Consider the following 114,238-nt stretch of genomic DNA (forward strand, 5'->3'; position numbering starts at 1 on the left):
TCGAGCACATCGTCAATCAGCTGGAACGCCAGGCCGAGATTCATCCCGTAGGACCTCAGCGCATTGCGCTCTGCCTTGCTGACGCCGGCCACGATCGGACCGACTTCGCAAGCCGCGGAAAACAGTGCCGCTGTCTTGGCCCGGATCACCGAAAGATAGTCGTCTTCCGTGGTCTCCATGTTCTTGGCCACCGACAACTGCAGCACTTCACCTTCCGCGATCACCGAAGCCGCGGTGGACAGCACGTCCAGCGCATCCAGGGACCCAACCTCGACCATCATCTTGAAGGCCTGCCCGAGCAGGAAGTCACCGACCAGGACGCTGGCCTGGTTGCCCCAGATCATCCGTGCGGTGGAGCGCCCGCGTCTAAGATCACTCTCGTCCACCACATCGTCATGCAGCAGTGTCGCCGTGTGCATGAATTCCACCGCTGTGGCCAGCCTGATGTGGGATTCGCCCGCGTAGCCGAACATTGTGGCAGACGCCAGCGTCAGCATCGGCCTGAGCCGTTTGCCGCCCGACGAAATGAGATGGTTCGCCACTTCGGGAATCATCGCCACGTCGGAGCCCGCCTTGGACAGGATCAACTGGTTGACGCGCTCCATGTCTGCCTTGGTGTTTTCCACCAGCGGCTTGACCGACGCGTCTTTGTGTTTTCCATCGTCCAGTGAAATGACTACGCCCACGTGTACGGACTCCTGTTTGATCTTTGCTGGCACATTATTCAGCACGCCCTGCCACGGCAAGCTGCGATTTGACGCGGGTAAGGCTTGATAACTGATACATTCGCATCAAACTAAGGGCTTCAAGGAGAACTCATGCACGATCTTATCCGCACCAATGACCCGGTCCTCATATCCTTCGTGGAAAGCCTCATGCGTGACGCCGGAATCGGCTGCATGGTGGCTGACAGCGGCATGAGCATTCTGGAAGGGTCGGTGGGAGTGATCCCGCGCAGGATCCTTGTCGATCCGGCAATGGCCGCCCAGGCACGCCGTATCCTGATCGATGCCGGACTGGAAGAGGAACTCAGGCCCTGGAATGACCGTGACACGAGCGCCTGAAAACAGCAGACCGGACCCCGGGCGCGGTCGATCTGCGGCTGAACCTCCGGCGGCTTCGCAACCAGGCGCTCCATCGGGATACACTGTTGATGCGTTTCACAATGGCGCCTTCCATCTGGTCCAGCCCGTGGGAACAGGCCACCGGGTCGGCATGGATGCGATGCTGCTGGCTGCCACCGTGCCCGGCAGTGCTTCCGGCGTGCTCGCCGACCTTGGCGCCGGTGCAGGGGGCGCCGGTCTTGCGGCCATCAGCCGGCTGCCGCAGCTCAATGTGGTTCTCATCGAACGCTCGCCCATCATGGCGGATTGCGCCCGCCGCTCGCTGGCGCTTGACGAAAACGCCCGGCTTGCCCCCCGCGTCCGGGTGATCGAGGCGGACGTCACCCTTCAGGGCAGCCAGCGCCGTGCCGCGGGTCTTGCCGACCACGCCTTCGATTACGTCATCCTCAATCCGCCCTTCAATGCCGCGGCCGACCGCCAGGCACCCGACGCACTCAGGGCGCAGGCGCATGCCATGGACAGCGATGATTTGTTCGAGCGCTGGCTGCGTACGGCCGCAGCGATCCTCAAGCCCGGTGGTCAGGTGTCGATCATTGCCCGGCCGCACTCGACCGGCGAAATCCTTGCGGCATTGGGCAAGCGCTTTGGTGGCGCCGAAATCACCCCGGTGATCCCGCGTCCGGGCGATGACGCGATCCGCATTCTTCTCACCGCGATCAAGGGCAGCCGCGCGCGCCTGAGCATGCGCGACCGCATTCTCATTCACCAGGGGGCAGAACGGGCCTTTTCAGAACAGATGGATGATCTGGCAAATGGCCGGGCGGGCTGGCCGAGGCGAACGGCAATACAGCCTGCAAATTAGAGTAACCGGCGGTGCGCGCCATTGTACTGAAACAGAAAAGACATACATGGCTTGGAGCATCAGATGCCTTGGTTTGTCATGCCGCCGCCAGCCCGGCCGGCAACCGGGCCGACAACAGGAATGATCCGCCATGGTTTCTTTGAGCTCTTTCTACCCCGCCCGGTTCCGCAAGGATCTGACAGTCATTCCCGTTGTCAGGCTGCACGGCACGATCCAGGCCGGTGGAAACCAGTTTCGCCAGAACCTCAACATTGCAACCGCAGCACCGCTTCTCGCCAGGGCGTTTGCCGACAAGAAGGCACCGGCGGTGGCGATCATGGTCAATTCGCCGGGGGGCTCTCCGGTGCAGTCTCGGCTGATCTACAAGCGCATCCGTGATCTGGCTGCCGAGAAGAACAAGAAGGTGCTGATCTTCGTCGAGGACGTGGCCGCATCCGGCGGCTACATGATTGCCTGCGCGGGCGACGAGATCATTGCCGATCCTTCGTCGGTCGTTGGCTCTATCGGCGTCATTTCCGCGGGCTTCGGCTTTACCGGCCTGATCGACAAGATGGGCGTCGAACGCCGGGTCTACACCGCCGGTGAAAACAAGTCGGTGCTTGATCCGTTCCAGCCGGAAAACCCGGAAGACATCGCCCGTCTGAAGGACCTGCAGCTCGATATCCACAAGGTCTTCATCGATCTCGTCAAGGACAGCCGCGGCGCGCGGCTGAAAGACGATCCGGACCTGTTTACCGGTCGCTTCTGGACCGGCATTCGCGGCAAGGACCTCGGTCTGGTCGATGAACTTGGCGATCTCCGTTCGGCCTTGCGCGCCCGTTTCGGCGACAAGGTGAAGATGCGCCTGATCACCGCGCAACGCGGTCTGTTTGGACGCCGGGTGCCGGGCGTGAGCACGTCGCTGGCCATGGAGGCGCTTGCCGGAATTGGCGAAGCAGGGTTGAATGCGCTTGATGAACGGGCGCTGTGGGCGCGCTATGGCCTCTGATCCGGCGTGGGAGGATCAACTGGCTTTCGCCGTGACGGCCCGCGCAACAAGCGAGCGCAGGTGAGTGGCGGGAGTGCTCCCGCCTGGAGCATCCTGCGTTCAGGCGGAATCGCCTGACGCAGACAAGATGCTCCAGATTTAGGATGTTAGAGCGTCCTTTGCGCGTCCAAATGGACGCGCGGCGCTCTTGAGATGGGACGCCCGGTTCCGGGCTGAGGAAAGGACCGCTAGAATGCCGCAACTTCTTCTGCTCGTCGCCGTCGGCGCCGTAGCCTGGCTCGGCTACAAGCGCTTTCTGGCCGAGGCCGAACGCGTCAGCGCCAAGGTGAGGGACGCCGAAAAAGAATCGCGCACAGGTGCGCAGGGGACCCTGATCGAGGATCCCGAAACCGGCGAATACCGTCTGCGCAAGCCTGACGAGTAGAAGGGGGTGGCGGGCCGAAGCCCCGCGCGCTGCAGTCCCGCACTTGACCGTAAACATGAGAAGTGGCACCTGTCGCCGCACATTCAGGACCGTTGTGGAAACGGCCCGCGAACCAATGATGCGCCATCCGGATCCCAAGCCATGACCGAAGTTCTTCCCGATCACATGCAGCCCACCCGCTCGTTTCAGGGGCTCATCCTCGCCCTGCATCGCTACTGGGCCGATTACGGCTGCGTCGTGCTGCAGCCCTACGACATGGAAGTCGGCGCCGGCACCTTCCACCCGGCCACCACGCTGCGCGCGCTCGGGCCGAAGCCGTGGAACGCGGCCTATGTACAGCCATCGCGCCGCCCCAAGGATGGCCGCTATGGCGAAAACCCCAACCGGCTGCAGCACTATTACCAGTACCAGGTGATCCTCAAGCCCAACCCGTCCAACCTGCAGGAGCTCTATCTCGGCTCGCTCGCCGCCATCGGCGTCGATCCGCTGCTGCATGACATCCGCTTTGTCGAGGACGACTGGGAAAGCCCGACGCTGGGCGCCTGGGGGCTCGGCTGGGAATGCTGGTGCGACGGTATGGAAGTCAGCCAGTTCACCTATTTCCAGCAGGTCTGCGGCATCGAATGTGCCCCGGTGGCCGGTGAATTGACTTACGGGGTCGAGCGTCTGGCCATGTATGTCCAGGGCGTCGACAGTATCTATGATCTCAACTTCAATGGCCGCGAAGGCGCCGAGAAGGTGACCTATGGCGATGTCTTCCTGCAGTCCGAGCAGGAATACTCCCGTTACAATTTCGAGATCGCCGACACCGCGATGCTGCTCAAGCATTTCGAGGATGCCGAGAAGGAATGCGAAGCCATCCTCAAGGCTGGCGCCCCGCAGGAACCCGGTTCACTGCACAGATGCGTCCTGCCGGCTTATGATCAGTGCATCAAGGCAAGCCACGTCTTCAACCTGCTTGATGCGCGCGGCGTGATCTCGGTCACCGAGCGCCAGGGTTACATCCTCAGGGTGCGCAATCTCTCGCGCCAGTGCGGCGAGGCTTTCCTGCTCACCGATGCGGGCGGCTCGAATTACCGGCCGGCTGCGGAAGCGGCGGAATAAGGGGCACGCCGCTCAGGCAACCTTCAAAAGGGCCAGCGCCATTGCCTCGTCTGACCACGGCGGCTCGGGTGAGCCGTTGTCTGGTTGAATTTCCAGCGTGATGCACGTGCGGAGAGCCCTGCTGTCTGTTATCCTTCCGTGCGGGAGGATCACACAGGAGAAGCGAGATGACCGCATTCAGACTGCCTCTTTCCGGCAATGTATCGCAACTGATCAGCCCCTGGGCCGGATGGTTCGGCAACAGCCAGCTGGGCCTGATCAACATCAATCTCGGCCAGTCGAGCGCTCCCGAGGTGGAGCAGGAAATCCTCGAAGATGTCGGCAGCTACGGCCGGCAGTTGGGTCGCATCGGCGATGCTTTGGCAGTCTTGATCACCCACTTCCATCCTGAACGGCCGCTTGACCCAAAGGAAGAAAAAGCCATCCGCGCGCTGCGCGCGATGCTTGACCAGATCGGTGACATCAAGCAACGGCACGACCGGGTGGCAATTCGTCCCGGCACGGGCCGAGACCATTCCGAATAGGCCGCGCCAAGCCTGGTTCAGCCGGTTGAAGCGACCGTTACCGCAGCGGGTTTTTTGTTGCCGGGAGCGTTGGTGAACGAATGGCCTGAATAATAGGCCCGCTTGTCGTCATACATCGCCCGGTCTGCCCGCTTGACCATGTCTTCCATGGTTTCGCCATCCTGGCTGGAGGCGCAACCGATCGAAACGCTGATCGGCGCATTCGAATAGAACTGGTTGTTGATGTGCAATAGCTCGGTGATCGTCTCGACCATGGCATTGACCGCCTTCCTGTCGGCGCCCGGCATCAGGATGGCGAATTCGTCGCCGCCGATGCGCGCTGCATGGTTCGGGCGCGAGACCACGCTGTTCAGAACCTCGCCGAAACGGCGCAAAAGGGCGTCGCCGGCATCATGCCCAAGCTGGTCATTGGCCTCCTTGAGCCCGTTGAGGTCCATGATGATCGCCGAAACCGGCCTCAGCGGCTTGCGCTCGAGCCGGTTGAGCTCGTCCATGTAGAAGGCGCGGTTGTGCAGCTTGGTCAGCACATCGTGCTTGCCGAGATATTCGAGATAGGCTTCGGCCTTCTTGCGCGCGGTGATGTCGGTCAGCGCCACCTGCACCTGTGACCAGTCCTCTTCGTGGCCCGGCAGCACGGCGAAATGCAGGAGGATGTGCCGGATCGACCCGTCGAGCGCGTAGTTCACCACCTCGCGCTGATGAAACAGCTTGCCTTCCCACAGATCCATCAGCTGTTCCCGGAACGGCTTTTCCATCTCGTCGCGGAAAATCTCGACCTGACGCTGCAGCAATGTCTGCACATCGGACGCGCAGAACAGGTCGAGCGTTGCCTGGTTGACGTCGATGACCCGGATCTCGCTCATGCACTGGCGCACGAATTCGGGATGCACGTCCATGAACACTCGGAAGTCGACAATGCCGCGCTCACGCACGGTTTCGATCAGGTTCCTGATTTCGCTGAAATCCTCGACCCAGAGAGACACCGGCGAATACTCGAACAGCCCCTCGGCATGCCGGCGGCTTTGCGCCTCGTTGCGCCGTGCGTCTTCCCGCTCGGTCACGTCTTCCGTCGTCAGCAGGATCTGTCCGAGCGTTTCCTCGTGGCCTGGCAGCACCGATCCCTTGAGCTGGATGTCCATCCGCCTCCCCGAAAGCGAGTAATTGACCGCATTGCTCGAGAACTCGGTCTTGCCCTCCCACAATTCGGCCAGCTCGTTGACATGGCTTTCGAGCATGTCGTCGCGAAACACGACCGAGAGATTGCTGACCAGATGCTCAAGATCCGTGGCTTCGAACAGTTCGAGCGTCTTGCGGTTGACGTCCAGCACCCGGATCTTGCGCGAGCAGTCTGCGACACGCCTCACATCTTCTCTCAGGAAGGCGCGGATATCCTCCACACCTTCCGCACGCCACTGGTCGAACTGCCGTTTCACCCCGGAAAAATCCTCGATCCACATGGCAACCGGCGCGAGATCGAAAATGGCGGCGTCAAAGGTCTTCATGTCGCAACGGTTCCTGTATCGGCAAAGCCCGCCTGGTACTCAAAACGAAAACATCGGGGGAAGGCGGCTCGGAGAAGTATGGGACGGGAATGGTAAACCATTGCTTGACAACTGCCGGATGAAGCATGATTTCGCGGCTTCGCCGATGCCTCGACGCAACACGCTCTCGTTCAGATGCCACAACGGCCGGCAACGGGCCGGCATGGTCTGCTCCATGGATTTTTGCGGTGAGTATGCGTAAGGTCGCTCAGCCGCCCGGTCGGGCCTGTGCGCGGCAATGGACAACGGTTTTTGGTCGGGAGTGAACCTATGGGGACTTGGATTATTCTGGCGGTGCTGGCTGGCATCGTGATTTACGCGATTTCGCTTTACAACACGCTGGTCAAGAACCGCCAGATGGCCGGAGAGGGCTGGAGCGGAATTGACGTTCAGCTCAAGCGCCGCGCCGACCTGATTCCCAACCTGCTCGAATCGGTCAAGGGTTACATGACCCACGAACGCGAGCTCCTCGAAGAGGTCACCCGTCTGCGCAGCCAGGCCGTGGCCGGCGCGAGCGGTTCGCCCGAGCAGCGGGCCTCGCTCGAAGGTGCGCTCAGCGGCGCGCTCGGACGGCTTATGGCGGTGGCGGAAAACTACCCCGATCTCAAGGCCAACGAGAACTTCAAGGAATTCCAGGACGCGCTGGAGGAAACCGAAAACGAGATCTCGATGTCGCGCCGCTACTACAACGGTGCGGTCCGCAATCTCAACGTCTCGGTTGAGAGCTTCCCCTCGATGCTGGTCGCCAGGCAGTTCGGTTTCGTCAAGGCGGAATACTTCGAGATCGAGGACGAGGCCGACCGCGCCGTTCCGAAAGTCAAATTCTGACCGCCGCAGGGCTGGTCTGTCGAGAATGAAGCATGACACTTGAAAAGCTTACAATCGTGCCTCCGGGGCATGCCCTCTCGGGCGTCGTCGCACCTCCGGGATCCAAGTCGATCACCAACCGGGCGCTTCTGCTTGCTGGCCTCGCAAGGGGCACCAGCCGGCTGACCGGCGCGCTCAAGAGCGATGACACCCGCTACATGGCCGATGCCCTGCGCGCCATGGGCGTGGACATTGAAGAGCCCGATGCCACCAGCTTCGTGGTCACCGGCACCGGCACGCTCGAACCACCCGCCGGGCCGCTGTTTCTGGGCAATGCAGGCACCGCAACGCGGTTTCTGACCGCCGCGGTGGCTCTCGGCAATGGCTGCTTTGTCGTCGACGGCGATGAACACATGCGCAAGCGGCCGATCACACCGCTGGTCGACGCGCTCAGGGCATTGGGTGTCGATGTGTCGGCCCCCACCGGATGTCCCCCGGTCACTGTGAAGGGGACGGGTGGATTTGCCTCCCACCACGTGATCATCGATGCCGGCCTGTCGAGCCAGTATGTCTCCGCGCTGCTGATGGCCGCGCCCTGCTCGGGCAAACAGTTCACTGTCGAGCTCGCCGGCGATGACATCGGCGCGCGCGGCTACATCGACCTGACGCTGGCGGCGATGCGCGCCTTTGGAGCCGAAGTCGAGCAGGTTACGCCATCGGTCTGGCGCGTTGAGCCGACCGGATATCGCGCCGCCGATTTCCACGTCGAGCCCGATGCGTCCGCCGCAACCTATCTCTGGGGCGCACAAGCGCTCACCGGCGGCAGCATCGACATCGGCACGGCCGCGTCCGATTTCACCCAGCCCGACGCCAGGGCCTTCGAGGTGATCTCGGCCTTTCCACACATGCCCGCCGTCATCGACGGCTCGCAGATGCAGGACGCCATACCCACCATCGCCGTGCTGGCCGCCTACAACACCACGCCGGTGCGCTTTACCGGCATTTCAAACCTGCGCGTCAAGGAGTGCGACCGGGTGCGCGCGCTATCGCTCGGCCTCAACGCTATCCGCGAAGGCCTTGCGCGGGAGGAGGGCGATGACCTGATCGTCAACTCCGACCCCATGCTCGCCGGCCAGACCCTGCCGGCTGAGATCGACACTTTCGCCGATCACCGCATCGCCATGAGTTTCGCGCTGGCCGGCCTGAAGACCTCGGGTATCACCATTCTCGATCCCAAATGCGTCGGCAAGACCTATCCCGGCTACTGGGACGCGCTGACGTCGCTGGGTGTGACCTATAAGCAGGAGATCCCAAAATGAAATGGCTCCTTTCCTTCGTCTCCGCGGTGCTGTTCTCGCTGATGCTGACTGGCGGGGTATGGGCGAGGGAAGAGATCCGCAACTACCAGGTCGACATCGATGTGCGCACCGACGCGTCGATCGAGGTCACCGAGACCATCACCGTCAATGCTGAAGGCAACGACATCCGCCGCGGCATCTACCGCGACATCCCGCTGCGCGCGCTCGATGACTGGGGCCTGTGGTCGAGCAATGGCTTCGACCTCGTCGAGGTACTGCACAATGGCCGCCCGTCACCCTACCATACCGAGTGGCAGGGCCGTTTCTTCCGCATCCTGATCGGCGATGCCGATGTGTTCATCCCGCGCGGAGAGCACACTTACACGATCCGCTATGTCACCACCCGGCAGTTGCGCTTCTTCGACGGATATGACGAACTCTACTGGAACGTCACCGGCAATTTCTGGAGCTTCCCGATCCTCAAGGCGGAAGCCCGCGTTTCCCTGCCCGATGGCGCCCGCGCGATCCCGGATCAGGTGACCGCCTACACCGGCCCGTTTGGCGCGACCGCTGGCAACTATACCGGCTCGGTTCTTGGTGACGGCTCCGAAGTCCGCTTCGCCGTGACGCGGCCGCTTGGCCCCGAGGAAGGCATGACCATCGCCGTCGGCTTCACCGAGGGAATTGTCACGCCGGATTCGGGCGGAGGCTTTTCTGGCCTTGCCGACAACGTCGGGATCTTCCTCTTGATCCTCGGCTGGCTCGGTGTCCCCGCCTATTTCCTCTACGCCTGGAACAGGGTCGGCCGCGATCCGCCGTCACCGCCTGTCATTCCGCTGTTCCATCCGCCTGAAAAACTTTCGCCGGCAGCGCTGTCCTATGCCCATTTCAACGGCTTCCGTTCCGGCAAGAAAGGCATCGATCTGCCTTTCATCGCAGCGCTGCTGTCGCTCGGGGTAAAGCGCTTCCTTGAGATCGATGAGGATTCGCGGGGAACAGTGACGCTGCAGCGTGGCGATGCGGCTGGTTCGCCTGGTTCGCCGGTGCTGCCGAGAGGAGAAGAGGCACTCTACTCGACACTGCTCGCCAATCGCGAGGAGATCATCCTCGACAAGCACAACGGTCCGGTCCTGAAGAGTGCCTTAACGAAGCTCCGGATGGCGATTTCCCGCGAATATGCGGGACGCTATTACAACGCCAATATCGGCTGGTTCATCCCCGGCGTCCTTCTTGCCGTTACTTCGTTCATCATTGGCCTGATTCTCCAGGATCCGCCGGAAGAAGGCATTCTCTACCTGATCCCCGTGCTGATGACCTCGCTGTTTGGCGGCGCCCTTTGGATTGCCGGTCGAAGCCTGTTCGCTCAAGGCGGCGCCGGCAACCGGATCTTCGGCGCCACCCTCTTTCTCGTGGGCGCGGCTGTTTTCATGATCGGCGTGCTTGTTGTCCTGGTGCCCGGTGACATGCCCGTCTACCAGCTGGCCGGAGTTCTTCTGATCGTCGGCAGCGTGACGATGATCTTGATGGTCTGGTTGCTTGGAGCACCGACCGCGGTTGGCGCCAAGGTGCTGACCGACATCAAGGGCTTCAAGCTCTATCTCGAGACCGCCGAAACCAACCGGCTCAACATGCGCGACGCGCCGGTCATGTCGGAAGAGCTGTTCGAGCGCTTCCTGCCCTATGCGGCGGGACTTGGTGTGGAAAAGCCCTGGTCGGAAGCCTGGGCCGCGCATCTGGCCCGCATCGCGCCGGAGCGCGAGCGTGAGTACCGGCCGGGCTGGTACCACGGCAGTTCCTGGTCGCCCGGCAACATCGGTGCCGCCGCTGCATCCTCCGTGGCCGCCGTTTCCGCGGCCATGGCCGCCTCCATGCCGCAACCCAAGAGCTCATCGGGGTCCTCCGGCGGCGGCTCGTCGGGCGGCGGCGGCGGTGGTGGCGGCGGCGGCGGCTGGTAAGCCGGCCAGCAGCAGCGTGCCGTACTCAGGCACCGAAGAACTGTTGAGTGAGGGTTGTCTTCCGGTGCAGCCGTTCTCGCTCGTGGCTGCGATCTGCCGCGTGGCTGGCGCGCCATTGGAATTGGATCACTTCCCGGGCCTGACAATTATGTGAAGACATCTCTCCGATCCGTATGGGTGGAGCTGCGTAAACCGTCTTGTCGTCAGATGAGGCGCCACGAACAGAGACCACATCCAAACCCGGAGATCCGTTATGAAGAAGACCATTCTTGCCGCCGCCATGGCGCTTACCCTTTCCGCACCTGCAGCCAACGCCGCCAACATCGTTGAAACCGCACAGGGCGCCGGCGTATTTGGCACGCTTCTGGCCGCCGCACAGGCCGCAGGCCTTGCCGACGCCCTTGCCACCGGTGACAACCTGACCGTCTTCGCCCCCACCGACGAGGCTTTTGCCAAGCTTCCGGCCGGCACGGTCGAAAACCTGCTCAAGCCTGAAAACAAGGATCAGCTCGTCGCCGTGTTGAGCTACCACGTGCTGCCGCGCGAACTTGTTTCCAACCAGCTTCCCGCTGGCCCGATCCACGTCCGCACCATAAAGTCGGGCGGAGATCGCACTCTGGCGGTTGCCAAGTCCGGCGCCACCGTGACCGTGGACAACGCGACCGTCGTTCAGGCCGACATCAAGGCCGACAATGGCGTCATCCACGTCATCGACACGGTGATGCTGCCGTCGAGCTGATCCGCGGCCGCAGGCCACGCAAATAGCAATCGATGGATGACATTTCGGGCGGGGCTTGCTAAGTCCCGCCCGAAATCTGTTTTCAGGACATCCCATGCCCGATCTGCTTATTGAACTCCGCTCCGAGGAAATTCCCGCTCGCATGCAGCGCAAGGCTGCGGGCGATCTGCGCAAATCCGTGACTGACGCGCTGGTCGATGCGGGCCTGACCTATGAGGCGGCGCGCGAATACTGGACGCCACGGCGGCTGACACTCGACATTCGCGGCCTGACGCCACGCTCGAAGGACGTGCACGAGGAGATCAAGGGACCCTCGACCAAGGCGCCGGAGCAGGCACTCGCCGGCTTCATGCGCAAGGCGGGTCTTTCCGACATTTCCGAAGCCCATGTGCACACGGATCCGAAGAAGGGCGATTTCTACGTCGCCCATATTTCAAAGCCGGGACGTGATGCCGAGGAGATCATTGCCGATGTGATGCCCGACATCATCCGCGGTTTCTCCTGGCCGAAATCGATGCGCTGGGGCCCCGCCTCGGCAAAGCCTGGCTCGCTCAGATGGGTGCGACCGCTGCAGTCGATCATCTGCACCTTTGGTCCGGAGACGGAAGAGCCCACCGTCATCGGTTTCAAGATTGATGACCTGGTCGCCGGCAACACCACCTCGGGTCACCGCTTCCATGCGCCCGACAGCTTCACCGTGCGCCGCTTCGATGACTATTCCGAAAAGCTCGAGCGTGCCAGGGTCGTGCTCGATGCCGAGCGCCGCAAGGAGATTATTGCCTCCGACGCCCGCAATCTCGCCTTCGCCTCCGGCCTCGAACTGGTCGAGGACGAGGGGCTGCTCGATGAAGTTTCCGGCCTGGTCGAATGGCCGGTCGTGCTGATGGGCGAGTTCGAGGAGGATTTCCTCCAGATCCCCGACGACATCATCCGGCTGACCATCAAGACCAACCAGAAATGCTTCGTGCTGCGCAAACCCGGCAACGGGCTGTCGAACAGGTTCATTCTGGTCTCCAACATCGAGGCCAGCGACGGCGGCAAGGAAATCGCGCTCGGCAATGCCAAGGTGGTGCGCGCCCGTCTTTCCGACGCGCTCTATTTCTGGACCACCGACCAGGCGGCTCTCCCTGACCGCGACAAGCTTACTGCGTCGGCCGAAAAATTCGGGCTCGATCTCGCCAAGCCCCTCGACCAGCGCATGGCGCGCCTGGACCAGCTCAACGTCACCTTCCACGCCAAGCTCGGCACGCAGGGCGAGCGCGTGGCGCGCATTGCCAAACTGGCCGCCGAACTCGCCCCTGTGGTCGGCGCCGATCCAGCGCTCGCCACCCGCGCGGCGCTGCTCGCCAAGGCTGATCTCACCACCGAAGTCGTCGGCGAATTCCCCGAGTTGCAGGGCGTCATGGGCCGCATCTATGCCGGCCTGCAGGGCGAGGATCCGAGCGTCGCACTGGCCGCCGAAGACCACTACAAGCCGCAAGGCCCGTCCGACCAGGTGCCAACCGACCCGGTCTCGATTGCCGTCGCGCTCGCCGACAAGCTCGACACGCTGGTTGGTTTCTGGGCGATCGACGAGAAGCCGACTGGCTCGAAAGACCCCTATGCGCTGCGTAGGGCTGCGCTGGGTGTGATCCGGATTCTGGTCGAGAATACGGTGCGGGTCGGACTGCTCGATCAGTACACGGCAGGCGTTCAGGCACTGGCTTCACAGAACAAGACAGATCTCTCCGTAAAGGATCTGAATGAAGACCTCCTCTCCTTCTTCCACGACCGCCTCAAGGTCTATCTCCGCGACCAGGGCGCGCGCCACGATCTGATCGACGCGGTGATCACGCCGGCCTCCGACGACCTCTTGGACATCACCCGCCGGGTCGCCGCCCTTGGCGCCTTCCTCGACACCGAGGACGGCAAGAACCTGCTTTCCGGAACCAAGCGCGCCGCCAACATTCTGGCAGCCGAAGAGAAGAAGGGGACCGCAATCTCCGAGAGTGTCGAGCCTTCGCTGTTCGAGCTCGATGAGGAGAAAAACCTCTTCACGGCGGTGACTCAATCTGTCAGTCTGGCGACCCAAGCCATTGGGAATGAAGACTATTCCGCAGCCATGAGCGCACTTGCCACGTTGCGTGAACCTGTTGATTCATTTTTTGAAGCAGTGTTGGTAAACGCGGAAGTTGAAAATGTCCGGGCCAATCGCCTTGCGCTACTCGCCATGATCCGTCACGCCACCGGCGCGGTCGCCGATTTCTCCAAGATCGCTGGCTGATATCTGGTGCCTCGGCGTACAATACCCAAAGCCGGCAACCCCTGGAGGCGGGCGCCGGCTGGGTGCCCGTCGCGAGGGCCTTGGTAAGGCTTGCGGGGCAGGGACGGGGTTTGTGAGCCCGTCCTTTAAGGTCGGTCTCAGTTGAGACGCAGCTCGTATTTCGACGGATCGAAGCTGGCTTGAGCGTTATCTGTCAGAGCCGATGTCATCGTCTCTTCGTCAACGCCGGGAGCTGTGTTGGCAATCACCGGTTCGAACAGCTTCGGCGCGCCTGCGGCATCCGCGGTCAGCGGGGCCTCCCCGGTGTCAGCCGCATCGTCTTCCACAGCAGCCGTCTGGTTGCTTTCGGGCTCGACAACGCCCAGCGCGATCAGGTCGGCCTGGCTCGCCTTGCGCACCATCGTCACCGGCGACCCGCCGAGCAGGTTCTCCGTCCGGTAGATCATCATCTCGCCGTCGACTTCGTGCACTTCGACGATCTGCTCGCCCGGCGCCAGCTTGATCTGGGCCTCCTGTTCGGCTTTCGCGGCCGCTTCACGGGCGCAGGACGGGCATCCGACCTCGACAATGCTGCTCTTGGTGCTGGCGGTCGGGGTGTAGGGCTCGATCGAGGAAGCGTTGGCCGTGCCTGCGCCAATGCACACCGCTGCGGCAATGATAAGTCTCTGCATCGTGTCTACTCCCGTCCTGGAGCGCCGCACATTCATCTTGAATGCGCGAAGGTCGCTCCAACATCTAGAATGCCCGGATCATCCGGTTCTGGTGAGTGCACTCTAGCAAGGGGCCGTTACGATCCGGTTTTTGGAAGCGGTAAACGGAACGTTAATTTTTTGCCTCGCGCTCGACCGCCCGCCAGCCGATATCTCGGCGGCAAAAACCGCCCGGCCAGTCGATCGCGTCTACTGCTTCATAGGCCTTTGCCTGCGCCGCCGTGACATCCGCGCCCTGCGCGGTGACATTGAGCACCCGGCCGCCATTGGCCACCAGCTGCTCGCCCTCAAGCTTCGTGCCGGCATGAAACACTTTCGCGCCATTTGCTTCAGCGGCCGTCAGCCCGGAAATGGCCGTGCCTTTCTTGGGTGTGCCGGGATAGCCTTCAGCCGCCATCACCACCGTCAGCGCCGCATCATCCTTCCAGCGCGCCGAGACATGGGCCAGCTCGCCTTCCGCCGCGGCCTTGAGCAGCACCAGGATATCGTCCTTGAGCCGCATCATCAGCACCTGGCACTCGGGATCGCCGAAGCGCACATTGTACTCGATCAGTTTCGGTCCGCTCTCGTCGATCATCAGCCCGGCGTAGAGCACCCCGGTAAACGGCGCGCCGATCGCCGCCATGCCGCGCATGGTCGGCTCGATGATCTCGCGCATGGTCTGTCCGACCAGCGCGGGCGTCATCACCGGCGCCGGCGAATAGGCGCCCATGCCGCCGGTGTTGGGGCCGGTGTCGCCGTCGCCCACCCGCTTGTGATCCTGCGCCGTGCCGAAGGGCAGGGCGGTCTTGCCGTCGCACAGGCAGAAGAAGCTCGCCTCCTCGCCAAGAAGGAATTCCTCGACCACCACCTCGGCGCCGGCCTCGCCGAAGGCGCCCTCGAAGCAATCGTCGATCGCCGCCAGGGCCTCGTCCAGCGTCATGGCCACGGTCACGCCCTTGCCTGCGGCCAACCCGTCGGCCTTGATGACGATCGGGGCTCCTTTTGCCCGCGCATAGGCCTTGGCCTTGGGCGCGTTGTTGAAGCGCTGGTAGGCTCCGGTCGGGATGTTTTCCCGCGCGCACAGATCCTTGGTAAAGCCTTTCGAGCCTTCCAGCTGTGCGGCCTCCGCCGACGGTCCGAACACCGAGATGTCCGCCGCGTTCAGCGCATCCGCCAGTCCCGCCACCAGCGGCGCCTCCGGGCCGACAACCACCAGGTCGATGGCCTCCTCCCTGCAAAAGCTGACGACGGCGTCGTGATCGGTAACATCGAGATCGCTGAGCGTTGCGTGCTCGGCAATGCCCGGATTGCCGGGCGCTACGTAAAGCGTCGAAAGCATCGGAGACTGGGCGATCTTCCAGGCCAGCGCATGTTCGCGACCACCCGAACCGATCAGCAGCACATTCATCATCTGAAACTCCATCGGCCGGCTCTGTCCAGACCGCCATGTTTGAATTCGCCTTGGGTTAGGAAATCGACGGCATCTGGTCAAGCGAACATGCTCTCTTGGAGCTCTCCCTTGTCATTTGCTGGTATATCTGGGGGTGCCGGATTCAGGTTTCCGCAATGGTTGGCGATCTATGCTGCTTCATGTATCGGGCCCGTTGGCTTTCGTCAGTCGGGATCAAATGACGGAGCGAATTCCATGTTGCAGATGCTGTATGTCAGCGGTGCGTCACGACCATTGTCCACAGACGAGATCGAGAAGATTCTTGCGGTCTCGCGGCGCAACAATTTGCGCGACGGCGTTACGGGAATGCTGCTGTGGGCCGATGGCGTTTTCATCCAGATCCTGGAAGGCGAGGCCAAGACAGTTCGCTCTGTCTTCCAGCGGATTGAGGCGGATGACCGGCATAAGAATGTCATGGTTGTGCTTGAGCAGGCCGCCGGGAAGAGATTGTTCACCCAGTGGAGCATGGGCTTCAAGCGGCTTGATGAAGAGATGGCCGCCGACCGCAAGATCTTCCAGATATCCAGGGCAGCACTCAAGGACCGGATCGGCAACGACGATGGCGGGCTGTTCCTCGAAACCGTACTTGCCTTCAGCCGGGATTTCGTGAGTGAACTCGATCAATCGCTGAAAACCGGACTGAACTGACACCTCCCGACTTTCCGGCCATCGTGTTGTCTTGACCTGCCATCTGAGCGGTGGCAACAGTCGAGGCATGTCCAACCGACCACACACGCCCTCAGACATGAATTCCCGCGTTGCCGACGCGCCGTCGGGCAACTGGGTGTACCGGGTCCTGCCGCGCGCCTTGTGGCCGCATGCCCAGCTTGCCCGCTGGGACAGGCCGATCGGCTGGCAATTGCTGATGTGGCCCTGTTTCTGGTCCGCAGCCCTTGCCGCCAATGTTGCGAGTTCCGCGACCAACATCGATACGGTCTGGTCGCCGCAACTTCTGCTCTGGCACCTTTTCCTGTTCATGGCCGGGGCGATTGCCATGCGCGGCGCCGGCTGCACCTGGAATGATCTCGTCGATTACAAGATCGACGCAAAGGTGGCACGCACCCGGTCGAGGCCGCTTCCGTCGGGCCGGATCACGCGGTTCGCAGCCACGGTGTTTCTCGTCGTCCAGGCGCTTGTCGGGCTTCTGGTGCTGGTCCAGTTCAACGGGTTCTCGATCCTGCTGGGCATTGCCTCGCTTGGCGTGGTCGCCATCTATCCCTTTGCCAAGCGGTTCACCGATTGGCCGCAGTTCTTTCTCGGTCTTGCCTTTTCCTGGGGCGCGCTGATGGGATGGGCCGCGGTGTTTGCCGAACTGGCGCTGCCGCCGCTGCTGCTCTACATCGGAGCGATTGCCTGGACCATCGGCTACGACACCATCTACGCCCACCAGGACAAGGAGGATGACGCCCTTGTCGGCGTGCGCTCCACCGCGCGATTGTTCGCGGAAAACACCAAGATCTGGCTTGTGCTGTTCTACGGCCTGTTTGCCGGCATGGCGCTGGCGGCTTTCTGGCTCACCGGCGTGGCGTGGCCTGCCTATGCCGGGCTCGCCATTGCCGTTGTGCTGCTTGGCTGGCAGATCAGGGTGATCGATATCGACGACGCCGATCAGTGCCTCGCGCTGTTCAAGGCCAACAGCCGTGTCGGCCTGATTGTTTTTGCCGGACTGATCGCAGCCTTGTTCGCATGAGAGAAAGCCCGGCCGCCCGTGTGGGGCAGGCGACCGGGCTGGTATCAGCTCTGTGGGGGGCTGATGGGTAGTGTTAACGGCGCGCGATGATCTCGCGGCCTTCGATCCTCATCCGGATCCCCAGCTTGCCGGTCGACCGGCGGACCAGGAACCGCGGACGGCGCTCGGCAATCTGGCTGTGGCGGCGGCGGCGCGTCGGTGTGCCTGCGGCCGGCTGTGCCGAGCCGTCATCCAGCGCACGGGCGACGCCGTCGGCTTCCACCATCAGCATCGGCAGGCCGTAAAGCTCCGACCAGGCGCGCCAGTCGGCGGCGATGTCATCGAGATTGTGAGCCACCAGCAGCGGCACGCACAGGGCCGTGTCGGTATGGTGCAGCTCCAGCGTAACCGTCACGGTGCCGTCGCCATGGTCGATCGCGCGTGCCGCCACACCCTTGAAGGCGCGCGCCGGCAGGGCGATGGACAAGGGCAGGCCTGATTTCGACAGCCGTTTCCTGACGACAGCGCCACGGCTGTCAAGCGTCACGGTGACTTCGTCCCGCTCGTCGCGTGCGGCATAGGAAACCCGCTGTGGGAAGTCGCCTGGATTGAGCCGCAATTCGAACCCGGCCCATACGGGCTTCAATACGGTATTGGTCATGTCAGTCGCCTCTGTAACTCTTGAGAGCCGGTTATCCGGTCTTCTCATCCGGGGCTTTTCGCCCTCTCACACGAAGCAAAATGACCCACAGGCCGTTCCAGTCGGCTTAAGGTTTTGGGTTAAGAAAACCTATGTTCTGGAAATGGTTAGCGAAAGACCACCGTCCCATTTCCGATTTGGAAAGGTTACCGGGAGGCAAGCACCTTGCCCGGATTCATGATCCCGTTCGGATCGAAAGCGTGCTTGATGCGGTGCATCAGCGCCATTTCCACCGGCGAACGGATCGCCGCCAGTTCATCCCGTTTGAGCTGGCCGATTCCATGTTCGGCGGAGATCGACCCGTTCAATTTTAGAACAATCGCATGAACGATCTCGTTCATTTCTTTCCAGCGGGCAAGAAAGGTGTGGGTATCCGCACCCAGCGGCTGCGATATGTTGTAGTGGATGTTGCCGTCGCCCATATGGCCGAACGCAACGATCCGCGCGTCGGGCATGGCCTTCATCACCGCTGCATCCGCCAGGGCGAGGAACTCCGGCACCTGCGCCACCGGTACCGACACGTCATGCTTGATGGATCCGCCTTCGGGCTTCTGCGCCCAGGACATGGATTCCCTGAGCTTCCAGAAGTCCTTGCGCTGACCTTCGGTCTCCGCCGCCGCGGCATCACGGATGTATCCTTTTTCGTCAGCGGCAATGAACAGCCCCTCGAGCATCTCGCGGGCAGCCTCCTGGGACTGGCCCGAACTGATGTCGATTAGCACGTACCACGGATGCGGCTCGGCCAACGGATCACGCACACCTTCTATATGCCGCGTAGTGAATTCGACGCCGATGCGCGGCATCAATTCGAAGCCGGTCAGCGACGGGCCGCAATAATCCTGTGCCATCCGGAAAAGCTTCAGGGCCGTCTCCGGGCTGTCGACGCCGGCATAGATCGTCTCGTGTCCGGCCGGCGCCGGAAACAGTTTCAGGACAGCTGCGGTAATGATCCCGAGCGTGCCCTCCGCTCCGATGAAGAGATCGCGCAGATCGTAACCGGTGTTGTCCTTCTTGAGTGCGCGCAAGCCATGCCAGATCGCGCCGTCCGGCAGCACGGCTTCGATGCCGAGACAAAGCTGGCGCATGTTGCCATAGGCCAGCACTGCCGTGCCTCCGGCGTTGGAGGAAAGATTGCCGCCGATCTGGCAGGAACCCTCCGATCCAAGCGAGAGCGGAAACAAGAGCCCTGCCTCGCTGGCCGCCTGCTGCGCACGTTCGAGCACCACCCCGGCCTCGGCGATCATGGTTTGGCCGACGGTATCAATTGAACGGATCTTGTTGAGGCGCGTGAGCGACAGGACGATCTCGCCCTTGCCCGGCAATGGCGATTGCCCGCCCACCAGCCCGGTGTTGCCGCCCTGTGGCACCACGGCCGTGTTTGTCTCGTTGGCAAGCCGCAGGATCGCCGCGACTTCTTCGGTGTTCGCCGGGCGCAGCACCAGCGGGCTTTCGCCCTTGTAGAGGCCGCGCTGCTCGATCAGATGCGGAGCAATGTCGGATTGTGCGGTGAGGGCGTTCTGAACGCCGGTAATGGCGGCAAAACGATCAATAAGTGCGGGATCGGTCAAAGGTACAGGCATGACCAAGCATTTATCTTTGCACGTCCGGCAAGTCGAGAGCCGCTGTGTCGTTTTGCCCGGTTTCAGAACCCCGTTCTGCCGCGCGGGAACCTTCGTGCATAAAGGCCCCGCCCAAGCCTTCTTGTGTGAGATCGTTCAAAAGCAAAATATCTGATTCAACCATCCTTAGCGTCTTTGCATCATAGTCGCGCGAAACAACGGATTTTCAGTATGCGCTCCTTTTTCAAGAACACTTCCGGCAACTTCGGAATACTCGCAGCCCTCATGATGGTGCCGGTTATCGGTGCGGCGGGGCTGGCGCTGGACTATTCCAACGCTCTGACCGTCAAGACCCGGATCCAGGGTGCGGCAGATGCCGCTGCCTTGGCGGCGGTCGCGGAAAGCTCGATTGGTGTCAAGCAGGCCATGGCCATGTCCGGTGACGGCGAAGTCCCCTTCGCCGCTGATGAAGCGATCAAATTCTTCAAGGCGCAGAACGAGGGCGACACCGATTTCAAGCTCGATGAGGTATCCGCGAAGATCATCAAGAAGAACGGCCGGCTCTACTCGATCGTTGACTACAAGGTCACCGTGCCGACAACCTTGTCGAAGGTGATGGGCCAGAACCTGATCCAGGTCGCAGGCCAGGCCGTTGTCGAATACCAGACCGAGATTTATCGCGACTTTTTCCTGCTGCTCGACAATACCCCGTCCATGGGCGTGGGTGCAACGCCTTCCGATGTCGATACGATGGTGGCAAACACCTCGGACAAGTGCGCATTTGCCTGCCACATCGTCAAGAATGGCAAGGAAGACAAGAAAAGCTATTACAATCTCGCAAAGACGTTGGGTGTCACAACCCGCATCAATGTGGTGGCGCAGGCAACGGCTGCGCTGATGGATACGGCCACCGAGTCGCGCAAGAGTGCCAATCAGTACCGCATGGCGGTCTACACATTTGGCGAGAAGGCCGAAGACACCAAGCTTCTGGAAGTGGTCCAGTCGACCACCGATCTGAAAAACGCCAAGAAAGAGGCTGGCAAGATCGAACTCATGTCCATCCCCTACCAGGGCTATGACAACGATCAGCAGACGGATTTCGACCGTGCCTTCACGCAGATTGCCGACAAGATGGGAACGGCGGGGTCCGGTCTGACGGCCAATTCTCCCGAGAAGATCCTGTTCTTTGTCTCCGATGGCGTGGGCGACAGCTACAAGCCCACCGACTGCACGAAGAAGCTGACGGGAGGCCGTTGTCAGGAGCCGATTGATGTCAAGTATTGCAAGGGTTTGAAGGACAAGGGCTACAAGATTGCCGTCCTGTACACGACCTATCTGCCGCTGCCGACCAATGGCTGGTACAACAGCTGGATCAAGCCGTTCCAGAGCCAGATTCCGCAGAAAATGAAAGACTGTGCCTCTCCAGGCCTGTTCTTCGAGGTGAGCCCGTCGGAAGGCATCAGTGACGCGATGACAACCCTGTTCAAGAAGATCGTCAACACGCCCTTGCTGACCGGCTGATCGGGATCGCGGCTTGGTGGACCAGGACTAGTCCCTGGGAGCCGCAGCCCGGCGCAGTCGATCATTGATGGCCTCGCCAAGTCCATGTCCGGGGACCGGCGCCACGGCGATGCCGCGTGCACCTGCGGCATCGGCCTTCTTGAGCAGGTCGAACAGGTTCGCCGCAGCCTCCCGCAGATCTCCGGATGGCGAAAGGTCCAGCACCACCTTTGCCTCGACCTCGCCGTTCAGGGCAACCCCGCCAAACCGGATGATCGCCTCGCCGGGCCAGACCTCGGTGGCATTGAGCCTCAGCTGTGTATCGGGGGCATAATGCGAGGCCAGCATGCCCGGTGCCACGACAGGACCGTCTTCCGGCTGGAGTCCGGGCCGTTCGACCACTGAGCCCGCAGCCTCTTCAATCAGGTCCACCGGAATGCCGCCGGGCCGGAGCAGCCGGAGCCTCGTTCCGTCGATCGACAGGATTGTCGATTCCAGACCTACCGGGCAACGACCGCCGTCAAGGATCAGGTCGATCCTGTCGCCCAGATCTTCAGCCACGTGCTGTGCCGTTGTTGGACTGATCCGTCCTGAGCGGTTGGCGCTTGGTGCCGCGAGAGGACGGCCGAACCGTGCAATCAGCTCGCGGGCCGGCCCCTGGGGCATGCGCACGGCTGCTGTGGCCAGACCGGCAGTGGCGAGCGGGTGGATGCGGCTTTCAGCACTCAGCGGCAGCACGAGCGTCAGCGGCCCTGGCCAGAAGGCCGCAGCAAGCCGCTCGGCGACCGGTGAGAAGACGACATGCGCCCTGGCCATCTCGAGATCTGCCACATGGGAGATCAGCGGGTTGAAGCGCGGGCGCCCCTTGGCCTCGTAGATCGCTGTGATTGCTTCAGGGTTGGTTGCGTCAGCGGCCAAGCCGTAGACGGTTTCGGTAGGGATCGCCACGGGTTCGCCGCGCCGCAACACCTCAATGGCCGCATCAAGCGTGCCGGGATCTGAAATCGGGAGAACGCGCACCATGACCAATCCAATTAACCAGCGCCCCTCTATCAGGCAGTCCGTTGGTGCGCAATCAAGCGGCTTTACATATCGGTTTTCTAATAAACTGCAGGAAAGATCAAATTGCAGGGATCTGTTTAGTCCGGAGATAAGCTTTTTACTGCACAAGGGATCATATGCATTTTTTGCGATGAGTGAGCGTTATGGACAAACAGATTTCAGCCGCATCTTCCATTGGACTTCGCGTTGCCACCGCGATGTACCAGATGGGTATCGATGGATTGCCGCGCAATTATGAGCTTGTCTATGAAGCCTATTCCGGCGCGAACCCGGAACTGACGAAGGAATTCGTCGGCATTGGCAAGAACAAGACCCAGCGCGCGCTCGATGAACTGGGCCGTAAGTATCTGCCGCATCACCATGAAGAAACCCAGGTCGCCAAGACTAATGACCGGATGCGCTCGCAGATGACCACGTTCAGGTCGCTCCTGGAAGAAGAGAAATCCTCGCTCAGCGATTATGGCAAGATCATCAGTGAAGCCTCGCGGACCTTCGCGAAAGAGGGAGATCTCGACAAGGAAACCCTCAATCGGTCGATCCAGCAGCTCAGCGAGGCGACCGAACGCCAGGCCTCCAGGAGTGAGGCGATGGTGGCGGAGGCTTCGGAGCAGGCTGCCCAGCTCGACGGTGTAAAGGCTGATATCGAGAATTTCGAGCGTATGAAGTTCATCGATTCCTTGACTGGCCTTGCCAATCGCCGCTCCTTCAACAAGGCGGCGGCGCGGATCTTTGCAAACCCGGAACTGCCCATGATGTGCGGTCTCGCCTATGTCGAAATCGACGATTTCAAGCGGATCTGCGAAGCGGACAGCAAGGGCACCGGAGATTTCGCCGTCCGGCAGGTGGGACAGCTTTTCCAGAAGGCCATGCAGTCGGGTGACCTGGTCGCCCGCCTTGACGGTAACCGCTTTGCCTTTCTCATCAATTCCTCCGACGAGCAGGAAATCATGCGGGCGGTCGAGCGGCTTCGCGGGGCGGCCACGTCCAAGCCGCTGGTGCACCCCAAGACCGGCCGCGCCATCGGAAACCCCACTTTGTCGATCGGCATCGTCATGTCGATACTTGCAGAGGGCGCCGGTGAACTCATGGCGGATGCTGAAAAGGCGATGGCCGCGTCCTCCAGGGAGGGCGGCGACCGGGTCACGTTTTACTCGGACACCGAGCATGCGGCCACGACATCCGGCTGGATGATCTACAGGCCCTGATAAAAGCCGCTTTGCCGCCTCTCAATGCCGCCAGGCCTGATCGGGAGATCACGACCGGCGGCAATGCTGCGTCCGCACCTGTGTCATTTCACGTGTTTGAAACTCCTCGAATCCACGCTAAGTTCCACGTCTCAAATTGACGTTTACGTAAAAACAACTTAGCCATGAGCGTGGGCAGGATCCCGCCCTGACGGTCTGGCGGGGAGTAACGAGGAGATCACATGTATCGTGCGCCGGTAGACGAAATCGCTCACACCCTCAAATCGGTCGCGGGGTTGCGCAAGGCTTTGGAAACGGAGCGGTTCGGAGATCTGGGCGAAGACCTGGTGGATGCGATTCTTGCCGAGGCCGGGCGTTTCTCCTCCGACGAGATCGCCCCTCTCAACGAGATCGGCGACAAGCATGGCGCCGTGCTCAAGGACGGCGCGGTCACCACGCCTCCCGGCTGGAAGGATCTCTACAAGAACTGGATCGACGGCGGCTGGAACGGTCTGACCGGGCCTGAGGAATTCGGCGGGCAGGGGCTTCCTATGCTCCTGTCGGTGGCGGCGCTGGAGATGTGGAATTCCGGCTCGCTTGCCTTCGGCATAGGCCCGACACTGACCATGGGTGCGGTCGAGGCGCTGGAAAAGCATGCCTCCGATGAACTCAAGGCCAGGTATCTCGAAAAGCTCGTCACCGGCGAGTGGATGGGGACGATGAACCTGACCGAACCGCAGGCGGGCTCCGACCTCAACGCGCTGAAAGCCCGCGCCGAGCCCAATGGCGACGGAACCTACCGGATCTACGGACAGAAAATCTACATCACCTATGGCGAGCACGATTTCACCGACAACATCGTCCACTTGGTGCTGGCGCGCCTGCCGGATGCGCCGGCTGGAACCCGCGGAATCTCGCTGTTCCTGGTGCCAAAATTCTTTGTCGGCGATGACGGATCGCTCGGCGAGCGCAATGACGTGTTCTGCTCGGGCCTGGAGCACAAGCTCGGCATTCACGCCTCTCCCACCTGCACCATGATCTACGGCGACGGCAAGTTCGGCGACAGCCCGGGCGCCATCGGCTGGCTGATCGGCGAGGAGAACAAGGGCCTGGCCTGCATGTTCACCATGATGAACAATGCCCGCCTGGCCGTCGGCATGCAGGGCGTGGCGATTGCCGAGACCGCCTATCAGAAGGCGCTCGCCTATGCCCGGGAGCGCACCCAGGGTCGCGCACCGGGTCACAAGGGCGAGGGCATGAGCCCGATCATCGAACACCCCGATGTCGCCCGCATGCTGATGACCATGAAGGCGTTGACGCAAGGTGCGCGCGCCATCTGCTATTCCTGCGCCGAGGCGCTGGATATGGCCCGCGTCAGTGAAGGTGAGGAGGCAAAGGCCTGGTCCGAACGCGCCAGCCTGATCACCCCCATCGCCAAGGCCTTCTCGACCGACATCGGCCTTGAGGTCGCCTCGCTTGGCGTCCAGGTCCATGGCGGCATGGGCTTCATCGAGGAGACGGGTGCCGCCCGGCTGCTGCGCGATGCACGGATTGCCCCGATCTACGAAGGCACCAACGGCATCCAGGCAATCGATCTGGTCATGCGCAAGCTGCCCTTGTCCGGCGGTGCGACCGTTGCCGCGTTCATCGCCGATTTCAAGGCTGATGCGGAGGCCGCGCGCGCTTCCAACGCACCGGCGCTTGAAGGTGTGGCAGAAAAGCTCGACCAGGCCATCGCCAATCTCGAATCGGTCACCGCCTACATGCAGTCGGCTCTTTCGGAAGGCCGGCAGACCGACGCGCTGACCGGGGCAACGCCCTATCTCAGGCTCTTCGGTCTGACCGCGACGACCGCCATGCTGGTGCGTGGCGCGCTTGCTGATACCGACGCTCCGGAAGCGCAGGGCCGGGCGGCGCTCGCCCGGTTTGCCGCCGCCAGCCTGGCGCCCGAGACCAACGGCCTTGCAGTCAGCGCCACGGCGGGGGCCACGGCCCTTGAGGACGCTGCCGCAGCACTTGCCTGACCTGACCGCGCGGGCAGGTCCGGCGCCATTTCCAGAGGGACATTCATGACTGATCACATCCTCACCGAGCGCGCCGGCGAGACTGGCGCCATCAATCTCATCCGCTTCAACCGGCCTGAGAAGAAGAACGCCATTACCCGCGCCATGTATTCGGCCATGGCAAGAGCCCTGATCGAAGGCGAGCGCGATGATGTCGTGCGCGTGCACGTGATGCTCGGCACGCCCGGCGTCTTTACTTCCGGCAATGACATGCAGGATTTCATGGCGGTTGCCATGGGCGGCGCCGGCGGTACCGAAGTGTTCGATTTCCTCGGCAGCCTGGCCAACACCGCCAAGCCGGTGATCTCTGGCGTCGACGGGCTGGCGATCGGCATCGGCACCACGGTCCACATGCACTGCGACATGACCTTCGCCACGCCGGAGTCCCGCTTTCACACGCCGTTCACCGATCTGGCGCTGGTTCCCGAAGCGGCTTCGAGCCTGCTTGCGCCTGCTGCAATGGGACACCAGAAGGCCTTTGCGCTGCTGGCTGCCGGGATCCCGTTTTCCGGCGAGGAGGCCGAGCGCGCGGGCCTCATCTACAAGACCGTGAGTGCTGAAGAGCTCGAACCGGCGGTGTTTGCCGCAGCCAACCATCTGGCGCAGAAACCGCCGCAGGCGCTGGCCATTTCCCGCCGCCTGGTCAGGCAGGACTCCGCTCCTGTGATCGCCCGGATGCGCGAGGAAGCCGAGCATTTCTCGAGTCAGCTCAAGAGTGCCGAAGCGCTGGCCGCCTTCCAGGCCTTCATGGCACGGAAAAAGTAACCCACTTTCGCCGGATTTCGATCTGGTGCCGTTCGACGCCCTGCGTTAGCGTCGCACAATCGTTAGGAGGGCCTGCTAGTGAAGCAATTGCAGCAGGTTCGGGAACGTAAACATGAAAGGTATACCATGCTCCGATTTTCACCACTTATTGCGGCTTCGGCCATGACCATTGCAGCCTTTACAGGCTCCGCACTCGCGGCCAGCCATGAGGGCGCTCCCGCGCCGGCCACCAACCGCATCGACACCCAGCGCCACGATGCGCCGGAACTGTCGGCCTATGGCGATTACAAGATCGGCGTGCGCACGCTGGAAATGGTCAATCCCGGCCAGATCGATATTCTGGCCATCGACCCGGCCGCGGAAAAGCCGGCCGAATGGCCCCGCTACGACCGGCCGCTGACCGTTGAGGTCTGGTATCCGGCGGACAATGGTGCCGAGGGCTCGAACGAGCTCAAGGCCTATCTGCGCGACGGCAAGACCGAAGTCACGCTCGTCGGCCAGGCCATGCGCGACGCGGCCCCCGTGGCGGGCGCCGAAGCCTTCCCGCTGGTCATCATCTCGCACGGTTATCCGGGCAACCGCTTCCTGCTGTCGCACCTGGCCGAAAACCTCGCCTCCAAGGGCTATGTTGTGGCCTCGATCGACCACACCGATTCGACCTATCGGACCCGCGCCGCCTTCGGCTCGACCCTGGTCAATCGCTCGATCGACCAGAAATTCGTGCTCGACGAACTGGCCCGTCTTTCGGGCGAGGATGGCAATTTCCTCAATGGTCTCGCCAACACCGACAACGCCGCCATCATCGGCTATTCGATGGGCGGCTACGGTGCGATCATCAGCGCCGGCGGCGGCGTCACCCAGACCGCCGTTGACTATGGCTGGGGCGGTCCGCACGGCACGCTCGGCGTTCACCTGAGCGGCAGCGAAACCCACAACGCACTGCCCGATGAGCGCGTCAAGACCATCATCGCCATCGGCCCCTGGGGCAAGGTGCTGAACTTCTGGGACGAGGAAACCCTCAAGGGCATTTCCAAGCCGTCGCTGTTCATCGCCGGCTCCGTCGATGATGTCTCGGGCTACGAGAAGGGCGTCCGCGCCATCTGGCAGGCAGCCACCGGCGTTGACCGCGCGCTGCTGACCTTCGACAACGCCAACCACAATGCCGCAGCGCCGATGCCCGCACCTGCCGAGGCCGACAAGGTTGACGAGGACCTCGGCTTCAACATCGCCGAGCACTACAACGACGCTGTCTGGAACACGGTGCGGATGAACAACATCGCGCAGCATTTCAGCACCGCCTGGCTCGACCAGCACCTCAAGGGCGACGAGGCCAAGGCCGCCTATCTCGACCTGGTCCCCAACTCCAATGACGGCGTCTGGGCCAAGGAAGACGACGGCACCAACAAGCCCGAACACACCCACTGGCACGGTTTCCAGAACCGCACCGCCAAGGGCCTGCGCTACGAAGTGCTGAAAGCCGGCGAATAAGGTTTACGCCTGACGACAATTGAAAGGCGGCGCACCCGGTGCGCCGCCTTTTTCGTTTCAGGTGACGGAGCAAGCCGGATCCTCCGGACGTTTCAGCAGATAGACAATCTCGAACCGGCAACGCGGCTGCCCTCTGTCAATCTCCCCCCTTGAGGGGGAGATGTCACGAAGTGACAGAGGGGGGTAATGTAGCGACAACATCTGGTCTTGCGGAACATGGCAAGCTCATCCCCCTCTGTCGGCTACGCCGACATCTCCCCCGCAAGGGGGGAGATTGGAGTCCGCTGATCTACAGGCGAATGAAGCCAACATTTCAACAGGTTTAAGCGGTCACATGAGTACTCTTTTTCCAGAGTTCTTCGTAGTGCTCCGCTTTCATTCGACCGAGTTCTGCCTCTGCGCGCATGACTGACGCCGGTGACCGCTGAGCAATGTCTTTTATGGATTGCGAAACGAGCCACGACTCTCTGCTGTCTATGATGATCAGCCGGTCATGCAGCGCCTTTGCTGATGCATATCGAACTTCAACAGAATTTGCTTCTGAGATTTTATCTGCCGCCCACTTTAGTCCAGAAGCAAGGAGGCCCGAATGATTTTCAGATCTCTTGACTGTCAAGCAACGCATACCGTTGCCAGCAGCGCAATGAGGAGCAAAATAAGTATAGATATCGGAATTTAGGTACGGATCCACAATCATCATATGATCACAGGGCGTCTGCATAATTTTTACGAGAGCAGCGTAACCGTTCCACGTATCACCCGGCGGAATGAAAGCGCCTTGCATAGATAACGGAACTTGGAGTTCGGCGTGGCTCAATGCGTCATACAGCGGAATGAGGATTTTTTCACGACTATGCGCGAACGTTCCCAGAGAACTACGCGCTGTACGGAAATTGACTACGGCAGACATGAGCCCACTAGCGTCAAGGAGCGCATCAACCCTACCCAGCCACCTTATCTCCTTTTCCGTCAGCTCCTCTTCATATGTGAAAGCGGGCGCTTCACCAATTGCCGCTTCCAGCAATGCCAGTAACTGCTCCGGACTGATTGTGTGCTTATTGACCATAGGATTGTTTTGCGCCCTGGTGGTTGTGGGAGTCAAACGCCTTTCTCCACCATCGAATTCCTCCTCATCCCCACACAAATATCCCCCCAACATTTTCCACACCCTTTCCCCCCATGCGACACTACCCCCACCTTCCGTCCCGAACGGATGGCCGGGGCTGACGGAGCCCGGGCCGGCGGAAGGCGGTGAGTTCTGGCGCGCGGGCACCGTACCTGCGGGCCGGAAGCTTGCGAAGCGACACCCCGGCCAGCGCGGGGACCTGCCGGATTGAGGTGGATCAGGCCGAGGGTTTTATCCGCGCGAAGGACCGGAACCGGTTGAGGCAAGTGCAGCGCCCGCGCCTTTCTCACGAGAGGCAGGCAGGCGGCATGATCTTCAACCGGCGGCGTTTGATCCGCATCCCTGTCCGGGCGGGCTGCCCGGCTGCGGAACGCGGCGTCACCGCAAACGCCGGCCTGACAAGTCCCTGCCGCGCCTGACGGGTCTTCCTGTCCGGGCCGGGTGGGAGAGGGAGGTGTTCGGTTCCCGAAGGATCGAACGTGACGAAACCGCCCGGGGCTTGCGTCGAGTTTCGCGGGAAGAAGAGCCGGCCCGCGCCCGGAAGGCGTGGGAATTCCTCACCGGTGGGGCGCGGGTGACACGCGCCAAGCCAAATTCTTTCAACCACCACGGGCCTGTCGCCCGCGCCCCACGAGTCCGGATCGGGTCCGGACAAGGAGACTGCCCCCATGCCGCCGGCGAGTTTTTCGCGCGCGGGGTCTTGGCGTGGGCGTTCCCCCTCACCTGCAATTTCTAGCACTTAGCTAACGCTAAGATGCTGAAATTGCTTCCTCTCCCACCAGGGGCGAGGAGAGGGTGACGCGAGTTCCACAATTTGACCTCTCCCCTTGTGGGAGAGGATACAAAATCGCGATCTTAGCGCTGCTAAGTCGCAGATTTTGTTGGTGAGGGGGACGAGCGGTCATGATCATCCTCCCCCTACCGCTTCGGCCGCTCCAAGAGCGCCACCACTTCCACATGGCTCGACCACAAAAACTGGTCGATCGGCGTCACCGAAACCACCCGGTAGCCGCCCTTGATCAGGATCTCGAGGTCGCGCGCCAGTGTCACCGGATTGCAGGAGATGGCGGCGATGCGAGGGATGGCCGAGCGGGCGATGTCGGCCACCTGCACTTCCGCGCCTGCGCGCGGCGGGTCGAACACCAGCCCCTGGTAGCTCTTCAGCTCCGATACCATCAGCGGCCGGCGGAACAGGTCGCGCTTTTCCACCGTGACAGGCTTCAGCCCCTGCGTCCGCCGTGCGGCCTTGTCGAGTGCTGCGAGCGACGGCCCGTCGGCTTCCAAAGCATGCACATGGCTGGTCTCGGCCAGCCTCAGCGCGAAGGTGCCGGAGCCGGAGAACAGGTCCGCCACGCGCTTGGACTTCTTCAGGTGGCCGGTGACGAGATCGCCCATCACTTGCTCCGCGTCCTTGCTTGCCTGCACGAAGCCGCCCGGCGGCGGATTGACGATCACCCGGCCGAATTCGAGCTCCGGCGGCTGCTTCTCGATCAGGATTTCGCCGTTGAAGGTCAGCCGCGCGACGGTTGGTTCCGCCCGCACCGCCTGGATGATCCTGAGCCGGTCGGGCTCTGCGAGCTTGAACGGCGCCTCAGCGGCAAGATCGAGGCCGGGGGCTGCGTCGAGCACCGAGAGCCGGAACGCCTCCTTGCCGACCGCCACCGCCGTGGCCAGCCGCCTCAGCGCCGGCAGCGCCTGGTTGATCCGCTCAGAGGCGACCACGCAGGTCTCGACGTGAACGATGTGATGGCTCTGCGCCCGGTTGAAGCCGAGGATCGCGCCCTTGTCGGTGCGACGTGCGGCAAACACCACCCGCCGCCGCGTGTGTGGTTCACAGGACACCAGCGTCGCAACCTCGGCCGCAATGTTGCGGCTTTCCAGCGCCGCCACCACCAGCCCGCGCTTCCAGTCCTGATAAACGGTATCAGCCACATGCTGCAGCGCGCAGCCGCCACAGCCGGCGTTCTCCTCGTCGGGGCCGAAATGTGGGCACGGCGGCGTCACCCGGTCGGGCGAGGGGGTGAGCACCGCGATCAGCGAGGCGCGGCTCTTCTCGACCCCTGCATTGATCACGTCGCCCGGCACCGTGAAGGGGACGAAGATCTGGCCCTCGGGCGTTTCGGCAATGCCGTCGCCCTGTCCGCCAAGCCTTGTGATGTCCAGTTTGCGAGCGCTCATGTCTTGACGCCTCCGATGAGAAATTCGTGGTTGCCGTCTTGGCCCTCGATCGGCGAGGCGATGGGGCCGACGGCGCTCCAGCCGGGCTGCCCGCCCAGCCATCGGGCGAGATCCTCGGCGATGACCGGCCCCTGTGAAGGGTCCCTGAGCAAACCGCCCTTGCCGATGCCCGCGCGTCCCGCCTCGAACTGCGGCTTGACCAGCAGCACCGCAAAGGTCCCGGGCGCGGCAAGCGCGAGTGCGGGCGGCAGCGCCAGCTTCAGCGAGATGAAACTCACATCCGACACCACCGCGCCGACCTTGTGGCCGCCCAGATGCTCGCGGGCAAGATCCCGCGCATTGAGGCCCTCGAGATTGCTCACGCGCTGTTCGTCCGCAAGGCTCGCATGCAACTGGTCATGGCCGACATCGACCGCCAGCACATGCTCAGCACCGCGCTCGAGGAGCACCTGCGTGAAGCCGCCGGTCGAGGCACCGACATCGAGCGCCACCCGGCCTGACGGATCGAAGCCGAAACGGTCGAGCCCGGCGATCAGTTTCAGCGCCGCCCGCGAGACATAGGCCCGCGCCGCGTCCGAAAGCGTGATCTCCGCAGTCTCGCTCACCAGAGCGCCAGGCTTGGTGACGGGTTTGCCCTCGACCTGCACCGCGCCGCGCGCAATCGCGTCACGCGCCCGCGACCGGCTGTCGTAAAATCCGCGCCGGACCAGGATCTGGTCGAGCCGGTCCCTGTCGGAAACGCTGTGATGCGATGGGTCTGCCATGAGAGCCGTCTTGGCCCGGAAGGGCGGCGAGGGCAAGCGCTTTGTGCGGTGCAGCTTCCTTGTGCCGCCGTTCAGAAGAACAGGAAGCTGCCCTTGCTTTGCCGCTCGGTTGCCGTGGCCGCCGGCGTCTCTGCCCGGTTTCCGGCTACCGGGCGCTGCTCGGGCCGCGCTTCGGGCTTCGGCATGTCATTGGCAACCCGGAGCGGCGTGTCTTCGAAGATCTGCAGCTGTTTTGCCAGTGGCTGCATGGCTTCCGGCCGGACGGGCGCCTGCTGCCTGGCGATCACCTGCTCATTGATCATGGACGCCAGGTAATCGTCGCCCCCGACGCCCAACGATCCACGCATGTCGCCGAGCTTCGGGACAAGCATCCGGATCGCTGCTTCCTCGATGCGCTTGTCGTAGGTGGGTTTGGTCTCGGCGTGCGCAGGCAAAACCGTTACGCAAAACAAGGCCGCCGCGAGCGCGCGCGCATGGCATTTTCCCGCCTGTTTCATCGTCATTTGCAAAACGTCCCGAAGTCCCGTGCTGTTGTGAACAGACTAGCAGCGGGATGTTTCAGAACGCCCAAGACACGTGGTTAGGATCGGGCAAACATCTATGGTTTCAGAACGGTAACCTGGGCGCCACCGCGGTATTCGGCGTTGAGCGCGCGAAACACCGTGTCGACGATGCCCTTCCGGTCGAGCCCGGCGCGCGCATACATCGCGTCCGGCGAGGCATGGTCCATGAACATGTCGGGCATCACCAGCGAGCGCACCCTGAGACCGCCGTCGAGCAGGCCCTCGGTGGACAGGAACTGCAGCACGTGGCTGCCGAAACCGCCGACGGAGCCTTCCTCGATCGTGACCAGCACCTCATGGTGCCGCGCCAGCTGGCGGATCAGGTCATGGTCGAGCGGCTTGGCGAAACGGGCGTCGGCAACGGTGGTCGACAGCCCGGCGGCATTGAGATCTTCCGCCGCGACCAGGCATTCAGCCAGCCGTGTACCGAACGACAACAGCGCCACCTTGGAGCCTTCGCGTACGACACGGCCCTTGCCGATTTCGAGGATCTGGCCGCGTTCTGGCATCTCGACGCCGACGCCTTCGCCGCGCGGGTAGCGGAATGAGATCGGGCCTTCGTCGTATGCGGCCGCAGTGCGCACCATGTGCTTGAGCTCGGCCTCGTCGGAAGCCGCCATCACCACGAAGCCGGGCAGGCAAGCCAGGTAGGTCGTATCAAACGTCCCGGCATGGGTGGCGCCGTCGGCGCCGACGAAACCCGCCCGGTCGATCGGGAACCTGACGGGCAGCTTCTGGATCGCCACGTCGTGGACGACCTGGTCGTAGCCGCGCTGCAGGAAGGTGGAATAGATCGCGCAGAACGGCTTCATGCCCTCTGTCGCCATCCCGGCGGCAAAGGTCACCGCATGCTGTTCGGCAATGCCGACATCGAAGGTGCGGGTCGGGTGCACCTTGGCGAACTTGTCAACGCCGGTGCCGCCGGGCATCGCCGCGGTGATCGCCACGATCCTGTCGTCATGCGTCGCTTCCTGCGCCAGCGCTTCGCCGAACACCGTGGTGTAGCTCGGCGCATTCGGCTTGGCCTTGGCCTGGGTGCCGGTGACCACGTCGAACTTGGAAACGCCGTGATACTTGTCCGACGCGGCTTCCGCGGGCGCGTAGCCCTTGCCCTTTTGCGTGACCACGTGGATCAGCACCGGACCGTCGCCATTGTCGCGCACATTGCGCAGGACAGGCAGCAAATGGTCGAGATTGTGACCGTCGATCGGCCCGATGTGGTAGAAGCCCAGTTCCTCGAACATGGTGCCGCCGGTGACGTAGCCGCGGGCGTGCTCAACCGCGCGGGTGATCGCCCGGTCGATGTTCTTGCCCAGATAGGCGGTCAGTTTCTTGCCGGCTTCGCGGATGCCCATATAGGTGCGGCCCGAGGCCATCCGCGCCAGGTAGGCGCTCATCGCGCCGGTCGGCGGCGCGATCGACATGTCGTTGTCGTTGAGAATGACGATCAGCCGCGCATCCAGCGCTCCGGCATTGTTGAGTGCCTCGAACGCCATGCCCGCAGACATCGCGCCATCGCCGATCACCGAGATCACATTGCGCTTCATGCCCTGCAGTTCGCTCGCAACCGCCATGCCGAGGCCGGCGGAAATCGAGGTCGAGGAGTGGCCCGCGCCGAAATCGTCATACTCGCTCTCAGTGCGCTTGGTGAAGCCGGAAAGCCCGCCTTCCTGCCTCAGCGTCCGGATGCGGTCGCGGCGGCCGGTCAGGATCTTGTGCGGATAGCACTGGTGGCCAACGTCGAAGATTACCCGGTCATGCGGGGTTTCGAACACCTTGTGAATGGCGATCGTCAGTTCGACCACGCCGAGACCGGCGCCCAGGTGTCCGCCGGTGCGCGACACCGCGTCGATCATCTCGGCACGCAGTTCCTCGGCCAGCTGCGGCAACAGCTTGTCGTCGATGGCTTTAAGGTCGGATGGGAACCGGACGGTGTCCAGGAGCGGTGTTACGGGCGGGTTTGTCACGTCATGCCTCACAGTCTCTCAGGGCCTAGCCCGGAAACGCTGATGTGTAAACCCGGATTAACGTCTGAAATAAGGTCTGGGCGGACTTGCCACAGTTTGTTCTGCAGCGAATTCCGGCCGGCTTGGGCTCATTGTTCCGGTAGCGGGATGAACTCCTCAGCGTCGCCTGGTACGATGTCGAACCGTCCTGAGCGCCATTCCGCCTTGGCCTGTTCGATCCGTTCCTTCGACGAAGAGACGAAGTTCCACCAGATGTGCCGCTTGGTTGGAATGCTGTCGCCGCCAAACAGCATCATCCGCGCACCCGCCGCTCCGGCGGTCAGGGTGATCGCATCGCCGGGGCGGAACACCAGAAGCTGGTTCGGGCCGAAGCGGTCACCAGCGATCTCGATCTCGCCCTCAAGCAGGTAGAGCGCCCGCTCTTCCCACTCGGCGTCAAACGGCGCCGAGGTCGACGGCGATAGCGCCAGGTCGACATAGAGCGTACCGGTGTGCTGCGGCACCGGCGACGTGAGCCCGCCAAAACCGCCCATCACCACCCGCGCGCGGATACCTGCATCACGGATCTCCGGCAATTCGCTGGTGGCGATATGGGAAAAGGCCGGATCGATCTCTTCGAGATGGTCGGGCAGGGCAAGCCAGGTCTGCAGCCCGGACATCGGCATCTCGCCGCCGCGCATTTCTTCGGGCGAACGCTCGGAATGCACGATGCCGCGACCGGCGGTCATCAGGTTCACGTCACCGGGCTTGATTACCATTTCGGTGCCCAGGCTGTCGCGGTGGCGGATGGCGCCGTCAAAAAGGTAGGTCACTGTCGAAAGACCGATATGCGGGTGAGGGCGCACGTCCATGGCCTCGCCGCCCTTGAGGATCGCGGGCCCCATCCGGTCGAAGAAGATGAACGGGCCGACCATGCGCCGTCGCGCGGTCGGCAAGGCCCGTTTGACCGAAAACCCGCCGATGTCGCGCGAGGACGGAATGATCATCTGTTCGATTGCATCGCAGGCCGGGGCATCGCCGGGGTTCGGGTCATCCAGTCCGCCGAAATAGCTCATGCCGTGCTCCTGCGATGTTTCCGATCTACTCGGCGTCGAGCGGTTCGGTCCCTGCCGGCTGGCCCTGCCGGTCAAGCCGGATCTTCTCGATCCGCTTTTCAGCCGCTGAAAGTAGCTTTTCGCAATGGGCTTTCAAGGCTTCGCCGCGCTCGTAGATCTCGATCGACTTGTCCAGCGCCACGTCACCGCGTTCGAGCTGTTCGACGATGTTTTCGAGTTGCGCCACGGCAGCTTCGAAGCTCATTGCGGAAATGTCATTGGCTTCGCTCATGGCTCACCCCTCCTGCAGCCGGATCACGTGGGCTGCGGCCGATTCGGCCAGACCCACCAGATCATAGCCGCCTTCCAGCAGGCTGACGACCCGGTTGTCCGAATAGCGTCCGGCAATGTCCATCAGCTTGCCCGTCGCCCAGTCGAAATCGTCGGCCACCAGGTTGATCTCGGCCAGCGGATCGCGGTGGTGGGCGTCAAATCCTGCGGAGATGATGATCAGGTCCGGACGCGTTTCCTCCAGCGCCGGCAGGATCCGTGTCTTGAAGGCTTCGCGGAAATGGTCGCTGCCGTCATTGGCCGACAGCGGCGCATTGAAGATGTTGCCCTTGCCGGTTTCGCGCAGCGCGCCGGTTCCCGGATAGAGCGGCATCTGGTGCGTCGAACAGTAGATCACGCTCGGATCGTCGTAGAAGATGTCCTGCGTGCCGTTGCCGTGGTGCACGTCCCAGTCGATGATCGCCACCCGTTCCGCGCCATAGGCTTTCTGCGCGTGGCGCGCCGCAATCGCCGCCTGGTTGAACAGGCAGAACCCCATGGAGGTGGTTTTCTCGGCATGGTGACCGGGTGGCCGGGTTGCAACGAAAGCGTTGTCGGCTTCCTTCCGGAACACCGCATCCACCGCGGCCATCGCGCCGCCCACCGAAATCAGCGCCGCTTCCATCGAGCGCGGGCTTGCCGTGGTGTCAGAATCGATCCGCGAGAACCCGGTCTCGGGAATAGCCGCGCGGATCTTGGCGAGGTAGCTTTCCGGATGTGCCAGAAGCACCGACTCGGCCGCAGCCTCGGGCGCAAGGTGGCGCACCAGCGTGTTGAAATGCTCGTGTTCAAAGACAGCCTCGAGTGCTTTCATCCGGTCGGGCCGCTCGGGATGGCCGGCCGGCACCAGATGTTCGAGACAGATGGGATTGGAATAGTAAAACGTGGTCATCCGCTACATCTAGCGATGAACCGCGCCCGATGCCAGAGGGCAGCGGCACAGGAATTCACGGTGACACGACAATCAGCGTCCCATCCGCCGTCGCCGTGACCAGCCGTCCATCGACCGCGATGATCGCCTTGTCGATGGAACCGGGCAGGACGATATCGGCGCGGCCGGTCAGCGGAAATCTCAAGCGCCTGCGATCCTGTGAGGGCAGCACAAGCTCGATCCTGCCATCGAACTCGCCCACGGCCGACATCCCAAGTTCGCGCGATCCGATGATGTGGTTGGACACGTCGATGGCGATGTCATTGCGTTCGGAGAGCGCGCCATCCCGCAGGTCCAGCGAGAACAACCGCCCGCCGATATGCGGCGTGCGAACGCCGTAGAGCGTCAGACCGCCATCGTCCCGTGGAAGGAAACCCGCGATGTTGAGCCAGCGGTTGGTCTGGCCGTTCTCGGATCCTGCACCGCGCAAGGCAAGTTTGCCGTCTGCCAGTCCGAAAATCGCAACCGCCGCGCCGCCGGTTTTCGAAGCGCGGATGGTAATGACCTCGTTTGTTCCGTCCCCGTCCAGATCTGCAATGCGGGGAGTGATGTCCTCGAACACCTGCTCCGCCGGCAGCACGATTTCAAGTTGTTCGCCCGATGCGGTGACGGCAACCAGCGAGCCTGCTTCAATGGCGTCGCCGAGCACGCCATGCCCGTAGCGGGTGGTTGGCCGGCCATACCAGGCCTGCCGTATGTCGCCCGTCGTGGCCGGCGCAATGCGCCCGTCGGGAAGTGCGCCCTCAGGTGCGGCTTGCGCTTCGGCAGGTCTGGCAGAGGGTGTCAGGCACAATCTCGAGCCTGTATCGCATGCCGCCAGTGCAAACAGGTCCCCGCCGGCCTCGACAAGGGCGCCATCCGCTGTCGCTATGATCCGTTCGACTGGCGCGCCGGTTTCAACTGTATTGACGGACTGGCCAAACGCACCTGTCGCAAGACCGCAAACAAGAACAGGCAGAACTGGAAGGATACCGCGAAGCCGCATGATGTCACTCACCTTATTGCTGTCATTTCGGGTGGCCGGCAGGCCGCCGCTGGTTCAAAAGCCTTTCAGGAGCAATCGAAGCAGGCGAGACAATTGTCCAGACACAAAAGCCCTACGAGTCCATCACGGTCGCGTGAACCTTGCAGCCGCGATCTGCGACTGTGGTCGTGTCACTGTGCTTGGCGCTTTGAACAAAACACGAACGCATGTAGGCTCGACCCATGGTGATTCCCGTCTCGAACAAGGCTGCGCGCCGTATCTTCCTGGCCAGACAGGGGCTTTCGGCATCGCCGTCCCGCGCCTTGTCCAACGCCGGACTGTTGCAGCTGATCCACGATCTCGGCTTTGTCCAGCTCGACAGCATTTCCACCGTCGAGCGCGCCCACAACCAGATCCTGTTTTCCCGCAACCAGACCTTCAGGCCCGATCAGCTGCGGCAGTTGCTGGAAGAGGACAGGGCGCTGTTCGAGCATTGGACCCACGATGCGGCGATCGTGCCGTGCGAATTCTATCCCTACTGGAAGCACAAGTTCCGCCGCTGCGAGGCGCCGATGCGCAAACGCTGGGCCAAGTGGCACGGCGAGGATTTCGATCACGCCTTTGGCGAGACCTACGAGCGGATTGCCGAAGGCGGCGCGGTGCTCGCCCGCGAAGTCAAGCAGGCCGACCATAAGTCGGGTGGCTGGTGGCAGTGGCATCCCTCCAAGAAGGCGCTGGAGTTTTTCTGGCACACCGGCAAGCTGGCGATCAGCGCGCGGCAGAACTTCCAGAAGGTCTATGATCTTACCGAGCGTGTCATCCCCGGCCATCATCTGGAGCAGGAGGTTTCCCACGCGGAGTTCATCGACTGGGCCTGCTTGAGCGCGCTCGAACGGCTCGGCTTTGCCACCCATGGCGAGATTTCTGCGTTCTGGGATCTGGTCTCGCCGGAGGAGGCAAAAGACTGGGTCGCCGCCAATCGTGACCGGCTGCAGGAAGTCGAGATCGAGTGTGAAGGCGGCGGCAAGCCGCGTGCGTCCTTTGCGCTGCAAGGCTTCTCCGCGGACCCGGAGGCATGGCCCGAACCGCCGGGCCGGATCCGTGTCCTCAGTCCCTTTGATCCGCTGCTGCGGGACCGCAACCGTGCCGAACGGCTGTTCGGCTTCCGCTACCGCATCGAGGTCTTCGTGCCCGAACCGCAACGCGAATACGGCTACTACGTCTTCCCGCTGCTCGAAGCCGACCGGCTGATCGGCCGCATCGACATGAAGGCCGACCGCAAGTCAGGTGTGCTGAATGTCACCCGGCTTTGGCTTGAGCCGAAGGTCCGCGCGTCCGCGGGCCGCATGGCGAGACTCGACTCCGAGCTGGCACGCATTGCCCGCTTCGCCGGCGTCGGCGAGATCGTCTATGCCGAAGGTTGGAACCGGGGGCTTTGAGAGCGGCCGGTGCGGTTTCCCGGCGACACTGTGTCCTTGCCATTTTCCGGGTATTTTCCGTCCCCGCAGTTGTTGATTGCCGCAGGGTGTGAAAAATACACCACATGCGGCCCCCGGGGTCGCGGATATGGAAATCGAGTTCGGGACCAGTTCATGGCCAGGCCTGTCATTGGCGTTATCGGCAATTACCACAATCTGGAAAACCGGTTTTCGGTTCAGCTGGCCGGGCAAAACAACCTTCAGGCCGTTGCCGACGTGGCCGATGCCCTGCCGCTGATTTTCGCCGGCAATCCGGCCATCACCGACATTGCAGATCTGCTGGCCGTCGTGGATGGCGTGCTCTTGACCGGAGCCAGGGCCAACGTCCACCCGGTCCGGTTTGGCGCCGCTCCCGACCCGAAGCATGAACCCTATGACGAGGACCGGGACTCGGTGGCGCTGGCGCTGATCGAGGCCTGCCTCGAAAAGTCGGTGCCGCTGTTTGGTATCTGCCGCGGTTTTCAGGAGATGAACGTGGCCGGCGGCGGGTCGCTGCATCCGGAAATCCGGGAATTGCCGGGCCGGATGAATCACCGCATGCCTCGCCTCGAGACCGGCGAGATCCATCCCGATCCGGAAGTCGTCTTCGCCGACCGGCACGATGTGCGGCTGACCCCCGATGGCGTCTTTGCCCGCATCCTTGGGCGCGACCTGATCCGGGTGAACTCGCTGCACGGGCAGGGGATTCTCGACGTCGGCGAACGGATTGTCGCCGAGGGTGTTGCCGAAGACGGAACCATCGAAGCCATCCGCGTCAGGGACGCGGCCGGCTTCGCGCTCGGCGTTCAATGGCACGCCGAATACGACCCGCAAACCAATCCGGTCAACAGGTCACTTTTCGAAGCCTTCGGCGATGCGGTCCGGGCCTACAAACAGAGGCGCTAGATGATTTCGGTGGACGAAATCTGGATGCCGAAGCCCTCGAGCCCGACATAGTGGCGTTCGCGCGACGCGAAGAGCTTGATCGAGCTGATACCGAGATCCTTGAGAATCTGCGCGCCCAGTCCGATTTCCAGCCACTCGTCCTCGCGCGCCTGCGCTTCGGCATGGCCTTCGCCCTCGATCAGCGCCGTGCGGCGCGAGGCCTGCGGCCCGACACCAACTGAACCTTCGCGCAGATAGATCACCACGCCACGGCCTTCCGCGGCCATCTTCTCCATGATCGCGTTCATCGGCGCCTTTTTGGAGAACACGTCGTTGACCACCGATTCCTGGTGCAGCCGTACCGGCACATTGACGCCGTCGCGGATGTCGCCGAACACCACTGCCAGGTGATGCATCGGATCCCAGGGCAGCTTGTAGGTGGAGGCCTTGGCCTTGCCGGCGACGGTGTCGACGTCGAAGCTGTCGATGTGCTCGATCAGCGTTTCCTTGCGCTGCCGGTAGGCGATCAGGTCGGCCACCGAAACCTGCTTGAGACCGTGCTTGACCGAGAACGCGTCGACCTGCTCGCCGCGGGTCACCGTGCCGTCATCATTGACCAGTTCGCAGATCACCGCGATCGGCGGCAGGCTGGCGAGCCTGCACAAATCGACTGCGGCTTCGGTATGGCCCGACCGCATCAGCACGCCGCCTTCGCGCGCGATCAGCGGAAAGATGTGGCCCGGCCGGGTGAAGTCGCTGGCGCCGGCATTCGGATTGGCCAGATTGCGTGCCGTCAGCGTCCGGTCATCGGCGGAAATGCCGGTGGTGGTGCCATGCTTGTAGTCGACCGACACGGTGAATGCCGTGGTATGGGCGGAATCGTTCTCCGCGACCATGGCATTGAGGTTCAGCCGCTTGGCTTCCTCGCGTGGCATCGGCGTGCAGACGATGCCCGATGTGTGGCGCACGATGAAGGCCATCTTCTCTGGCGTGCAGTGGACCGCGGCGACGATCAGGTCGCCTTCGTTCTCGCGTCCGCCGTCATCGGTAACAACAACGATTTCACCGGCCTCAAAGGCGCGGATTGCTTCAACGACGCGGGCTTGATCATAGCTCATAGGGCAGTCTCTCAATCGAGGCGGCCGGTCTGGCCGCGGTCTCTCAGGTAATGGTCGGCCAGTGCGCAGGCAACCATGGCTTCACCGATGGGAACGGCACGAATGCCGACGCAGGGGTCGTGCCGGCCCTTGGTCCTCACATCCACTTCATTGCCGTCGGAGTCAATCGAACGCCGGTCGTTCAGGATCGACGAGGTTGGTTTCACCGCAAACCGTGCCACCACCGGCTGCCCGGTCGAAATCCCGCCCAGGATGCCGCCGGCATTGTTGGACAGGAATACTGGCTTGCCGTCGGCGCCGATGCGCATTTCGTCGGCGTTCTGTTCTCCGCTGATACGCGCCGCTTCGAAACCGTTGCCAATCTCGACACCCTTGACCGCGTTGATCGACATCAGGTTGGAGCAGATGTCCTGGTCCAGCTTGGCATAGATCGGTGCACCCAACCCGGCGGGCACATTCTCGGCCACCACCTCTATGACGGCGCCAACCGAAGAGCCCGCCTTGCGGATCGCGTCGAGATATTCTTCCCAGACCGGAACCGTTTCGGGATCGGGGCAGAAGAACGGATTGCTGTCGACTTCGGCCCAGTCCCAGTTGTCGCGGTTGATTCGGTGTTCGCCGATCTGCACCAGTGCCGCGCGCACCGTCACGTCAGGAACCACCAGCCGCGCCAGCCCCCCGGCGGCAACGCGCGCGGCTGTTTCCCGAGCCGACGAGCGGCCGCCGCCGCGATAGTCGCGCACGCCATATTTGAGGTCATACGTGTAGTCGGCATGGCCTGGCCGGTAGCGCTTGGCGATCTCTGAATAGTCCTTCGAGCGCTGGTCGGTGTTCTCGATCAGCATCGAGACCGGAGTGCCGGTTGTAACCAGCCCGCCATCATCCTCTCGCATCACGCCGGAGAGAATCTTGACCAGGTCGTCCTCGCGCCGCTGTGTGACAAAGCGCGACTGGCCCGGCTTGCGCTTGTCCATCCAGTGCTGCAGCCCGGCCTCGGTGAACCGGATGCCGGGAGGGCAGCCGTCAACGATGCAGCCCAGCGCCGGCCCGTGGCTCTCGCCCCAGGTGGTCACGCGGAACAGGTGGCCGAAAGTGTTGTGCGACATGCGTTGCAACCATAAAACAGCGCGGACCGGGTCCGCATTTGAGGGTTCAGGGTGACTTCTAGATGATCGAGGCCCCCGGGGGGAAGCCTTTTTGTTGCCCGCGTTTTTGTTGGCATCCATTTCATTGACAAGGCAATTGTTTGCGGCTCAATTGGCGGCGTCAATTTTGCCACATTCTGCCTCTTCATAGAGGCAACTCAAAACCATTCTCAAGGACTGCCCGATGCGTATTGCAATCTCCGCCCTTTTGGCTGTTTCCGCCCTGCTAGCACCGATCGTTGCAATGGCGCAAAGCGCCGACGCCACCGGCAAGATCGCCGATGTTTCCACGGCAGATCAGACCATCAAGCTCAATGATGGCAAGGTTTATGTCACCCCCGCGGAGTTCAATTTCGAAGGTCTGGAAAAGAACGTTGAAGTTGTCATTTTCTACACGGTCGTCGATGGCAAGCGGATGATCAACGATCTCGAAGTGGTGCAGTAGTCACCGCGATTTCTCTATACCCAGCCGATTGATTCGCCGTCTGTCCTGAGGACCCGGTCCTGGGGAATGTCGATCACGGCGGCATCATCGCCCGCGATCTTGCCGATGCGGTTGAACAGAGTGCGGATTACGCCGCCATGGGCAACACAGATGGTCGGCCGGTCAAGTTTGGACAGAAACCTGTCCGTGCGCTCCGCCAGCATGGCGTAGCTTTCCGCCCGGTCACCCGGCGGTCGGAATTGCCATTTTCCCTTGTTGCGCTGCTCGATCAGCTGCGGCGAATGCGCTTCGACTTCGACCAGCGTCTGGCCTTCCCAGTCGCCGAAGGACAGCTCCACCAGAAGCGGATCGGTGCGATAGGCGAGGGGGTCGAGGCCTGCGGCGGTGCGGACCAGTTCCATGGTCTCGCGCGTCCGCCCCAACGGGCTTGCCACCCAGTCAAACTCATCAAGTGGAAGCTCGAGCGACGTCAGCTTTGCAAGGGCGAGGCCGTTGCCTGTCGCCTGGCCACGTCCGGTGTCGTTGAGCGGGATGTCCCGCGCTCCCTGCAGCCGCTCCTCCCTGTTGTAGTCCGTCTGCCCGTGGCGGATTACGTAGAGAAGCATGCATCATTCCTCATCGGAGAGAGTGGATTCCAACCGCGGCGCCCATTCGGACGCGCGCGAGTCGCTCATCACTGTGAATAGATGCAAAGCCGGTCCAAGTGAAGTGACCTGGACGGCAAAGGCCAAAGGCGTCAGACGACGCTGATGTCGGGCGCGTCTACGGCCTTCATGCCGACCGTGTGATAGCCCGAATCCACATGCAGGATCTCGCCGGTCACGCCGCGCGACAGATCGGACACCAGGTAAAGCGCGGAATCGCCGACCTCATCGATGGTGACCGTGCGCTTGAGCGGCGAGTTGTACTCGTTCCACTTCAGGATATAGCGGAAATCGCCGATCCCCGAGGCGGCCAGCGTCTTGATCGGGCCTGCCGAGATTGCGTTGACGCGGATGTTGGAGGCACCCAGGTCAACCGCGAGATAGCGTACGCTGGCCTCCAGCGCTGCCTTGGCGACGCCCATCACGTTGTAGTGCGGCATCACCTTTTCGGCGCCGTAATAGGTCAGGGTAATGATCGAGCCGCCATCGGTCATCAGTGGCTCGGCCCGCTTGGCCACAGCCGTCAGCGAATAGACCGAGATGTCCATGGTACGGCTGAAATTCTCGCGGGTCGTCTCGACGTAGCGGCCGGTCAGCTCATCCTTGTCGGAGAATGCGATCGCGTGAACCACGAAATCCAGCTTGCCCCAGCGCGCTTCGAGGTCCGCGAAGACCGCGTCGATCGTGTCCAGGTCGGTGACATCGCAATGACCGGCCACGATGGCCCCCAGTTCCGTGGCCAGCGGCTCGACGCGCTTCTTGAGCGCCTCGCCCTGGTAGGTCAGCGCGAGTTCGGCGCCAGCATCCGCGCAAGCCTTGGCAATGCCCCAGGCGATCGACCGATTGTTCGCCACGCCCATGATCAGGCCGCGCTTGCCCTTCATCAGGCCGGAAGTGTCAGCCATTGCATTCTCCCTCGAATTTGTCGCGATGGCTATGGCACACGGGGCGTGCCGCCGCAAGTCAGGCCAATCGATTGGGTTAACCGCCGGGCGCTCAGCTTCAGCAGCCCGCGCCGCCTACAGATACCAGGCTTTCTTGCTCGATCGCATCAGGTCCTTGAGGTTGGGATCTGGTTTTTCAGGCAGCATCACACGCAGATGCACGTGCAGGGATCCCCGTTTGCCCTTGGGCTTGGGGAGCCCCTTCTCCTTGATCTCCAGCACCGTGTCAGAGCCCGACCATTCGGGCACGTCGATACGAAGTGGCCCGTCCAGCCCCTCGTAGACGAATGAACCGCCAAGCACCGCCTCCGCCAGTTCGATCGGGTGATCTCCGTGAAGATCGCTGCCCGAAGAACGGAACCGGTCGTGGGGCTGATGGCGCACCGTCACCACGGCATCACCGTAAAGCTGTGGGTTTGGCGAGGAAACAACGATTTCGCCACCATCGACGGTCCCGGCCGGCACCTCGTAGGTAACCGTCTCCACATCGCCGAACATCAGTTCCTCTTCACAGCCGGAAAAGGCCGTTTCCAGAGTGATGTCGATCTGGTGGTAGGTCGATGGCAGGACGGTCTTGGGCTTGTGACGAGATTTCCATTTCTTGAACAGGTTATCGAGCGTGGTGAGCGGATCCTCATCCATTCCCGGTGCATCGGTCTTGGTCCGTTGCCCTGTCTTGTCCTGAGCCTGTTCCTTGGTTTTCTTGGCGGCGGCGTCGCCGAAGATATGTACCACCATGTCCTCGAACTTCGCTTCGTCCAGCGCATCCGAGGATTGATTGGCAGCCGTTGGCTGTGGCCGCGGCTTGGGCGGTGAATCCTTGAAATTCTTGAAAGGATTGGCCGTGAAACCCCGCGAGGGTCGTGCCTGCCGGCGTCCGCGGGCGTCGATATGCCCATTGTCGAACTTCAGACGCAATTCGGGATCGATCAGCATCTTGTAGGCATGGGCTATCTCCGCAAACCGGCTTCCGGCCTGCGGATCATCCGGATTTTGGTCCGGATGCCAAATCTTTGCGAGCTGCCGGTAGGCACTCTTAATATCGGCGGCTTTCGCCGTCGTATTGACGCCGAGCACCGTGTACGGACTACGCATGTTACATCCCCGTATGGGCTAATAGAGGAATCCTAACGAAGATTTGCTAACCATCGGTGTATGAAAAAGACGATTGCGTCGCCAAAATTGGAATTTTTTTCTCAGCCTTCCGGACGGTCCAGGCTGACGAGATCCCATCCGCCGTCGGGCCGCTGGCAGACCCGTCCTTCAAGAAGCGACACGCCGTCGAAACTGTGGCGGGTGGTCTTGAACATCCGGCATGGCCTTGCGCCGTCATTCAGCGTTGCAAGGTTGGAAACAACGCCGGCCGACCCCGTGAGCGAATTCGACCAGGGTTGCGTGGTTGCGAAATCGGTCTGGCTCAGGCCGCCCACCAGATCGCGGATGACGATCTCGTCGGACATGATTTCGCTTTCGGCGGACAGCGGAGCGATGGCTGCGGTCGTTACGGGATCGACCGAGAGTACGGAGACGGCGGAGGAGCCGCCTCCCATGCAGGCCGACAGGGTCAGGCATGCCGGCAGTACCAGCGCCAAAACCGCGCGGTAAACCGTCACGCTCTTTTCCCTGTTGATTGCTTCTGTTAGGTCGGGTTCCAACGTACTGCCACTCCAGCTTGGAGGCATGAGGGAAGACTATGACAGAAACAGGGTTAACGACTGGTGACTTTACCGAGGAAGCCGAACCGTACCGTCTTTTTGCCAAATGGCTTGAAGATGCGACTGCCTCCGAACCCAACGATCCCAACGCCCTGGCGCTTGCGACGGTTGACAGTGACGGATTGCCCGATGTCCGGATGGTCCTGCTCAAGGGTTTTGATGAGCGCGGCTTCGTCTTCTACACCAATTTCGAAAGTGCCAAGGGCCGGGAAATCCTCTCGTCGATGAAAGCCGCAATGTGCTTTCACTGGAAATCCCTGCGCCGCCAGGTCCGGATCCGCGGCCCTGTGGAACAGGTCAGCGATGCGGAAGCCGATGAGTATTATGCTTCCCGGCCGCGCGGCAGTCGCATCGGGGCCTGGGCCTCGAAGCAGTCTCGTCCGCTCGAAAGCCGTTTCGCGCTGGAAAAGGCCGTCGCCGAATACACCGCCAAGCACGCCATCGGGGAGATCCCGCGTCCGCCGCACTGGTCCGGTTTTAGGATCATGCCGCAATCCATCGAGTTCTGGCATGACCGGCCGTTCCGGCTGCATGACCGTGTTGTCTTCACGCGGTCGCAGGATGCGTGGGACAAGACCCGGCTTTATCCCTGAGCGGAACGCGAAACCATGAAGGGAATGCCTGAGGCCAGCGCGCCGACATAGCGGCATTTCTGGTAGTAGCCGTTGAGCGAGATCCGGCGCAGCGAAAACAGGTTGTCGAGGCTGCCGGTCCGCAGGGTACCCGGATTGGTGGTGACCGCGAGCCGGAAACCGGTCTCCTGGGCGGCCCGGTATTCGCGTGGACCGGATGCGCACAGGTCCCCATAGGGATAGGCGAAGGTGCCCGGCGCCTGTCCGGTGATAGCGGCTAACCGTTCGGCAGAGCCGCTGATCTCGGTGCGCATCCGTGCTTCGTCCAGATGCGCCAGGTTCGGGTGCGAGAGGGTGTGAGCGCCAAGGCTTGCCAGCGGGGTTTCGGCGAGCCGGCGGAGTTCGGTCTCGTCCATCACCTCCCGGTCGACGATTCCGGTCGGACAAATGGCGGCCGATCGCGCCTGTGCATCAAGCCGCTCGACGATCGGTTGTTGCTCGTTGCAGGCAAGGGCTTTGTGCAGCCGGTCGAATGCCGCGTATTTTTCGATGGTGCTGCGGGTCGGAAGTTTTTCCTCGCCATTGCCGAAGTCGAAGACGAATTCGTCAGCCTGACTGAGCAACTGCTCTCCGGTCTCCCACCAGATCGACTGGGTTCGATCAACGAAGCCCCCTGTGATGAAGATGGTGTAGGGAACACCGTGCTTCTCAAAAACCGGACGCGCAAACTGGTCATTGTCCCGGTATCCGTCGTCGAGCGTGAACACCATGGCAGGTCCCGGCCGGTCTGGATTGGCAAGAAACTCCGGCAGCTCTTCGAGGGCTACGGCAACATGCCCGTCGGCCTTCAGACGGGCAATGCTTGCGTCGAGAAATTCCGGAGTGACCGAGAGATGAGCTGCCGGATCGAAGCTCTTGTTCATTGCCGGCCGCACATGATGCAGCGTGAAGATCGCACCCAGGCCGCGGGCGCTCGCCATCAGCCCTGTTTTTGAAAACAACGACACCGCCTCGAGCCCGCTCTGGATGGCAGCGCGCTTGAGTGTTCGACGGGCGGCGACTGTGTTTGGTCCGAACATGTTCCCGATCCGAAAGACGCTTGCGGCGCCAGGGTGAAGACCTGTCATAGCAGGTCCGGCTTAACCGATCTTGAACGGGTCCTGGAGCCGCGCATAAGTCAATTTATTCATAAGCTTAACAAGGTTTGAAATTGCTTTTCGTTTCAAGCCACCAGCATCGTTTGGATGAATCCCGTTGGCAATGCATCCAATAGTCGCAGGCTGAAACCGGTTCTGCGGTCAATGCGAAAGCGGGCCGGAACACAACGCCTGGCCGGTTCACAGGATATGTGCGTTGACCACCCAAAGCACGGCGCTGAGCGTGAAGAAGGAAAGCACGGTCGCCATCAGCATGGCGACGACACTCGACCGCTCGCGCCCGAACCGCTGGGCAAGGATCGGGTAGATTCCCATCATCGGGACCGCTGCCAGGATCACGGCCGCTGCCTGCATTTCCGCCGAAAGCGGCGCCAGTCCGGCAAGCGGCAATGCCGCTGTTGCTGCAAACACGGCCAGCGGATGGAAGACCAGCTTGCCGGCGACGGTCGGAGCGATCTCGCCGCTGAGGCCTCGAACCGACACACTTGCCAATGTGCCGCCGATGACCAGCAGCGATACCGCCGCACTTGAGGCGGCCAGCATGTCGATCGGCTTCATCAACGGCGCCGGGATGTTCACCCCGGAAAAAGAGGCGGCAAGTCCGGCCACCAGACCGATGATGATAGGATTGCGGGCAAGTCCCCTGAACGTCCTCGCCAGCATCTTGCCCATGGGTGAGGGGCCTCCGTGACCGGCCTCTGCGATAGCCAGCAGCAGCGGAATGAGCACGATGTTTTCCACCATCATGTTGAGCGCCAGGCCCACGCCGGCAATGGACGGCAGCGTCAGGAGCAGGATCGGGTAGCCGATGAACCCGGTGTTCGAGCAGACCATGCCCATGGCGCTGAAGGCCGCCGCCGTCGTCTCGGCCTTCTGGATGCGCCGCGCGTAGAAGTAACCGGCGGTCAGAACCACCAGCGACCCGCAGAGATAGGCCGCTATGTAGCTCCAGTTGACCACTTCGGAAATCGGCCTCTCGGAAATCGCCTTGAACAGCAGTGCGGGCAGGGCAAGCACCACGACATAGTTTCCGAGAATTCGCATCGCTTCGGGCGCGAACACACGCCAGTGGACCGCCGCATATCCGATTGCGATCATGATGAAAATCGGGACTGTGATGGAAAGAATGTCTAACATGGCTGAAGATCGGTTGCACCTTCAGCCGCTTAGACACCGGCCCGGCCGGTTTGGCAACCAGCCGGTGGTTTCCAAGCCGGCGAGCGGTTCAGGCCGCCGTCATTCTGGTTGCCTGGATTGGTCGCTCTCGTCTGGTCTGCGGCCGCGGCGTCAGGCTCAGGTCTGGGTGCCGCCAACTGTCATCGCGTTCATCAGCAGGTGCGGCTGGCCGACGCCGACCGGAACGCTCTGCCCGGCCTTGCCGCACATGCCGATGCCGGTATCGAGCGCCGAATCGTTTCCGACCATCGAGATCCGCTGCATGGCTTCCGGGCCGTTGCCGATCAGCATTGCGCCGGTGACCGGCGCGCCGATCTTGCCGTCCTCGATCATGTAGGCCTCGGTGCAGCCGAAGACGAACTTGCCCGAGGTGATATCGACCTGGCCGCCGCCGAAGGAAACCGCGTAAAGCCCTTTCTTGACCGATGAGATCATCTCCTCCGGGCTCCGGTCACCCGACAGCATATAGGTGTTGGTCATCCGCGGCATCGGCTGGTGGGCATAGGACTGCCGGCGTCCGTTGCCTGTGGCCTTCATGCCCATCAGCCGGGCATTCTGCCTGTCCTGCATGTAGCCCACCAGGATGCCGTCCTCGATCAGCACGTTGTAGCCCGACGGCGTGCCCTCATCGTCCACCGACAACGAGCCACGCCGTCCCTCGATGGTGCCGTCATCGACCACCGTGACGCCCTTGGACGCCACACGCTCGCCCAGCAGCCCGGCAAAGGCGGAGGTCTTCTTGCGGTTGAAATCGCCTTCAAGCCCATGTCCGACAGCTTCGTGCAGCATGACCCCGGGCCAGCCGGCGCCGAGTACCACGTCCATCGTGCCTGCAGGCGCGGGTACGGCATCAAGGTTGACAAGCGCCTGCCGCAGAGCCTCGTCGGCACCGTGCCGCCAGCTTTCATCGGTCAGGAAGTCGCCGAACAGCTTGCGTCCGCCCATGCCGTAGGATCCGGTTTCCTGCCGGTCGCCGACACCTGCGACCACAGAAATATTGAGCCGGGCGAGGGGACGCACGTCGCGCACCCGGTGACCGTCGGCACGCATGATTTCCACGACCTGCCAGTTTGCGGCGATTGAAACCGAAACCTGGCGGACCCGTTCATCCTTGTTGCGCAGGTAGTGGTCGATGCTTTGCAGCAGCTTGACCTTGTCTTCGAAGCCCGGCGCCGCAAGCGGATTTTCGGCAGTGTAGAGCAGCTTGTTGGTGCGTTGCGGTGCCGCCGAATAGCTGCCGCTGGCGCCGCGCGTGACCGCTGAAACAGCGTCTGCGGCCCTCATCAGCGCGGCTTCGGACAATTCACCCGCATGGGCATAGCCGGAAGTCTCGCCCAGCACCGAGCGCAGCCCGAATCCGCGATCCGTCGCATAGGCGCCGGATTTCAGTTTGCCGTTGTCAAAGACCAGGGATTCCGTTTCCTCGTACTCGAGATAGAGTTCGCCGTCGTCGGCATCCTTGAGCGCATCGGCGACGATCCTCTCGACCTTGGCTTCCGAGATGTCGAATTGGCTAGCGAGCGGGTCCTGCATGGTCTTGTCCATTCTGAAAAGCAGCGTTTCCGGTGTATATAGGTAGTCTGGCCTGGATTGAAACACGGAGGCAGGGCAGTGGACAAAATCACAGTCGAGAATGTCAATCACCCGGGCAAATCCGAGCGGGTGAACAGAGAGAAATATGTTGCCATGCGCGATGCCATGGTGGCGGTTTTGAGCCGCCAGGCCGAGGCCGTAGATTACACGACTATCAAGCAAGGCGTGAAACCGCTCCTGCCGCAGACGCTTTTCCCCGGCGGAGCCACCTCCGGCTGGTGGATCAAATGTGTGCAGCTCGATCTTGAGGCAAAGGGCAGTCTTGCGCGCACGAAGGACAAGCCGCTGCGGTTTTATCTGACGCAGGACCACGACAATGGCTGAGAACAAGACCCAGCCGACGTCGCTTGACCCCAACTCTGTGATAGCGGAGATCAAGGATGGCAACCGTCGGCGTGAGGTGGAAACACTGAACGTCCTGTTGCGCCGCATTTCCGGTTCGCCCCCGGTCATGTGGGGACCGGCCATGTTCGGCTATGGCACGTATCAGTACAGCTATGCGTCAGGCCGTCAGGGCGAATTTTTTCGCTGCGGATTTGCGTCGAGAAGCCGGGATCTGGTGGTCTATGTGATGTCCGGCTTCGGTGGCCTTGAGCAGGAACTCGACCGCCTCGGCCCGCACAGGACCGGCAAGTCCTGTCTTTATCTCAAGAAGATCGACGCCATCGACATGGCCGTGCTCGAGCGTATCCTGGCCCGGTCGCTCGCGGTCATGGCCGAACGCTATCCCGTTTAATACAACGCTTTCCCCCGGGGGGGCTGTCTTACGGCAGCGCCGCGTATCCGTCGGTGAAACCTGCCAGGTCGACCGGAATGCCGATGCCCTCTTCCGGCGTCTGGAAGACGATGAAGGTGGCCGTGGTGCCGCCGCGCAAGGTGGTCAGCAGCGTTTCGTCGAGAATGACCTCGGCGTAGCAGCCATCGGAAAAGCAGCGGACGAAATAGGCCCTGCCGATATCCTTGCCATCAACATTGAGGCCGAGGCCGGAAGGAAGCAGCACGCCAAGCGGCGCCAGAACGCGCAGGATGCGGGCCTGCTGGTCGGCGGTCTTCAGCACCACCACAGACAGGCCGACCTCCGGCCTGTCGTCGGCGATGACGTTCTGCATCAGAGCGCATTGCTCGCCAGGCGCGCCGGCAGGAGTGTCGCAGACAACCGACCATGCCCCGTGGGAGGATTTGACCTTGCCGGCCTGCTGGGCGTGCGCCTGTGTGGCAAGACCCAGGCCTCCGGCAAGTATCAGGCCGGTGAATGCAGCCCTGAAAACACGGTTCGATTTTGGTGCAAATGCCATTTCAACTCCATGGAACGGCCGAATCATCGCTCATTTTGTAAATGGGCGAGGCCAAATTGAAACCCTTCGTCGTCACTCTCAGTCGTTTTGTACGGCAAAAATGCGGCTTTGCGGCAACTTGGGTGCGTCAAAATCAGACACTGGCCGGTCTGGTGTTTCCCGATGCCATGCCGCTGCAGCACCAATTGTTGCAAAAAATGTGGCCTGAATAGTATTTGTGGGCCCATTCCGATGGTTTCGCGCGGCGCCGCGCAAAAATGCCGCATGATCAGCAGGTGACGACAGTTGCGGGCGATGTCATTCTGTGGTTTGAAGCGCCAATCTAATTGAGGGATTCCGTCTGGTCACGCAGGCGGCACGATACTCGAGGGAGACATAACGTGACCAACAAGCTTTCTGCAGGGCTTGCCGCGCTGGTTTCATTGGGCGCGAGCCCCGCTTTGGCAGCGCAGCCAGTTGACTGGCAGTTGGGCTTCCAGCCCGCCGCCACTGAAATCATGGCCCAGATCCGCGGCTTCGAGACCTACACACTCTGGTTCATCGTGCCGATCACACTCTTTGTGCTGGCCCTTCTGGTCTATGCAATGGTGAAGTTCCGCGCCGGAGCCAACCCGACTCCTTCCAAGACCAGCCACAATTCGCTGATCGAGGTGATCTGGACGCTGGGTCCGGTGGTCATCCTTCTGGCGATCGCCATTCCCTCCTTCAACCTGCTGACCGCGCAGTATTCTCCGCCGGAAGCCGATTACACGGTCAAGGCCACCGGATATCAGTGGTACTGGGGTTACGAGTATCAGACCGAAGGCGAAGTTTCCTTCGACTCGCTGATGCTGCAGGAAAGCGACCGCGCCGATTATGGCAAGGAAGACGTTGCTGCCTATCCCCGTCTCCTGGCTGTGGACAACGAGTTCGTGGTTCCCGTCGGCAAGACGGTCCGTCTCTTGGTGACCGCCGCGGACGTTCTTCACGCCTTCGCCATGCCGGCATTTGGCGTCAAGATGGATGCCGTTCCGGGCCGTCTGAACGAGACCTGGTTCAAGGCCGAGGCAGAAGGTCTCTATTACGGCCAGTGTTCCGAGCTTTGCGGCAAGGACCACGCCTACATGCCGATCGCGATCCGCGTCGTTTCCCAGGATCAGTTCGATGCATGGCTGACCGCTGCCGCCGACGATGTCGAAGCCGCCAATCGCAACCTTGTTGCAGCCATCGAAGCCGACGCGAAGTCGGTCGATGTTGCCGCCAATGATCAGAATTAAGAGAGGGGACTGAGACCAATGGCCGGTTCAACTGTCGCTCACGACGATCACGATCACAAGCCGCAAGGTTTTGTGCGTCGCTGGATGTACTCCACCAACCACAAGGATATCGGGACGCTCTACCTGATCTTCGCGATCATCGCGGGCATCATCGGTGGCGCGCTTTCCATTGCCATGCGCATGGAACTGCAAGAGCCCGGTATTCAGATCTTCCACGGCCTGGCCGCCATGGTCTATGGCTTCGAGGGTGACTCCGCCATTGACGGTGGCAAGCACATGTACAACGTGTTCACCACCGCCCATGGCCTGATCATGATCTTCTTCATGGTCATGCCGGCCCTGATCGGCGGTTTTGCCAACTGGATGGTTCCGATCATGATCGGCGCGCCGGACATGGCGTTCCCGCGGATGAACAACATCTCGTTCTGGCTTCTTCCGCCGGCCTTTATCCTGCTGCTCCTTTCGATGTTCGTCGAAGGTCCCGCGGGCGCCTACGGCACCGGTGGTGGCTGGACAATTTACCCGCCGCTTTCCACCAGCGGACAGCCTGGTCCAGCCATGGACTTCGCCATCTTGTCGCTGCACGTGGCTGGCGCCTCGTCGATCCTGGGTGCGATCAACTTCATCACCACCATCTTCAACATGCGCGCGCCGGGCATGACCCTGCACAAGATGCCGCTGTTTGCCTGGTCGGTGCTGATCACCGCATTCCTGCTGCTCCTGTCGCTTCCGGTTCTGGCTGGTGGCATCACCATGCTTCTCACCGACCGTAACTTCGGCACCGCGTTCTTTGCGCCCGAAGGCGGCGGCGACCCGATCCTGTTCCAGCACCTGTTCTGGTTCTTCGGTCACCCGGAAGTCTACATCCTGATCCTGCCGGCCTTCGGCATCATCAGCCACATCATCTCGACCTTCTCGCGCAAGCCGGTGTTCGGTTATCTCGGGATGGCCTATGCCATGGTCGCGATCGGTGCCGTCGGCTTCATCGTCTGGGCTCACCACATGTACACGGTTGGCCTGTCGCTCAACACGCAGCGTTACTTCGTCTTCGCCACCATGGTGATCGCGGTTCCGACAGGCGTGAAGATCTTCTCCTGGATCGCGACGATGTGGGGTGGTTCGATCACTTTCCGCACCCCGATGCTCTGGGCGATCGGCTTCATCTTCCTGTTCACCGTTGGCGGTGTGACAGGCGTGCAGCTCGCCAATGCCGGTCTCGACCGCGCCATGCACGACACCTACTACGTGGTTGCCCACTTCCACTACGTCCTGTCGCTGGGTGCCGTGTTCGCCATCTTCGCCGGTTGGTACTACTGGTTCCCGAAGATGACCGGCTACATGTACAACCCGACGGTTGCCCGCATCCATTTCTGGGTCACCTTTGTGGGCGTCAACCTGGTGTTCTTCCCGCAGCACTTCCTCGGTCTTGCCGGCATGCCGCGTCGTTACATCGACTATCCGGATGCCTTCGCCGGCTGGAACGCCATCTCGTCCTACGGTTCCTACATTTCGGGCGTGGGCGTGCTGATCTTCCTCTGGGGCGTCTGGGAAGCCTTCGCCAAGAAGCGCATCGCCGGTGACAATCCCTGGGGCGAGGGTGCGACCACTCTCGAATGGCAGCTGACTTCGCCGCCGCCATACCACCAGTGGGAACAGCTGCCGCGCATCAAGTAAGCGCCTGCGCAGCCGGTATGAGAAACAGACCGCCGGGCCAGCCGGCGGTCTGAGTTTGCAACCGGACGGAAGACATGTCCGGTCCCCGGACCTCGGGGAAATAGGGAAAGGCAAATTGCCCATGGCAATGACCAACGAACATGAAGCTCTGACCGATCCCGCATCGGTGGCCATTCACGATGGCGATGCGCGCGACTTCTTCGCGCTGCTCAAGCCGCGTGTCATGTCGCTGGTTGTCTTCACGGCACTGGTCGGCCTGCTGATGGCGCCCGGCCAGATCCATCCTGTGATCGGCTTCCTCGCAATCCTTGCGATTGCCGTCGGCGGTGGCGCATCAGGCGCACTCAACATGTGGTACGATGCCGATATCGACCAGATGATGGGCCGCACGGCGAAGCGTCCGATCCCTGCCGGCCGTATTTCTGCCGAGACCACATTGGCTTTCGGCCTGTTCCTGTCGGTGTTTTCGGTCGCCACACTGGGCCTGATGGTCAACTGGTTGTCGGCCGGACTGCTGGCGTTCACGATTTTCTTTTACGCTGTCGTCTACACGATGTGGCTCAAGCGGCTGACGCCGCAGAACATCGTTATCGGCGGCGCCGCCGGTGCCTTCCCGCCGATCATCGGCTGGGCCTGCGTGACCAATTCGATCTCGCTTGAAAGCATCGCGCTGTTCGCGATCATCTTTTTGTGGACGCCTGCCCATTTCTGGGCCCTGGCGCTGTTCAAGTCCGAAGATTATGGCCGGGCAGGAGTTCCCATGCTCCCAAACGTCGCCGGTGAACGCACCACCAAGAACCAGATTGTCCTCTATGCGGTGCTGACCGCTCTCAGCGGCATAGTCCCGTCAATCATGGGGTTTGCCGGGCTGGTTTACGGTGCCATCGCCGCAGTGCTGGGCGCTGGCTTCATCTGGTATTCGATCCAGGTCTGGCGCATGCCCGACGGCGACAAGAAAATGATCCCTGCCAAGAAGCTCTTCGGCTATTCGCTGCTGTACCTGTTCGCGATCTTCACCGCGCTCCTGGTTGATGCGCTGGTGACCAAGTATTTCGGTCTGGTGGCGTGATCATGGAAAAAGTCGAACTGACCGAACAGCAGAAGAAGGCACGGCGCTCAAGGTCCGTCGCGCTTGGCATTGCGCTGGCTGTCCTGGCTGTCCTGTTTTACGTGGTGACCATCATCAAGATCGGCCCAGGCATCTTCGACCGGGCGATGTGAGGAGGAAACGATGAGCAGCGACCCGAATGAAGTAACCAAGACGCGAGCCAACAAGCGCGTTGTCGTGGCCTGTTCGGCGTTTGTAGCCTCGATGATCGGCGTCAGCTACGCTGCCGTGCCGCTCTATCAGCTGTTTTGCCAGGTGACCGGTTATGGTGGCACCACGCAGCGGGTCGAGCAGATGTCCGACACGGTTCTCGATCGTACCATCAAGGTGCGCTTCGATGCGAATGTCGCGGGCGGTCTGCCCTGGGACTTCAAGCCGGTGCAGCGGGAAGTTGAGCTCAGGATCGGCGAAACCGTTCAGGTGTCCTATACGGCCATGAACACGTCCGACGTGGCCACCACCGGCCAGGCGACCTTCAACGTCACGCCAATGGCGGCTGGTGCCTACTTCAACAAGATCCAGTGTTTCTGCTTTACCGAAAGCGAATTGAAGCCTGGCGAGACAATAGACATGCCTGTCGTCTTCTTCGTCGATCCGGCGATTGTCGACGACCTTGACGCCAAGGACATTTCCACAATCACGCTCTCTTACACTTTCTTCGCTCATGCATCGGAAAAACCCGTTGCAGCGGTGGCGGAGCCGGTGCAAGACAGGAACACCTTGTAAGACCAACACTGCGCCGGACGGGTGGTCCGGCACAGGAATGATGACCATCGGGGAAAAGCTGACATGGCCGACGCACATCAAAAACATCACGACTATCACATCATCGACCCGAGCCCGTGGCCTCTGGTCGGGTCGATCGGCGCGCTCGTCATGGCGCTCGGCGGCATCGGCTGGATGCAGGGAATGCGCGGCGCCGAATCATTGCTCGGCCTTCCGATCACCAACCCGGTCCTCTTCCTTGTTGGCTTTGCCATCGTTCTCTACACCATGATCGGCTGGTGGGGTGCGACCATCAAGGAAGCACACGAGGGGCATCACACCCGCGTGGTCGGCCTGCATCTTCGCTATGGCATGATCATGTTCATCGCGTCTGAAGTGATGTTCTTCGTCGCCTGGTTCTGGGCCTTCTTCGATGCAAGCCTGTTCCCCGATGAAGCCGCACAGGTTGCCCGCGCCGCCTTCACCGGTGGCCAGTGGCCGCCCGCCGGTATCGAGGTTCTCGATCCGCTGCACCTGCCGCTCTACAACACCATCATCCTGCTTCTGTCCGGAACCACCGTCACCTGGGCGCACCACGCATTGCTGCATGGCGACCGCAAGGGACTGATCAACGGTCTGGCCCTGACCATCGTGCTCGGCATGATCTTTTCGGGCGTGCAGGCCTATGAGTATTCCGTTGCTCCGTTCGACTTCAAGGATTCGATCTACGGCGCCACCTTCTACATGGCCACCGGGTTCCACGGCTTCCATGTGCTGGTCGGAACCATCTTCCTGGTGGTTTGCCTGATCCGTGCGATGCGGGGGCATTTCACACCGAAGCAGCATTTCGGCTTTGAAGCAGCCGCCTGGTACTGGCACTTCGTTGACGTCGTCTGGCTGTTCCTGTTCTTTGCGATCTACGTCTGGGCATCCTGGGGTGCGCCGATTTACCACCACTAGAACGCACTCGACTTCTTGTAGAAAGGGGCGGCGGGGAGACCTGCCGCCTCTTGCGTTTGAGCCCGGGGCAAAGCCCCGATGAGAAAGGAAAACAGACCATGTCCGATGACCAGGCGCACTATCCTCCAGTCGACGTGGTGTCTGTAGGCTTGCGCGGCCGGTGTCCACGTTGCGGGGAGGGGGCTTTGTTCAACGGCCTGCTCAGCGTCAAGCCGGAATGCGGCGTCTGCGGGCTGGACAATTCCTTTGCCGATGCCGGCGACGGACCCGCCGTTTTCGTCATTCTCATCATCGGTTTCATCGTGGTTGGTCTCGCCCTCTGGCTCGAGGTCAATTACAGCCCGGCGCTGTGGGTGCATCTGATCATGTGGATCCCGCTGTCGACCATCCTCTCGCTGGTGCTGCTTCGCGTTCTCAAGGGACTGATGATCGCACTCCAGTACCGCAACAAGGCAGCCGAGGGGCAGATTGACCGTGGCTGAAACGCAAGATTATGGCGCCTCTGGCCGCACCTGGAAATTCTGGACCGGGCTGGTGCTGCTGCCGGGTGCCCTGGCTGTCCTGATCGCCCTCGGCACCTGGCAGGTCCAGCGCCTCTACTGGAAAGAGGACCTGCTGGCGGCAATCGAACAGCGCAGCACCGCCGAACCTGTCGGCCTCCAAGTGATCGAGGCATCGCTCGCCGCCGGCGAGCCGATCGATTATCAGGCAGCTCGCGCGTCCGGTCGATTCCTCAATGACAAGGAACGCCACTTCTTTGCAACATTCGAAGGGCAGTCCGGTTACTATGTCTACACGCCGCTTGAACTGGCGGACGGCCGCCTGCTCTTCGTCAATCGCGGTTTTGTGCCTTATGACCGCAAGGAGCCTTCGACACGGCCGCAGAGCCTGATCGAGGGGGAGCAGACGATCACCGGGCTCGCTCGCGCAAGGCTCGATGAAAAGCCCTCCTTCATGGTTCCCGACAACGATGAGCCGGGCAACATCTTCTACTGGAAAGACCTCGACAGGATGGCCGCTTCTGCTGGCCTGCAAACCGAGAAGGTGCTGCCGTTCTTCCTCGACGCGGACGCCACCCCGGTCGAAGGCGGGTTGCCCAGAGGTGGCGTGACGGTCATCAATCTGCCCAACAGCCACCTGCAATATGCCATCACCTGGTATGGGCTGGCGCTTGCCCTGCTGGGCGTCGCCTTGTTTGGCTGGCTGAAACGAAAATCCTGATCGCGGCTGGCGTGGCACCCTACAGGCATGCTAGCCCGGTATCGCAGATCAACAGGGGTAGGAATCTCCGGTGGCAATCCTTGCAATCATCCTGGTGGCGCTGATCGCGCTCGAGCATATCTACATACTCGTCCTCGAGATGTTTCTCTGGACCTCGCCGCGCGGCATGAAGGCGTTTGGCACCCGACCCGAGCAGGCCGCCCAGACCAGGGTGATGGCTGCCAATCAGGGGCTCTACAACGGGTTCCTCGCAGCCGGTCTGATCTGGTCGCTGCTCCATCCCGACGCCGGCTTTGCCTTCCAGCTCAAGCTGTTTTTCCTTGGCTGCGTTCTGGTCGCCGGTCTGTATGGTGGAGCAACCGCATCGCGCAAGATTTTCGTGATCCAGGCCCTTCCGGCCGCGATCGCCCTGATTGTTGTTGTGATTGCCGGCTGGTAGCGTGATGACCGTAACTGTTGATGAGCCAATGAACCGATCTCCCCTGACAATAAGGCTGTGCGGACCCCGCGGATTTTGCGCCGGTGTTGACCGCGCCATCCAGATCGTGGTTCTGGCGCTGAAGAAATACGGCGCGCCGGTCTATGTCCGCCATGAGATCGTCCACAACCGGTTCGTGGTCGAGGGGCTCGAGGCGCTTGGCGCGGTCTTCGTCGAGGAACTCGACGAGATCCCGCAGGAGCATCATGCCCAGCCGGTGATCTTTTCGGCCCACGGCGTTGCCAAGTCGGTGCCCGCCGACGCGGAAGCCCGCAACCTGTTCTATCTCGATGCCACCTGTCCGCTGGTCTCCAAGGTGCACAAGCAGGCCATGCGCCATGAGCGGCTCGGCCGGCATGTTGTGCTCATCGGCCACAAGGGCCATCCCGAGGTCATCGGCACCATGGGGCAACTGCCGCCCGGGGCAGTGACACTGGTCGAGACCGTGGCGGATGTCGACGCCTTCGATCCCGCCGATCCCGCCGCACTTGGCTTCGTCACGCAGACGACCCTGTCGGTGGATGACACGGCTGACGTGATCGAGCGGCTCAATCAGCGCTTTCCCGAGATCACTGCGCCGGCTGCGGAATCGATCTGCTATGCCACCACCAACCGCCAGGATGCGGTCAAGCAGGCAGCCCCCGGCTGTGACCTGTTCGTGGTCGTCGGCGCGCCCAATTCGTCCAATTCAAAACGGCTGGTCGAAGTCGCACTGAAGGCCGGCGCGAAGAAATCCATCCTCTTGCAGCGTGCTCACGAGATCGACTGGGATGCCATCGGAGACATCCGGCTGCTCGGGCTTTCCGCCGGAGCCTCTGCGCCCGAGGTGGTGGTCGCCGAAATCATCGACGCCTTCAAGGCCCGCTTTGACGCCACAATCGAGCTTGCCGAGACGGTCCAGGAAACGGAAAACTTCCTGGTCAACCGTGAACTTCGCGATGTCGAACTCACCGCCGCCGACATGGCGTTTGTCAACGGAGCGCGCTGAGGATGGCTGTCTATACCGATGTAAACGAGGATCAGCTCAGGGCTTTTCTCGCGGAGTATGATGTCGGCACGCTGTTGTCCTACAAGGGCATTGCCGAAGGGGTGGAGAACTCCAATTTCCTGCTGCGCACCAGCGGCGGCACCTTCATCCTCACGCTCTATGAGAAACGGGTCAACCGCGATGACCTGCCGTTCTTTCTGGGGCTGATGGATCACCTGGCACTCAAGGGCCTGAGCTGCCCGCTGCCGATCGAGCGCCGCGATGGTGGCCATCTGGGAGAACTCGCCGGTCGCCCGGCGGCGATGGTCTCGTTTCTTGACGGCGCCTGGCTGCGCAAGCCGCAGGCCGCTCATTGCCGCGAGGTCGGCAGGGCGCTGGCGGCCATGCACGTCGCCGGTAGTGATTTTCCGATCCGCCGCGCCAACGGGCTGACAGTGGCCAACTGGCGGCCCCTGTGGGACGGCTCGCGCGAACGCGCCGACGAGGTCCAGCCCGGCTTGCGCGAGGAGATCGATCTCGAACTGGCGGAGCTGGAAAAGAGTTGGCCCGCAGATCTGCCCGAGGGCGTGATCCATGCCGACCTGTTCCCCGACAATGTGTTCTTCATCGAAGACCGGCTGTCGGGCCTGATCGACTTCTATTTCGCCTGCAACGATTATCTCGCCTACGACGTTGCCATCTGCCTCAACGCCTGGTGCTTTGAAGCAGACGGGGCCTTTAACCACACCAAGGGCATGGCGCTGATCGACGGCTATGTCTCCGTGCGGCCGCTGGAGGGCAACGAGGCAGAGGCCTTGCCGCTACTGGCCCGCGGTGCGGCCCTGCGGTTCTTCCTCACCCGCCTGCACGACTGGCTGACCACGCCCGAAGGCGCACTGGTGGTCAAGAAGGATCCGCTCGAATATCTGCGCAAGCTGCGCTTCCATCGCCAGATCGGCTCAAGCTCGGAATACGGCCTTCGCACCAGGGATCTCATAAGTTGAAGCACGTGGAAATTTTCACCGACGGCGCCTGCTCGGGCAATCCCGGTCCGGGCGGCTGGGGCGCCATCCTGCGCCACGGCACCACGGTCAAGGAAATGTCGGGCGGCGAAGCCGAAACCACCAACAACCGAATGGAGCTGCTGGCTGCGATCACCGCGCTCAATGCATTGAAGGCCGCCTGCGAGGTCGATCTCCACACCGACAGCAAGTATGTCATGGATGGCATCTCGAAGTGGATTTTCGGCTGGAAGAAGAATGGCTGGAAGACCGCCGACAAGAAGCCGGTGAAGAACGCCGAGCTGTGGCAGGCGCTGGATCAGGCCAATCAGCGCCACAAGGTCAAGTGGCACTGGGTCAAGGGCCATGCCGGGCATCCCGAGAATGAACGCGCCGATGAACTGGCGCGCGAAGGCATGACACCCTTCAAAAGCAAAACGGCGTCCCGTTAGGACGCCGTCTGCAAGTCCGAATTTTCGTTCAGATCAGAGCTGGTCGAGTAGCGCTGCGGCGCCCGAGGCCACGGCTTGTCCAGGCGCATCCTCGATATTGAGCGCGGTGACGGTGCCGTCCTCGACAATCATCGAATAGCGCTTCGAGCGGATGCCGAGCGTGCCGGCCGACAGGTCGGCTTCCATGCCGATCGACTTGGTGAAGCCCGCGTCCCAGTCAGACAGGTAGCGCAGCTTGCCGGTGCCGTTGGTGGCCTTCTCCCAGGCACCCATGACAAAGGCGTCATTGACGGAGACGACGGCGATTTCGTCGACGCCCTTGGCCAGAATGGCGTCGCGGTTTTCGATGTAGCCGGGCAGGTGGTTGAGGTGGCAGGTCGGTGTAAACGCGCCTGGCACCGCGAACAGAACCACCTTTTTTCCGGCAAAAAGGTCGCTGACCTTGGTTTCCGCCATGCCGTCTGCGGTCTTTTCCTTGAAGGTGGCTTCAGGCAGTTTGTCCCCAATAGCTATCGTCACGTCGGCGCTCCCTTGTGTGCCGTTGATGTCGTTTGCAATTTAGGCAATACCGCCCGGATTTCGAGTCTCAAGCATCGAGAAAATGTGGATGGTCCTCAATTCCCGGGAGCCGGAACCGCGGAAATGGATTGGCCAAGTGCACGTTGACCCAGCGTGACGACGACGTCGAGGGGCAGGGTGGCCGTGTCCAATGTGCCCTTGGATGGCGGTTCGACCCGAACCGACCACTCTATCCTGCTGCCCTCATCGCGGATAAGTTCTGGCGGAGCGAAGGCAAAGCCCTCCGGCCCCGTGACAAACAGTTCCGGGATGACCCCGGACGGACGGAAGGCGGGCAATTTCGCCGAAATCGTAAGCTGTGTCGCATTGGTCCCCAGCTGTGCCGTTTCGACGCTGAAATCCGGGCCGGCGGCTTCCGGAAGGCGCGCGAACGCTGCATCCACAGCTTGCGCTGCGGCATCATGGCCCACGGTTTCCCCGGGCATATCAACGACCAGTTCGGCCTGGAACGGAACGCAGATCTTTTCGCAAATGCCGATAAAGGCGGATGCGTGGATTTGAGCGCCACCTGATGCGGTCCGGCTGAAGGTCAGGGGAAACCGCACAGGTGCGGTGTATCCCGCCCAGATCGCGTAGCCGTCATCGATGCGCTGGGGTGGCGGATAGTGCATGGCCTCAAACGCAACCCCCCGGCTTTGCGAAAAGTCGATCATCGGGGGAATGCCGGCTCCGCCCGGGTCGCGCCAGTATGTCTTCCAGCCGGGTTGCAGATCCACGTCCAGGAAACCGCCAATCGAGCCATCGTCCCGCGGTGCCGGATCGATCACCAGACGCATGCGCCCGCCCTCGGTCTCGGCCCATCCACTGTCAAGCGACCAGACCGGGGCAATGCCCACGCCAAGGCCGACCGCCAGACCCAGGAGGGCATGCAGCATGGAGCGGACAGGTGATCTCAAGCGGAATATCGACATGGCTGCACCATAGCGGAGCCGGGGAGGCGGAATCCAATCAATATGCAGCGGTCCCGGCTCATTTTTCCGTGACCGCGGTAGCAAGCCTGACGGAATGGACATCATGACAAGGTAGGTCTTTCCAAAATGCTGAAACTTGCTAGGCTTGAGCCATGATAGGGATCGAAAAACAGCTGTCCCGTGGCAGCCGCGGATGCCTCGACGGGCATTTCCTGATCGCCATGCCGGGGATGAATGACGAGCGTTTCGAGCGCACGGTGATCTTTGTTTGCGCCCACTCCGCCGATGGCGCCATGGGCTTCATTCTCAACCGGCCGCAGCCGCTGCAGTTCCATGAACTGCTCGCCAATCTTGATCTTGCCAGCCCCGAACCGCGGGGCGAGGAGCCGGTGGCTTCCGGGGAGGTCAGCGATAGTGCAATGGATTTTCCCATTCAGATCGGAGGGCCGGTCGAAGCAGGGCGGGGTTTCGTGCTGCACACTGACGACTACATGGGCGAATCCACCATGCCGGTGAATGATGATCTGTGCCTCACCGCGACCGTGGATATTCTTCGCGCCATCAAGCAGGGACGCGGCCCGAAACGCGGCATCATGCTTTTGGGTTATGCCGGCTGGGCGCCGGGGCAACTCGAAGAGGAAATTGCCGCCAACACCTGGCTGAGCTGCCCTGGGCGTGATGATATCGTCTTCGACAAGGACCATTCGGGAAAATATGACCGGGTGCTGGCTTCTATGGGCATCCAGCCGGCCATGTTGTCCAATCAGGCCGGTCACGCCTGACGCTCGTTACGCCTCAGGCTTTGCTGGGTTGCAGAGCACCTGTAAGCGGCCCGTCTCAGTTGGGCCGGCTTACCGGGAAGCGTTCCCTGAGGAGTTTCTGAACGGAGTCCGAACCGATCGGCGGACCGAACAGGAAACTCTGCCCGTAATCACACCCGATCTCCGAGAGCTTCATCGCGTCAGTCTCGGAAGCCACGCCCTCGGCAACCACCTGCATCTCGAGTTGCTTGGCGAGGTTGACGATGGAGCGGATCAGCACGCCGCCCTTTTCCGAGGGGTCGACAACCAGCGACTTGTCGATCTTGATGGTCTTGAACGGAAACCGCGTCAGGTAGGACAGCGACGAGTGCCCGGTGCCGAAATCGTCAAGCGTCAGGCCGATGCCGGCATCGGCGAGCCGCGACAGCGTCATCAGCGCCTGCTGCGGGTTGTGCATCACCAGCGTCTCGGTCAGTTCGAGCCGGAAGTGCTTCGGGTCGTTCTGTGTCGCCGAGATGATCTTGATCACGTCATTGCACAGATCGCTCTTGAGCAACTGCGCGCTCGACAGGTTGACCGACATGAAGACGGGAATGTCGCCGATGGCCATCTGCCATTGGGCAAGATCTTCGGCCGCCTTCTTGAGCGAATACATGCCGAGTTCGAGGATCAGGTCGGATGCCTCGGCCACCGGAATGAACTCCGACGGCGGCACCGTGCCGCGTTTCGGGTCTTCCCAGCGCAGCAGTGCTTCGAAGCCGGCGATTTCCGCATCCTTGAGTTCGACGATCGGCTGGTAGACCAGGGTCAGTTCATTGCGTTCCAGCGCCCGCCGCAGGTCGCTTTCCAGCCGCTGCCGGTCGGATCCGACAGTTCGGAATGCCGGCCGGAACGGTTCGATCCGATTGCCGCCGAAACGCTTGGCCTGGTACATGGCCAGTTCCGCGTCCTTCATCAGGTCGTCGGGAACGGCATTGTTTTCCACCCATGTCACCAGACCGATCGAAGCGGTCAGCCTGATATCCTGTCCGGCGAAATCAATCGGCGCGGAAATGGCCTTGGAGATCGCCTCGGCGAGGGCCGCGACCTTGACCGCTTCCTGCTCGGAGACCAGCACCAGCCCGAACTGGTCGCCGGAAATCCGCGCCAGTGTGTCCTGTGGCTTGAGCAGCCGTTTCAGCCGCCGGGTCAGCGCCAGCAGGATGGTGTCGCCGACCGACATGCCAAGCCGATCATTGACCTGCTTGAAGCGGTCGAGATCGATCATGAACACGCTCGGCCGCACATTCGGGGTCGATTCGGCCAGGCTGATCATGCTCTGCAGCCGGTCAAGGAACAGCTGCCGGTTGGGCAGGCCGGTCAGGTTGTCGTGCACGGCATTGTGCAGCAGCCGGTCTTCCGAGGTTTTCTGTTCGGTGACGTCGATGATGGTTCCGACGCAGCGGATCACCTCGCTGTTGGAGCCGAGCACCGGCCGGGCCCTCAGCGCCATCCAGTGGTAATGGCCGTCCTCGGCCCGCATCCGGAATTGGTGATTGAGCCGGCCCTTGCGGTGTTCGAGCAGCACGTCGAGCGTGGTGCGGAACCGGTCGCGGTCATCCGCGTGGATGCGCGGCAACCAGTTGCGCGCAGGCCCTGCGAGCGCTCCCGGGGAAAGCCCCAGTTGCGGCGAAAGATCCGGTGAAGTGACCACCCGGTCGCGCACCACGTCCCAGTCCCAGACCGTGTCGCCCGATCCCGCCAGCGCCATCGCCTGGCGTTCCATGTCCGAGAACAGCCCCTGGTGATAGGCGCCGCCCGCAAAGGCGTGCTGCATAACCGTGAAGCCCATCAGCAGCACGATCAGCACCAGGCCGCCGCCGAGCGCAGGCTGCACGATGTCGTTGGCGAGCTGGCCCGTCACCGTCATCCAGGCGCCGAAAAGCCAGCACAATATCAGTGCCCAGGTGGGGATCAGCATCACCGCCCTGTCATAGCGGTTGAAACCGAGATAGGCGATCAGGGCCACGCCGGCAACGGCGGTTGCGGCGAACGAGATGCGGGCGATCCCCGACGCCACCGGCGGGTCATAGATCGCCACCGCGAACAGTGCGCCGAGCCCGAGGATCCAGGCAACCGTCACATAGGAGAGATTGGTGTGCCACCGGTTGAGGTTGAGATAGGTGAACAGGAACACCACCAGCCCGGTGGCCAGCAGCACTTCCGTGCCTGACCGCCAGATCCGCTCATCGCCGGGCGTGACGCTGATGAGCTTGGAGAGAAAGCCGAAATCCACCGAAACATAAGCCAGCACCGCCCAGGCCAGCGCAGCCGTTGCTGGAAGCATCGAGGTGCCCTTGACCACGAACAGGATGGTCAGGAACACCGCCAGCAGACCTGCAATCCCCAGAACGATACCCCGGTACAGCGTGTAGGCGTTGACCGTATCCTTGTAGGCCTCGGGTTCCCACAGGTAGATTTGCGGCAGGTCGGGCGCGGCGAGTTCCGCCACGAAGGTGATGACGGTGCCCGGGTTGAGCGTGATCCGGAAGACATCGTCCTCGCTGCTTTCCACCTGGTCGAGCGCGAAACCCTCGCTCGGGGTGATGCTGAGAATCCGCGTCGACCCGAGGTCCGGCCACAGAAGCCCCGATCCCACCAGCCGGAAATGCGGCGCGACGATCAGCCGGTCGATCTGCTCGTCGGTCACATTGGCGAGGGCGAAAACCGCCCAGTCACCGGAATGTTCCGTGGAGCTTGAACGGACCTCGATCCGGCGGACAATGCCGTCCGCTCCGGCCGCGGTCGACACCTGGAAGGCTTCGCCGCGCTGCTTGTAGATTTCGGTCGTAGCCGTCAGGTCGAGCGCGGTGTCATCACGGCTGATCTTGACCGGTTCGATCGCCTCCGCCACAGGCGCAAATCCTGCCACCATCAACAGGACGAGCGTGGCAAATGCCACAAGCGTGAAGTTGCCTGCCATGGTGCCTGCGCGCCTGAGCGGATTTGAACAGCCTTTGTATTTCATTATCCGGAACCGGATCCTTTCGCGCGTATCGACTGCCAGTCCTCGGCAATCAGCGCGTAAAGCAGGTGATCACGCCAGGCACCGTTTATCTTCAGGTAGCCGTTCAAGTATCCCTCACGCCGAAACCCGACCTTTTCAAGGAGGCGCTGGCTCCTTGCATTGTCCGGAATACAGGCCGCCTCTATCCGGTGCAACCGCATCCTGTCAAACACGTGGGGAAGGAGGGCTCTGAGCGCATCTGCCATCAGCCCCTGGCCTGCATGTTGTTCGCCCATCCAGTAGCCCAGGGTGCAGCTTTCCGCCACACCCCGCCTGATCGAACCCAGCGTTATTCCACCTGCAATGCGTCCATTGTGTTTCAGGCAGACAAAAAGCGGCAGCGCCGTACCGGCTTCCCGGTCGATGTCATAGCGGCGAATCCGGTAACGGAAGGCGCTGCGGGTCAGGTCGTCTTCCGCCCATTTCGGCTCCCAGGGTTCCAGAAAGCTCCGACTGGCCGCGCGCAGACGGCTCCATTCGGGGAAGTCTGCGATGACGGGATTGCGCAGAAAGGTTCGTTGCCCTTCGATCCGGAACTCTTCCTGGGTCCGGCTGCGGAATCGAAACACCGGAGGGGCCATGGCGGGGATAATCCTCAGCGCTTACTCGGCAGCGGCTGTTCGCCCGCCGTGCTGACCAAGAATGCCGGCCATGTCGGAAACCGAATGCAGCGCTTCCACCGGTCCGATCGCCGACACCGTGATCGGCGTGTCGAAGAACAGTTTTCCGGCAAGATCGGAAAGTCGTTGCGGCGTCAGGTTGGCAAGCCGTTCCATCAGCTCCTCGTTGCTCACCGGCCGGCCGAACAGCAGCATCTGCCGTGCGATCTGGCTTGCCCGGGCGGCGGGGCTTTCCTGGGCCATCAACAGGCCCGAACGGACCTGGGCCCTTGACCGGTTGATCTCCTGTTCCTCCACGCCGTCGGCGGTTTTGGCAAGTTCGGAAAGCACCACCGGGATGAGTTCGGCAAGATCTTCCGCACCGGTCGCGGCATGAACGCCGAACAGACCGGAATCCGAAAAGCCCCAGTGGAACGCGTAGACCGAATAGCAAAGGCCTCTTTTCTCGCGGACTTCCTGGAACAGCCGCGAGGACATTCCGCCGCCCAGGATGTTGGCCAGCAACTGCGAGCAGTAGAAGTCCCGAACCTGGTAGGCGCGGCCTTCGAACCCGATCAGCACCTGCGCATCCATCAGGTCGCGGCTCTCGCGGTAATCGCCGCCCGTGTAGCTCGCCGTCGGAATGGTGCGCAGCAGCGTGCCGGTCGGCTTGATGGTCTTACCGAAGCTGTCGTCTATCAGCTTGACGAAGATGTCGTGATCCACAGCGCCTGCCGCCACAACCACGATACGGTCACCGGTGTAGTGGCGTGCCAGATAGGCACGGACCTGTTCCGGCGTGAATGCCTTGACGGTTTCGGGGGTGCCGAGGATCGGCCGGCCTATGGTCTGGTCGCGATAGGCCGCTTCGGTGAACTTGTCATAGACAACGTCATCGGGCGTGTCGTTGGCGGCCCCGATTTCCTGCAGAATGACGTGCTTCTCGCGCGTCAGCTCGCCTTCGTCGAAGACCGAGTTGGTCAGGATGTCATGCAGGATATCGACCGCCAGCGGCACATTGTCCTTGAGCACCCGGGCGTAATAGGCGGTTGTTTCGGTCGAGGTCGCCGCGTTGACTTCGCCACCGACATTCTCGATTTCCTCGGCGATCTGACGCGCGCTGCGCTTGTGCGTTCCCTTGAACGCCATGTGCTCGAGCAGGTGGGCGATACCGTGTTCCTGCGCGGTTTCGTCGCGGGATCCGGACTTCACCCAGACGCCGAGAGCCACGCTCTCGAGATGGGGCATTGTCTCGGTAACAACCGTGACGCCGTTGCTCAGGCGTGTTGTCTTGACTTTCATACTGTCACTTTCCCCGGCTCATCGCGTGGCCCGTGTAAGTGACTGGATATGGCTTTCCACGCCATCCTGGTCATTGGGCACTACGCTGAACCGTTCCTCCCGTTGCATCAGGTCAGAGAGCCACGACGGGAGCGCGGGGTCAATACCACAGGCTTGTTTTACGGCATCCGGGAACTTGGCCGGATGCGCGGTTGCGAGCGTGATCATCGGCGACGATGGCTTCTCCATCCGCCCCGCCACATGCACGCCGACGGCCGTGTGCGGATCGAGCACGTAGCCGGTTTGGCTCTGGACATCGCGGATCATCGCCTTGACCTGCCTCTCGCTGGCCCGGCCGGCACGGAATTCCTTGCGGATGGCCTTGAGAGCGGGTTCGGCGATGTCGAAGGCGCCCGATTGCTTGAGGCCGGACATCGCCCGGCGCACGGCTTCGGGATCCCGTTCGTTCGCATCAAACAGCAAACGCTCGAAATTTGACGAAATCTGGATGTCCATCGACGGAGACGTGGTGGGCGTCACCCCGCGCATCTCATAGCGCCCGGTGCGCAGCGTCCGCGCCAGGATATCGTTTTCGTTGGTTGCGACCACCAGTTTCGCCACCGGCAGCCCCATTCGCTTGGCGCAGTAACCCGCGAAAATATCGCCGAAATTGCCGGTCGGAACCGTAAACGACACCTTCCGGTCAGGGGCGCCCAGTGACACGGCTGAGGTGAAGTAATAGACGATTTGGGCCATGATCCGGGCCCAGTTGATCGAATTAACGCCGGACAGCCGCACCTGGTCGCGGAAAGCTGCATGATTAAACATGGCTTTGACCATGTCCTGGCAATCGTCGAAATTGCCCTTCAGCGCCAGCGCGTGCACGTTTGATGCCTTGGAGGTGGTCATCTGGCGCTGCTGAACCGGGGAGACCCTGCCTTCTGGAAACAGGATGAAGATATCGGTCCGGTCGCGTCCGGCAAAGGCTTCGATCGCTGCACCTCCGGTGTCGCCCGATGTGGCGCCGACGATCGTTGCCCGTTCGCCGCGTTTGGCCAGCACATGGTCCATGAGCCGCGCAATCAGCTGCATCGCCACATCCTTGAAGGCCAGCGTAGGTCCGTGAAACAGCTCCAGCACGAAGGAATTTGCGCCGCTCTGCACAAGTGGCGCCACCGCCGGATGGCGGAAACCGGCATAGGCTTCGTCGATCATCGAGCGCAGCGCTTCGGGTTCGATTTCGCCGGCGGTGAACGGTTCGATCACCCTGAAGGCGATTTCCTGGTAGCTCTGGCCGCGCATCGCCCGGATATCCTTGCGCGAGAAGGCCGGCCACTCGCGCGGCACGTAAAGCCCGCCGTCACGGGCAAGGCCTGCCAGAAGCGCATCGCTGAACCTGAGTGCGGGTGCTTCGCCCCGTGTCGAAATATAGTCCACAGACATGTTCTCCGGTGGTGGACGCGGATCGCGCAAGATGAGATAACGCCGGTCGATTTTCCGCCGCGCGGCTGATATAGACCATGGGCGGTCGTCATGCAAAGGCCACACACCTGTCGCAGGAATGGTCTTTTGCATCGGGTGAATGAAGGTAGGATTGTCGTGTCACAAAGTTTGTTGCGTTTCGCCCCGGTTCTGATCAGCGCTGCGCTGATTGCCGGCTGCACTTCCGCCGACCCACGCGCCGTGCTCAGTCCCGGCGCCACCGGCCAGCAGGCGACTGATGTTGCCGTCGTCCAGGGCGCCTGTCCGGAAGTGCTGCTGCGCGAGGGCACCGCCTACTACACAACCTACGCCAAGGGCGGTGACGGCGATCCGGCCAAGGTCATTCATCAGGCATCGATCTCCGACACCACCCGTCAGTGCCGCATCAGCGGCGATCAGCTGGTGATCACGGTTGTTGTCACCGGACGCGTTGTGGGCGGGCCTCAGGCCAAGAGTGGTGAGGTCAATTTGCCACTGCGTGTGGTCGCACTTGATGGTGAGACAGTTCTCTATTCCGAGCTGCAGAAGCAGCCGGTGATGATGAGCGTCGGCGGCCCGGCGCAGCAGTTCATCTACACCAATGCCAGCGTCACGTTCCCGGCCGGCGCATCGCGCACTGCCAAGCTCTATGCCGGATTTGACCCGGGGCCTTACGACACGCCTTGATGCTTTTGTGAACCCGGATCCCGGGTTCAGTTCCCCGGCCTGCTCAGAGCAGTTCCGACCAGCCCGCCAACGCCTCTACAGTGGCCGGAAGGTCGGCCATCCGGCTGACGACGGTTTCCGCGCCCGCTTCGGTCAGCTTGTCGGCGTGACCGGGATAACTGTGCGAGCCGCCGGTAAAACCGACGACGCGCATGCCGGCGGCGGTTGCCGCATGTATGCCGTGCACCGAATCCTCGATCACCAGCACATTGCCCGGTTTCGCATCAAACTGCCTGGCGCCATGAAGAAACACGTCCGGCGCAGGCTTGGTGCGGCCTTCGCCCACATCCTTGGCCGAATAGACATGGTCGCCGAACAGCCGGTCGAGTCCGGTTCGCGCCAGCATCGCCTTCAGCCGGTGCGAGGATGAGTTCGAGCAGATGCAGCGCTGGCCGCCAATCCGTGCGATCGCCTGTGCAGCACCGTCAATGGCCCGCACTTCCGCACCGAGTTTCTTGTCGAGCAGCGTTTCCGAGGCGTCGAGAAGCGTTGCCGAGAACGGAATGCTGGCTTCCCGTTCGACCTCGAACAGGATGTCCTTCCAGGTCAGGCCGGCAAAGCGCTCGGCCAGTTCCTCGGCGCTGATCGGGTATCCCGCGTCGGTCAGCAGTTTCGATTCCACCTGCGCCGCGATGATTTCGCTGTCGACCAGCACGCCGTCGCAATCAAAGATGATGAGGTCGAAACCGGCCATGGAAGTGTTCCTGTCCTTGGGAAAATCGGGGAGGGGGGAAGCGCCACCGCACCTACAGCATGCCAGGATCACAGGCAAGTGAAGGATGACTTTGAGCGGTTCGGAGTTGGACAGGAGGCTTTGCCCAGCTGGGTTTCCTGAAGAGGGCGGGCAGCGACCGGCCAGCGTGCGGATTGGCGCGAAAACAAGCTCGGTCTGGCTCAGACGGAGTATCGAAAGCGCTGTTTTTGCTGGAGGCATCGCACCAAGCTGGAACGGTGCTCCGGTCATTCACCAGATGTTTACCCTGTTCGGTAACCATAAGGCTCAGTTGTTGCGTAAGTGTACTGTGAGTTTCAAATGGCCCGACCTGTCTCGCTTTCCGGAATTTCCGCCGTCAATGCCACGCGCCAGTCCTGGCTCGACACCATCATCAAGGGTGATTGTGTTGCAGCGCTCGAAGCGCTTCCTGAAAACTCGGTCGATGTCATTTTTGCCGACCCACCCTACAATCTGCAGCTCGGTGGTGACCTTGCCCGCCCGGACCAGTCGATGGTCGATGCGGTCAATGATCACTGGGACCAGTTCGAGAGTTTTGCCGCCTATGATGCCTTCACCCGCGCCTGGCTGCTTGCCTGCCGCCGGGTATTGAAGCCCAACGGCACAATTTGGGTGATCGGCTCGTACCACAACATCTTCCGCGTCGGCACGCAGCTTCAGGACCTCGGCTTCTGGCTTTTGAACGACGTAGTCTGGCGCAAGACCAACCCGATGCCCAATTTCCGCGGCCGCCGCTTCCAGAACGCGCACGAGACCATGATCTGGGCCTCGCGCGACCAGAACGCCAAGAGCTACACCTTCAACTACGAAGCCATGAAGGCTGCCAATGACGACGTGCAGATGCGCTCGGACTGGCTGTTCCCTATCTGCACTGGCGCCGAACGCCTCAAGGGTGAGGACGGCAAGAAGGTGCACCCGACCCAGAAGCCCGAAGCGCTTCTCGCCCGCGTGCTCATGGCCTCGTCCAAGCCCGGCGATGTCGTGCTTGATCCGTTCTTCGGCTCCGGTACCACCGGCGCCGTTGCCCGCCGCCTTGGCCGCCATTTCGTCGGCATCGAGCGCGAGCAGGATTACATCGACGCCGCCCGCGCCCGCATCGACGCGGTCGAGCCGCTCGGCAAGAACGAACTCACGGTGATGACTGGAAAACGCGCCGAGCCGCGTGTCGCCTTCAACGTGCTGATCGAGGCCGGCCACATCAAGCCCGGCGACGTGCTTCACGACGCCAAGCGCAAGCACCAGGCCATTGTCCGCGCCGACGGCACGCTGGCAGCGGGCGGTCAGGCCGGCTCGATCCACAAGGTCGGGGCGCTGGTGCAGGGCTTCGACGCCTGCAACGGCTGGACCTTCTGGCATGTGGAAACGCCGGACGGTCTCAAGCTGATTGACGATTTCCGCGCCGCGATCCGCAAGGAGATGGCGCGGGCCGGGTAACCTCCGGCAACGGAATCCGGCGGGTGCCAAGTACCTTCAGTCACCGCCGGGGCATGCAGCGCCCGGGATGTGTCGCACATCCCGGGCGCTCGTTTTTCATTAGCGTCGCATTTCACAAAGCCCCGGGCGATGACTGGCAACGGCTTCAGATCACGTTCAGCGCCCTGAGGTCTTCGCGCAGTTTCTCCGCGCCGGTGAAATGCACGGCCTGCCAGCCTGCCGCGATCGCGCCCTCGACATTCTTCTCGCTGTCGTCAATGAACAGGCAGCCGGCCGGGTCGAGGTCGAAGCTCGCCACGTGGGTGTCGTAGATCTCGCGGTCGGGCTTGATCACGCCGATCTCGCCGGACACGGTGACGCCGCGTGGCACCTTCAGGAACGGAAACCGGTCCTGGGCTTCCTTGAACGTATCGGCGGCGAAATTGGTCAGCATCGTCACATCGTGCCCCTGCTGAACCAGGTCGAGCATGATGTCGACACTGTCGTCATAGGCGTGGCTGACCATCTCGTGCCAGTGAACACGGAATGCGCGGATAAGCTCTGCCATCTCGGGGAAACGGTCAATGAGCAGCGCCTCGGCCTCGGTCCAGCTGCGGCCGCGGTCCTGTTCGAGGTTCCATTCATGGGTGCAGACGGTCTCGAAGAACGCGCTGCGCTCCGCCGCGTCGGGGATCAGCCGGCTGTAGGGAATGTTCGGATCGTAATGGATCAGCACCTTGCCGATATCGAACACGATGTGGCTGACTGGCCGCTCCACCGATTGGTTTGTCTCGCTCATGACTTGCCTTTTCTGAACAATGCGGGGTAGGCGGCGCCAAGCGCCTTTTTCATCACCGTGGGCAGCGCTTCGCCGGGCAGCGAATCGCTGTCACTCCACCAGCCTTCATGGTCGGGGATGGCGGTGACAACCGCATGAAAAACCTCAAGCCGCAATTCAAAATGTGTAAACACATGTGAAATGACGCCCTTGCTGCGCCATTCGGCCTGAAAAGGTGCCGACTTCGCCCCGGTCTCCCCGTCGGCGCGCACGGTCCAGTTGGTGGTCGGCAGCCCGGTCATCCCGCCGAGCAGGCCCTTGTCCGGGCGCTTGACCAAGAGCACCGCGCCATCGCCGCGTTCGGCCACGAAGGCGGCGCCAAGCCGGACCGGTTTGGCCTTCTTCGGAAGCTTGACCGGAAATTGCTCCTGCCGTCCGGACTTCCGCGCCTGGCAGTCCCCGGTCAGCGGGCACAGCGCGCAGGCCGGGCGCCGGGGCGTGCAGATCGTGGCGCCGAGATCCATCAGAGCCTGTGCGAAGTCGCCGGGCCGGTCGGCCGGTGTCGCCGCGGCAACAAATGTGCGGATTTCACTCTTGGCCGAGGGCAGCGGCGTTTCGAACTCGAACAGCCGGGTGAACACCCGCTCGATATTGCCGTCGACCACGGCAGCCGGCCGGTCGAACGCGATCGCGGCGATCGCTGCCGCCGTATAGGGGCCGACGCCGGGCAGCGTCAGCAATCCTTCCTCGGTATCCGGAAACCGGCCGCCATGATCTTCGGCCACCACATCTGCACAGCGTTTCAGGTTGCGGGCGCGGGAATAGTAGCCGAGACCGGCCCAGGCCTTCATCACGTCTTCCGTTTCCGCCGCTGCCAGATCTTCCACGGTCGGCCATCGAGTGACGAAAGCGGCAAAATAGGGTTTGACCGCCTGAACCGTGGTTTGCTGCAGCATGATTTCCGAGAGCCACACCCGGTAAGGATCGGCCACCACGCCATGCGCGCGCTCATCCGGGCTGATCCGCCAGGGCAGCACCCGGGCGTGCCGGTCATACCAGGCAAGCAGCGGCGATGCGGTGCCGGGCACGGTCTTGGAGGGCTTTGCGGATGACATTGAACTCGTGCGGCGGTAGGAATAGGAGGTGCACCCGGAGATAGTGCGCTTCCGGGCGAACACAATACCGGATCATGCCGCCTCGGGCCGCGCGGCGCAATCGGCCATCACGGGTTTTCCCGTCATCGGTCCGGTGCCGCATCCGCCGATAGCCAGAACCAGGGAGAACCGACTGTTGGCAAAGCCGTTCACCCGCAAGGGCAGCATTCAGATCGCCGAGATCGCCAACGGCCTGATCGATCCGATCCTGGCCAGGCGCGCCGGCATCAACACGCTGCTGCTGGGGTCATGGGACGAGATTGCCGGAGAGCAGTTCGCCGGCTGTTCGAGACCTGAGCGCATCCGCTGGCCGCGCCAGGACGGACCGGACGAGACCGGTGGTGGTTTCGCCCCGGGTGTGCTGACCGTTGCATGCGAGGGCGCGCGCGCCCTGTTTCTCATGCACCAGGAGGCCGAGCTGATCTCGCGGGTCAACAGCTTCTTCGGGTTTCAGGCGATCTCGCAGGTCCGGATCATCCAGAAGGCAATCCATGTACCGACCCGCAAGCCAAAGGCGCGGCCGCTGGATCAGGCGGAAAAGTCGCGGCTTGCCTCAATGCTTGGCGAGATCGAGGATCCGAAGCTGCGCCAGGCGCTTGAGCGGCTTGGGACCGGTGTCATCGGACGCGCGCCAAAGCAACGGCGGTGAGACCCGCGCTTGAGCGCGGGTCACGGATCACGCGTGCGTGAACATGTTGCACTTGTTTGGCCACATTTCACGTTATAGGACTTGAGACAACAGTGGCGCCTTGTCTGGATGGGCTTGGCGCCGGACGTTTGCAGGACCTGATGACCGTCTTGTGGGCGTTTATAGCCATAATTTCCAGAGAATGGGTGACCTGCATGTTCCGACTGACCTCCCGACTGACCGCTGCCGCCGGCGTTTCGCTGCTTGCCCTGACCCTTACGGCCTGCTCGGATTCCTCGGATCAGACACCGCAGGCCTCCACCGACACGCCGGCCGCCGCTGTTTCGACCGAAACCGCCGCGGCAGGCGTTTCGCCGCAAACCACGGCCTCGATCGCCCAGGCGGCCGAAGCGCCCCCGGCTGACGGCGAGGTTGATATCGCCAAGCTGATGGAACCCGGCCCGCTCAAGGAAATGACATTGGGCGATGAAAACGCTCCCGTCACCATCGTCGAATACATGTCGATGACCTGCCCGCATTGTGCCGATTTCCATACTGAAAACTTCAAGCCCCTGGTCGAGAAATACGTCGACACCGGCAAGGTCCGCTTCGTCCTGCGCGAGTTCCCGTTCGATCCGCGCGCTGCGGCAGCCATCATGCTGGCCCGTTGTGCCCCTGAAAACCAGTTTTTCCCCATGGTCGACGTGCTGTTCAAGCAGCAACGCAACTGGGCAACCGCGTCTGATGGCCGCGAAGCACTGCTGCAAATCGCCCGTTTGGCGGGTTTTACACAGGAGTCCTTTGAAGCTTGCTTGACGAACCAGAAACTTCTGGACGATGTGAATGCTGTAAGAACCAAGGCTGGAAACGAATTCGGGGTGCAGTCCACGCCAACGTTCTTCATCAATGGCAAGCGGTACCCGGGGAATATGTCGGTTGACATCATGTCGGCGATCATCGACCCGCTGCTCTGAGCGGGCACTATGCAGCAATCCCTTGCGAATGGACCGCAAGGGAAGCTTTGTCGCGTCGTTGATCCGCCCTGACCGGGAGATCCGGTCATGAAGTTCACCAAGCTGCGTGTCCTGGGCTTCAAGTCCTTCGTCGAACCGACCGAGTTCGTCATCGAGCGCGGCCTGACCGGAGTGGTCGGGCCCAATGGCTGCGGCAAGTCCAATCTTGTCGAGGCGATGCGCTGGGTGATGGGCGAGAACTCCTACAAGAACATGCGCGCCTCGGGCATGGACGACGTGATCTTTTCGGGGTCCGGCAATCGTCCGGCCCGCAACACCGCGGAAGTTGGTCTCTATCTCGACAACTCCGACCGTACCGCGCCCGCCGCCTTCAACAATTCCGACGAAATCCAGGTTACGCGGCGCATCGAGCGCGAATCCGGTTCGGTCTACCGCATCAACGGCAAGGAAGCCCGTGCCAAGGACGTGCAGCTTCTGTTTGCCGATGCCTCCACCGGCGCCCGTTCGCCCTCGATGGTCGGTCAGGGCCGTATCGGCGAACTGATCCAGGCCAAGCCGCAGGCACGCAGGCAACTGCTTGAAGAAGCTGCCGGCATTTCCGGCCTGCATTCGCGCCGCCATGAGGCCGAACTGAGGCTGCGCGCCGCCGAGACCAATCTCGAGCGTCTCGATGACGTCACCTCCGAGCTTGAATCCCAGGTTGAAAGCCTCAAGCGCCAGGCCCGTCAGGCCAACCGCTTCAAGATCCTCTCGGCCGAAGTGCGGCAGGCCGAAGCGACGCTGCTGCACCTGAGGTGGTCGCTGGCCAAGGGCCAGGAGGGGGAGGCCGAAAGCGCGCTCGCCCAGGCCACGTCGCAAGTCGCGGAACTGGCCCAGGCGCAGATGGAGGCTGCCAAGAACCAGGCCATCGCCGCACACAAATTGCCAGATTTGCGTGATGCCGAGGCGGCAGCCGCTGCCGCCCTGCAACGCCTGCAGATTGCCCGCACCCAGATCGATGAGGAAGCCGAGCGCATCACCCGCCGCCGCGAGGAACTCGACCGCCGTATGACGCAGCTCAAGGCTGACATCGAACGCGAAGAACGCCTGATCGCCGACAATGCCGGGGTCATGCAGCGGCTCTCCGAGGAAGAAGCCGAACTCAAGACGGCGCTGGAAGGCAGTGGTGAGCGATCTGCGGCCCTGAAGGCAGCCTTCGACGCAGCCCAGGCAAAGCTCACTGAGAGCGAAACCTCGCTTGGTGTGGTCACCGCCGAACGCGCTGAAGCCGCCGCCGAACGCACCCAGCTCGAGCGGCTGATCCGCGAAGCGGGCGAACGCAAGGCCCGGCTTGACCGGCAGATCGCCAGCCAGGATGCCGATCTTGCCGGGATCGCCGAACGTATCGCCGGCCTTCCCGATCCCGCCGCCAAGCGCCGCGACAGCGAGAGTGCCGAGAAGGCTCTCGTCGACGCCGAAAAGGCGCTGGCCGGGATCGAAACGGCACTCGAGGCCGCGCGCGAAACTGAGGCCGCCGCGCGCCAGCCTGTCACCGAGGCCAAGGCCCGGCTCAATGCCATCGAGACCGAGGCCAAGACCATTGCCCGCATGCTCAATGTCGGCCAGGGGGCGGACCTGTTTCCGCCAGTGGTCGAGCAGATCAAGGTCGACCGCGGCTACGAGACCGCACTTGGCGCGGCTCTTGGCGACGATCTCGACCTGCCGCTCGATCCCGCGGCTCCGGCCCATTGGGCCAGGATGCAGCCGGCCGCTTCAGATGCGCCGCTGCCTGATGGCGTCACGCCGCTGTCGACCCATGTACGGGCGCCCGAAGAACTCGCCCGCCGCCTCGCCCATATCGGGCTGGTTGCCGATGCCGACCACGGCAAGGCCCTGCACGCATCACTCAAGCCCGGCCAGCGGCTGGTCACCCGCGATGGCGCTGTCTTCCGCTGGGACGGCTATGTCGCCTCCGCCGATGCGCCGACGCCGGCAGCACTCAGGCTCGAGCAGAAGAACCGTCTGGCCGAGCTCAACGAGGAAGCTGTCGAGGCGACCAAAACTTTGCGCCAGGTCGAAGAAGTGCTCACGCAAAGTGAGGCCGCGGTCGTCGCCCGGGTCAACGAAAGCCGTGCCGCGCGCGATCTGATCCGTGACGCCAGCAAGAATGTCAGCCGCGCCCGCGATGAGCTTGCGAGTGCCGAACGGGCATCGGGCGAACTCTCCAACCGCCGCGCGGTGCTGAGCGAGTCCCGTGCCCAGGTCGGCGCGCAACTGTCCGAGACGGTGGAGGCGCTGGAGCAGGCCCAGCTTTCGCTCAAAGCCTGTCCCGACCTTGCCGGACTTGATGCCGCGCTGACCCAGATCAACGCCCAGGTCGCCACCGATCGCGGCGGTCTTGCCGAGGCCCGTGCCGCCCATGAAGGGCTGGAACGGGAAAATGCCGCCCGCGCCCGCAGGCTCGAGGCGATCGCTTCCGAACGGGCCAACTGGCTTGAGCGCGCCGCGAACGCGGAAAACCATCTCGCGGCACTGGCCGCCCGCTCGATGGAAGCTGCAGCCGAAGTCGCCGGTATTGCCGACGCACCCGAGGAAATCGCTGCCCGCAGGCGTCAGCTGATGCATCAGCTCACCGAAGCCGACAAGCGCCGTCAGGACGCCGCCGATACGCTGGCGCTCGCCGAAACCAAGTCACGCGAGGCCGACAAACTCGCCACCGAGGCGATCGGCGCGCTGTCGCAGGGTCGCGAGGGACGCGGTCGCGCCGAGGAACGGCTGATGGCCGCCAGGGAACGGCGCGAGGAGGGTGAGGCCCGCATTCGCGAGGCGCTCAATTGCGAACCTCACCTCGCTCTGCGCCAGACCGGGCTTGCTGCCGACGCACCGATGCCCGATCCGGCTCAGGTCGAGCGCAATCTCGAGCGCCTCAAGATCGAGCGTGAACGGCTTGGGGCGGTCAACCTGCGCGCCGAGGAAGAGCAGACAGAACTCTCCGAGCGCCTCGATCTGATCATCACCGAGCGTGAGGACATCATCGACGCGATCAAGAAGCTGCGCGCCGGAATCCAGAGCCTCAACAAGGAAGGCCGCGACCGTCTGCTGGTGGCCTTCGACATCGTCAACGCCCAGTTCCAGCGGCTGTTCACCCACCTCTTTGGCGGCGGTACGGCGGAGCTGCAATTGATCGAATCCGATGATCCGCTCGAGGCCGGGCTCGAAATCCTCGCCCGGCCGCCCGGCAAGAAGCCGCAAACCATGACGCTGCTCTCGGGCGGTGAACAGGCACTCACGGCGATGGCGCTGATCTTTGCGGTGTTCCTGACCAATCCGGCGCCAATCTGCGTGCTCGATGAGGTCGACGCACCGCTCGACGACCACAATGTCGAGCGCTACTGCAACCTCATGGACGAAATGGCGGCCTCCACCGAGACCCGCTTCGTCATCATCACCCACAACCCGATCACCATGGCCCGCATGAACCGCCTGTTCGGCGTCACCATGGCCGAGCAGGGGGTGAGCCAGCTGGTCTCGGTTGATTTGCAGACCGCGGAGCAGCTGCGCGACGCAGGTTGATCAGGGAAACCTTGTCAGCGCAGCTTTGCGGAGCATTGTTCTCGATCGCCACAGATCAAATCGCCAAGCGTAAGCAGATTGACCGCCTTCTCCTCAATGTCGATACTTCGCGTTGCCGGCCCACGGGCATTTCTGCCCTGAAGAGCCGTGTCGGGGGAGTTTGATGTCTGTCATTTTCTGGTTGCTGATTGGTCTGCTTGCGCTGCTTGCGCTCGGCTGGCTCTGGACACAAAAGCTGGCGGCTGACGCCGAAAGGGCTGTTCCTCCGGCGGGGCAGCGCATGCCGGTAGCGGGCGGCATGATCCACTACACCGACCAGGGCCCACGAGATGGCCAGCCAGTGGTGCTGATCCACGGCCTTGCCGGCAACATGCACAATTTCAGCTATGCTCTGGCTGATCGGCTTGCTGGCGGTTTCAGGGTGATCACCATCGACCGCCCCGGCTCGGGATACTCGACCCGCGATCGCGACGAACTGGCGGAACTGCCGGCCCAGGCAGCAATGATCGGCGAATTCCTCGACAAGCTCGGCGTCGACAAGCCGGTCCTGGTCGGCCACTCGCTCGGCGGTGCGCTGTCGCTGGCAATGGCGCTCGACCGCGGCGACAGGATCGGCGCGCTGGCCTTGCTGAGCCCGCTCACCGCGGTCATGCCCGGACCTCCGGCGGTGTTCAAGTCTCTGGCGATCCGGTCGGTGGCCTTACGCAGGCTGATCGGAAACACGCTCGCTGCTCCCATCACCAGACTGACAAGCGAAAGGGTCGTGTCTCAGGTCTTTGCGCCGGAAAAGGCACCTGCGGATTTTCTCGTCAGGGGAGGCGGCATTCTCGGCATGCGGCCTTCAGCCTTCATCGGCGCCTCGACCGATCTGCAGGGTGTAACCCTGTCGATGCCCGCCCAGGTCGGGCGGTATGCGGCCGAACTGAAGGTCCCCGGCGGCATTCTGTTCGGATCGGAGGACGCCTTGCTCTCGTCGGAGCAGCATGGACGGCCAATGCAGGCCCATGGGCTGCAGTTCGAGGAGTTGCCGGGGCTCGGCCACATGATCCTCGTCACCGCACCCGAGGCCTGCGCCGATTTCATCAGGCGCATGGCCGCCCTGGCTCGTTAGTTTGGCGCCGGCATGCCGCCGGACCAGACGCGTTACAACGATGAAATCAGGGCCTCGACGACCCGGTCTTGGGTATCATCCTCGAGATAGGGGTGCATCGGCAGGCTGAGGACGCAACCCGACAGCATGTCGGTGACGGGCAGTTCGCCGCCGGCTACTCCGTGGTGGCTGTAGGCATCCTGGCGGTGCAGCGGCTTGGCGTAGTAGACCGCGCTCGGCACACCCTTGTCCTTCATCCGTGCCTGGATTGCGGCGCGGTCGGCTGCCTCGGGCAGCTTGACGGTGTATTGTGCCCAGACAGACTGCAGCCCTTCCGGAACCACAGGCGTTGCGACATGGCCTGAAAGCAGCGATGTATAGCGTGCCGCGATGCGGTTCCGGGCTTCGATTTCATCGTCGAAAATAGCGAGCTTCTCGATCAGGATCGCCGCCTGCACGGTGTCGATCCTGCCGGTCATGCCGATGCGCACATTGTCGTACTGGTTGGCGCCCTTGCCGTGAAACAGGATCGAACGCAGCGTCTCGGCAAGTTCGGCGTCATCGGTGAAGACCGCGCCGCCATCGCCATAGGCGCCCAGCGGCTTGGCCGGGAAGAAACTGGTGGCGGTCGCCATCGCCAGCGTGCCGACACGGCGGTTGTGATAGCGCGCGCCATAGGATTGTGCGCCGTCGCCAAGCACCCAGAGCCCCTCGCGCGCTGCGATCTTCGACACCGCGTCATAATCGGCGGGAACACCGAACAGGTCGACCGGGATCACGCCCACCGGCGCATGGCCCGCAGCCCTGGCGCTTGCAATCGCGGTTTCGAGCGAAGCGGGGTCCATGTTGAAGGTTTCCGCGTCGACATCGACGAACCAGATATGGGCGCCGAGCCAAGCCACCACTTCAGCGGTGGCGACAAAGGTGAAGGCCGGGCAGAAGATCGCCTGGCCGGGCCGCACGTTCTTGGCCATCAGCACCATTGCCAGCGCATCGGTGCCCGAGGAGCAGGCAACGGAATGCGCCGCGCCGCAGTGGGCCGACAGCTTTGCCTCGAACTCGGCGACTTCCGGTCCCATGATGTATTGTCCATGGTCGAAAACCCGCGCGACGGCCGCGTCCACTCGGTCACGGATACGGGCCTGCTGGGCGGCAAGGTCGACAAAACGAACGGGTTCCGGGCTGCTGGATGTCATGAGGCGGTGAGTCCTTGGCGAAACAGGCTGGGTTGGTTCCGGGCACTGGCGGAAGTGCCGGGCGGGCTTTCAGTTCCTGTTACTTCTCCACGACGGCAGGGTCCATAACAAAGAGGCCTCTGCGGCATTCTGGACCGCGCTGTCCCCATCACTTTGCGTTGCCTTTGGTGACGGGCCGTGACACCGGCCTTTATGTCCGGGCACGTGTAACGGGCCCTGATCGCTGGCTGGCCGGGTAAATCGGTGGATGCCGGAGGGCGCGTTTGTGGCCGCGGCACCTGGCTGTCTTGATTCTCCGAAACAGGGGCTGCCGGGCCCAACCGCCTGAAAAGTCAGCACATGCGCGTTTTTTCGCATTGGTTTCAACATGTAACCTGTTTCAATCGATATAGAGGGAACTTGCTGCCAAGGGCGGGGTTGACCTGGCAACCGCGCACCGCATAAGCCTTGCGCCGAGGCCGGTCACGGGCAGTCTTGCTGACGGGCGACGTGGAGAATAAGCACATGACCAAATGGGTCTACACTTTTGGCGACGGGCAGGCCGAAGGATCGGCGGCTGATCGCAATCTTCTGGGCGGCAAGGGCGCCAACCTTGCCGAAATGTGCAATCTCGGGCTGCCGGTTCCTCCGGGCCTGACGATTACCACCGATGCTTGCGTCTGGTACTATGACAATGGCCGCAAGATGCCCGACGGACTTGAAGCTGCCGTCACGGATGCGCTGGTCAATGTCGGCAAGATAGCCGGCCGCGCCTTTGGCGATCCTGAAAAGCCGTTGCTGCTCTCGGTCCGCTCCGGCGCCCGTGCCTCGATGCCGGGCATGATGGACACTGTGCTCAACCTTGGCCTCAACGATGAAACGGTTCTTGCCGTGGCGCGCGATTCCGGCGACGAGCGTTTCGCCTTCGACAGCTACCGCCGCTTCATCCAGATGTATGCCGACGTGGTCATGGGGCTCGACCACGAAGTCTTCGAGGAAATTCTCGAGGACGAGAAGGCCCGCCTCGGCCATGAACTCGACACCGATGTCAGTGCCGACGAATGGCGCGTGATCATCGCCCGCTACATGGCGACCATCGAGGAAGAACTCGGCATTCCCTTTCCGCAAGACCCGCACCAGCAGCTCTGGGGCGCGATCGGCGCCGTCTTTGCCAGCTGGATGAACGCCCGCGCCATCACCTACCGGCAACTGCACGACATCCCGGCTTCATGGGGCACCGCCGTCAATGTCCAGGCCATGGTGTTCGGCAATCTTGGCGACCAGTCCGCCACCGGCGTGGCGTTTACCCGCAATCCCTCGACTGGCGCGAAGGAGCTCTACGGCGAGTTTCTCGTCAACGCCCAGGGCGAGGACGTGGTTGCAGGCATCCGCACCCCGCAATCGATCACCGAGGCCGCGCGGATCGAGGCGGGCTCCGACCGGCCTTCGCTCGAAAAGCTGATGCCCGGAGCCTTTGCCGAGTTCCTCGCCATCTGCGACCGGCTTGAAAACCATTACCGCGACATGCAGGATCTGGAATTCACCATCCAGGCCGGCAAGCTGTGGATGCTGCAGACGCGCTCCGGCAAGCGCACGGCCAAGGCGGCACTCAAAATTGCCGTCGACATGGCTGGCGAAGGTCTGATTTCCCGCGAGGAAGCGGTCATGCGCATTGACCCGGCTTCGCTTGACCAGCTGCTGCATCCGACCATCGATCCGCATGCGGCGCGCGACATCATTGGCTCCGGACTTCCGGCCTCGCCCGGTGCCGCCACAGGGGAGATCGTGTTTACCTCCGAGGAAGCCGTCGAAGCCGCCAAGGCTGGCCGCAAGGTCATCCTGGTGCGGGTGGAAACCAGCCCCGAGGACATTCACGGCATGCATGCCGCCGAGGGGATTCTCACCTCGCGCGGCGGCATGACCAGCCACGCAGCCGTTGTCGCCCGCGGCATGGGCACGCCTTGCGTCTCCGGCGCCGGGGGCCTGCGCATCGATGCGCGCAACGGCACGCTGGTCTCACTCGGTGCAACGCTCAAGGCCGGCGATGTCATCACGCTTGACGGCTCCACCGGCCAGGTGCTCAAGGGCGCAGTCGCCATGCTGCAGCCGGAACTTTCCGGCGATTTCGGCCTGATCATGGAATGGGCCGACGCCACGAGGCGCATGAAGGTGCGCACCAACGCCGAAACCCCTGCCGATGCCCGCGCCGCGCGCTCCTTTGGCGCCGAAGGCATCGGCCTGTGCCGCACCGAGCACATGTTCTTTGACGGCGACCGCATCACCGCCATGCGCGAGATGATCCTTGCCGGCTCCGAGGGTGGCCGCCGCACGGCGCTGGCCAAGCTGCTGCCGATGCAGCGCTCGGACTTCATCGAACTGTTCGAGATCATGAAGGGCCTGCCGGTCACAATCCGCCTGCTCGATCCGCCGCTGCACGAGTTCCTGCCCAAGACCGAGGAAGAAATCGCCGAAGTCGCCGGCGTGATCGGGGTCTCGGTGGAAAAGCTCAGCCAGCGCGTTGACGAGCTGCACGAATTCAACCCGATGCTCGGCCATCGCGGCTGCCGGCTGGCGGTCTCCTACCCCGAGATTGCCGAGATGCAGGCCCGCGCGATCTTCGAGGCAGCCGTCGAGGCGGCGAAATCGACCGGCGCGCCGGTCGTGCCGGAAATCATGGTGCCGCTCGTCGGCCTTCGCGAGGAACTCGATTTCGTCAAGGCGCGGATCGATGCTGTCGCCCGCGAAGTCATCGGCGAGGCGGGTGTCGATATCGCCTATCTCGTCGGGACCATGATCGAGCTGCCGCGCGCCGCCATTCGCGCCCATGCGATTGCGGAAGTGGCCGAGTTCTTCTCCTTCGGCACCAACGACCTGACCCAGACCACTTTCGGCATTTCGCGCGACGATGCCTCCTCCTTCCTGATGACCTATCAGCAGAAGGGAATCATCGAGCAGGATCCCTTCGTCACGCTCGACATCGACGGCGTCGGCGAACTGGTCCGCATCGCGTCCGACAAGGGCAGGGCGACCCGGCCCGACATCAAGCTCGGCATCTGCGGCGAACACGGCGGCGACCCGGCCTCGGTCAGGTTTTGCGAACAGATTGGCCTCGACTATGTCAGCTGTTCGCCGTTCCGCGTGCCGATTGCACGGCTTGCGGCGGCCCAGGCGGCTATCGAGAAAACCCGCACGGCCTGACACCCGATGCCTGAACCTCTGGAGAGGGGAAAGGCGAGGGTAAATCTCTGTCGGAGATTCCGGTTCCAAGAATCAGGGATTTCAGAGAACAGAAAACCAATCATGGCATCCGGGCTGTAAGTCCGGACCCTCTCAACGGTCTCGATGGATTGTATTTTGCAGATACATTTCATGGAGACTGAAGCAATGGACCTCGTCCCTCTGATCGACCTTATCGGCGAGCCGCAGACCGCGCTCGTGGGCGGCCTCGTGCTCGGGCTGGCTTTCGGCGTCTTCGCCCAGCGCAGCCGCTATTGCACCCGCTCGGCTGTTCTCTCCGCAATGGGCGACAGCGATCTCAAGCCGTTCGCCACCTGGGTGGCCGGTTTTGCCGCCGCAATCCTCGCGGTGCAGGCTTTGCTTGGCGCCGACATGATCGACGTGTCGGAAACCCGGTTCTTCTCCACCGCCCAGAGCCTGTCCGGAGCGATCATTGGCGGCCTGCTGTTTGGCACAGGCATGGTGCTGGCGCGCGGCTGCGTGTCACGCCTCTTGGTGCTCGGCGCGTCGGGCAACCTGCGCGGCGTCTTTTCCATCGCCGTCATCGCCGTGACCGCCCTTGCGACCTACAGCGGCGTGCTGGTGCCGCTGCGCGATGGCATCGGCGGGATTTGGAACACCGCTGCCATCGGCGGCAATGACCTGCTTGTCCACGCTGGCCTCGAACGCTGGGCGGGTATTGCGCTTGGCGCGGTTCTGGCGCTGGTCGCACTCGGCTTTGCGGTCAAGGCGCGCCTGTCGGTCTGGCGGCTCTCCGGCGGCATCATGATCGGCCTCACGGTCGCTGCCGGCTGGTACTTCACCTGGCAGCTTTCCACCCAGGTCTTCGAGCCGATCCAGGCTGAAAGCCTGTCCTTCATCCGCCCGCTCGCCACCACCGGCGAACTGGCGCTTGCGAGCGGCTTTGCCGGGCTTGATCAGGGTGTCCTCATCGGCGCGATCCTCGGCGCCTTCGTCGCGGCTTTGCTCTCGGGCGAGTTCCGCATCTCGACCTTCTCCGAGCCTGGCACGCCGCCGGTCTGGCGCTATGCCGCCGGTTCGGTGCTGATGGGCTTCGGCGGCATTCTCGCTGTCGGCTGCACCATCGGCGCCGGTCTCACCGGCGGTTCGGTGCTGGCGGTCTCCTCGCTTCTCGGCCTGGCATCGATGATGGCCGGTGCCGCGCTCACACAATTGCTGCTGCGCTCGCTTTCCCGCGAACAGCCTGCCTCTGCCGCAGTCGCTCCGGCAGAGTAGTCAAAACCGTCTCTGCCCCGGGCTCAATGCAAATGCCGCGGCAGGGCGGAACCTCTGCAGGCTCGCCGTCAGAACCCGTCATCCCGACAATCAGAGCTTTTCGAGCACCGCCACGAAGGCTCTTGCGAATTGAACCAGGCCGGCTGTCGCTGCGTCGGCCTCAGCAGTCTCGACGCGGTCGCCGCCGGCGCTGAGCAGCACCAGTCCGAACCGCCCGCCATTCTGCCGTGAGAGGCAGACAACGGCGATCCGCTGAGCATCCTCTACAAGCCCGGAAGCGGGAAGATCAAAAAGAAACTCGCCGCCGATCACCTTGGCGGCATCGCCGACAGCATCGGCAAATCCGCGATCGGCGATGTCGCTGAGATCGAGCGCAAGATCGAGTTCGACCAGATCCAGCGCCAATGGGGCAGGGCTGCCAGGCTTTCGCGCCAGTTCGTGTGAGTCTGGAACGGGGGCAGGCATTTCGCCTGCGGAAAGCATGGATGCCGGCCGTGTCGGGCCGTAAACGGGCATTGTCCGGGCGTCTGCCGCCATGGTGGATCTCCTTCGGAACCTCAAAACCTGTCCGGTCTGATCTGCCCCCCGGATGAATAGTCCGCAGCAAGCATGGCTGAAGTGAGGCGCTTGCCGCGGCAGCCATGAACGGCTAATGAATTCAATCACAACCAGTCGCGCATCCCGCGCTCCATCTGCCGGAGACCCTGGCCGCGCCATGCCCTTCCGTCCCGTCCGCCCGCACTCCATTGCCGCCGCCTGGTCGCGCAAACTCGGCCGCTTCGCCGTGCTTCTGGCGTTGATGGCGCTGGTGCTGCACCGTGTCGGAACGCTGGAAATGCCCAATGCGGTTGCCGCCATCCTGCTTTCGGCAGTGATCGCGGTGTTCGTGCTGGGGCTTTCGATGATCGGCTTCTTCATGCTCTGGCATATCGGCGCGAAAGGTGGCCACGCCTCGTTCAGCGGCATGGTCATGGCATTGATCATCCTGATTCCGGTCGGGCTTGCGGCCAGCCGTTTCGTGCTTTTGCCGCGGATTCATGACGTAACCACCGACATTTCAGATCCGCCGCAATGGCTTGAGCCCCCCGCGGTTTCCAGCTCTTGGATGCCGCGCTCCGATGCTGAAGACCCTGCCAAGCGCCGCCTGCAGGCGGGAGCCTACGCACAGGTCACCGGTCGGCGTTACGAGGGAGCGATCGACCGTGTGCTGCTTGCCGTTCAGGCTGTGGCCCAGGAGAAAAAGTGGACGCCGGTGGCCAATGTCGGGGTTGAGGCGCTGGTCGATGGTCTCGAGCCGAACCCTGCGGGCAACGAACAGCCCGACGAGGCAGGGACCTCGAACGGTGAGGCGGACCCGGCGCGGGCGCCATTGCCTGCGCCACGCCCGGACATTGAGAACGAGCCCCTGGCGCCGCTTCCAACCTTCGCGGTCATCCAGTACCGCGCCCGCACGTTGGTACTCGGCATCCCGCAGGATGTCCTGGTCCGCCTGTCGGAAGAGGAAGAGACCACCTTCGTCGACATGCGCGCGGCGACGCGGGACGGGGATCACGACCTTGGACTGAACGCCGAACTGATCCGCGCATTCCTGCAGGATCTTGACGTGCGACTGCTGGGGATTGCCGGCGGCTAACGGTCAGGTCAGGCGGGCCGGTACTCGCTGTGAATGGCCGGAGGACCCTCGGTCACCACTTCCCCGCGCCCGACCAGGTCTTCCAGATGCGCCAGCACCGACAGCGCCGCTGCGCCATGCAGCCGCGGATCGGTGTCGCGGTAGATCGCCTTGACCATGTCGGCAATCAGCCGGTCGCCTTTCTCTACGCGGCCGAACACGGCACGTTCACGCATGCGCCGGTGCGTCTTGAGCGCCCGGACGAACTGCCGCGGCTCCTTCACCGGTCCGCCATGCCCGGGCAGATAGAACCGGTCGTCACGCTCGAGCAGCATGTCGAGCGAGGCCATGAAATCGCTCATCGCCCCGTCCGGTGGTGCAATGATCGATGTCGCCCAGGCCATCACGTGATCGCCTGAAAAAACCATGTCGGTGTCGCCGCCGGTCAGTGCGAAGGCCGCATGGTTGGCGGTGTGTCCCGGCGTGTGCAGTGTTTCCATCGCCCATCCGTCTCCAGAGATCACGTGGCCGTGGCCGGCGGCGATATCCGGCACGAAATCCATGTCCGCGCTTTCCTTCAGTGGATTGACCTCGCCCGTGTAAAGCGGCCGCGCCGCCCGGTGCGGTCCCTCTGCCACCACCGTGGCGCCGGTCTTTTCTTTCAGGCGCGCGGTCAGCGGTGAATGATCCCGGTGGGTGTGGGTGACGAATATGTGGCTGACCGGCCGGCCCGCGATCGCCGCTTCGAGCGTGCGCCAATGGCTCTCGTCCTCCGGGCCCGGATCAATCACCGCAAGTGTATCGCCGCCGACAATGTAGCTGTTGGTGCCGTGAAACGTCAGCGGCCCGGCATTGGGCGCGGTGACCCGCAAGATGTCCGTGGCAACGGGCACGGCCTCGCCATGGGCGGGCTCGAAAGTCTTGTCAAACTGCGGTTCGGTCACGCATCTCTCCGGTCTGTAGCTCGATCCGGCCTGTCGTGCCGGGGTCGGCGGTCCTTTGTGGACGGCCCTGGATTTGGGCCGGACTGTCTTGCTGTCGGACGGCTAAGTCAATATACCGCTTTCAATGAGCGGTCGCATTGGCGCGCTCTTTCGAAATTTCCGGAGATAGATCCATGGCCACTGTTCCCGCCCGTTCGTTCGCACAATCGCTTGCCCCCGAAGGCGTTGCCGCACGTTACGCCACCTACGGCGCGCTCGTCCTCTTCGGCAGCCTGCTGATTGCGCTTGCCGGCAAGGTCACCGTTCCCTTCTGGCCGGTTCCGGCAACGCTGCAGACGCTGGCGATTTTCGTCATTGCCGCTGCCTTCGGCCGCAAGCTGGCGCTGGCGACACTGGCCGCCTACCTCGTCGAGGGTGCTGCCGGCCTGCCGGTGTTCACCAATGGCGGCGGCCTGGCCTATTTCGCCGGCCCCACCACCGGTTACCTCGCGGGCTTCGTCGTCGCCGCCGGCCTGACCGGCTGGGCCGCCGACCGCGGCCTTGACCGCAACGCCTTCAAGCTGTTTGCCGTCAACCTGGCCGGCACCGCCATCATCCTGCTGCTCGGCGCCGGCTGGATCGCCATCGCCTTCGGCCCGGAAAAGGCGCTTGCCTGGGGCGTCGGCCCGTTCATCGCAACCGACGTGATCAAGGCAGCCCTTGCCGCGGCCGTGGTTCCCGCCGGCTGGCAGATCGCCAACCTGTTCCGCCGCTAACCGCCGAAACAGACCGCAAGCCCCCCAAAGGGCTGCGGACCGAAAATCTGAAACCCGTGCGGCGACCGGCCGCGCGGGTTTCTTTTCATCGTGGATAATCCTCGATCCCGTGCGGTTTCCGCGCTTGTGATCGGACGCGTCATTTGCTATCCCCCCGATGCTTCCGGGCGTTACCGGTTTGCGCCGGGCGGACGATCCGCCTGCCCGGGGAAGCGTTGGGGTATAGCCAAGCGGTAAGGCAGCGGTTTTTGGTATCGCCATCCCTGGTTCGAATCCAGGTACCCCAGCCACCTCTGATTTCAGCCGCCGATCCGGTTTCCGCGCCCCGCACCAAGCGGCGTTTCCCGCTACGAACCGAACCTGCCGAGAAAGACCTCCGCCTCCGCCAGTTCCCCGGGCGTGTTGGCGTTGAAGAACGGATCGGGCGCGCCGTCGTGCTCCGGCTCGAAATCACAGAAGACCGGGTCGTGCCGGGCGGCCCAGACCTGCACCTTCATCGTCTCGCCGCTTGCGAGCCACCGTGCGAGGTCCTCGCGCAACGCCACCGGCCACAGCCCGACCACCGGATGCCGGTTGCCGTTCGAACGCGCCAGAACGATGCGCCCGGGGCCCGAAATGGCGCTGAACCGGGCGACCAGATCGAGCGGCAGGAACGGCGTATCGGTGGCGGCGCTGACCAAATGGGTCACGCCGGGCAGTTCCGCCGCCCATTCCATCCCGGTCAGCACGCCGGCCAGCGGGCCGAGATGGCCGCCGATCGTGTCGGGCAGCACCGGCAGTCCGTACTCAAGATAGGGCGCCGGATCGGAGTTGGCGTTGATCGCCAGCCGTTCCACCTGCGGCGCAATCCGGCCGATCACCCGCTTGATCATCGGCTGGCCGGCAAGCAGCTTAAGCGGCTTCTCGCCGCCCATCCGCCGCGACAGGCCGCCCGCCAGGATCAGTCCGGCAATCGTGCTGCTCAAGCTTCTTCCCCCTGGCTTGCCTTCCGCGATGCTACAGCGATTTCGCTTAAACACCAATCCGGACGGGTCCGTGACCGCGACTTCATTCTTGACTGCCCTGCCGGGGTGTCCTACCCCGATTGCAAGTGAAGTTTAAGTCTAAACAAGGCCTTGGGAAGGCACTTGCGGAGCGCCATCCGCATGGCCTTGCTCGGGTTTTCAAATGCAGCTGCCGCGGGCAGGCCGGTCCACGCTTCCCGCGGTCCGGCACTTTCAAGGAATGACGATGATTGATCTCAAGAGCTTCGGCGACCTTTCGACCCTCGACCTCGGCGCATTCGCGCCCAAACCGACAAGCTTCACCGATGGCCAGGTCGAGGCGGCAAAACAGCTCTGGGCTTCTGACGACGGCGTGAGCCAGGTCGGCGTCTGGGAATGCACGCCGGGGCGTTTTTCCGCCGACCGGACCAAGTCCTCCGAAATCTGTCACATTCTCTCGGGTTCCGCCACGGTTGTGGGCAAAGAGGGCGGCGACGAACGCAGGATCGGTCCGGGAGACATCCTCGTTCTGCCGCTTGGCTGGGAAGGCGAATGGACCATCCACGAGCAGGTCCGAAAGACCTACGTGCTGACCCGCAAGCCCTGATCGCAGCCCTGCCTCTGTTCCGTTTCGTTGACGCACATCAATGCTCCTCCTTCCTGCCGCCGCAATACTGGCGGGCAGGGAGGATTGCTGATGTGGGATACCATCAAGAAACCCGAGGCGCTTCGTGCCCAGGCGCAATTGACGTCCGGTGTTCGCGCCGGGCTTTCCTGGGCGAAGATCGAGGATGAACTGCTCGACGGCCTCCCGGACGGTGGCCTCAACATAGCTTATGAAGCAGTCGACAGGCATGTCGCCAACGGCTTCGGCGCTGACACGGCGCTCCGGTGGCTGGGCAAGTCCGGTGATCGCCGGGATCTCAACTATGCCGATCTGGGCGCTGCGTCGTCCCGCTTTGCATCAGTGCTTGCCGGGCACGGTCTCGGCCGCGGGGCCCGGGTGTTCTCGCTGCTGGGGCGCCAGCCCGAGGTTTTCTACGCCGCACTCGGCACACTCAAGGCCGGCATGACCTTCACGCCCCTGTTTTCCGCCTTCGGGCCCGAACCGATCCAGACCCGCATGGAGATCGGCGAGGCTAACGCGCTGGTGACCACCGAAGCCATCTACCGGCGCAAGATCGAGCCCTGGATCAAGGACATCCCCTCGATGCGGCTGGTGCTGATTGTCGGCGATGACGCGCCGGAAGGCTGCGTCGCGCTTGGTCCAGCCATGGAACAGGCATCCCCAGAGTTCGACACGGTGCACACGCAGCCCGAAGACGAGGCGCTGATTCACTTCACCTCGGGCACCACCGGCCGCCCCAAGGGCGCCGTCCACGTCCACAAGGCGGTGGTCAACCACGCTTCCACCGGCCGCTACGCGCTGGAGCTGAAGCCCGGCACGGTCTACTGGTGCACCGCCGATCCGGGCTGGGTCACCGGCACGTCCTACGGCATCATCGCGCCGCTTGTGAACCGCGCCACCCTGGTCATCGACGAGGCCGAGTTCGACCTCGAGCGCTGGTACGCCACGCTTGAGCGCGAGAAGGTCGAGGTCTGGTACACCGCACCCACTGCCATCCGCATGATGATGCGGGCAGGCAGGGACGCCGCCAAGGGCCACGACTTCTCGGCTCTGAGGTTTCTTGCTAGCGTCGGCGAGCCGCTCAATCCCGAGGCCGTGGTCTGGGGCAACGAGGTCTTTGGCCTGCCGTTTCACGACAACTGGTGGCAGACCGAGACCGGCGGCATCATGATCGCCAACACCATGGAAATGGATATCAGGCCCGGCTCGATGGGAATGCCCCTGCCGGGGATCGAGGCGGCGGTGGTCACCGTCGAAGGCGGCAATGTGAAGCCCTGCAAACCCGGCCAAATCGGCGACCTCGCATTGAAGGCTGGCTGGCCGTCGATGATGCGGGCCTACCTGCATGAGGAGGCGCGCTATAAAAAGACCTTTGCCGGCGACTGGTACATCTCCGGCGACCTCGCGATGCAGGACCAGGACGGCTATTTCTGGTTCGTCGGCCGGGCCGACGACCTGATCAAGTCGTCGGGGCACCTGATCGGGCCGTTCGAGGTCGAAAGCGCCCTGATCGAGCACGAGGCGGTGGCCGAGGCCGGCGTCATCGGCCTGCCGGACGAAACCGCCGGCGAGGTGGTCAAGGCCTATGTCTCGCTCAATCCGGGCTTTGAACCGTCTGAGGAGCTCGAGAAATCGATCCGCGGCCATGCCCGCAAGACGCTTGGCCCTGCGGTCGCCCCGCGCACCATCGAGTTCCGCAAGACCCTGCCGAAGACACGATCGGGCAAGATCATGCGCCGCCTGCTCAAGGCGCGCGAACTGGGCCTGCCCGAAGGCGACATTTCCACGCTGGAGACGGACGAGTCATGACCAAGGCCGAAAAGACCCACCTGACGCATGCCCATGTCACCGAGCTGCTCAAGGGCATGATCCGCATTCGCCGTTTCGAGGACAAATGCGCAGAGCTTTACACGCAGCAGAAAATCCGCGGCTTCCTGCATCTCTATGATGGCGAGGAGGCGATCGCCATGGGGTTGATCTCCGTTCTCGGCGAAAACGACCGCATCGTCGCCACCTACCGCGAACATGGCCATGCCCTGGCCCGCGGCGTGCCGATGCCGCAAGTGATGGCCGAGATGTACGGCAAGGCCGAGGGCTGCTCCGGCGGTCGCGGTGGCTCCATGCATCTGTTTCATGCGCCTAGCAACTTCTTCGGCGGCAACGCCATTGTGGGTGGCGGCTTGCCCCTGGCGGGCGGGCTGGCGCTCGGCGACAAGCTTGCGGGCGCCGATGGTGTGACCGTCTGTTTCTTCGGCGAAGGTGCGGTCGCCGAAGGTGAGTTCCACGAAACCATGAACCTCGCCGAACTCTGGGATGTTCCGGCGCTGTTTGTCTGCGAGAACAATGGCTACGCCATGGGAAGCGCGCTGGCGCGCACGGAATCCGAGACCGATATCCACGCCAAGGCAGCCGCCTACGGCATTGCCTCGGAAGCGGTCGACGGCCAGGACGTGGTCGCGGTCGAAGCCGCCGCCCGCCGTGCCATCGCCAGCATTCGCGAGACCGGTAGACCCTATTTCCTTGAGTGCCGCACCTATCGCTTCCGCGCCCATTCGATGTTCGACGCCCAGCTCTACCGCGACAAGGACGAGATCGCCAGCTTCCGCGCCAAAGGGCCGATCGTCCGGTTCCAGAGTTGGCTGCTGGAAAACCACCTGCTTCAGGACAGCGACATCGCTCGCATCGAGGCCGAAGTTGACGCTGAAATCACGGAGGCCGTGGCCTTCGCCGAAGCCGGAACCTGGGAGCCGGTGGAAACGCTGACCCGCCATGTCATCGCCGACGATGCGCCGCCGCCGCCGGTTCCGGCTGCGCCATCGGGAAAATCCCAGGAGATCACCTACCGCGAGGCGGTCAAGCAGGCGATCCGCGACGCCATCATCCGCGACGAGCGGGTTTTCCTGATGGGCGAGGATGTCGGTGCCTATGGCGGCTGCTACGCGGTAACCAAGGGGCTGATGACCGAGTTCGGCGAGACCCGCATCCGCGACACGCCCTTGTCCGAATCCGGGTTCACCGGCTTCGGCATCGGCGCCGCGGCAGCGGGCTTGCTACCCATCGTCGAACTGATGACGGTCAATTTCTCCCTGCTGGCGCTTGACCAGATCATGAACACCGCCGCCACCATCCGCCACATGTCCGGCGGGCAGTTCGGCGTGCCCCTGGTGATCCGCATGGCGACCGGTGCGGGCAAGCAGCTCGCGGCCCAGCACTCGCACAGCCTCGAGGGCTGGTACGCCCACATTCCCGGCCTTCGGGTGCTGGCACCGGCCACGGTCGAGGATGCGCGCGGCATGTTGTGGACGGCGCTGCAGGACCCGGACCCGGTGCTGATTTTCGAAAACGTCATGCTCTACAACATGACCGGCACGCTGGATGACGCGGCGGGTGCGGTGGACATCGACCGCGCCGCGGTCCGGCGCGAGGGCAGGGATGTGAGCCTGATCACCTATGGCGGCTCGCTGTGGAAGACGCTGGAAGCAGCCGAGGCGCTCAGCAAAGAGGGCATCGAAGCCGAAGTGATCGACCTGCGCAGTCTGAGGCCGCTGGACGACGCCACCATCATGGCCTCGATTGGCCGCACCCGCCGGGCGGTCATCATCGACGAGGGATGGCGCAGCGGCTCGATCTCCGCCGAGATCATCGCCCGGATCAACGAACAGGCCTTCTGGCATCTCGACGCGCCGCTGGGACGGGTCTGCGCCAAGGAAGTGCCGATCCCCTATCCGAGCCACCTCGAAGCTGCATCGATCCCGCAGGTTGCCGACATTGTCGCCGCGGCCCGTGCCGCGATGGGCAGGGGCAAGAGCTGATGAGCGTCTTCGTCATGCCCTCCCTCGGCGCCGACATGGAGGACGGCAAGCTGGTCGAATGGCTGGTCAAGCCCGGCGACGCGGTCCATCGCGGCGACGTGGTCGCCGTGGTCGAAACCCAGAAAGGTGCCATCGAGATCGAGATCTTCGAGGACGGGATCGTCCAGTCGCTCGAGGCCGAACTCGGCGCCACGCTCCCCGTCGGCGCGACGCTCGCCTTGATCGGTGACGCAACCGCTGCAGCCGCGCCGGAGCTAAAACCGGAGCCGAAGCCCGCGCCACCGCCGGTCGCCGCCCGGCAGGCCGCGCCGGCTGAGCCGCAATCCGCCGAAGCCAAGCCTGAACCCGACCCCCAACCGGCACCCGTCAAGGTCTCTGTACCCGAGCCGCAGCCGGTCACGGTCGAAGCGAAAGCCCCGCTGCCGGCCACGCCGGAGCCCGAGACCCTTCGACCGAAGCTAGCGGAAACGCTGGCCGCACGCCACGAGATCGAAGTTCCTCCGTCTTCCGCTCCTATACCCCTCGCGACCGGGACCGGCAGCGGCGTAGCTGCATCTCCGGCTGCCAGAGCCCTGGCGGCGGAGAAGGGGATCGATCTGGCCGGCGTCACCGGCTCCTGGCCGGGCGGGGCGATTGTCCTCGCCGATGTCGAGCGCGCTGCCGCCGGCACGGCTGAAGCACCCGCACCGCGCACGCCGCCGGCCAAGCCCGCCAGAGGCTTTGATGTCGAGGCCATGCGGCAGGGCATCGCAGCGGCAATGACCCGGTCCAAGCGCGAAATCCCGCACTACTACATGACCCATGAGGTGGATCTGCAGCAGGCAACCGACTGGCTGGCCCGCATGAACGCCAATGTCGCCCCGGCCGACCGGCTGCTGATGGGCGCGCTTTTCGTCAAAGCCACGGCCCTGGCGGCAAAACAGGTCGATGGCCTCAACGGTCATTTCGACAAGGACGGTTTCACCCGGTCCGAAACCGTCAATGCCGGCGTTGCTGTTGCCCTGCGCGGTGGCGGGCTGGTGGCCCCGGCGATCCCGGCTGCCGATCGCTTGAGCCTCGCCGAACTGATGGCCGCGATGCGCGACGTGGTGGCGCGGGCGCGCGCGGGCCGTCTGCGCTCGTCGGAGATGACCAGCGGCACCATCACCATCTCCAGCCTTGGCGATCGCGGCGTCGACCAGATGACCGGCGTCATCTATCCGCCGCAGGTAGCCCTTGTCACCTTCGGAACGCCGCGCGCGATGGCCCGGGTGCTGGGTGACAGCATCCAGATCCGGCAGGCGGTCGCTGTCACGCTTGCCGCGGACCACCGGGCCAGCGATGGCCGGCGCGGCGCCCGTTTCCTCACAGAGATAGACAAACTTCTGCAATCCCCGGAGGCCCTATGAACCGCGACACGCTCTACGCCGTTTTCATTGAAGAACTGGTCAACGTGGCCCCCGACCTCGATGCCGGCACGATCAACAGGGATGACCAGTTGCAGGACGATCTCGAGCTCGATTCCATGGACGTGCTCAACCTCGTGGCGGCACTTCACGACAGGCTGGGGATCGATATTCCTGAGGATGACTACCTCCAGATCGAGACGCCGGCCAAGGCCGCGGACTATCTCGCTGCCAGGTGTAAATAACGTCGCTCATGGCTCAGATGAATGACGCTGGTGCGCAGGGCTTTTCCTGCAGTCCGGCGCCGGCGATTGGCATTTCCGTCTTTACATCGAATATAGTTTATATTAAATATAAAAGGATACTGATGTTGGAAGGAAAGGTTTCGCCATGCGTTATGCCCGCGCCGAAGGGGCGCCCTACACCCCGATCTATTTTCTCTCGAGTCTTGGGGCTGGCGGCCTCGCGATCTCGTTCTTCATGTATCTGATGTGGATGACTCCGCACAAAGGTCAGCCGATTCCCTCATTCACCACCTTGCAGGCCGCTCTTGCCGGCGGCGATCTGGCTACTCAGGCACTGATCATTGCCGCGGCGCTCGGGATCATCGTTTTTGCCTATCTGCACGTGCGTACACTGCTTTGGAACGTGCGGGAGTACTTCGCCTGGAAGCAGACTGCGGGATATGAGGCCTTCCTGAAATCCAACAACCAGAGCCAGCTCACCGCCATTCCGCTGGCGTTCGCCATGTCGATCAATGTCGGCTTCATCATCGGTGCCGTGTTCGTGCCCGGTCTCTGGGAGATTGCCGAATACCTGTTTCCTGCAGCTCTGGCGGCTTTTGCCGTGACCGGATACTTCGCGCTCAAGTTCTTCGGTGGCTTCTTTACCCGGGTTCTCACCGAGGGCGGCTTCGACTGCGCGCGCAACAATTCCTTCGGCCAGCTGCTGTCCGCCTTCTCGCTGGCAATGGTTGGCGTCGGCTTCTCCTCGGCGGCGGCCATGAGCCACGTCAAGCTCACGTCGGCGATCGCCTTCATGGGTTCGGTCTTCTTCCTTGTTGCGGCCATTCTGCTTGGCGCGATCTTCCTGGTGATGGGCTTCCGCGCCATGATGGAGCACTCTGCCGAGCGTGAGACCACACCGACGCTGTGGATCATCATTCCTTTCATCACCGTCATCGGCATCGCGTTCTATCGTCTCAACAAGGGGCTTGATCACAATTTCGGCGTCGAGTTTTCGGCCGGATCGGCGTTCTCGCTGCTGACCGTCCTGTTCTCGATACAGCTGGTCTTTGGCTTGCTTGGCTACATGGTGATGCGGCGGTTCGGCTATTTCGAGCATTTCGTCTCCGGTGAAGGCCGTTCACCCGGTGCCTATGCGCTGATCTGCCCCGGCGTTGCCCTGTTCGTGTTCGGCAATTTCGTCATCAATGCGGGCCTGGTGCAGATCGGGATCCTCGAAACCTTTTCGATCGCCTGGTTCGTGCTCTACGCACCGCTGCTTTACCTTCAGGTGAAGACCATCGCCGTCTATTTCCGCCTCAACGGCAAGATGCTCGGCAATCACCCGGCTCATCCGGCATCCCCTTTGCCGGCCGAGTGAACCTGCAGCAATGAGGCCGCCGCTCCGTCTGATGGACCGGCGGTCTCGGCGCATGTTGACGCAGAAGCTTTGAAACACTTGCGAGTGCCAGATCGGGGGTATATTCCTCCGGGAAGCCAATCATCGGGTGAGGACATGATCGGGAAACGCGGGTTGACACGCAGATCGGGACTGGTGCGCATACTCTGCGCGCTGTCGCTGCTGCTTGTCGCCTTCGCTCACAAGCCGCTCGTGATACCTGCCGCTGCCTATGACGGCGTCGAGATCTCCGACTATGTCCTGCCGGACGGCACGCTGCCCGATCTGTGCCTGACCGGTGCGGCGGATGACACCCATCATTCCGCATCCAACAAATGCGAAGCCTGCCGCATTGTCTCTTCGGTTGATTTGCCGTTTCCCCTTGACGGCTATGTGGTCAACCGGCTGAGATCGGCTGCCGAGCGGACGGTCCCCCAGGACGTCCGCTTCACACAGCCTGTCCTGCGCGCCAGCGCTTCCCCGCGCGGCCCGCCTCAATTCTCCTCCTGAATCCCGCAAGGCTCGCCTGAACCTGCACCTTTTGCAGTCTCTGTGCGCAGTCCTGCACGCTTGGCCGTTGAACCGGCGTCGCTATGACCGGTCGCAAGCAGGGCCAGGCTCTTTCAAACTTCAATCCGTTTGACCAAACCCCGCCCGCTCCGGGCACAATCAGAAAGCAAAAATCATGAATCGCATTGCCCTTCTTCTCTCCGCCGCTGTGCTTGGCCTGTCCTCCAGCTTTGTTGCTGCCGGTGACTACACGCTCGGCTCGCTCGAAATCGAGCAGCCCTTTGCCCGTGCCACACCGCCCAACGCCCCGGTCTCCGGTGGTTACATGACTATCCGCAACTCCGGTGCCGAAGCCGACCGGCTGATCTCGGGCGAGGCGGCTTTCGCTGACCGCGTCGAGATCCATGAAATGGCCATGGAAGGTGATGTCATGAAGATGCGTCAGCTCGCCGACGGTCTGGAAATCCCGGCCGGTGGCGAAGTCGTGCTCAAGCCCGGCGGATACCACGTCATGTTCATCGGCATCGACAGCCAGTTCAAGGACGGCGAGACCCGCAACGTCAAGCTCACCTTCGAAAAGGCCGGCAGCATCGATCTCGAGTTCGAGGTCAAGGACATCAAGGCGATGCAGGGTCATATGAAGAAAGACGGCCATGGCAACATGGACCACGGCAAGATGAAGCAGGGCGGCTAGGCGATGAAGGATGGCTCCGCCACGCAATCAGGCGCTGGCGACCGCAGTCCGCGCCTGAAGATCGGGCTCTGGGCGGCTTCGGCCGCCCTGTTCCTGCTGTCCCTGGCATTCCTCGGCTGGCAGTATGCCGTCCGGGGAACCGACCAGTCCCTGACCTCGGGCATGAGGCTCGGAACCGAATTCGAGCTTGTCGATCACAATGGTGCATCAATCACTGAGGCCGCGTTCGCCGACAGGCCGACACTGCTTTACTTTGGCTTTACCCGCTGCCCCGAAGTCTGCCCGACCACGCTTTACGAGATGGCGGGCTGGCTCGACGTGCTTGGCGAGGAGGGCAGGGACATCCAGGCCTTTTTCATCTCAGTTGATCCCGGGCGCGACACACCCGAGATCATGAAGGGCTATTCGGAAGCCTTCACCGATCGTGTCATGGGCATTACCGGCGATCCCGCCGAAATCGACAAGGTGGTCGCCGCCTGGCATGTCTATGCGGCGAAGATTCCGACCGATGATGGCGACTACACCATGGATCACACGGCGTCGGTGTTTCTCGTTGACCGGAACGGCGTCTTCAAGGGCACCATCGCCTATGGCGAGGATCCGGAGACGGCCATTGCCAAGCTCCGACGGCTGGCGGCGGGCTAGAGCAATTCCACAGAAACCGGGAACCGGTTCCGCTGAAGCTGCGTGAAAAACCAGAGCATTTCCGGTGAAAACGGCACCACCGAAAATGCCCTGGGCCGGATCAGTTTGCAGCCGACCTGTCGGAGATCAGGCTTCCGTCTTCCAGGGCATCACCGGGATAGAGCAGCACCTGGTCGCCGTCGCTCAGGCCCGAAAGGATTTCTGCGCGCCGGTCGGTCATGTGTCCGATTTCAACCGGCGTCACCCGCGCACGCCCGTCTTCCATTCTGAACACGGCCCAGTCGCCGCCCTCCCGGTAGAGTGAACTCACTGGAACCTGCATGACCGCGTCGGAGGACCAGATGATCAGGTTGGCAATCACCCGGAAGCCATGACCGAGATCGGCCGGCGGCTGCTGCTTCAGGGCGATGATGGCATTGACCCGTTGCTCGGCAATACCGAGTGCTGACACCTTGGTGAAGCCGGAGGGTTCGACGCGTTCGACTTCCGCCTCGAGTGTGCTGGGGCCGCCCCAGTCCGTGATCAGCGCCTGGCTACCGGGACGGATCTTCACCGCGTCCGCCGAAAGCACATCGACCGTGATCTCCAGATCGGACGGATCGCCGATCTCGGCGATCAGCTGGCCGACCGAGGCTGCCTGCTCGCTCTTGGCGTTGAGCGAGAGAATGATCCCGTCGATCGGCGAGACGATGTTGACGCAGCACTGGTCGTTGCCGGCCGCGATGGGCGTTTGTCCGGGCTGGGCCAGCCGGGCCTGGGCGCTCGCCAGCTCAGCCCGCCTGAGCGCGATCATCGCTTCGGCGGAGCGCACCTGCGCGTCGGCAAGCTCGACTTCTCCGACCAGCCGCTCCAGTTCGCTTTCCGAAACGATGTTCGTTTCCGCCAGCTTCCGTGCCCGTTCCTGGCTGGCGTGGGCGAGCGCGCGCGATGTGCGGGCGCGGGTGAGCTCCACTTCGGCCACCGCAATGCTCGACCGCGCCGCATCGATCGCCGCCATCAGCTCGGTCCGCGTCCTGGTGTCGAGGAACGGCGGGTCGAGCGGATGGATCGAGGTGATGCTCTCTCCCGCGGATACCGGGTCGCCGACCGAGTACTTAACGCGGTCGAGATGTCCTGCAATCGGCGAGGAGACCGCGTAGACATTGCGGATCCGCGTGATCCCGTCTTCCGCCACGCTCACCTGCATCGGTCCGGTTTCCACACTCGCAAGGTCGACGAGGATCGGCTTTTCGCTGAAGCCGATGTAGAGCCCGCCGCCGATGGCGGCTGCGACAACCAGTCCCGCGAGGCTTCGGGCAACAACAGAGGTCATTGTTTCAGTCCCTTGTTTTCAAAACACGAATGAGATCAAGCCGGTCGATGCGGCGGCGCACGATCAGGGCAGACAGCAGCGCGCCGCCAAGCACGATAAGGCTCGATATGGCGTAGGTGGGCGGATTGATGATGAGTGGTATCCGGAACAGGTCGCTTTCAAAACCCTTGGCAACCAGCACCGAGAAACTGCGGCCGATCAGCCAGCCCAGCGGTTGCGCCAGAATCACCATCACGCCCAGCTCTGTCAGAAGCACACTCGACACTTCCCGGTTGGTGAAGCCGAAGACCCTGAGGCTGGCCAGTTCCCGGGCGCGCTCGGACAGCTGGATCCGGGCGGAATTGTAGATCACGCCGAAGGTAATGATGATCGCCAGCGTCACATAAATAGTTATGCTTATGCCGATGTTCTCCTCGATCACCGCGCGGAAACGCTTCAGCGAAATCCCCTGCAGGGCCACAGAGGCGATTGCCGGGGTTTGCTTGACCTCGTCATAGAGATCCTGGAGCCGCGACTCGTCCACGATCACCCGCGCGCCCGATATCCGGCTGCCCTGACCTGACAGCCGGTCGAGCGTCTCTCGGCTCATGTTTGCCGTCAGTCCGACATAGCTGTTGGTCACCCCGACCAGGGGTACAAGCACCTTGCGGCCCTGTCCGTCATTGAGCTCGACCTCGACCTTGTCTCCGGCCACGAGACCAAGATGACCGGCCAGGCGTTCCGACAGCAGGATACCCGCCGGCGGCAACCTGATCGGCGCGAAATCCCGGTCCAGCACCCGGCTGATATCGGTGTCGGGGTTGGACGCGATGATCTGGACATTGCGCGACCGGTGGCCGTTTCTGAGCGTCGCGGCTTCCGCGCGGAACGGTTCCGCCGCCATCACGCCGGGCAACCGGGCGACGTCCCGGATTGCATCCTCCGGGCGGTCCATTGCAAAGGTCAGCGTCGCGTCCTGGCGGTCTGCCCTGAACCAGATGGTGTCGATCATGTGTTCGACCGAATCGAAGGCGAACAGCGAGGTGATCAGCAACGCCACGGGAAGGGCAGTCCCGAGTGTCGTCAACGCCGTGCGCAACGGCCAGCGTACCAGGTGTCGCAGCGCCATCACGGTGAGTTGCGAGAACGGCAGCCGGAAACCGCCGGAGGAACCGCTGAACAGGCTGCGGTAGCGGGTCGGCGCCGGAGGACGCATGGCCACCGCCGGTGCCAGGCGCACCGCGCCTGATATGGCGTTGGTCGCTCCCACAAGCGCGGCTGCGAAGGTGACCAGTGTCGAGATCACGTAAAGATCCGGCTCCTGCGAGAACACCAGAAATGGAAACGAGTAGAACTCGCCGTAAAGCGAGGCCATGCCGTGCCCCAGCCGTGTCCCGGCAATGCCTCCGATGGTCACCCCGACCAGAGAAATCACAAGTGTCAGCTTGGCATAGTGCCAGGCAATTGCGGTGTTGGCATAACCAACCGCCTTGAGCAGGCCGATCTGTTCCCTTTCGAGCGCAATCAGCCTGGAGAGGATCATGTTGACCAGGAAAGCCGCGATGAACAGGAAGATCGGCGGGATCACCTGCGCCATGGCCCTGAGCTGGGTCAGTTCGGAATCGAGAAACGCATCGGACATGTGATCCTTGCGGTCATAGGCGCCGGTCCCGCCATGCGGTTTGAGAATGGTGTCGAGCCGGGCGATGACATTTTTCGCATCGGCGTTGCGCGACAGCGTGAGCGAGACGTCGTTGAACGCTCCCTTCATGTCATAGGCCGCTTCAAGCACCGATCGGTGCATGTGAATGACGCCGAAGCGCTTCTGGTCGGGCACCATGTCGCCGGGCCCGATGGCATAGACATACTCCGGAGACAGGGTGATCCCGGTGATCGAAAGCGGGCGTTTGCGCCCGTTGATCAGGACATCGAATGTGTCGCCCGGGCGAAACCCGTGCGCCTCGGCAAACGCTTCGATGATTGTAGCTTCATTGTCGCGCCCCGGTTCGGGAAGCCGGCCGGAACGCAGATAGAGCCGGTTGACCGCCGGTTCGCCGTGGTCGGGCATCGAGATCACCATGCCCGTCGCCGGCTCGGCAATGCCGGTGATGTCGATGATCACCGGATTGACGATGCGCGTCGACACCGCCGAAACGCCGTCGATCGCTGCGATCTCGGCTTTCAGGCTTTCCGGCGCTCGCGTGGCAGCCGCAAAGATGTCTCCGAAGCGGGTGCGGTCGTAGAAGGCGGCACGGGTATCCTCCAGCGCCCGGGTGGCGCCGAGTGCCAGGATCAGGGTCATGACACCGCAGGCCATGACCAGCGCGACGGCAAGCGATTGCGCCCACAGCCGGCCGAGATCACGCAACAGCTTGCGATCGAGCATGCTCAACCGGTTCACCAGCTCACCTCCGATGGCTTGATGCGCTCGGTATTGAGTTCGCACGAGGCGATCCGGCCGTCCAGGAACGAGTAGACACGGTGAGCGATCTTCCGGATGCCGGCATTGTGGGTGATGATCGCGGTGGTGGCACCGGTTTCCTCGTTCACCCGCGCCAGAGCCTCGAGCACGATGATGCCGGTGGCCGAATCAAGTGCTCCCGTCGGCTCGTCGCACAGCAGCACTTCGGGACGTTTGGCGATTGCCCGGGCGATGGCCACGCGCTGCTGCTCGCCGCCGGAAAGCTGGGCTGGAAAATGGCTCATCCGGTTCTCCAGGCCAACCAGTTCCAGCGCTTCCGATGGCGACATCGGGTTGGATGCCACTTCGGTGATCAGCGCGACATTCTCCCAGGCGGTCAGGCTCGGGATCAGGTTGTAGAACTGAAACACGAAACCGACATGGTCACGCCTGTAGGCCGTCAGTTGCCGGTCGCTGGCGCCTGCCAGCTCCTCGCCCTTGAACCGGACAGATCCCGAGGTTGGCCGGTCGAGCCCCCCGACGATGTTGAGCAGGGTTGATTTTCCACTGCCCGATGGCCCGAGCAGTACGGCCATTTCCCCCGTTTCCAAGGTCAGGTCGACACCGTTGAGTGCCCGCACCTCGACCTCGCCCGTGGTGTAGACTTTTGTCAGCCCCGAAATCTCGAACACCGGGGCCGGGACTGGATCTGGTTCCTGCATCATGCGCGGGATACTAGCCCACCCGCCGGGACAGTCCTTGATTCCTGTCAATTGGCTTGCTCGCCCGGGGAATGACCGAAAGCCGTCACAAATCAGTGGTATCCGCTCAGGCCGTCGTGCAATTCGCGATAAAATGCGACATCTTGCATCTTTAGAAGCGATGCGCGGTGGAGTAGTATGAACCTGATCGGGGGACGCCATGGATATTCAACGCAAGGACGTACACAATTCGGACACGCCATTGCTGTGCCAGGCTTGTGAAAGCCGTCACCGCGGTGTCTGCGGAGCCTTGACCAGCGAGCAGCTTCTCCAGCTCAGCAAGCATTCGAGCCGGCGCACGGTCGAGCCCGAAACCGAACTGGTTGGCGAAAGTCTGCAGACAAAGAGCTACTCCAACATCATTTCCGGCGTGGTCAAACTGTCCAAGATGATGGCCGATGGGCGCCAGCAGATCGTCGGTCTGCAGTTTGCTCCCGATTTTCTCGGTCGTCCCTTCCGGCAGGAAAATGGCGTCAGCGCGCAGGCCGCCACCGAGGTCAAGGTCTGTTCCTTCCCGAAGGCGGCAATCGAGCGGATGATTCGCGAAATGCCGGAACTCGAGCACAAGCTGCTGGAACAGACGCTGACAGAACTCGACGAGGCGCGTGACTGGATGCTGACCCTCGGCCGCAAGACCGCGGGCGAAAAGGTCGCGAGCTTCCTGTTGCTGATTGCCACTCATGCCTTCCCGGACAATGAGAGCGACACGGTGACGTTCGATCTGCCGATGAGCCGCACCGACATTGCCGATTTCCTTGGCCTGACCATGGAAACCGTCAGCCGCCAGCTGACCAAGCTGCGCAAGGACGATGTGATCCGCATCGTCAACAATCGCCATGTCACCATTCCGGACCTGACACGGCTGTCCGACCGTGCCGGCTTCTAGCAACCACGATTTTCCGGCCGAAAGCACCGCGCCGGGTTACCTTCTGCCGTTCCGCGTCAATTCCTGCTTGAAACCTCCCTTTTCTGGTCTACGCTCGGCCTCCTGACGGTCTTTGGGAGGAGGCTTGCATGGAGTTTGACTATGTCATTGTCGGCGGCGGGTCCGCCGGCTCGGTGCTTGCTGCCCGGTTGAGCGAGGATCCGAAGGTCTCGGTCTGCCTGCTGGAAGCCGGTGGCGACGGCAAGGGCATTCTGGTGAGGGCGCCGATCGGCGTCGTGGCGATGCTTCCCGGCAGGCCGAAAATCAACAACTGGGCATTCGAAACGGTGCCGCAGCCGGGGCTTGGTGGCCGGCGAGGTTACCAGCCTCGGGGTCGGGCGCTGGGCGGATCCAGCGCCATCAACGCCATGCTCTATGTGCGCGGCCACCCCAGCGACTACGATGACTGGGCAAAGGCCGGATGTGATGGCTGGAGCTGGTCGGATGTGCTGCCGGTGTTCCGCCGCTCCGAGCGCAATGTCCGGGGAAGCGACGGCCTGCACGGGGATGAGGGCCCCCTGCAGGTGGCCGAGCAGCGGACTCCGCGTTCAATCAGCCACGCTTTTGTCGACGCGGCCGCAGAAGTGCAGATCCGTCGCAATGATGATTTCAACGGTCCGGAGCAGGAGGGCGCGGGCCTGTTTCAGGTCACCCAGTTCTGGCAGGATGGCAAGCAGGGCGAGCGCTGCTCCGCCGCCGCGGCCTATCTGCACCCGGTGATGAACAGGCCCAATCTGACGGTGATCACCGGCGCCCACGCCACCAGGGTGTTGATCGAAGGTTCTCGTGCCACCGGCGTGGCCTACCGCAAGGCCGGGGCCGAGCAGCAGGTCAGGGCGCGCGCCGAGGTCATCCTCAGCGGCGGGGCCTTCAACTCGCCGCAACTCCTGATGCTGTCGGGCATCGGACCCGGAGAGCATCTGCGCTCGCGCGGCATCGAAGTGTTTCGGCACATGCCGGGCGTCGGCCGGAACCTGCAGGATCATCTCGATTTCATTTACACCGCCAAGACCCGTGACACCGACGTTCTGGGCCTGGGCGCGGTTGGAACATACAAGCTGATCCGCGACATCCTGCGCTGGCGGCGCGATGGCTCGGGCATTGTCGCCACGCCGGGAGCTGAAGCCGGTGCCTTCATCAAATCGGATCCGGAACTGGCAAGGCCCGACCTGCAGCTGCATTTCGTCGGCGCGCTGGTTGATGATCATTCGCGCAAGCTGCATTGGGGCTATGGCTATTCGTGTCATGTCTGTGTGCTCAGGCCTCACTCCCGCGGTGAAGTCGGGCTGAGCAATCCTGATCCGCTCAGCGCCCCGCGCATCGATCCGAAATATCTTTCCGACGAGCGCGACGCGGAACTGATGCTCAAGGGGGCAAAGATCACCCGCAAGATCATGGACGCGCCGTCGCTGCGCAAATACCGGCTCAGGGAAGTCTATACCCGCGAAGGCATGGATGATGCGGAGCTGATGCAGCATATCCGGGCGCGCGCCGATACGATCTATCACCCGGTCGGCACCTGCAGGATGGGTCGCGACGATATGGCGGTGACAGACCCTCAGCTCAAGGTTCACGGATTGAAAGGGCTGCGTGTCGTCGATGCCTCGGTGATGCCCTCGTTGATCGGCGGCAACACAAATGCGCCGACAATCATGATTGCCGAGAAGGCTGCGGACATGATCCGGGCAGAGGCGCGCGCCTGACCCGTCCTCGAGACCGTGCAGCTCTCGACCAAACCAGACCGCTACAGCCCTCTACATCCGCTGCGCGCCAAGAGTCAGAATTCGCTCCAGTTCTCCGCCTTCACGGTCGTGGCGGCGGAACCGAAACCGGCGCTCACCCTTACTGCAAGCTGGGACTGCGCCAGGGTGGGTTTGGCGCGGGAGGTTGCGGCCGCCACCGGTGCGGTGGCGCGCGCTGCTGTTGTTGAGCCAAGCTTGAAACGGCTGACCAGCTCGAACAGAGCATCGGCTTCCTTGGCCAGCGCGTGACTGGACGCCGTGGTCTGTTCCACCATAGCCGCGTTTTGCTGGGTACCCTGGTCGATCACGGTCACCGCCTCGTTGATCTCCCTCAGGCCCACCGACTGTTCCTTCACGCTTCCGGCGATCGCTTTGATGTTGAGGTCGATGCTCTGGATCTTGCCGACAATCTCACCCAGCGAGTGGCCGGCCTTGTCGACCAGCGAGACACCGAACTTGACCTGCTCGCTCGACGATGTGATCAGGCCCTTGATGTCCTTTGCCGCACTGGCCGAGCGCTGTGCCAGCTCACGCACTTCCTGGGCCACAACCGCAAAGCCCTTGCCGGCCTCGCCGGCGCGCGCGGCCTCTATGCCCGCGTTGAGCGCCAGGAGATTGGTCTGAAAGGCGATTTCATCGATGACGCCGATGATCTTGGACATTTCCTGCGAGGAGGATTCGATCGCGCCCATCGCCGTCACGGCTTCGGTCACGATCTCGCCCGAACGCTCGACGTCCGTACGGGTCTCGGCCACAAGGGCTGCGGATTCGGCTGCGTTCTGCGTTGCCTCGCCCACATTCGTGGTGATTTCCTCGAGTGCCGCCGCTGTTTCCTCGACCGAGGCAGCCTGCCGCTCGGTCCGTTGTGCCATGTCGTCGGTGGCCGAACGGATTTCCGCCGAGCCCGATGAAATGCTGCGTGCATTGGCTTCCACCGCGCTCATCGTCGACCGAAGCTCGGCGAGCACGTCGTTGAAGTCCGCGCGGATCTTTTCCATGGTCGGCACGAAAGGCGTGTCAAGCGTCTGCGTGAGGTCGCCGCTTGCCAGAGCCCTGAGCGAGCCGGCAAGATGCGATATCGCGGTCATGCGGGCGGTCACGTCGGTGGCGAATTTGACCACCTTGACCACGTCACCCCTGTCATCGACGATGGGGTTGTAGGCGGCCTGGATCCAGATCTGCTTGCCGGACTTGCTGACCCGCATGAATTCGTTGGATGAGAAACGGCCCGCGGCAAGGTCACTCCAGAAGGTTTGGTAGTCTTCACTGGTCGTGTAGGCGGGGTCGCAGAAAATCCGGTGATGCTGGCCGATGATCTCGGAGAGCTCATAACCAAGCGCAGAACAGAAGTTTTCGTTTGCCGTGATGATCGTTCCGTCCGGTTGAAACTCGATAACGGCCTGCGAGCGCGAGATCGCCGAGAGTTTTGCGGCATCCTCGATCGCCTTGAGCTTGGTATGGGTGATATCCGTGGCGAACTTGACGACTTTGACCGGTTTGCCGCCCTTGAGAACCGGATTGTAGGAGGCCTCGATCCAGATCGCACGACCGTTCTTGGCGAAGCGCTTGTATTGGCGCCGTTCGAATTTGCCCGAGGCGAGTTGCCGCCAGAATTCCTGGTAATCAGCGCTCGTGGCTTCTTCCGGATCAACGAACATACTGTGATGCTTGCCGACGATTTCCTTCAATTCGTAACCCAGGGCCTGGCAGAAATTCTTGTTCGCCGTCAGGATCTTGCCTGTCAGGTCAAACTGGATGATGGCTTGTGCTTTTGACAGGGCTTCCATGATGCTGGTGCAGTCATTGTTCAGGCCGAAATACGAACCCATTGTCTTCCCTTTCGTCACAAATCAAGAGCCCCTAAATATTAGGGGAAAGTATAAATTGCATTGGACTTTAGTGCTTCTTGATGGAGAGGGCTTGCAACAAGTATGACTGCCGTCCACCGCGAGACTTTTCTTGGAGAATATCTTTTTCACCAAATTTTTAACGAACGAATAAGGGTTTAAGGCGAGATCTTTAGGTCTGTCTAATTCGCGCATCGTTGGTAGGCGCGTTCTGATGCAACCTCACAAGGTCGGTCGTGATTGGGATTGGTGGTTGCCATTTTGACCCATGTGATGATTGTTGCGCGAAGCACAGCCTTTTTGACGCCAGCCGGGAGCCATTCATATGACCGTTCGCATTGCCGTTCTCACCGTGTCCGACCGCGCCAGTCGCGGTGAGTATGAGGATCTGGGCGGCCCGGCGGTCAAGGCATGGCTCGAGCGGGTGATGTCATCGCCTGCAGAGATCATTGTTCATGTCATACCCGACGGCCTGGAAAGTGTCCGCGACACGCTGATCCGCCTGTGCGACGAGGAGCGTGTCGACATGGTGTTGACCACCGGCGGCACCGGTCCGAGCCCGCGTGACCTGACGCCCGAAGCCATGAAGCAGGTGATGGAGAAGGAACTGCCCGGCTTTGGCGAGCTGATGCGCAAGGTGAGCCTGGAGCAGGTGCCCACCGCCATCCTGTCGCGCCAGACCGCGGGTACGCGCGGCAAGACGCTCATCGTCAATCTGCCCGGCAAGCCCGGCTCGATCGACACCTGCCTGACGGCCGTCTTCCCGGCCATTCCGTTCTGTCTCGATCTGATCGGGGCAGGGCGCATCGAGACCCGTGACGAGATCCTGAAAGCATTCCGCCCGTCGAAGTGACGGGCGGAAGCGGTTTTGACAATGACCCGGAAGCCTCGGATCAGGTCCGGAGCACCCGGTAGATCGCCGGGATCACCAGAACGGTCAGTGCCGTCGACGAAGCCAGCCCGAACAGGAGCGAGATCGCCAGACCCTGGAAGATCGGGTCGGTCAGGATCACCGCAGCCCCGATCATCGCCGCAAGCGCGGTCAGGATGATCGGCTTGAACCGGATCGCGCCGGCCTCGATCAGCACCGGTGTCAGCGGCGTGCCCGGAACATGGGCATGGCGGATGAAATCCACCAGCAGGATCGAGTTGCGCACGATGATGCCGGCAAGCGCGATGAAGCCGATCATCGATGTCGCCGAGAACGGTGCTCCGAAAAGCCAGTGGCCGATCAGGATGCCGATGAAGGTCAGCGGCACGGGGGTGAGGATGACCAGAGGCGCCTTGAACGAGCCGAACTGGGCGACCACCAGGATGTAGATCCCGAGCAGGGCCACGCCGAAGGCGGCGCCCATGTCGCGGAACGTCACCCAGGTGACTTCCCATTCGCCGTCCCAGAGCAGCGTCGAAACCTGTTCATCGGTAGGCTGGCCGTTGAGTGCGATCACCGGCTTCTCAAGATCTGTCCAGTCCATCGCGTCGAGCGCTTCCTGAACGGCGATCATGCCGTAAAGCGGGGCTTCGTAGGCGCCGGCCATTTCGGCCATCACCATTTCGGCCGCCCGGCCATTGTGTCGGAACACCGGAAACGACGACCGCTCGGTAGACACGTCCACCACATCTCCCAGTTCCACGATCGACCGGTCGCCCGGTAGAACGTTGGCCGGGATCGGCGTGGTGAGAAAAGCCTCGTCGACCATGCGCTCGGACCGAGGGCGTTCAAGCCTTATGGCGATCGGCGTGCGTCCGCCGCCCCGATGCGAATAGCCCACCGTCTGGCCGGTGTTGAGGATGCCGATGGTGTCGAACACGTCCTGTTCCTGGACCTTGAAGAACTCGAGGTCATCGGTGGAGATCTTCACCCGCGCCCGTTCTGCCGGCTGCCCCCAGGAATTGTCGATGTCGACGATGAAGTCGGCGGAGCGGAAGGCCTCTTCCACCCGGGCCGCCACGGCGCGGCGGGTTTCGGCGTCCGGACCGTAGATTTCGGCCAGCAGCGTCGCCATCACCGGTGGGCCCGGTGGCGGCTCGACCACCTTCAGGCTGGCGCCCTCGGGCAGCGGAATGCCGGCGATGCGCGAACGGATATCCAGTGCAATCTCGTGGCTTGAGCGGTCCCGCTCGCTCTTGGCGGTCAGGTTGAGCGCCACATCGCCCATCTGTGGTTCCGAGCGCAGGAAGGAGTGCCGCACCAGCCCGTTGAAGTTGAACGGAGCGGCGGTTCCGGCATGGGTCTGGGCCGATTTGACTTCCTCGAGCTTGAGCACTTCCCGGGCCACGGCCTGGGCAACGGCGTCGGTGGCTTCCACCGAGGTGCCTTCCGGCATGTCGATGACCACTGACAGTTCCGACTTGTTGTCGAACGGCAGCAGCTTCACCGTCACATCCTTGGTGTAGAACAGCGACAGCGACCCGAGCGTCATGACGCCGACGATCAGCAGGAAGATCCAGGAACTGGTCTTGCTTGCAAGCACCGGGCGCGCCGCGGCGCGGTACATCCTGCCCAGCAGGCCGCCACTCTCGGCGCCTTCGCCATGACCGTGATGCATAGGCGCCCGTCCGGCGATCTTCAGCATCAGCCAGGGCGTCACCATGACCGCCACGAAGAACGAGAACACCATCGCCGCCGAGGCGTTGGACGGGATCGGGCTCATGTAGGGGCCCATCATGCCTGAGACGAACAGCATCGGCAGCAGGGCTGCGACCACGGTCAGCGTGGCAACGATGGTCGGGTTGCCGACTTCGGCGACAGCTTCGATGGCCGCCTGCTTGCGGTCGCGGCCATCGCCCATGCCCCAGTGCCGGGCGATGTTCTCGATCACCACGATGGCGTCGTCGACGAGAATGCCGATCGAGAAGATCAGCGCGAACAGCGATACGCGGTTGAGCGTGTAGCCCATCACCCGCGAGGCAAACAGCGTCAAGAGGATGGTGACCGGAATGACGATCGCCACAACAAGCGCCTCGCGCCAGCCGATTGCCAGCCAGACCAGCACGATGATCGACACCGTGGCCAGACCCAGATGGTAGAGCAGCTCGTTGGCCTTCTCGTTGGCGGTTTCGCCATAGTCGCGGGTCACTTCGACCGCCATCGAATGCGGGATCAGCGAGCCTTCCAGCGCCTCGGTGCGTTCGAGGATCTGCTCGGCCACCAGCACCGCATTGGCGCCGGCGCGCTTGGCAATCGCCAGCGTGACGGCAGGCTTGCGGTCAATTCCGCCTTCGACCCCGTCTTCAGTCCCGTTCTCGGAACGCGTCACCGTGGCGACGATGCGCGCGGTGCTCTCGGTGGCGAACGAGATGTCGGCGAGATCGCGCACATAGACCGGCCGCCCGTCACGCGTGGTGATCAGCAAATTGCCGATCTCGGCAGGAGCATAGAGCGTCTCGCCCACCATCAGTTCGGCCGATTTTCCATCGATCGTCACCTGGCCCGCCGGGAAGGCCCGGTTGGCGCCGCTGACCTTGCCGGCAAGCTGCTGCAACGTCACGCCGTTGAGCGCCAGCCGCTTCGGATCGGGCGCAATGCGGATGATCTCGTCGGTGTCGCCGACCAGGTAGGTCAGCCCGACATTGTCGATCTTCGAAAGCTCGGTCCTGAGTTCGCGGGCCACCCGCGTCAGGTCGTTGGCCGAAACCGCGTTCCCGGCTTCTTCCGAGGGTGTCAGGGTCAGTGAAACAATGGCGACATCGTCGATGCCGCGTCCGACGATCATCGGTTCGGGAATGCCGACCGGAATCCGGTCAAGATTGGCGCGCACCTTGTCATGCACCCGCAGGATGGCCGAATCCGTCTGCGTGCCGACGATGAAGCGGGCCGTGACCAGCACCTTGTTGTCTGATGTCTGCGAGTAGACATGCTCGACCCCGTCGATGCTCTTGACGATGGTTTCGAGCGGCTCGGTGACGAGCTTTACGGCGTCGTCGGCCTTGAGGCCGGGGGCGCCGAGCATGATGTCGACCATCGGAACCGAGATCTGCGGCTCTTCCTCGCGCGGCAGTGTCAGAAGCGCCACGATCCCGAAGGCAAAGGCCGCGAGCAGAAACAGGGGAGTGAGGGGGGAGACGATGAAGCCACGCGTCAGCTGGCCGGCAATCCCCAATCCGGAGGTCTTCATGGCCGCACCACCTTGTCGCCGGCCACGACGCCACTGATGACTTCAACCAGACCGGCATTCTTACCGTCCTGGACCGCGCCGAGAATGACCGTGCGCTCGACCACGTCTCCGTTGTGGTCCTCGACAGACATGAAATCGACGCCGTGGCGGTTGACCACAGCCTCCAGAGGCGCCAGCAGCGCCATGCGGCTGCCGATCGGCACCTCGACCAGAATACGGGCATTGACGAAGGCCGTGTCGAGCTTGTCGACCTCGACATCGGCGATCACCCTTCCATTGTCGATCTGCGGATAGACCTTGGCGAGCCGCCCGGCGGCTTCCTCCCCGCCTGTGGCAAGCCGGATTTCTGCGCCGGCTTCGAGTTCGCCGGCAAATCGCTCTGGCACCGCAAGGCGGAGGAAAAAGCCGCCGGAGCCGATGGTTGCCACCGGTTCGCCCGGCATGATCACGGAGCCGCGGCTGGCGGGCACGGTCAGCACCCGGCCGTCCGCGGGCGCAACAACCGCGCCCTCGGTTTCCTGCTGGGTCAGCACCGCCCGTTGGGCTTCAGTTGCGGCGATCTGGTTGCGCGTGACCTCGACATCGGTCGACAGCTGCGCCAGCCGCTGCCGTGTCACCACGCCCTGGCTGACCAGGGTCTCGCCGCGCGCAAACTCCGCTTCCGCCGTCTTGAGCTGTGCTGCGAAGGCAGCAAGCTGCGCA

General features: G+C 62.6%; 105 protein-coding genes and 1 tRNA gene (2 of these 106 only partly in view). 61 read left to right on the forward strand and 45 right to left on the reverse strand.

Annotated features, from left to right (window positions below; translation table 11 throughout):
* Nucleotides 1-686: the 5' portion of a polyprenyl synthetase family protein gene (locus GTW23_RS15420; protein WP_152009649.1), read on the reverse strand. Its footprint begins 331 nt before the window's first position; the window shows 686 of its 1,017 coding nt (coding positions 1-686); its start codon is at nt 684-686; its stop codon lies beyond the left edge, outside the window.
* Nucleotides 687-818: 132 nt separating this feature from the next.
* On the opposite strand from GTW23_RS15420, the gene GTW23_RS15425 reads away from it, so the two are divergent.
* The 6 genes from GTW23_RS15425 (at nt 819) to GTW23_RS15450 (ending at nt 4,966) form a co-directional block, all read left to right on the forward strand.
* Nucleotides 819-1,064: a putative signal transducing protein gene (locus tag GTW23_RS15425; RefSeq protein ID WP_152009648.1), complete on the forward strand. Its 246-nt coding sequence runs from the start codon at nt 819-821 to the stop codon at nt 1,062-1,064.
* Complete coding sequence (locus tag GTW23_RS15430) at nt 1,042-1,926, forward strand: tRNA1(Val) (adenine(37)-N6)-methyltransferase (protein ID WP_152009647.1); 885 nt, start codon at nt 1,042-1,044, stop codon at nt 1,924-1,926. Before GTW23_RS15425 ends, GTW23_RS15430 begins: the two co-directional genes overlap by 23 nt.
* A gap of 130 nt (nt 1,927-2,056) precedes the next feature.
* Entirely contained in the window at nt 2,057-2,914 is an 858-nt protein-coding gene (locus tag GTW23_RS15435) for a S49 family peptidase (protein WP_252916413.1), read from the forward strand.
* 232 nt (nt 2,915-3,146) lie between these two features.
* Nucleotides 3,147-3,338, forward strand: coding sequence for a hypothetical protein (locus GTW23_RS15440; protein ID WP_152009645.1), 192 nt, complete (start codon nt 3,147-3,149; stop codon nt 3,336-3,338).
* A 141-nt stretch (nt 3,339-3,479) separates the two neighbouring features.
* Nucleotides 3,480-4,442, forward strand: a complete 963-nt coding sequence (locus GTW23_RS15445) for a glycine--tRNA ligase subunit alpha (RefSeq protein ID WP_152009644.1) — start codon at nt 3,480-3,482, stop codon at nt 4,440-4,442.
* A 167-nt stretch (nt 4,443-4,609) separates the two neighbouring features.
* Nucleotides 4,610-4,966 carry a hypothetical protein gene (locus GTW23_RS15450; RefSeq protein WP_152009643.1) on the forward strand — a complete coding sequence of 119 codons (357 nt, stop codon included), beginning with the start codon at nt 4,610-4,612 and terminating at the stop codon, nt 4,964-4,966.
* A 17-nt stretch (nt 4,967-4,983) separates the two neighbouring features.
* Here the strand turns inward: GTW23_RS15450 and GTW23_RS15455 are convergent, their stop codons facing one another.
* Nucleotides 4,984-6,468, reverse strand: coding sequence for a sensor domain-containing diguanylate cyclase (locus tag GTW23_RS15455; RefSeq protein WP_252916414.1), 1,485 nt, complete (start codon nt 6,466-6,468; stop codon nt 4,984-4,986).
* Nucleotides 6,469-6,777: 309 nt separating this feature from the next.
* On the opposite strand from GTW23_RS15455, the gene GTW23_RS15460 reads away from it, so the two are divergent.
* The 5 genes from GTW23_RS15460 to glyS all read left to right on the forward strand — a co-directional run bounded on the left by GTW23_RS15460 (nt 6,778) and on the right by glyS (nt 13,569).
* A complete protein-coding gene (locus GTW23_RS15460) occupies nt 6,778-7,335 on the forward strand; it encodes a LemA family protein (protein WP_252916415.1) in 558 nt (185 codons plus the stop codon).
* 32 nt (nt 7,336-7,367) lie between these two features.
* Nucleotides 7,368-8,633, forward strand: a complete 1,266-nt coding sequence (locus GTW23_RS15465; RefSeq protein WP_252916416.1) for a 3-phosphoshikimate 1-carboxyvinyltransferase — start codon at nt 7,368-7,370, stop codon at nt 8,631-8,633.
* Nucleotides 8,630-10,567 carry a DUF2207 domain-containing protein gene (locus GTW23_RS15470; RefSeq protein ID WP_252916417.1) on the forward strand — a complete coding sequence of 646 codons (1,938 nt, stop codon included), beginning with the start codon at nt 8,630-8,632 and terminating at the stop codon, nt 10,565-10,567. Before GTW23_RS15465 ends, GTW23_RS15470 begins: the two co-directional genes overlap by 4 nt.
* 253 nt (nt 10,568-10,820) lie before the next feature.
* Nucleotides 10,821-11,306 carry a fasciclin domain-containing protein gene (locus GTW23_RS15475; RefSeq protein ID WP_152009638.1) on the forward strand — a complete coding sequence of 162 codons (486 nt, stop codon included), beginning with the start codon at nt 10,821-10,823 and terminating at the stop codon, nt 11,304-11,306.
* Nucleotides 11,307-11,400: 94 nt separating this feature from the next.
* A complete protein-coding gene (glyS, locus tag GTW23_RS15480; RefSeq protein WP_252916418.1) occupies nt 11,401-13,569 on the forward strand; it encodes a glycine--tRNA ligase subunit beta in 2,169 nt (722 codons plus the stop codon).
* Between the two features lie 137 nt (nt 13,570-13,706).
* Here glyS and GTW23_RS15485 read toward each other — a convergent pair whose 3' ends face one another.
* On the reverse strand, nt 13,707-14,240 hold the full coding sequence (locus GTW23_RS15485; RefSeq protein WP_252916419.1) for a plant virulence effector HPE1-like domain-containing protein: 534 nt from the start codon (nt 14,238-14,240) through the stop codon (nt 13,707-13,709).
* Nucleotides 14,241-14,391: 151 nt separating this feature from the next.
* On the reverse strand, nt 14,392-15,669 hold the full coding sequence (gene purD, locus GTW23_RS15490) for a phosphoribosylamine--glycine ligase (RefSeq protein WP_252916948.1): 1,278 nt from the start codon (nt 15,667-15,669) through the stop codon (nt 14,392-14,394).
* 237 nt (nt 15,670-15,906) lie between these two features.
* Between purD and GTW23_RS15495 the strand changes: the two genes are divergently transcribed.
* Both GTW23_RS15495 and ubiA read left to right on the forward strand, forming a co-directional pair.
* On the forward strand, nt 15,907-16,359 hold the full coding sequence (locus GTW23_RS15495) for a BLUF domain-containing protein (protein WP_193217308.1): 453 nt from the start codon (nt 15,907-15,909) through the stop codon (nt 16,357-16,359).
* A gap of 67 nt (nt 16,360-16,426) precedes the next feature.
* Nucleotides 16,427-17,401, forward strand: a complete 975-nt coding sequence (gene ubiA / locus GTW23_RS15500) for a 4-hydroxybenzoate octaprenyltransferase (protein ID WP_152009634.1) — start codon at nt 16,427-16,429, stop codon at nt 17,399-17,401.
* A gap of 73 nt (nt 17,402-17,474) precedes the next feature.
* Here ubiA and GTW23_RS15505 read toward each other — a convergent pair whose 3' ends face one another.
* On the reverse strand, nt 17,475-18,041 hold the full coding sequence (locus GTW23_RS15505; RefSeq protein WP_252916420.1) for a DUF6101 family protein: 567 nt from the start codon (nt 18,039-18,041) through the stop codon (nt 17,475-17,477).
* 185 nt (nt 18,042-18,226) lie between these two features.
* Nucleotides 18,227-19,660: an FAD-binding oxidoreductase gene (locus GTW23_RS15510; RefSeq protein ID WP_252916421.1), complete on the reverse strand. Its 1,434-nt coding sequence runs from the start codon at nt 19,658-19,660 to the stop codon at nt 18,227-18,229.
* 210 nt (nt 19,661-19,870) lie between these two features.
* On the opposite strand from GTW23_RS15510, the gene GTW23_RS15515 reads away from it, so the two are divergent.
* On the forward strand, nt 19,871-21,160 hold the full coding sequence (locus GTW23_RS15515; RefSeq protein ID WP_152009631.1) for a TadE/TadG family type IV pilus assembly protein: 1,290 nt from the start codon (nt 19,871-19,873) through the stop codon (nt 21,158-21,160).
* 27 nt (nt 21,161-21,187) lie between these two features.
* Here GTW23_RS15515 and GTW23_RS15520 read toward each other — a convergent pair whose 3' ends face one another.
* On the reverse strand, nt 21,188-22,162 hold the full coding sequence (locus tag GTW23_RS15520) for an L-threonylcarbamoyladenylate synthase (protein WP_152009630.1): 975 nt from the start codon (nt 22,160-22,162) through the stop codon (nt 21,188-21,190).
* Nucleotides 22,163-22,344: 182 nt separating this feature from the next.
* Here GTW23_RS15520 and GTW23_RS15525 point away from each other — a divergent pair, with 182 nt between their 5' ends.
* From GTW23_RS15525 to GTW23_RS15540, 4 genes are all read left to right on the forward strand, one after another.
* The gene (locus GTW23_RS15525; protein WP_152009629.1) at nt 22,345-23,406 is read left to right on the forward strand and encodes a GGDEF domain-containing protein; all 1,062 of its coding nucleotides are present in this window, start codon (nt 22,345-22,347) and stop codon (nt 23,404-23,406) included.
* 221 nt (nt 23,407-23,627) lie between these two features.
* Complete coding sequence (locus GTW23_RS15530; RefSeq protein ID WP_152009628.1) at nt 23,628-25,409, forward strand: acyl-CoA dehydrogenase family protein; 1,782 nt, start codon at nt 23,628-23,630, stop codon at nt 25,407-25,409.
* Nucleotides 25,410-25,454: 45 nt separating this feature from the next.
* Complete coding sequence (locus GTW23_RS15535; protein WP_252916422.1) at nt 25,455-26,213, forward strand: crotonase/enoyl-CoA hydratase family protein; 759 nt, start codon at nt 25,455-25,457, stop codon at nt 26,211-26,213.
* Nucleotides 26,214-26,339: 126 nt separating this feature from the next.
* Nucleotides 26,340-27,701 carry an alpha/beta hydrolase family protein gene (locus GTW23_RS15540; RefSeq protein WP_244615213.1) on the forward strand — a complete coding sequence of 454 codons (1,362 nt, stop codon included), beginning with the start codon at nt 26,340-26,342 and terminating at the stop codon, nt 27,699-27,701.
* A gap of 322 nt (nt 27,702-28,023) precedes the next feature.
* Here GTW23_RS15540 and GTW23_RS15545 read toward each other — a convergent pair whose 3' ends face one another.
* The 9 genes from GTW23_RS15545 to GTW23_RS15585 form a co-directional block, all read right to left on the reverse strand.
* The gene (locus GTW23_RS15545) at nt 28,024-28,803 is read right to left on the reverse strand and encodes a hypothetical protein (protein ID WP_252916423.1); all 780 of its coding nucleotides are present in this window, start codon (nt 28,801-28,803) and stop codon (nt 28,024-28,026) included.
* Nucleotides 28,804-29,745: 942 nt separating this feature from the next.
* Nucleotides 29,746-31,005 carry a class I SAM-dependent RNA methyltransferase gene (locus tag GTW23_RS15550; RefSeq protein ID WP_252916424.1) on the reverse strand — a complete coding sequence of 420 codons (1,260 nt, stop codon included), beginning with the start codon at nt 31,003-31,005 and terminating at the stop codon, nt 29,746-29,748.
* Nucleotides 31,002-31,769 (reverse strand): TlyA family RNA methyltransferase, encoded by a 768-nt coding sequence (locus tag GTW23_RS15555; RefSeq protein WP_252916425.1) that lies wholly within the window; start codon nt 31,767-31,769, stop codon nt 31,002-31,004. Before GTW23_RS15555 ends, GTW23_RS15550 begins: the two co-directional genes overlap by 4 nt.
* Before the next feature lie 71 nt (nt 31,770-31,840).
* Nucleotides 31,841-32,272 carry a hypothetical protein gene (locus GTW23_RS15560; RefSeq protein WP_252916426.1) on the reverse strand — a complete coding sequence of 144 codons (432 nt, stop codon included), beginning with the start codon at nt 32,270-32,272 and terminating at the stop codon, nt 31,841-31,843.
* A 95-nt stretch (nt 32,273-32,367) separates the two neighbouring features.
* Nucleotides 32,368-34,299, reverse strand: a complete 1,932-nt coding sequence (gene dxs / locus GTW23_RS15565) for a 1-deoxy-D-xylulose-5-phosphate synthase (protein ID WP_252916427.1) — start codon at nt 34,297-34,299, stop codon at nt 32,368-32,370.
* A 128-nt stretch (nt 34,300-34,427) separates the two neighbouring features.
* Entirely contained in the window at nt 34,428-35,354 is a 927-nt protein-coding gene (locus tag GTW23_RS15570) for a pirin family protein (RefSeq protein ID WP_152009622.1), read from the reverse strand.
* Between the two features lie 25 nt (nt 35,355-35,379).
* On the reverse strand, nt 35,380-35,625 hold the full coding sequence (locus GTW23_RS15575) for an exodeoxyribonuclease VII small subunit (RefSeq protein WP_252916428.1): 246 nt from the start codon (nt 35,623-35,625) through the stop codon (nt 35,380-35,382).
* Nucleotides 35,626-35,628: 3 nt separating this feature from the next.
* Nucleotides 35,629-36,555 (reverse strand): histone deacetylase family protein, encoded by a 927-nt coding sequence (locus GTW23_RS15580; protein WP_252916429.1) that lies wholly within the window; start codon nt 36,553-36,555, stop codon nt 35,629-35,631.
* Between the two features lie 55 nt (nt 36,556-36,610).
* Nucleotides 36,611-37,591, reverse strand: coding sequence for a hypothetical protein (locus GTW23_RS15585; RefSeq protein WP_252916430.1), 981 nt, complete (start codon nt 37,589-37,591; stop codon nt 36,611-36,613).
* A 209-nt stretch (nt 37,592-37,800) separates the two neighbouring features.
* On the opposite strand from GTW23_RS15585, the gene GTW23_RS15590 reads away from it, so the two are divergent.
* Entirely contained in the window at nt 37,801-38,997 is a 1,197-nt protein-coding gene (locus GTW23_RS15590; RefSeq protein WP_252916431.1) for a winged helix-turn-helix domain-containing protein, read from the forward strand.
* Nucleotides 38,998-39,150: 153 nt separating this feature from the next.
* Nucleotides 39,151-39,921 carry a gamma-glutamyl-gamma-aminobutyrate hydrolase family protein gene (locus tag GTW23_RS15595; RefSeq protein WP_252916432.1) on the forward strand — a complete coding sequence of 257 codons (771 nt, stop codon included), beginning with the start codon at nt 39,151-39,153 and terminating at the stop codon, nt 39,919-39,921.
* On the opposite strand, the gene ribB is transcribed toward GTW23_RS15595, so the two are convergent.
* Both ribB and aroC read right to left on the reverse strand, forming a co-directional pair.
* On the reverse strand, nt 39,918-41,018 hold the full coding sequence (ribB, locus tag GTW23_RS15600) for a 3,4-dihydroxy-2-butanone-4-phosphate synthase (protein ID WP_252916433.1): 1,101 nt from the start codon (nt 41,016-41,018) through the stop codon (nt 39,918-39,920). The genes GTW23_RS15595 and ribB overlap by 4 nt on opposite strands.
* A gap of 11 nt (nt 41,019-41,029) precedes the next feature.
* Nucleotides 41,030-42,124: a chorismate synthase gene (gene aroC / locus GTW23_RS15605; RefSeq protein ID WP_252916434.1), complete on the reverse strand. Its 1,095-nt coding sequence runs from the start codon at nt 42,122-42,124 to the stop codon at nt 41,030-41,032.
* Nucleotides 42,125-42,347: 223 nt separating this feature from the next.
* On the opposite strand from aroC, the gene GTW23_RS15610 reads away from it, so the two are divergent.
* Nucleotides 42,348-42,608: a DUF1344 domain-containing protein gene (locus tag GTW23_RS15610; protein WP_152009615.1), complete on the forward strand. Its 261-nt coding sequence runs from the start codon at nt 42,348-42,350 to the stop codon at nt 42,606-42,608.
* Between the two features lie 14 nt (nt 42,609-42,622).
* On the opposite strand, the gene GTW23_RS15615 is transcribed toward GTW23_RS15610, so the two are convergent.
* The 4 genes from GTW23_RS15615 to GTW23_RS15630 all read right to left on the reverse strand — a co-directional run bounded on the left by GTW23_RS15615 (nt 42,623) and on the right by GTW23_RS15630 (nt 45,809).
* Nucleotides 42,623-43,213, reverse strand: a complete 591-nt coding sequence (locus tag GTW23_RS15615; protein ID WP_252916435.1) for a histidine phosphatase family protein — start codon at nt 43,211-43,213, stop codon at nt 42,623-42,625.
* 131 nt (nt 43,214-43,344) lie between these two features.
* Nucleotides 43,345-44,157: an enoyl-ACP reductase FabI gene (gene fabI, locus GTW23_RS15620; RefSeq protein ID WP_252916436.1), complete on the reverse strand. Its 813-nt coding sequence runs from the start codon at nt 44,155-44,157 to the stop codon at nt 43,345-43,347.
* A gap of 114 nt (nt 44,158-44,271) precedes the next feature.
* Nucleotides 44,272-45,291 carry a DnaJ C-terminal domain-containing protein gene (locus tag GTW23_RS15625; protein WP_252916437.1) on the reverse strand — a complete coding sequence of 340 codons (1,020 nt, stop codon included), beginning with the start codon at nt 45,289-45,291 and terminating at the stop codon, nt 44,272-44,274.
* A 101-nt stretch (nt 45,292-45,392) separates the two neighbouring features.
* Nucleotides 45,393-45,809 (reverse strand): RT0821/Lpp0805 family surface protein, encoded by a 417-nt coding sequence (locus GTW23_RS15630; RefSeq protein ID WP_193217306.1) that lies wholly within the window; start codon nt 45,807-45,809, stop codon nt 45,393-45,395.
* Between the two features lie 80 nt (nt 45,810-45,889).
* On the opposite strand from GTW23_RS15630, the gene pdxH reads away from it, so the two are divergent.
* Entirely contained in the window at nt 45,890-46,504 is a 615-nt protein-coding gene (gene pdxH, locus GTW23_RS15635) for a pyridoxamine 5'-phosphate oxidase (protein WP_252916438.1), read from the forward strand.
* Here pdxH and GTW23_RS15640 read toward each other — a convergent pair.
* The 3 genes from GTW23_RS15640 to tldD all read right to left on the reverse strand — a co-directional run bounded on the left by GTW23_RS15640 (nt 46,495) and on the right by tldD (nt 50,349).
* A complete protein-coding gene (locus GTW23_RS15640) occupies nt 46,495-47,562 on the reverse strand; it encodes a polysaccharide deacetylase family protein (RefSeq protein WP_252916439.1) in 1,068 nt (355 codons plus the stop codon). The two genes, pdxH and GTW23_RS15640, sit on opposite strands and share 10 nt — an antisense overlap.
* A 258-nt stretch (nt 47,563-47,820) precedes the next feature.
* Nucleotides 47,821-48,777, reverse strand: coding sequence for an AEC family transporter (locus GTW23_RS15645; protein WP_267661287.1), 957 nt, complete (start codon nt 48,775-48,777; stop codon nt 47,821-47,823).
* 156 nt (nt 48,778-48,933) lie between these two features.
* Nucleotides 48,934-50,349: a metalloprotease TldD gene (gene tldD, locus GTW23_RS15650; RefSeq protein ID WP_252916441.1), complete on the reverse strand. Its 1,416-nt coding sequence runs from the start codon at nt 50,347-50,349 to the stop codon at nt 48,934-48,936.
* A 78-nt stretch (nt 50,350-50,427) separates the two neighbouring features.
* Between tldD and GTW23_RS15655 the strand changes: the two genes are divergently transcribed.
* Together GTW23_RS15655 and GTW23_RS15660 are read left to right on the forward strand one after the other, a co-directional pair.
* The gene (locus GTW23_RS15655; protein WP_152009606.1) at nt 50,428-50,733 is read left to right on the forward strand and encodes a DUF6958 family protein; all 306 of its coding nucleotides are present in this window, start codon (nt 50,428-50,430) and stop codon (nt 50,731-50,733) included.
* Nucleotides 50,726-51,145: a DUF1801 domain-containing protein gene (locus GTW23_RS15660; RefSeq protein ID WP_252916442.1), complete on the forward strand. Its 420-nt coding sequence runs from the start codon at nt 50,726-50,728 to the stop codon at nt 51,143-51,145. The genes GTW23_RS15655 and GTW23_RS15660 overlap by 8 nt, the downstream gene beginning before the upstream one ends.
* 28 nt (nt 51,146-51,173) lie before the next feature.
* Here the strand turns inward: GTW23_RS15660 and GTW23_RS15665 are convergent, their stop codons facing one another.
* Entirely contained in the window at nt 51,174-51,704 is a 531-nt protein-coding gene (locus GTW23_RS15665) for an invasion associated locus B family protein (RefSeq protein ID WP_252916443.1), read from the reverse strand.
* 56 nt (nt 51,705-51,760) lie between these two features.
* Here GTW23_RS15665 and GTW23_RS15670 point away from each other — a divergent pair, with 56 nt between their 5' ends.
* The 13 genes from GTW23_RS15670 (at nt 51,761) to rnhA (ending at nt 61,526) form a co-directional block, all read left to right on the forward strand.
* Nucleotides 51,761-51,916 carry a hypothetical protein gene (locus GTW23_RS15670; protein WP_193217304.1) on the forward strand — a complete coding sequence of 52 codons (156 nt, stop codon included), beginning with the start codon at nt 51,761-51,763 and terminating at the stop codon, nt 51,914-51,916.
* Nucleotides 51,917-52,084: 168 nt separating this feature from the next.
* Complete coding sequence (coxB, locus tag GTW23_RS15675; protein WP_152009603.1) at nt 52,085-52,960, forward strand: cytochrome c oxidase subunit II; 876 nt, start codon at nt 52,085-52,087, stop codon at nt 52,958-52,960.
* An 18-nt stretch (nt 52,961-52,978) separates the two neighbouring features.
* A complete protein-coding gene (gene ctaD, locus GTW23_RS15680; protein ID WP_152009602.1) occupies nt 52,979-54,634 on the forward strand; it encodes a cytochrome c oxidase subunit I in 1,656 nt (551 codons plus the stop codon).
* Nucleotides 54,635-54,761: 127 nt separating this feature from the next.
* Nucleotides 54,762-55,703 (forward strand): heme o synthase, encoded by a 942-nt coding sequence (locus GTW23_RS15685; RefSeq protein WP_252916950.1) that lies wholly within the window; start codon nt 54,762-54,764, stop codon nt 55,701-55,703.
* A gap of 2 nt (nt 55,704-55,705) precedes the next feature.
* Nucleotides 55,706-55,855, forward strand: a complete 150-nt coding sequence (locus GTW23_RS15690) for a hypothetical protein (RefSeq protein WP_193217303.1) — start codon at nt 55,706-55,708, stop codon at nt 55,853-55,855.
* 10 nt (nt 55,856-55,865) lie between these two features.
* Nucleotides 55,866-56,468 (forward strand): cytochrome c oxidase assembly protein, encoded by a 603-nt coding sequence (locus tag GTW23_RS15695; RefSeq protein ID WP_252916444.1) that lies wholly within the window; start codon nt 55,866-55,868, stop codon nt 56,466-56,468.
* A 63-nt stretch (nt 56,469-56,531) separates the two neighbouring features.
* Nucleotides 56,532-57,407, forward strand: coding sequence for a cytochrome c oxidase subunit 3 (locus tag GTW23_RS15700; RefSeq protein WP_252916445.1), 876 nt, complete (start codon nt 56,532-56,534; stop codon nt 57,405-57,407).
* Between the two features lie 98 nt (nt 57,408-57,505).
* Nucleotides 57,506-57,889 carry a DUF983 domain-containing protein gene (locus GTW23_RS15705; protein WP_252916446.1) on the forward strand — a complete coding sequence of 128 codons (384 nt, stop codon included), beginning with the start codon at nt 57,506-57,508 and terminating at the stop codon, nt 57,887-57,889.
* The gene (locus GTW23_RS15710) at nt 57,882-58,628 is read left to right on the forward strand and encodes an SURF1 family protein (protein ID WP_252916447.1); all 747 of its coding nucleotides are present in this window, start codon (nt 57,882-57,884) and stop codon (nt 58,626-58,628) included. Before GTW23_RS15705 ends, GTW23_RS15710 begins: the two co-directional genes overlap by 8 nt.
* A 70-nt stretch (nt 58,629-58,698) precedes the next feature.
* On the forward strand, nt 58,699-59,067 hold the full coding sequence (locus GTW23_RS15715; RefSeq protein WP_152009597.1) for a DUF1304 domain-containing protein: 369 nt from the start codon (nt 58,699-58,701) through the stop codon (nt 59,065-59,067).
* Between the two features lie 28 nt (nt 59,068-59,095).
* Nucleotides 59,096-60,094, forward strand: a complete 999-nt coding sequence (gene ispH, locus GTW23_RS15720) for a 4-hydroxy-3-methylbut-2-enyl diphosphate reductase (protein WP_252916448.1) — start codon at nt 59,096-59,098, stop codon at nt 60,092-60,094.
* Nucleotides 60,095-60,096: 2 nt separating this feature from the next.
* A complete protein-coding gene (locus tag GTW23_RS15725) occupies nt 60,097-61,077 on the forward strand; it encodes a homoserine kinase (RefSeq protein WP_252916449.1) in 981 nt (326 codons plus the stop codon).
* On the forward strand, nt 61,074-61,526 hold the full coding sequence (rnhA, locus tag GTW23_RS15730) for a ribonuclease HI (RefSeq protein WP_252916450.1): 453 nt from the start codon (nt 61,074-61,076) through the stop codon (nt 61,524-61,526). Before GTW23_RS15725 ends, rnhA begins: the two co-directional genes overlap by 4 nt.
* Before the next feature lie 33 nt (nt 61,527-61,559).
* Here rnhA and GTW23_RS15735 read toward each other — a convergent pair whose 3' ends face one another.
* The gene (locus tag GTW23_RS15735) at nt 61,560-62,045 is read right to left on the reverse strand and encodes a peroxiredoxin (RefSeq protein WP_152009593.1); all 486 of its coding nucleotides are present in this window, start codon (nt 62,043-62,045) and stop codon (nt 61,560-61,562) included.
* 95 nt (nt 62,046-62,140) lie between these two features.
* A complete protein-coding gene (locus GTW23_RS15740) occupies nt 62,141-62,980 on the reverse strand; it encodes a protein-disulfide reductase DsbD domain-containing protein (protein WP_252916451.1) in 840 nt (279 codons plus the stop codon).
* A gap of 188 nt (nt 62,981-63,168) precedes the next feature.
* Here GTW23_RS15740 and GTW23_RS15745 point away from each other — a divergent pair, with 188 nt between their 5' ends.
* Nucleotides 63,169-63,798: a YqgE/AlgH family protein gene (locus GTW23_RS15745; RefSeq protein ID WP_152009591.1), complete on the forward strand. Its 630-nt coding sequence runs from the start codon at nt 63,169-63,171 to the stop codon at nt 63,796-63,798.
* 55 nt (nt 63,799-63,853) lie between these two features.
* Here GTW23_RS15745 and GTW23_RS15750 read toward each other — a convergent pair whose 3' ends face one another.
* Genes GTW23_RS15750 through thrC form a run of 4 tightly spaced genes read right to left on the reverse strand, consistent with a single transcriptional unit; the run spans nt 63,854 to nt 70,146 of the window.
* The gene (locus tag GTW23_RS15750) at nt 63,854-66,739 is read right to left on the reverse strand and encodes an EAL domain-containing protein (protein ID WP_345780638.1); all 2,886 of its coding nucleotides are present in this window, start codon (nt 66,737-66,739) and stop codon (nt 63,854-63,856) included.
* Nucleotides 66,740-66,783: 44 nt separating this feature from the next.
* Nucleotides 66,784-67,404 carry a GNAT family N-acetyltransferase gene (locus tag GTW23_RS15755; protein WP_152009589.1) on the reverse strand — a complete coding sequence of 207 codons (621 nt, stop codon included), beginning with the start codon at nt 67,402-67,404 and terminating at the stop codon, nt 66,784-66,786.
* Between the two features lie 21 nt (nt 67,405-67,425).
* Complete coding sequence (locus GTW23_RS15760) at nt 67,426-68,724, reverse strand: M16 family metallopeptidase (protein WP_152009588.1); 1,299 nt, start codon at nt 68,722-68,724, stop codon at nt 67,426-67,428.
* Between the two features lie 18 nt (nt 68,725-68,742).
* Entirely contained in the window at nt 68,743-70,146 is a 1,404-nt protein-coding gene (gene thrC, locus GTW23_RS15765; RefSeq protein WP_152009587.1) for a threonine synthase, read from the reverse strand.
* 156 nt (nt 70,147-70,302) lie between these two features.
* On the opposite strand from thrC, the gene GTW23_RS15770 reads away from it, so the two are divergent.
* Entirely contained in the window at nt 70,303-70,851 is a 549-nt protein-coding gene (locus GTW23_RS15770) for a hypothetical protein (RefSeq protein ID WP_252916452.1), read from the forward strand.
* A 43-nt stretch (nt 70,852-70,894) separates the two neighbouring features.
* On the opposite strand, the gene GTW23_RS15775 is transcribed toward GTW23_RS15770, so the two are convergent.
* Nucleotides 70,895-71,584: an HAD family hydrolase gene (locus tag GTW23_RS15775; RefSeq protein WP_252916453.1), complete on the reverse strand. Its 690-nt coding sequence runs from the start codon at nt 71,582-71,584 to the stop codon at nt 70,895-70,897.
* A gap of 339 nt (nt 71,585-71,923) precedes the next feature.
* Here GTW23_RS15775 and GTW23_RS15780 point away from each other — a divergent pair, with 339 nt between their 5' ends.
* Entirely contained in the window at nt 71,924-73,057 is a 1,134-nt protein-coding gene (locus GTW23_RS15780; RefSeq protein ID WP_252916454.1) for a site-specific DNA-methyltransferase, read from the forward strand.
* 145 nt (nt 73,058-73,202) lie between these two features.
* On the opposite strand, the gene GTW23_RS15785 is transcribed toward GTW23_RS15780, so the two are convergent.
* Together GTW23_RS15785 and mutY are read right to left on the reverse strand one after the other, a co-directional pair.
* Nucleotides 73,203-73,835 carry an HAD family hydrolase gene (locus tag GTW23_RS15785; RefSeq protein WP_252916455.1) on the reverse strand — a complete coding sequence of 211 codons (633 nt, stop codon included), beginning with the start codon at nt 73,833-73,835 and terminating at the stop codon, nt 73,203-73,205.
* Nucleotides 73,832-74,929, reverse strand: a complete 1,098-nt coding sequence (gene mutY, locus GTW23_RS15790) for an A/G-specific adenine glycosylase (protein ID WP_252916456.1) — start codon at nt 74,927-74,929, stop codon at nt 73,832-73,834. Before mutY ends, GTW23_RS15785 begins: the two co-directional genes overlap by 4 nt.
* 175 nt (nt 74,930-75,104) lie before the next feature.
* Between mutY and GTW23_RS15795 the strand changes: the two genes are divergently transcribed.
* From GTW23_RS15795 to GTW23_RS15810, 4 genes are all read left to right on the forward strand, one after another.
* The gene (locus tag GTW23_RS15795) at nt 75,105-75,617 is read left to right on the forward strand and encodes a DUF721 domain-containing protein (RefSeq protein ID WP_252916457.1); all 513 of its coding nucleotides are present in this window, start codon (nt 75,105-75,107) and stop codon (nt 75,615-75,617) included.
* A 194-nt stretch (nt 75,618-75,811) separates the two neighbouring features.
* Nucleotides 75,812-76,570, forward strand: coding sequence for a thioredoxin domain-containing protein (locus GTW23_RS15800; RefSeq protein ID WP_252916458.1), 759 nt, complete (start codon nt 75,812-75,814; stop codon nt 76,568-76,570).
* 87 nt (nt 76,571-76,657) lie between these two features.
* Nucleotides 76,658-80,122, forward strand: a complete 3,465-nt coding sequence (gene smc / locus GTW23_RS15805) for a chromosome segregation protein SMC (protein WP_252916459.1) — start codon at nt 76,658-76,660, stop codon at nt 80,120-80,122.
* Nucleotides 80,123-80,285: 163 nt separating this feature from the next.
* Nucleotides 80,286-81,233 (forward strand): alpha/beta hydrolase, encoded by a 948-nt coding sequence (locus tag GTW23_RS15810; protein WP_252916460.1) that lies wholly within the window; start codon nt 80,286-80,288, stop codon nt 81,231-81,233.
* 32 nt (nt 81,234-81,265) lie between these two features.
* Here GTW23_RS15810 and GTW23_RS15815 read toward each other — a convergent pair whose 3' ends face one another.
* Nucleotides 81,266-82,408: a DegT/DnrJ/EryC1/StrS family aminotransferase gene (locus GTW23_RS15815; RefSeq protein ID WP_252916461.1), complete on the reverse strand. Its 1,143-nt coding sequence runs from the start codon at nt 82,406-82,408 to the stop codon at nt 81,266-81,268.
* A 504-nt stretch (nt 82,409-82,912) separates the two neighbouring features.
* Between GTW23_RS15815 and ppdK the strand changes: the two genes are divergently transcribed.
* Together ppdK and GTW23_RS15825 are read left to right on the forward strand one after the other, a co-directional pair.
* Nucleotides 82,913-85,585 (forward strand): pyruvate, phosphate dikinase, encoded by a 2,673-nt coding sequence (gene ppdK / locus GTW23_RS15820; RefSeq protein ID WP_252916462.1) that lies wholly within the window; start codon nt 82,913-82,915, stop codon nt 85,583-85,585.
* Between the two features lie 186 nt (nt 85,586-85,771).
* Nucleotides 85,772-86,860, forward strand: coding sequence for a YeeE/YedE family protein (locus GTW23_RS15825; protein WP_152009578.1), 1,089 nt, complete (start codon nt 85,772-85,774; stop codon nt 86,858-86,860).
* A gap of 90 nt (nt 86,861-86,950) precedes the next feature.
* Here the strand turns inward: GTW23_RS15825 and GTW23_RS15830 are convergent, their stop codons facing one another.
* Nucleotides 86,951-87,397 carry a hypothetical protein gene (locus GTW23_RS15830; protein WP_252916463.1) on the reverse strand — a complete coding sequence of 149 codons (447 nt, stop codon included), beginning with the start codon at nt 87,395-87,397 and terminating at the stop codon, nt 86,951-86,953.
* 178 nt (nt 87,398-87,575) lie between these two features.
* Between GTW23_RS15830 and GTW23_RS15835 the strand changes: the two genes are divergently transcribed.
* Nucleotides 87,576-88,493 carry a DUF1499 domain-containing protein gene (locus tag GTW23_RS15835; protein ID WP_252916464.1) on the forward strand — a complete coding sequence of 306 codons (918 nt, stop codon included), beginning with the start codon at nt 87,576-87,578 and terminating at the stop codon, nt 88,491-88,493.
* Between the two features lie 8 nt (nt 88,494-88,501).
* On the opposite strand, the gene GTW23_RS15840 is transcribed toward GTW23_RS15835, so the two are convergent.
* Complete coding sequence (locus GTW23_RS15840; protein WP_252916465.1) at nt 88,502-89,416, reverse strand: MBL fold metallo-hydrolase; 915 nt, start codon at nt 89,414-89,416, stop codon at nt 88,502-88,504.
* 173 nt (nt 89,417-89,589) lie between these two features.
* On the opposite strand from GTW23_RS15840, the gene GTW23_RS15845 reads away from it, so the two are divergent.
* Complete coding sequence (locus GTW23_RS15845) at nt 89,590-90,171, forward strand: biotin transporter BioY (protein ID WP_252916466.1); 582 nt, start codon at nt 89,590-89,592, stop codon at nt 90,169-90,171.
* A 216-nt stretch (nt 90,172-90,387) separates the two neighbouring features.
* A tRNA-Gln gene (locus GTW23_RS15850) sits at nt 90,388-90,461 on the forward strand.
* A gap of 57 nt (nt 90,462-90,518) precedes the next feature.
* Here the strand turns inward: GTW23_RS15850 and mobA are convergent.
* A complete protein-coding gene (gene mobA / locus GTW23_RS15855) occupies nt 90,519-91,136 on the reverse strand; it encodes a molybdenum cofactor guanylyltransferase MobA (protein ID WP_252916467.1) in 618 nt (205 codons plus the stop codon).
* 265 nt (nt 91,137-91,401) lie between these two features.
* Here mobA and GTW23_RS15860 point away from each other — a divergent pair, with 265 nt between their 5' ends.
* The 9 genes from GTW23_RS15860 to GTW23_RS15900 all read left to right on the forward strand — a co-directional run bounded on the left by GTW23_RS15860 (nt 91,402) and on the right by GTW23_RS15900 (nt 100,451).
* Nucleotides 91,402-91,761 (forward strand): cupin domain-containing protein, encoded by a 360-nt coding sequence (locus GTW23_RS15860; protein ID WP_252916468.1) that lies wholly within the window; start codon nt 91,402-91,404, stop codon nt 91,759-91,761.
* Between the two features lie 90 nt (nt 91,762-91,851).
* On the forward strand, nt 91,852-93,591 hold the full coding sequence (gene acsA, locus GTW23_RS15865; RefSeq protein WP_252916469.1) for an acetate--CoA ligase: 1,740 nt from the start codon (nt 91,852-91,854) through the stop codon (nt 93,589-93,591).
* Nucleotides 93,588-95,594 carry a pyruvate dehydrogenase (acetyl-transferring) E1 component subunit alpha gene (gene pdhA / locus GTW23_RS15870; protein WP_252916470.1) on the forward strand — a complete coding sequence of 669 codons (2,007 nt, stop codon included), beginning with the start codon at nt 93,588-93,590 and terminating at the stop codon, nt 95,592-95,594. Before acsA ends, pdhA begins: the two co-directional genes overlap by 4 nt.
* A complete protein-coding gene (locus GTW23_RS15875) occupies nt 95,594-96,982 on the forward strand; it encodes a dihydrolipoamide acetyltransferase family protein (RefSeq protein ID WP_252916471.1) in 1,389 nt (462 codons plus the stop codon). Before pdhA ends, GTW23_RS15875 begins: the two co-directional genes overlap by 1 nt.
* Nucleotides 96,979-97,224, forward strand: a complete 246-nt coding sequence (locus tag GTW23_RS15880) for an acyl carrier protein (RefSeq protein WP_252916472.1) — start codon at nt 96,979-96,981, stop codon at nt 97,222-97,224. The genes GTW23_RS15875 and GTW23_RS15880 overlap by 4 nt, the downstream gene beginning before the upstream one ends.
* 145 nt (nt 97,225-97,369) lie before the next feature.
* The gene (locus GTW23_RS15885) at nt 97,370-98,584 is read left to right on the forward strand and encodes a TsoY family (seleno)protein (RefSeq protein ID WP_252916473.1); all 1,215 of its coding nucleotides are present in this window, start codon (nt 97,370-97,372) and stop codon (nt 98,582-98,584) included.
* Between the two features lie 153 nt (nt 98,585-98,737).
* Nucleotides 98,738-99,112: a DUF2946 family protein gene (locus GTW23_RS15890; RefSeq protein ID WP_252916474.1), complete on the forward strand. Its 375-nt coding sequence runs from the start codon at nt 98,738-98,740 to the stop codon at nt 99,110-99,112.
* Between the two features lie 175 nt (nt 99,113-99,287).
* On the forward strand, nt 99,288-99,806 hold the full coding sequence (locus GTW23_RS15895; protein ID WP_252916475.1) for a copper chaperone PCu(A)C: 519 nt from the start codon (nt 99,288-99,290) through the stop codon (nt 99,804-99,806).
* 3 nt (nt 99,807-99,809) lie between these two features.
* On the forward strand, nt 99,810-100,451 hold the full coding sequence (locus GTW23_RS15900) for an SCO family protein (RefSeq protein WP_244615210.1): 642 nt from the start codon (nt 99,810-99,812) through the stop codon (nt 100,449-100,451).
* 100 nt (nt 100,452-100,551) lie between these two features.
* Here GTW23_RS15900 and GTW23_RS15905 read toward each other — a convergent pair whose 3' ends face one another.
* The 3 genes from GTW23_RS15905 to GTW23_RS15915 are packed head-to-tail and all read right to left on the reverse strand — an operon-like array spanning nt 100,552 to nt 104,868.
* On the reverse strand, nt 100,552-101,763 hold the full coding sequence (locus tag GTW23_RS15905) for an efflux RND transporter periplasmic adaptor subunit (RefSeq protein ID WP_252916476.1): 1,212 nt from the start codon (nt 101,761-101,763) through the stop codon (nt 100,552-100,554).
* A 4-nt stretch (nt 101,764-101,767) separates the two neighbouring features.
* Nucleotides 101,768-104,143 carry an ABC transporter permease gene (locus tag GTW23_RS15910; protein WP_345780639.1) on the reverse strand — a complete coding sequence of 792 codons (2,376 nt, stop codon included), beginning with the start codon at nt 104,141-104,143 and terminating at the stop codon, nt 101,768-101,770.
* Nucleotides 104,140-104,868 (reverse strand): ABC transporter ATP-binding protein, encoded by a 729-nt coding sequence (locus tag GTW23_RS15915; protein ID WP_252916477.1) that lies wholly within the window; start codon nt 104,866-104,868, stop codon nt 104,140-104,142. The genes GTW23_RS15910 and GTW23_RS15915 overlap by 4 nt, the downstream gene beginning before the upstream one ends.
* Before the next feature lie 196 nt (nt 104,869-105,064).
* On the opposite strand from GTW23_RS15915, the gene GTW23_RS15920 reads away from it, so the two are divergent.
* Together GTW23_RS15920 and GTW23_RS15925 are read left to right on the forward strand one after the other, a co-directional pair.
* Nucleotides 105,065-105,790 (forward strand): Crp/Fnr family transcriptional regulator, encoded by a 726-nt coding sequence (locus GTW23_RS15920; protein WP_152009563.1) that lies wholly within the window; start codon nt 105,065-105,067, stop codon nt 105,788-105,790.
* Between the two features lie 128 nt (nt 105,791-105,918).
* On the forward strand, nt 105,919-107,532 hold the full coding sequence (locus GTW23_RS15925; RefSeq protein WP_152009562.1) for a GMC family oxidoreductase: 1,614 nt from the start codon (nt 105,919-105,921) through the stop codon (nt 107,530-107,532).
* Nucleotides 107,533-107,606: 74 nt separating this feature from the next.
* On the opposite strand, the gene GTW23_RS15930 is transcribed toward GTW23_RS15925, so the two are convergent.
* Nucleotides 107,607-109,400, reverse strand: coding sequence for a methyl-accepting chemotaxis protein (locus GTW23_RS15930; protein ID WP_152009561.1), 1,794 nt, complete (start codon nt 109,398-109,400; stop codon nt 107,607-107,609).
* A gap of 343 nt (nt 109,401-109,743) precedes the next feature.
* Between GTW23_RS15930 and mog the strand changes: the two genes are divergently transcribed.
* Nucleotides 109,744-110,271 (forward strand): molybdopterin adenylyltransferase, encoded by a 528-nt coding sequence (gene mog / locus GTW23_RS15935; RefSeq protein ID WP_152009560.1) that lies wholly within the window; start codon nt 109,744-109,746, stop codon nt 110,269-110,271.
* A gap of 40 nt (nt 110,272-110,311) precedes the next feature.
* On the opposite strand, the gene GTW23_RS15940 is transcribed toward mog, so the two are convergent.
* Entirely contained in the window at nt 110,312-113,536 is a 3,225-nt protein-coding gene (locus GTW23_RS15940; protein WP_252916478.1) for an efflux RND transporter permease subunit, read from the reverse strand.
* Nucleotides 113,533-114,238, reverse strand: the 3' portion of a protein-coding gene (locus tag GTW23_RS15945; protein ID WP_252916479.1) for an efflux RND transporter periplasmic adaptor subunit. The gene runs 263 nt beyond the window's last position; the window shows 706 of its 969 coding nt (coding positions 264-969); its start codon lies beyond the right edge, outside the window — the gene reads right to left on this strand; its stop codon occupies nt 113,533-113,535. Before GTW23_RS15945 ends, GTW23_RS15940 begins: the two co-directional genes overlap by 4 nt.

Origin of the sequence: Parahoeflea alexandrii (genome assembly GCF_024105735.1) — a bacterium.
In the GTDB taxonomy this organism is placed as follows: domain Bacteria; phylum Pseudomonadota; class Alphaproteobacteria; order Rhizobiales; family Rhizobiaceae; genus Hoeflea; species Hoeflea alexandrii.

Bases quoted from the DNA above. Each gene is read 5' to 3' on its own strand.
- GTW23_RS15940 (WP_252916478.1), bottom strand. From the start codon at position 113,536: ATGAAGACCTCCGGATTGGGGATTGCCGGCCAGCTGACGCGTGGCTTC.
- GTW23_RS15460 (WP_252916415.1), top strand. From the start codon at position 6,778: ATGGGGACTTGGATTATTCTGGCGGTGCTGGCTGGCATCGTGATTTAC.
- ispH (WP_252916448.1), top strand. From the start codon at position 59,096: ATGAACCGATCTCCCCTGACAATAAGGCTGTGCGGACCCCGCGGATTT.
- GTW23_RS15610 (WP_152009615.1), top strand. From the start codon at position 42,348: ATGCGTATTGCAATCTCCGCCCTTTTGGCTGTTTCCGCCCTGCTAGCA.
- GTW23_RS15450 (WP_152009643.1), top strand. From the start codon at position 4,610: ATGACCGCATTCAGACTGCCTCTTTCCGGCAATGTATCGCAACTGATC.
- GTW23_RS15530 (WP_152009628.1), top strand. From the start codon at position 23,628: ATGTATCGTGCGCCGGTAGACGAAATCGCTCACACCCTCAAATCGGTC.
- GTW23_RS15560 (WP_252916426.1), bottom strand. From the start codon at position 32,272: ATGACGATGAAACAGGCGGGAAAATGCCATGCGCGCGCGCTCGCGGCG.
- ctaD (WP_152009602.1), top strand. From the start codon at position 52,979: ATGGCCGGTTCAACTGTCGCTCACGACGATCACGATCACAAGCCGCAA.
- GTW23_RS15445 (WP_152009644.1), top strand. From the start codon at position 3,480: ATGACCGAAGTTCTTCCCGATCACATGCAGCCCACCCGCTCGTTTCAG.
- GTW23_RS15570 (WP_152009622.1), bottom strand. From the start codon at position 35,354: ATGAGCTATTTCGGCGGACTGGATGACCCGAACCCCGGCGATGCCCCG.
- GTW23_RS15920 (WP_152009563.1), top strand. From the start codon at position 105,065: ATGGATATTCAACGCAAGGACGTACACAATTCGGACACGCCATTGCTG.
- GTW23_RS15520 (WP_152009630.1), bottom strand. From the start codon at position 22,162: ATGGTGCGCGTTCTCCCGATTTCAGATCCCGGCACGCTTGATGCGGCC.
- GTW23_RS15800 (WP_252916458.1), top strand. From the start codon at position 75,812: ATGTTCCGACTGACCTCCCGACTGACCGCTGCCGCCGGCGTTTCGCTG.
- smc (WP_252916459.1), top strand. From the start codon at position 76,658: ATGAAGTTCACCAAGCTGCGTGTCCTGGGCTTCAAGTCCTTCGTCGAA.
- GTW23_RS15515 (WP_152009631.1), top strand. From the start codon at position 19,871: ATGCGCTCCTTTTTCAAGAACACTTCCGGCAACTTCGGAATACTCGCA.
- GTW23_RS15725 (WP_252916449.1), top strand. From the start codon at position 60,097: ATGGCTGTCTATACCGATGTAAACGAGGATCAGCTCAGGGCTTTTCTC.
- GTW23_RS15875 (WP_252916471.1), top strand. From the start codon at position 95,594: ATGAGCGTCTTCGTCATGCCCTCCCTCGGCGCCGACATGGAGGACGGC.
- mutY (WP_252916456.1), bottom strand. From the start codon at position 74,929: ATGTCATCCGCAAAGCCCTCCAAGACCGTGCCCGGCACCGCATCGCCG.
- GTW23_RS15815 (WP_252916461.1), bottom strand. From the start codon at position 82,408: ATGACATCCAGCAGCCCGGAACCCGTTCGTTTTGTCGACCTTGCCGCC.
- mog (WP_152009560.1), top strand. From the start codon at position 109,744: ATGACCGTTCGCATTGCCGTTCTCACCGTGTCCGACCGCGCCAGTCGC.
- GTW23_RS15845 (WP_252916466.1), top strand. From the start codon at position 89,590: ATGGCCACTGTTCCCGCCCGTTCGTTCGCACAATCGCTTGCCCCCGAA.
- GTW23_RS15785 (WP_252916455.1), bottom strand. From the start codon at position 73,835: ATGAGCGAGACAAACCAATCGGTGGAGCGGCCAGTCAGCCACATCGTG.
- GTW23_RS15915 (WP_252916477.1), bottom strand. From the start codon at position 104,868: ATGATGCAGGAACCAGATCCAGTCCCGGCCCCGGTGTTCGAGATTTCG.
- pdxH (WP_252916438.1), top strand. From the start codon at position 45,890: ATGACAGAAACAGGGTTAACGACTGGTGACTTTACCGAGGAAGCCGAA.
- GTW23_RS15485 (WP_252916419.1), bottom strand. From the start codon at position 14,240: ATGCAGAGACTTATCATTGCCGCAGCGGTGTGCATTGGCGCAGGCACG.
- GTW23_RS15625 (WP_252916437.1), bottom strand. From the start codon at position 45,291: ATGCGTAGTCCGTACACGGTGCTCGGCGTCAATACGACGGCGAAAGCC.
- GTW23_RS15580 (WP_252916429.1), bottom strand. From the start codon at position 36,555: ATGACCACGTTTTACTATTCCAATCCCATCTGTCTCGAACATCTGGTG.
- GTW23_RS15930 (WP_152009561.1), bottom strand. From the start codon at position 109,400: ATGGGTTCGTATTTCGGCCTGAACAATGACTGCACCAGCATCATGGAA.
- GTW23_RS15660 (WP_252916442.1), top strand. From the start codon at position 50,726: ATGGCTGAGAACAAGACCCAGCCGACGTCGCTTGACCCCAACTCTGTG.
- ribB (WP_252916433.1), bottom strand. From the start codon at position 41,018: ATGAGCTATGATCAAGCCCGCGTCGTTGAAGCAATCCGCGCCTTTGAG.
- GTW23_RS15695 (WP_252916444.1), top strand. From the start codon at position 55,866: ATGAGCAGCGACCCGAATGAAGTAACCAAGACGCGAGCCAACAAGCGC.
- purD (WP_252916948.1), bottom strand. From the start codon at position 15,669: ATGAATGTGCTGCTGATCGGTTCGGGTGGTCGCGAACATGCGCTGGCC.
- GTW23_RS15640 (WP_252916439.1), bottom strand. From the start codon at position 47,562: ATGTTCGGACCAAACACAGTCGCCGCCCGTCGAACACTCAAGCGCGCT.
- GTW23_RS15880 (WP_252916472.1), top strand. From the start codon at position 96,979: ATGAACCGCGACACGCTCTACGCCGTTTTCATTGAAGAACTGGTCAAC.
- tldD (WP_252916441.1), bottom strand. From the start codon at position 50,349: ATGCAGGACCCGCTCGCTAGCCAATTCGACATCTCGGAAGCCAAGGTC.
- GTW23_RS15510 (WP_252916421.1), bottom strand. From the start codon at position 19,660: ATGCCTGTACCTTTGACCGATCCCGCACTTATTGATCGTTTTGCCGCC.
- GTW23_RS15495 (WP_193217308.1), top strand. From the start codon at position 15,907: ATGTTGCAGATGCTGTATGTCAGCGGTGCGTCACGACCATTGTCCACA.
- GTW23_RS15465 (WP_252916416.1), top strand. From the start codon at position 7,368: ATGACACTTGAAAAGCTTACAATCGTGCCTCCGGGGCATGCCCTCTCG.
- GTW23_RS15740 (WP_252916451.1), bottom strand. From the start codon at position 62,980: ATGCTGCATGCCCTCCTGGGTCTGGCGGTCGGCCTTGGCGTGGGCATT.
- GTW23_RS15925 (WP_152009562.1), top strand. From the start codon at position 105,919: ATGGAGTTTGACTATGTCATTGTCGGCGGCGGGTCCGCCGGCTCGGTG.
- GTW23_RS15885 (WP_252916473.1), top strand. From the start codon at position 97,370: ATGCGTTATGCCCGCGCCGAAGGGGCGCCCTACACCCCGATCTATTTT.
- GTW23_RS15475 (WP_152009638.1), top strand. From the start codon at position 10,821: ATGAAGAAGACCATTCTTGCCGCCGCCATGGCGCTTACCCTTTCCGCA.
- GTW23_RS15550 (WP_252916424.1), bottom strand. From the start codon at position 31,005: ATGAGCGCTCGCAAACTGGACATCACAAGGCTTGGCGGACAGGGCGAC.
- GTW23_RS15685 (WP_252916950.1), top strand. From the start codon at position 54,762: ATGACCAACGAACATGAAGCTCTGACCGATCCCGCATCGGTGGCCATT.
- GTW23_RS15895 (WP_252916475.1), top strand. From the start codon at position 99,288: ATGAATCGCATTGCCCTTCTTCTCTCCGCCGCTGTGCTTGGCCTGTCC.
- fabI (WP_252916436.1), bottom strand. From the start codon at position 44,157: ATGGCTGACACTTCCGGCCTGATGAAGGGCAAGCGCGGCCTGATCATG.
- GTW23_RS15755 (WP_152009589.1), bottom strand. From the start codon at position 67,404: ATGGCCCCTCCGGTGTTTCGATTCCGCAGCCGGACCCAGGAAGAGTTC.
- GTW23_RS15590 (WP_252916431.1), top strand. From the start codon at position 37,801: ATGGTGATTCCCGTCTCGAACAAGGCTGCGCGCCGTATCTTCCTGGCC.
- pdhA (WP_252916470.1), top strand. From the start codon at position 93,588: ATGACCAAGGCCGAAAAGACCCACCTGACGCATGCCCATGTCACCGAG.
- GTW23_RS15700 (WP_252916445.1), top strand. From the start codon at position 56,532: ATGGCCGACGCACATCAAAAACATCACGACTATCACATCATCGACCCG.
- GTW23_RS15535 (WP_252916422.1), top strand. From the start codon at position 25,455: ATGACTGATCACATCCTCACCGAGCGCGCCGGCGAGACTGGCGCCATC.
- GTW23_RS15430 (WP_152009647.1), top strand. From the start codon at position 1,042: ATGACCGTGACACGAGCGCCTGAAAACAGCAGACCGGACCCCGGGCGC.
- GTW23_RS15905 (WP_252916476.1), bottom strand. From the start codon at position 101,763: ATGACCTCTGTTGTTGCCCGAAGCCTCGCGGGACTGGTTGTCGCAGCC.
- GTW23_RS15780 (WP_252916454.1), top strand. From the start codon at position 71,924: ATGGCCCGACCTGTCTCGCTTTCCGGAATTTCCGCCGTCAATGCCACG.
- GTW23_RS15595 (WP_252916432.1), top strand. From the start codon at position 39,151: ATGGCCAGGCCTGTCATTGGCGTTATCGGCAATTACCACAATCTGGAA.
- GTW23_RS15860 (WP_252916468.1), top strand. From the start codon at position 91,402: ATGATTGATCTCAAGAGCTTCGGCGACCTTTCGACCCTCGACCTCGGC.
- GTW23_RS15455 (WP_252916414.1), bottom strand. From the start codon at position 6,468: ATGAAGACCTTTGACGCCGCCATTTTCGATCTCGCGCCGGTTGCCATG.
- acsA (WP_252916469.1), top strand. From the start codon at position 91,852: ATGTGGGATACCATCAAGAAACCCGAGGCGCTTCGTGCCCAGGCGCAA.
- GTW23_RS15575 (WP_252916428.1), bottom strand. From the start codon at position 35,625: ATGAGCGAAGCCAATGACATTTCCGCAATGAGCTTCGAAGCTGCCGTG.
- GTW23_RS15440 (WP_152009645.1), top strand. From the start codon at position 3,147: ATGCCGCAACTTCTTCTGCTCGTCGCCGTCGGCGCCGTAGCCTGGCTC.
- GTW23_RS15525 (WP_152009629.1), top strand. From the start codon at position 22,345: ATGGACAAACAGATTTCAGCCGCATCTTCCATTGGACTTCGCGTTGCC.
- GTW23_RS15825 (WP_152009578.1), top strand. From the start codon at position 85,772: ATGGACCTCGTCCCTCTGATCGACCTTATCGGCGAGCCGCAGACCGCG.
- GTW23_RS15665 (WP_252916443.1), bottom strand. From the start codon at position 51,704: ATGGCATTTGCACCAAAATCGAACCGTGTTTTCAGGGCTGCATTCACC.
- GTW23_RS15425 (WP_152009648.1), top strand. From the start codon at position 819: ATGCACGATCTTATCCGCACCAATGACCCGGTCCTCATATCCTTCGTG.
- GTW23_RS15775 (WP_252916453.1), bottom strand. From the start codon at position 71,584: ATGGCCGGTTTCGACCTCATCATCTTTGATTGCGACGGCGTGCTGGTC.
- aroC (WP_252916434.1), bottom strand. From the start codon at position 42,124: ATGTCGCACAACACTTTCGGCCACCTGTTCCGCGTGACCACCTGGGGC.
- GTW23_RS15745 (WP_152009591.1), top strand. From the start codon at position 63,169: ATGATAGGGATCGAAAAACAGCTGTCCCGTGGCAGCCGCGGATGCCTC.
- GTW23_RS15555 (WP_252916425.1), bottom strand. From the start codon at position 31,769: ATGGCAGACCCATCGCATCACAGCGTTTCCGACAGGGACCGGCTCGAC.
- GTW23_RS15645 (WP_267661287.1), bottom strand. From the start codon at position 48,777: ATGTTAGACATTCTTTCCATCACAGTCCCGATTTTCATCATGATCGCA.
- GTW23_RS15760 (WP_152009588.1), bottom strand. From the start codon at position 68,724: ATGAAAGTCAAGACAACACGCCTGAGCAACGGCGTCACGGTTGTTACC.
- GTW23_RS15830 (WP_252916463.1), bottom strand. From the start codon at position 87,397: ATGGCGGCAGACGCCCGGACAATGCCCGTTTACGGCCCGACACGGCCG.
- GTW23_RS15540 (WP_244615213.1), top strand. From the start codon at position 26,340: ATGCTCCGATTTTCACCACTTATTGCGGCTTCGGCCATGACCATTGCA.
- GTW23_RS15705 (WP_252916446.1), top strand. From the start codon at position 57,506: ATGTCCGATGACCAGGCGCACTATCCTCCAGTCGACGTGGTGTCTGTA.
- GTW23_RS15750 (WP_345780638.1), bottom strand. From the start codon at position 66,739: ATGGCAGGCAACTTCACGCTTGTGGCATTTGCCACGCTCGTCCTGTTG.
- glyS (WP_252916418.1), top strand. From the start codon at position 11,401: ATGCCCGATCTGCTTATTGAACTCCGCTCCGAGGAAATTCCCGCTCGC.
- GTW23_RS15435 (WP_252916413.1), top strand. From the start codon at position 2,057: ATGGTTTCTTTGAGCTCTTTCTACCCCGCCCGGTTCCGCAAGGATCTG.
- GTW23_RS15835 (WP_252916464.1), top strand. From the start codon at position 87,576: ATGCCCTTCCGTCCCGTCCGCCCGCACTCCATTGCCGCCGCCTGGTCG.
- GTW23_RS15615 (WP_252916435.1), bottom strand. From the start codon at position 43,213: ATGCTTCTCTACGTAATCCGCCACGGGCAGACGGACTACAACAGGGAG.
- thrC (WP_152009587.1), bottom strand. From the start codon at position 70,146: ATGTCTGTGGACTATATTTCGACACGGGGCGAAGCACCCGCACTCAGG.
- GTW23_RS15505 (WP_252916420.1), bottom strand. From the start codon at position 18,041: ATGACCAATACCGTATTGAAGCCCGTATGGGCCGGGTTCGAATTGCGG.
- GTW23_RS15900 (WP_244615210.1), top strand. From the start codon at position 99,810: ATGAAGGATGGCTCCGCCACGCAATCAGGCGCTGGCGACCGCAGTCCG.
- GTW23_RS15810 (WP_252916460.1), top strand. From the start codon at position 80,286: ATGTCTGTCATTTTCTGGTTGCTGATTGGTCTGCTTGCGCTGCTTGCG.
- ppdK (WP_252916462.1), top strand. From the start codon at position 82,913: ATGACCAAATGGGTCTACACTTTTGGCGACGGGCAGGCCGAAGGATCG.
- GTW23_RS15470 (WP_252916417.1), top strand. From the start codon at position 8,630: ATGAAATGGCTCCTTTCCTTCGTCTCCGCGGTGCTGTTCTCGCTGATG.
- GTW23_RS15690 (WP_193217303.1), top strand. From the start codon at position 55,706: ATGGAAAAAGTCGAACTGACCGAACAGCAGAAGAAGGCACGGCGCTCA.
- ubiA (WP_152009634.1), top strand. From the start codon at position 16,427: ATGTCCAACCGACCACACACGCCCTCAGACATGAATTCCCGCGTTGCC.